General features: G+C 63.0%; 67 protein-coding genes, 4 tRNA genes and 1 riboswitch (1 of these 72 running past the window's edge). Of the genes, 26 read left to right on the forward strand and 45 right to left on the reverse strand.

Going from position 1 to position 86,116, the window contains the following annotated elements; genetic code table 11:
• The 5 genes from DOM36_RS01545 to DOM36_RS01565 all read left to right on the forward strand — a co-directional run.
• On the forward strand, positions 1 to 4,112 hold the final stretch of the coding sequence (locus DOM36_RS01545) for a VCBS domain-containing protein (RefSeq protein WP_110640815.1). 6,724 nt of this gene lie to the left of the window's left edge; 4,112 of the gene's 10,836 nt are visible here — the last part of the coding sequence; its start codon lies off the left edge, out of view; the stop codon is at positions 4,110 to 4,112.
• Positions 4,109 to 5,737, forward strand: coding sequence for a TolC family protein (locus tag DOM36_RS01550; protein ID WP_110640817.1), 1,629 nt, complete (start codon positions 4,109 to 4,111; stop codon positions 5,735 to 5,737). Before DOM36_RS01545 ends, DOM36_RS01550 begins: the two co-directional genes overlap by 4 nt.
• A 37-nt stretch (positions 5,738 to 5,774) precedes the next feature.
• Positions 5,775 to 6,638, forward strand: a complete 864-nt coding sequence (locus tag DOM36_RS01555; protein WP_110640819.1) for an efflux RND transporter periplasmic adaptor subunit — start codon at positions 5,775 to 5,777, stop codon at positions 6,636 to 6,638.
• A 3-nt stretch (positions 6,639 to 6,641) separates the two neighbouring features.
• Entirely contained in the window at positions 6,642 to 7,985 is a 1,344-nt protein-coding gene (locus tag DOM36_RS01560; protein ID WP_110640821.1) for an HlyD family efflux transporter periplasmic adaptor subunit, read from the forward strand.
• A gap of 131 nt (positions 7,986 to 8,116) precedes the next feature.
• The gene (locus DOM36_RS01565) at positions 8,117 to 10,204 is read left to right on the forward strand and encodes an HlyD family efflux transporter periplasmic adaptor subunit (RefSeq protein WP_223162347.1); all 2,088 of its coding nucleotides are present in this window, start codon (positions 8,117 to 8,119) and stop codon (positions 10,202 to 10,204) included.
• A 61-nt stretch (positions 10,205 to 10,265) separates the two neighbouring features.
• On the opposite strand, the gene DOM36_RS01570 is transcribed toward DOM36_RS01565, so the two are convergent.
• Positions 10,266 to 10,754, reverse strand: a complete 489-nt coding sequence (locus DOM36_RS01570) for a hypothetical protein (RefSeq protein WP_110640823.1) — start codon at positions 10,752 to 10,754, stop codon at positions 10,266 to 10,268.
• A gap of 265 nt (positions 10,755 to 11,019) precedes the next feature.
• On the opposite strand from DOM36_RS01570, the gene DOM36_RS01575 reads away from it, so the two are divergent.
• Complete coding sequence (locus tag DOM36_RS01575) at positions 11,020 to 11,784, forward strand: MipA/OmpV family protein (protein ID WP_110640825.1); 765 nt, start codon at positions 11,020 to 11,022, stop codon at positions 11,782 to 11,784.
• Between the two features lie 72 nt (positions 11,785 to 11,856).
• Here DOM36_RS01575 and nadA read toward each other — a convergent pair whose 3' ends face one another.
• From nadA to polA, 3 genes are all read right to left on the reverse strand, one after another.
• Positions 11,857 to 12,906 (reverse strand): quinolinate synthase NadA, encoded by a 1,050-nt coding sequence (gene nadA / locus DOM36_RS01580; RefSeq protein ID WP_110640827.1) that lies wholly within the window; start codon positions 12,904 to 12,906, stop codon positions 11,857 to 11,859.
• A 13-nt stretch (positions 12,907 to 12,919) separates the two neighbouring features.
• Positions 12,920 to 14,335, reverse strand: coding sequence for an NADP-dependent phosphogluconate dehydrogenase (gene gndA, locus DOM36_RS01585; RefSeq protein ID WP_110640829.1), 1,416 nt, complete (start codon positions 14,333 to 14,335; stop codon positions 12,920 to 12,922).
• Positions 14,336 to 14,444: 109 nt separating this feature from the next.
• Positions 14,445 to 17,222, reverse strand: coding sequence for a DNA polymerase I (gene polA, locus DOM36_RS01590; RefSeq protein WP_075569303.1), 2,778 nt, complete (start codon positions 17,220 to 17,222; stop codon positions 14,445 to 14,447).
• Between the two features lie 243 nt (positions 17,223 to 17,465).
• On the opposite strand from polA, the gene DOM36_RS01595 reads away from it, so the two are divergent.
• From DOM36_RS01595 to speA, 3 genes are all read left to right on the forward strand, one after another.
• Positions 17,466 to 17,771, forward strand: a complete 306-nt coding sequence (locus DOM36_RS01595; RefSeq protein WP_232823693.1) for a DUF2782 domain-containing protein — start codon at positions 17,466 to 17,468, stop codon at positions 17,769 to 17,771.
• A gap of 165 nt (positions 17,772 to 17,936) precedes the next feature.
• Positions 17,937 to 18,893, forward strand: coding sequence for a homoserine kinase (locus tag DOM36_RS01600; RefSeq protein WP_075569227.1), 957 nt, complete (start codon positions 17,937 to 17,939; stop codon positions 18,891 to 18,893).
• Positions 18,894 to 19,077: 184 nt separating this feature from the next.
• Positions 19,078 to 20,988: a biosynthetic arginine decarboxylase gene (gene speA, locus DOM36_RS01605; RefSeq protein ID WP_075569226.1), complete on the forward strand. Its 1,911-nt coding sequence runs from the start codon at positions 19,078 to 19,080 to the stop codon at positions 20,986 to 20,988.
• A gap of 77 nt (positions 20,989 to 21,065) precedes the next feature.
• Here speA and DOM36_RS01610 read toward each other — a convergent pair whose 3' ends face one another.
• Together DOM36_RS01610 and thpD are read right to left on the reverse strand one after the other, a co-directional pair.
• Positions 21,066 to 21,728 (reverse strand): fumarylacetoacetate hydrolase family protein, encoded by a 663-nt coding sequence (locus DOM36_RS01610; protein ID WP_110640833.1) that lies wholly within the window; start codon positions 21,726 to 21,728, stop codon positions 21,066 to 21,068.
• Between the two features lie 205 nt (positions 21,729 to 21,933).
• Positions 21,934 to 22,884 (reverse strand): ectoine hydroxylase, encoded by a 951-nt coding sequence (thpD, locus tag DOM36_RS01615; RefSeq protein WP_110640835.1) that lies wholly within the window; start codon positions 22,882 to 22,884, stop codon positions 21,934 to 21,936.
• 422 nt (positions 22,885 to 23,306) lie between these two features.
• Here thpD and DOM36_RS01620 point away from each other — a divergent pair, with 422 nt between their 5' ends.
• Positions 23,307 to 23,573: a hypothetical protein gene (locus DOM36_RS01620; RefSeq protein WP_075569223.1), complete on the forward strand. Its 267-nt coding sequence runs from the start codon at positions 23,307 to 23,309 to the stop codon at positions 23,571 to 23,573.
• A gap of 62 nt (positions 23,574 to 23,635) precedes the next feature.
• Here DOM36_RS01620 and DOM36_RS01625 read toward each other — a convergent pair whose 3' ends face one another.
• Together DOM36_RS01625 and DOM36_RS01630 are read right to left on the reverse strand one after the other, a co-directional pair.
• Positions 23,636 to 23,971: a hypothetical protein gene (locus DOM36_RS01625; protein WP_110640837.1), complete on the reverse strand. Its 336-nt coding sequence runs from the start codon at positions 23,969 to 23,971 to the stop codon at positions 23,636 to 23,638.
• 156 nt (positions 23,972 to 24,127) lie between these two features.
• Positions 24,128 to 24,664, reverse strand: coding sequence for an HPP family protein (locus DOM36_RS01630; RefSeq protein ID WP_110640839.1), 537 nt, complete (start codon positions 24,662 to 24,664; stop codon positions 24,128 to 24,130).
• A 191-nt stretch (positions 24,665 to 24,855) separates the two neighbouring features.
• Here DOM36_RS01630 and DOM36_RS20550 point away from each other — a divergent pair, with 191 nt between their 5' ends.
• Positions 24,856 to 24,978, forward strand: coding sequence for a hypothetical protein (locus DOM36_RS20550; RefSeq protein ID WP_279626529.1), 123 nt, complete (start codon positions 24,856 to 24,858; stop codon positions 24,976 to 24,978).
• A 172-nt stretch (positions 24,979 to 25,150) separates the two neighbouring features.
• On the opposite strand, the gene DOM36_RS01640 is transcribed toward DOM36_RS20550, so the two are convergent.
• The 4 genes from DOM36_RS01640 to DOM36_RS01650 all read right to left on the reverse strand — a co-directional run bounded on the left by DOM36_RS01640 (position 25,151) and on the right by DOM36_RS01650 (position 28,132).
• Positions 25,151 to 25,226: transfer RNA gene (locus DOM36_RS01640), tRNA-Thr, on the reverse strand.
• 110 nt (positions 25,227 to 25,336) lie between these two features.
• Entirely contained in the window at positions 25,337 to 26,026 is a 690-nt protein-coding gene (locus tag DOM36_RS01645; RefSeq protein ID WP_232823698.1) for an efflux transporter outer membrane subunit, read from the reverse strand.
• Complete coding sequence (locus DOM36_RS20390) at positions 25,975 to 26,766, reverse strand: TolC family protein (RefSeq protein ID WP_232823694.1); 792 nt, start codon at positions 26,764 to 26,766, stop codon at positions 25,975 to 25,977. Before DOM36_RS20390 ends, DOM36_RS01645 begins: the two co-directional genes overlap by 52 nt.
• A gap of 220 nt (positions 26,767 to 26,986) precedes the next feature.
• Positions 26,987 to 28,132, reverse strand: a complete 1,146-nt coding sequence (locus tag DOM36_RS01650; RefSeq protein WP_075569174.1) for an AI-2E family transporter — start codon at positions 28,130 to 28,132, stop codon at positions 26,987 to 26,989.
• Positions 28,133 to 28,713: 581 nt separating this feature from the next.
• On the opposite strand from DOM36_RS01650, the gene DOM36_RS19930 reads away from it, so the two are divergent.
• The 5 genes from DOM36_RS19930 to DOM36_RS01675 all read left to right on the forward strand — a co-directional run bounded on the left by DOM36_RS19930 (position 28,714) and on the right by DOM36_RS01675 (position 40,657).
• A complete protein-coding gene (locus DOM36_RS19930) occupies positions 28,714 to 29,088 on the forward strand; it encodes a hypothetical protein (RefSeq protein ID WP_157958525.1) in 375 nt (124 codons plus the stop codon).
• Between the two features lie 5 nt (positions 29,089 to 29,093).
• Positions 29,094 to 29,279 carry a hypothetical protein gene (locus tag DOM36_RS01655; RefSeq protein WP_144076834.1) on the forward strand — a complete coding sequence of 62 codons (186 nt, stop codon included), beginning with the start codon at positions 29,094 to 29,096 and terminating at the stop codon, positions 29,277 to 29,279.
• Positions 29,280 to 29,411: 132 nt separating this feature from the next.
• The gene (locus DOM36_RS01660) at positions 29,412 to 29,888 is read left to right on the forward strand and encodes a hypothetical protein (RefSeq protein ID WP_075569172.1); all 477 of its coding nucleotides are present in this window, start codon (positions 29,412 to 29,414) and stop codon (positions 29,886 to 29,888) included.
• A gap of 1,018 nt (positions 29,889 to 30,906) precedes the next feature.
• Positions 30,907 to 39,744, forward strand: coding sequence for a glucoamylase family protein (locus DOM36_RS01670; RefSeq protein WP_110640841.1), 8,838 nt, complete (start codon positions 30,907 to 30,909; stop codon positions 39,742 to 39,744).
• A gap of 97 nt (positions 39,745 to 39,841) precedes the next feature.
• Positions 39,842 to 40,657 carry a transglutaminase family protein gene (locus DOM36_RS01675; protein WP_110640843.1) on the forward strand — a complete coding sequence of 272 codons (816 nt, stop codon included), beginning with the start codon at positions 39,842 to 39,844 and terminating at the stop codon, positions 40,655 to 40,657.
• A gap of 158 nt (positions 40,658 to 40,815) precedes the next feature.
• On the opposite strand, the gene DOM36_RS01680 is transcribed toward DOM36_RS01675, so the two are convergent.
• The 4 genes from DOM36_RS01680 to ligD form a co-directional block, all read right to left on the reverse strand.
• Entirely contained in the window at positions 40,816 to 42,513 is a 1,698-nt protein-coding gene (locus DOM36_RS01680) for a methyl-accepting chemotaxis protein (RefSeq protein WP_110640845.1), read from the reverse strand.
• A gap of 560 nt (positions 42,514 to 43,073) precedes the next feature.
• A complete protein-coding gene (locus DOM36_RS01685) occupies positions 43,074 to 44,243 on the reverse strand; it encodes a Ku protein (RefSeq protein ID WP_157958526.1) in 1,170 nt (389 codons plus the stop codon).
• Positions 44,236 to 45,009, reverse strand: coding sequence for a Ku protein (locus DOM36_RS01690; protein WP_110640849.1), 774 nt, complete (start codon positions 45,007 to 45,009; stop codon positions 44,236 to 44,238). Before DOM36_RS01690 ends, DOM36_RS01685 begins: the two co-directional genes overlap by 8 nt.
• Positions 45,010 to 45,054: 45 nt before the next feature.
• A complete protein-coding gene (gene ligD, locus DOM36_RS01695; RefSeq protein ID WP_110640851.1) occupies positions 45,055 to 47,724 on the reverse strand; it encodes a DNA ligase D in 2,670 nt (889 codons plus the stop codon).
• Between the two features lie 423 nt (positions 47,725 to 48,147).
• Here ligD and DOM36_RS01700 point away from each other — a divergent pair, with 423 nt between their 5' ends.
• The 3 genes from DOM36_RS01700 to DOM36_RS01710 all read left to right on the forward strand — a co-directional run bounded on the left by DOM36_RS01700 (position 48,148) and on the right by DOM36_RS01710 (position 53,012).
• Complete coding sequence (locus tag DOM36_RS01700) at positions 48,148 to 48,972, forward strand: manganese catalase family protein (RefSeq protein ID WP_110640939.1); 825 nt, start codon at positions 48,148 to 48,150, stop codon at positions 48,970 to 48,972.
• Positions 48,973 to 49,184: 212 nt separating this feature from the next.
• On the forward strand, positions 49,185 to 50,432 hold the full coding sequence (locus DOM36_RS01705) for an acetate/propionate family kinase (RefSeq protein ID WP_075569164.1): 1,248 nt from the start codon (positions 49,185 to 49,187) through the stop codon (positions 50,430 to 50,432).
• 144 nt (positions 50,433 to 50,576) lie between these two features.
• Positions 50,577 to 53,012, forward strand: a complete 2,436-nt coding sequence (locus DOM36_RS01710; RefSeq protein WP_110640853.1) for a phosphoketolase family protein — start codon at positions 50,577 to 50,579, stop codon at positions 53,010 to 53,012.
• 83 nt (positions 53,013 to 53,095) lie between these two features.
• Here the strand turns inward: DOM36_RS01710 and DOM36_RS01715 are convergent, their stop codons facing one another.
• The 12 genes from DOM36_RS01715 to DOM36_RS01770 form a co-directional block, all read right to left on the reverse strand.
• Positions 53,096 to 53,845, reverse strand: coding sequence for a cytochrome c oxidase assembly protein (locus tag DOM36_RS01715; protein ID WP_157958527.1), 750 nt, complete (start codon positions 53,843 to 53,845; stop codon positions 53,096 to 53,098).
• Positions 53,842 to 54,306, reverse strand: a complete 465-nt coding sequence (locus tag DOM36_RS01720; protein ID WP_110640857.1) for a DUF2243 domain-containing protein — start codon at positions 54,304 to 54,306, stop codon at positions 53,842 to 53,844. Before DOM36_RS01720 ends, DOM36_RS01715 begins: the two co-directional genes overlap by 4 nt.
• A 318-nt stretch (positions 54,307 to 54,624) precedes the next feature.
• Positions 54,625 to 55,935 carry an arsenic transporter gene (locus DOM36_RS01725; RefSeq protein ID WP_110640859.1) on the reverse strand — a complete coding sequence of 437 codons (1,311 nt, stop codon included), beginning with the start codon at positions 55,933 to 55,935 and terminating at the stop codon, positions 54,625 to 54,627.
• A 225-nt stretch (positions 55,936 to 56,160) separates the two neighbouring features.
• A complete protein-coding gene (gene arsH, locus DOM36_RS01730; protein WP_110640861.1) occupies positions 56,161 to 56,913 on the reverse strand; it encodes an arsenical resistance protein ArsH in 753 nt (250 codons plus the stop codon).
• Entirely contained in the window at positions 56,906 to 57,322 is a 417-nt protein-coding gene (gene arsC, locus DOM36_RS01735; RefSeq protein WP_110640863.1) for an arsenate reductase (glutaredoxin), read from the reverse strand. Before arsC ends, arsH begins: the two co-directional genes overlap by 8 nt.
• A 7-nt stretch (positions 57,323 to 57,329) precedes the next feature.
• Positions 57,330 to 57,707: a helix-turn-helix transcriptional regulator gene (locus DOM36_RS01740; RefSeq protein WP_110640865.1), complete on the reverse strand. Its 378-nt coding sequence runs from the start codon at positions 57,705 to 57,707 to the stop codon at positions 57,330 to 57,332.
• Positions 57,708 to 57,802: 95 nt separating this feature from the next.
• Entirely contained in the window at positions 57,803 to 58,138 is a 336-nt protein-coding gene (locus DOM36_RS01745) for a DUF190 domain-containing protein (protein ID WP_075569157.1), read from the reverse strand.
• Positions 58,135 to 58,536, reverse strand: a complete 402-nt coding sequence (gene crcB / locus DOM36_RS01750; protein ID WP_075569156.1) for a fluoride efflux transporter CrcB — start codon at positions 58,534 to 58,536, stop codon at positions 58,135 to 58,137. Before crcB ends, DOM36_RS01745 begins: the two co-directional genes overlap by 4 nt.
• A gap of 97 nt (positions 58,537 to 58,633) precedes the next feature.
• A riboswitch (Fluoride riboswitch) is annotated at positions 58,634 to 58,718 on the reverse strand.
• Between the two features lie 83 nt (positions 58,719 to 58,801).
• Entirely contained in the window at positions 58,802 to 59,716 is a 915-nt protein-coding gene (locus tag DOM36_RS01755; protein WP_110640867.1) for an MBL fold metallo-hydrolase, read from the reverse strand.
• Positions 59,717 to 59,928: 212 nt separating this feature from the next.
• Positions 59,929 to 61,884 (reverse strand): tripartite tricarboxylate transporter permease, encoded by a 1,956-nt coding sequence (locus DOM36_RS01760; protein ID WP_110640869.1) that lies wholly within the window; start codon positions 61,882 to 61,884, stop codon positions 59,929 to 59,931.
• A 37-nt stretch (positions 61,885 to 61,921) separates the two neighbouring features.
• Positions 61,922 to 63,031: a tricarboxylate transporter gene (locus DOM36_RS01765; RefSeq protein ID WP_232823695.1), complete on the reverse strand. Its 1,110-nt coding sequence runs from the start codon at positions 63,029 to 63,031 to the stop codon at positions 61,922 to 61,924.
• Positions 63,032 to 63,078: 47 nt separating this feature from the next.
• Positions 63,079 to 64,158, reverse strand: a complete 1,080-nt coding sequence (locus tag DOM36_RS01770) for a 4-oxalomesaconate tautomerase (RefSeq protein ID WP_110640871.1) — start codon at positions 64,156 to 64,158, stop codon at positions 63,079 to 63,081.
• Between the two features lie 252 nt (positions 64,159 to 64,410).
• Here DOM36_RS01770 and DOM36_RS01775 point away from each other — a divergent pair, with 252 nt between their 5' ends.
• The gene (locus tag DOM36_RS01775) at positions 64,411 to 65,337 is read left to right on the forward strand and encodes a LysR family transcriptional regulator (RefSeq protein WP_075569152.1); all 927 of its coding nucleotides are present in this window, start codon (positions 64,411 to 64,413) and stop codon (positions 65,335 to 65,337) included.
• Between the two features lie 197 nt (positions 65,338 to 65,534).
• On the opposite strand, the gene egtB is transcribed toward DOM36_RS01775, so the two are convergent.
• From egtB to DOM36_RS01815, 8 genes are all read right to left on the reverse strand, one after another.
• Positions 65,535 to 66,836, reverse strand: coding sequence for an ergothioneine biosynthesis protein EgtB (gene egtB, locus DOM36_RS01780; RefSeq protein ID WP_198651162.1), 1,302 nt, complete (start codon positions 66,834 to 66,836; stop codon positions 65,535 to 65,537).
• A gap of 542 nt (positions 66,837 to 67,378) precedes the next feature.
• Positions 67,379 to 67,990 (reverse strand): LysE family translocator, encoded by a 612-nt coding sequence (locus tag DOM36_RS01785; RefSeq protein ID WP_075569150.1) that lies wholly within the window; start codon positions 67,988 to 67,990, stop codon positions 67,379 to 67,381.
• 157 nt (positions 67,991 to 68,147) lie between these two features.
• Positions 68,148 to 68,223, reverse strand: a tRNA-Thr gene (locus DOM36_RS01790).
• 20 nt (positions 68,224 to 68,243) lie between these two features.
• Positions 68,244 to 68,318 (reverse strand) — tRNA-Gln (locus tag DOM36_RS01795).
• Between the two features lie 7 nt (positions 68,319 to 68,325).
• Positions 68,326 to 68,401: transfer RNA gene (locus tag DOM36_RS01800), tRNA-Phe, on the reverse strand.
• Positions 68,402 to 68,492: 91 nt separating this feature from the next.
• Positions 68,493 to 68,765, reverse strand: coding sequence for an oxidative damage protection protein (locus tag DOM36_RS01805; protein ID WP_110640875.1), 273 nt, complete (start codon positions 68,763 to 68,765; stop codon positions 68,493 to 68,495).
• A 12-nt stretch (positions 68,766 to 68,777) separates the two neighbouring features.
• The gene (mutY, locus tag DOM36_RS01810) at positions 68,778 to 69,863 is read right to left on the reverse strand and encodes an A/G-specific adenine glycosylase (protein WP_110640877.1); all 1,086 of its coding nucleotides are present in this window, start codon (positions 69,861 to 69,863) and stop codon (positions 68,778 to 68,780) included.
• A gap of 137 nt (positions 69,864 to 70,000) precedes the next feature.
• Entirely contained in the window at positions 70,001 to 72,442 is a 2,442-nt protein-coding gene (locus DOM36_RS01815; protein ID WP_110640879.1) for an AsmA family protein, read from the reverse strand.
• Positions 72,443 to 72,646: 204 nt separating this feature from the next.
• On the opposite strand from DOM36_RS01815, the gene hisB reads away from it, so the two are divergent.
• The 4 genes from hisB to hisF all read left to right on the forward strand — a co-directional run bounded on the left by hisB (position 72,647) and on the right by hisF (position 75,546).
• Positions 72,647 to 73,240 carry an imidazoleglycerol-phosphate dehydratase HisB gene (gene hisB, locus DOM36_RS01820; protein ID WP_075569146.1) on the forward strand — a complete coding sequence of 198 codons (594 nt, stop codon included), beginning with the start codon at positions 72,647 to 72,649 and terminating at the stop codon, positions 73,238 to 73,240.
• Positions 73,241 to 73,280: 40 nt separating this feature from the next.
• Positions 73,281 to 73,922: an imidazole glycerol phosphate synthase subunit HisH gene (hisH, locus tag DOM36_RS01825; RefSeq protein ID WP_075569145.1), complete on the forward strand. Its 642-nt coding sequence runs from the start codon at positions 73,281 to 73,283 to the stop codon at positions 73,920 to 73,922.
• 71 nt (positions 73,923 to 73,993) lie between these two features.
• Positions 73,994 to 74,776 carry a 1-(5-phosphoribosyl)-5-[(5-phosphoribosylamino)methylideneamino]imidazole-4-carboxamide isomerase gene (gene hisA / locus DOM36_RS01830; RefSeq protein WP_110640881.1) on the forward strand — a complete coding sequence of 261 codons (783 nt, stop codon included), beginning with the start codon at positions 73,994 to 73,996 and terminating at the stop codon, positions 74,774 to 74,776.
• On the forward strand, positions 74,773 to 75,546 hold the full coding sequence (gene hisF, locus DOM36_RS01835) for an imidazole glycerol phosphate synthase subunit HisF (protein WP_110640883.1): 774 nt from the start codon (positions 74,773 to 74,775) through the stop codon (positions 75,544 to 75,546). Before hisA ends, hisF begins: the two co-directional genes overlap by 4 nt.
• Positions 75,547 to 75,726: 180 nt before the next feature.
• Here hisF and DOM36_RS01840 read toward each other — a convergent pair whose 3' ends face one another.
• From DOM36_RS01840 to DOM36_RS01850, 3 genes are all read right to left on the reverse strand, one after another.
• Complete coding sequence (locus DOM36_RS01840) at positions 75,727 to 76,503, reverse strand: DUF3298 and DUF4163 domain-containing protein (RefSeq protein ID WP_157958528.1); 777 nt, start codon at positions 76,501 to 76,503, stop codon at positions 75,727 to 75,729.
• Between the two features lie 203 nt (positions 76,504 to 76,706).
• A complete protein-coding gene (locus DOM36_RS01845) occupies positions 76,707 to 77,306 on the reverse strand; it encodes a YjaG family protein (protein ID WP_110640887.1) in 600 nt (199 codons plus the stop codon).
• A gap of 10 nt (positions 77,307 to 77,316) precedes the next feature.
• A complete protein-coding gene (locus DOM36_RS01850) occupies positions 77,317 to 77,619 on the reverse strand; it encodes an MGMT family protein (RefSeq protein WP_075569140.1) in 303 nt (100 codons plus the stop codon).
• Between the two features lie 59 nt (positions 77,620 to 77,678).
• On the opposite strand from DOM36_RS01850, the gene DOM36_RS01855 reads away from it, so the two are divergent.
• Positions 77,679 to 78,350, forward strand: a complete 672-nt coding sequence (locus tag DOM36_RS01855; RefSeq protein WP_075569139.1) for a type 1 glutamine amidotransferase — start codon at positions 77,679 to 77,681, stop codon at positions 78,348 to 78,350.
• 19 nt (positions 78,351 to 78,369) lie between these two features.
• Here DOM36_RS01855 and mnmH read toward each other — a convergent pair whose 3' ends face one another.
• From mnmH to DOM36_RS01880, 5 genes are all read right to left on the reverse strand, one after another.
• Positions 78,370 to 79,485 (reverse strand): tRNA 2-selenouridine(34) synthase MnmH, encoded by a 1,116-nt coding sequence (mnmH, locus tag DOM36_RS01860; protein ID WP_075569295.1) that lies wholly within the window; start codon positions 79,483 to 79,485, stop codon positions 78,370 to 78,372.
• A gap of 29 nt (positions 79,486 to 79,514) precedes the next feature.
• Positions 79,515 to 80,555: a selenide, water dikinase SelD gene (selD, locus tag DOM36_RS01865; RefSeq protein ID WP_110640889.1), complete on the reverse strand. Its 1,041-nt coding sequence runs from the start codon at positions 80,553 to 80,555 to the stop codon at positions 79,515 to 79,517.
• A 176-nt stretch (positions 80,556 to 80,731) separates the two neighbouring features.
• Positions 80,732 to 82,108, reverse strand: a complete 1,377-nt coding sequence (gene radA, locus DOM36_RS01870; protein ID WP_075569137.1) for a DNA repair protein RadA — start codon at positions 82,106 to 82,108, stop codon at positions 80,732 to 80,734.
• 185 nt (positions 82,109 to 82,293) lie between these two features.
• Positions 82,294 to 82,758, reverse strand: coding sequence for a copper resistance protein NlpE N-terminal domain-containing protein (locus DOM36_RS01875; RefSeq protein WP_075569136.1), 465 nt, complete (start codon positions 82,756 to 82,758; stop codon positions 82,294 to 82,296).
• Positions 82,759 to 82,886: 128 nt separating this feature from the next.
• On the reverse strand, positions 82,887 to 83,984 hold the full coding sequence (locus DOM36_RS01880) for an alkene reductase (RefSeq protein ID WP_110640892.1): 1,098 nt from the start codon (positions 83,982 to 83,984) through the stop codon (positions 82,887 to 82,889).
• Between the two features lie 189 nt (positions 83,985 to 84,173).
• Between DOM36_RS01880 and hisC the strand changes: the two genes are divergently transcribed.
• Entirely contained in the window at positions 84,174 to 85,226 is a 1,053-nt protein-coding gene (hisC, locus tag DOM36_RS01885; RefSeq protein WP_075569134.1) for a histidinol-phosphate transaminase, read from the forward strand.
• 24 nt (positions 85,227 to 85,250) lie between these two features.
• Here the strand turns inward: hisC and DOM36_RS01890 are convergent, their stop codons facing one another.
• Positions 85,251 to 85,991, reverse strand: coding sequence for an SDR family NAD(P)-dependent oxidoreductase (locus tag DOM36_RS01890; protein WP_110640894.1), 741 nt, complete (start codon positions 85,989 to 85,991; stop codon positions 85,251 to 85,253).
• Between the last annotated feature and the right edge of the window lie 125 nt (positions 85,992 to 86,116).

The following is an 86,116-nucleotide window of genomic DNA, read 5'->3' on the forward strand; positions in this document are numbered from 1 at the left end:
GCACGCTGGTGATCGGCAGCGACGGCTTTGCGCAATACCTCGTCGATAACGACAATGCCAACGTTCAGGCGCTGAGAACGGCATCCGATACGCTGCAGGAGACCTTCGCCTACGAAATCACCGATGCGGGTGGCCTGACATCGACCGCCTCCATCACGGTCACGATCAATGGCGCCAACGATACGCCGGTCGGCGTCGACGATAGCGGTACCGCAACGGAAGCCGGCGGTGTCGACAATGGCAGCGGCGGCCAGGATGCCACCGGCGATGTGCTCGACAACGACACCGACGTGGATCGAGCAGGCGAAACCCGTGAGGTCAGCGGTATTCGCCTGGGCGATGACAATACCTCGGGCGCCTTCGACGCCGTGGATGACGACACCGACAGTACAAGCGGTACCGTGATCGAGGGTCAGTACGGCAAGCTGACGATCGGTGCCGACGGCAGCTATCGCTATCAGATCGACGACGACAATACCGATGTGCAGCGCCTGGGCGCGGGGGACTCTCTGTCGGAGGCCTTCAGCTATCGGGTCACGGATGCCGCGGGACTGAACGGTGTCGCCAACCTCGTCATCACCGTGGAGGGCAATCAGGATGCGCCCGTGGCGACCGACAACGACACCGCGGCTCAGGCGCCGTCGACGGATGGCATCACATCGGGTGAGGCCGGCATCGGCAACGTGATCACCGACGATGACGGCAACGGCATCGACAGCGATGTCGATGCCATCGACCGCCCCAACACCGCGCTGAGCGTGAGCGGCATCCGACCGGGCAGCGAATCCGCCGGCGGCAGTCTGACAGACGTCAACCCGGGCTCTACCGCCGACAGCGATGGAACCGCCATTGCCGGCCTTTACGGCACGTTGACCCTGGGGGCCGACGGCAGCTATCGCTACGAGGTCGACGGCAATAATCTTGACGTTCAGCGCCTGCCGGCCGGAGAGACCCTTGGCGAAACCTTCACCTATCGCATCGTCGATAGTGACGGCAACGTCGATCTGGCTCAGCTCGATGTCACCGTGACGGGGGCCAACGACCCGCCGTCGACGGTCGACGATACCGCCACTGCCATCGAGGCCGGCGGACTCGACAATGCCAACCCAGGACGCGATGGCGGCGGCAACGTGCTCGACAACGATAGTGATGTCGATGGCCAGGACTTGACGGTCAATGGCTTTTCCCAAGGCTCTGATACCTCAAGCAACGCCAGTCCTGGTGACACCTTGAACGGTGCCTATGGCACGCTGACGCTCGACGCAAACGGTGAATTCAGCTACATCATCGATAACGACGATCCCGCTGTACAGGCGCTGCGAACGTCATCCGATACGCTGACGGAAATCTTTACCTACACCGCTGTCGATACTCTCGGCAGCGAGAGCAGCGCCACCCTGACGATCACCATCGAAGGCCGCAACGACAATCCGATAGCCACCAACGATAGCGCCACAGCAGCGGAAGCCGGCGGGACCGACAACGGCGCCGCGGGCCAGAATGGCAGCGGCAACGTGCTGGACAACGATAGCGACGTCGACGTTGGTGACACCCTGCAGGTCGTCGGCATTCGCACGGGATCGACAGACGACGGCGGACGCTTTGTCACGGTCAGCGACACTAGTGGTGACACTCAAGTCGTCCAGGGCGAATACGGGTCGCTGACCCTCAATGCGGACGGCAGCTTCACCTATCGAGTCGACAACGATCTGGCCGCCGTGCAGGCGCTGGCACCGGGTGATTCGCTGAGTGAAGCCTTCACCTATCAGATGGCCGACACCGTCGGCGCGCGCGATACCGCGCAGCTGACGCTGACGATCGAAGGCGCCTGGGATGCCCCCGTCGCCGCTGACGATCTCGCACTGGCCGCGGCGGATACGCCAGTAAATCCGACGCCCGGTCGCGACCCCGCCGGCAACCTGCTCGACAACGACAGCGAAGTGGATAGCGGCGATACGCTGGTAGTGGACGGCGTGCGCGCCGGGGCCGAGGCAGACGGCGCGGTCGGCTCCAACATGCAGGCGGGCGGCGTGGACATCGTCGGCACCTACGGCATGCTGACGGTGCAGGCTGATGGCAGCTATACCTATGTGGTCGATGATGCCGCGATCACCGCCCTGGGTCCGATCAACTTCGTGGTCGATAACTTCACCTACACCGCTCAGGACCAGGGCAATCTGACCGATGCAGCTGAGCTGACGGTCTATATTCGCGGCCGTAACGACGCCCCCGTCGCCAATACCGACGCCGGTACGGCCATCGAAGCCGGCGGCAGCGACAACGCCACCACCGGCCGCCCTGCGTCAGGCAACGTGCTGGATAACGATAGCGATCCGGACGACATCGCCTTCCCCGGTGCGCTCGGCCCCAATCTCGAAGTCATCGCCATCCGAACCGGTGGTACTCAGGACACCGGCTCGGATGGCTCGCTCGATAACGCTCTCGAAGGGCAATACGGCAGCCTGGTGATGAGCGAGGACGGCAGTTATCGCTACGACATCAACGACGACGATCCCGCGGTGCAGGCGCTGCGACAGAGCGGGCAAACCCTGACCGACGTATTCACCTACACCATCGACGACCGCTGGGGCGCGACGGCCAGTGCCGAACTGACCATCACCCTGGACGGGCGCAACGATAACCCGATCGCCAGCGATGACGCGGCCACGGCCGTCGAAGCGGGCGGTGTCGACAACAGCACCACCGGCGTCGACCCGACGGGTAACGTGCTGACCAATGACACGGATGTGGACGGTCCGGCGTACGGCGAAACGAAGACAGTCATCAGCGTCGCCCTGGCTAACACGTCGACGAACGCCCAGGCCGGAGAGACGCTTCAGGGTCGCTACGGCACGCTGACGCTCAACGCCGATGGCAGCTACCAATATTTCGCCGACAACGACAACGCCGACGTTCAGGCGCTGCGCACGGCGGGAGAAACACTCACCGAGCGCTTCGATTACGTCATGCGAGACCGCGCAGGGGAAATCGACAGCGCCCGCCTGACGGTCGTCATCCAGGGCGCCAACGATACGCCCATGGCCGCCGACGACAGCAATCTGGCCACGGACCAAACGCCCTCTCCGCAAGCCATCGGCAACGTGCTGCCCAACGATAGCGATGTCGACGCCAACGATAGTCTCCGCGTCATCGACATGCGTCCGGCGGGAGGCGGTGCCGCGCGCCCGGCCGGCGAAGTCTTGCAGGGGCAGTACGGCACGCTGATGTTGAACGCCGATGGCCGCTACGAATACGCCATCGACCTCTCGAACCCGGACGTGCTGAGAGCGGCGGGTCGCGGCCAAATACTGAACGATGTGTTCGTTTATCGAGTCGCCGATACGACGGGTGCGACCACGTCGGCCAACCTCAGTATCACGCTGGATATCGCGGCCCCCTACATTCCCACCAGGGAAGATGGCACCGGCCCCCACGCCACCGGCCCGATGCCGTCACCAGGCATCGGCGGGCAACTGCCGGATGTCGATCCGGTGGTCTTCGTGACGCCTGAGGTCGAGCAGAACAATGTTGAAATTTCCAATTACCTGCGGGTTTCCAACGGCAATCAGCCGTGGCTAGTCAGCCCATTGGAGATTCGCACGCTCTCGCTGCGGGACCGGCTGGAGGATGTGCCAGGACAATTCATTGGTGCCAGCATCGAGCTCAGCCGCAGCTACGCCCAGCAGGATCAGCTACTGCTGCTGGGCCGCCACGGTCGCACCGATCTCACCGCCGATGGCCTACTCTCGGATCCATCGCTGTATGCGCCCACCCGGCTTGGGTTGTCAGAAGGACAATTCAGCGATGGCGAGCCCGTTAGCGATGGCGATGCGCCAAGCCGCGAATCCGCCCCGAATCAGTCTGACAATCGGTCCGGCGATCCATCGCAGCCGGCGAGTGCAGTCAACAACGAGCGCGACGCCACCTACCAAACGCCTCGCGCGTCTGAGACATCGGATGTCACGGTCGCGAGGAGCTTCCGCCAGCAGCTCATGGCCTCTCCCCAGCGCCAGGCTTCTCTCGCGATAGCATCAGATGTCGGATCCCGGCACTTGGAATCGCGGCACTTGGAATCACAGCGCTCAGAATCACAGCACAAGGACAAAGCATGATTCGCTCGCCCCTGACGACCCTCGGCGCAGCCATCGCCGCCACCATGGCGTTGAGTGCCTGCTCGAGCCTGGAACCCCAACCCTACAGCGAAGCGCAAGTTCGCCAACGAGCCATCGCCGATCAGGAGCAGATGTATCGCAATCAGGAGCCGATCAACCAGCCGATCACCTTCTACGAAGCTGCCGCTCGCGCGCTGAAATACAACCTCGACTACCGGCTCAAACTGATGGAGAGCGCGCTGGCCTCGAACCTGCAGGATGTCTCCCGTCACGAGCTATTGCCACAACTGGTGGCCGACGCGGGCTACAGCGATCGCAGCAATGATTCCGGCGGCACCTCCATCGGTATCGAGGACGGCGAGGAGAGCCTGCGTGCCTCGACCTCGGAAGAACGGTATCGAACCACCGCCGGTCTCGGCCTGAGCTGGAGCCTGCTGGACTTCGGTCTGGCCTATTACGAAAACCAGCAGAAAGCCGATCAGATTCTGATGGCCGAGGAACGCCGCCGCAAAGTGGCGCAGAACGTGCTGAGAGACGTGCGTAACGCCTACTGGCGCGCCCTGGCGGCACAGCGGCTGATTCCGCAGTTGAACACCCTGCTGGCCCGCACCGAAGTCGCGCTCGACGCCGCTCGCGAGGCGCAGCGTCAGGGCCTGCTGCCGCGCCAGGAGGTACTGGCCTACCAGCGCGCGCTGCTCGATTCCACCACCCTGCTCACCGCGCGTCGTCAGGACCTGGAGCTGGCGCAGACCGAACTGGCTGCCCTCATGTCGCTGCCGCCTGGTACCCGACTGATCCTCGCCGACGAGCCGCAACATGACCTGCCACCGACGGTTGTCGACGTCGAATATCTGGAAACGCTGGCACTGCAGCATCGGCCGGAGATCATGGAAGAGTGGTATCGCAAGCGCATCAACGAACTCGACCTGGAAGCCGCCAAGGCACGCCTGTGGCCCAATATCACGCTGAGCGCAGGTGTCGAATACGACTCCAACGACTATCTGTACAACAACAACTGGGCCCAGAGCGGCGTCAACGTCTCGCTCAATCTGCTGCGCCTTCTGCAATACCCTGATCTCGACAATGCCCAGAAGACGCAGGCGGAAGTCGACGATATGCGCCGCACCGCGCTGTCGATGGCCGTATTGACCCAGGTGCGGGTCGGCGCGTTGCGCTATCACCTGGCCCAGGAAGAGCTGGACTACGCCGACCAGAGCCTGGACGTCGATCAGGACTTGCTGGCCTACGCCAAGGCGGCGTCATCCAGCGCGATCGGCTCCGAACTGGAGGTCATCCGTGCCGAGAGCCGCTACCTGCTCTCCGAATATCAGCGCGAAGCCGCCTATTCCCGCGCACAGGCCGCCTGGGGGAGATTGTTCAACTCCATCGGTCTCGACGTGCTGCCCGACACTGTCGAGCAGTACGACATCGACTCCCTGGCCCTCGAGATCGAGCAGATGATGACCATGCACCAGAACGAAGCCGCGCTGATGCTGCCAGCCCCGGTCCGACCGTCGTCGGAGACGGATCGAGTACCTCAGACCGGAGAGCCGTTTCAAGCGCCGGAGTCCTCAAGCCAGTCTGACCGCGGAACGCCGCAACCGGGAGAAGCCAATGCGGCCTGAGCGGATGTCGGCCTCTCGCCTGTTGCAGGCTAGTTGTATGACAGCACTTCTGTTGATCGGCGTTGACGCGCTGGCTCAGCAAGACGCTTCGGCTTCCACGTCGGCAGGGGCATCCTCGGAAGTTCAGGCCAGCGAGGCTCGTTCGCAGAATCCACTCTCCGACTATCGCTTGCGGGCACTTCTCACGCCACAGGTTGAGGCCACCCTCTCGAGCCGGATGGAGGGCACGCTGGAAACGCTTCCCGTCTCGCTGGGCGACACCGTCGCGGAGGGCGACGTATTGGCCAGTTTCGACTGTCGAGTCGAGCAGGCCAGAGTCGACGTTGCCAACACCGAACTCTCCGTGGCGAAACTGAACGCCAAAGCCAAGCGCAACCTGCGCAAACTCGACGCCGTCGGCGACCTGGAGGTCGCGCTGTCGGCGGCAGATGTCGACAAGGCCAACAGCTCGCTGAGTCTCGCCGCCGCCCAGCGTGACCGCTGCACCCTGGTGGCGCCGTTTTCGGGCCGTATCGCCAAACTGCACGTCAAACCGTTTCAGACCATGGGAGCCGGCACGGCACTGGTCGACCTAGTCGGCGATGGTGCATTGAAGGTAAGGCTGACCGCCCCCTCCGAGCTGCTGCCAAGGCTGACGACCGGTCAGGCGCTATCGGTACGCGTCAATGAAACCGGGAAGACGTATAGCGCGACGCTGAGCGCGATCAGCGCTCGCATCGATGCGGTGGCGCAAACGGTAGAGCTCGAAGCTAAATTGGATGCGTCCCATGCCGACCTTATGGCCGGCATGACCGGGACGGCGTCGATGAGTGCTTCAGTCGGCTCTTCGACGAGTCCATCCGTCAGCTCATCCACCGGCTCTTCCATAAGCCCTGAAACCGTCGCCAAGCCGTCAGAGTAGCCGATGAGCGCCAGCGAATATCCGAGTCCACCGTCGCTCATCGCGGCGGTCACCGAGTTACGTGACCGCGCCATGGCCGCCTCGACCCTGGCTGGTCTGGGGTTTTCCATCGCCAACGATCCCTATCCGTTGCTGCGCTTTCGCCAAGGGCTATTGCTGGTACCCGTTGCATCTTCGCCGAGCGTGATGTGCGTCTCCGGGCTAGCGACGCCCCAAGAGCAGACGCCCTATCTCAACTGGCTGAAGCAGGCCACTCGCTGGCTGAATCAGGAGTTCGAAGACATCACGCCCCGAGTTCTGATCCGCGATCAACTCACGCCGCCGGATGTCATTGTGGAAGGATGGGCGCAATGGTGGCCCAGCGTACTCTGGTGTGTGCCGCTGCATGATCAAGGCGGTGAGAGGCTCGCTCTCGCAGTTTTTCTGCTCGACCAGCCGCCACCTCAGGCAGTTCGAGAACAGATGCCGGGGCTTGCCTCCACCTGGGCCTATTGCTGGCAAGCGCTAACTCCTCGCCGCAAGGGGTGGAGACTGCCACGCAAGCGACTGGCGTGGCTGGTCGTCGTCATCGTAGCGGCGGCAATGTTCGTGCCGATCCGCCAGTCAGCGCTAGCGCCCGCGCAGGTAATTTCACGCGATGCGATCGTGGTCACCAGCCCGCTGGACGGCGTCGTGGCAGAAATGCTGGTTCGCCCCAATCAGGCGGTGACAGCGGGAACGCCATTATTGCGTCTGGACACGACGAGCCTCAAGAGTCAGGCGGCGGTGCTTCAACAGCGGCTCGGAGTCGCCGAGGCGGAACTGGACGCCGCCGGCAGTTTAGCGTTTGACGATCGTACCAGCCTGGCCGAGATGACGCGTCTGCGCGGTCAGCGCGATCAGCGCCGGGCCGAATTGGAAGCGGTCGAGGCCGAACTGGCGCGGACGCTGGTTCGCGCCCCTCGCGATGGCATCGCAGTCTATCGGGATATCGACGACTGGCAGGGAAGACCGGTGACCATCGGCGAGCGGATCTTGCGACTGGCCGATCCTGCTCAGCCGGAGATGGAAATCCAGTTAGCCGTTGCCGATGCCATCGCCCTCGACCCTGGCGCCGATGTCACCCTGTTCCTGACCGCCTATCCGCTGGCCCCCATCCACGGCGTCATTGAAGAAACCAGCTATCAGGCCAGGCCTGACGACAATGGCATTGCCGCCTACCGGCTGCTAGCGTCCATCGATGACGAGCCCGAGCACGCCCGGCTGGGATTGCATGGCACCGCCAAGGTCTATGGTGACGACGTCACCCTCGGCTATTACCTGCTGCGACGCCCGCTTTCGGCACTACGCGCCTGGACAGGGTGGTGACCCCCAACATGGCGCCCGCGACGAATCCTGCAACGACGGTTGCCGCAACCGTTACTGGAAATAGGGACGATCAGCCGCGCCCGCCAGCCGATGATCCGCAGACGAGCCTGGATCCCCGGTTATTCGCCTCCGTGCCGCCTTTGCGTGATGACCTTCAGCTTGTCGATGCCGGTATCGGGCGCAGTGGCGAACCCGTCTGGTCGATCGAGGACCCGGTCACCAATCGCTTCTATCGTATCGGCTGGCTGGAGTTCGAGTGCCTGTTGCGCTGGGGGCAGACGCCCGAGCGGATCTGCGCGCAGGTCTCCACACAGACGGCACTCGACCCCAGCGCCGAACAGGTTCTCGAGCTGCTGGATTTTCTGGGCCGCCATCAACTGCTGCGGCCGGACCGCGCGCGAATCGATGAAATGGCGGCAAAGGCCAATCAGGGTTCGCCCTGGGCCAGTGTGACGTGGTGGCTGCACCACTATCTGTTCTTCCGCCTACCACTGGTTCATCCTCAGCGGGGACTGCAGCGGCTCGCCCGAGTCACGCCGTGGCTGTTTACCCGAACTTGCGTCGCGCTGGTTCTGGTATTGACCGTATCGGGCCTGCTGATGGTGATGCAGCGCTGGGATCTGTTTACCCATTCGGTGGTCGAGGCCTTCTCCTTTTCAGGTCTGGTCAGCTTCGCCTGCGCCTTGGTAGTCGCCAAGTCGTTGCATGAACTAGGCCACGCACTGGTGGCGACTCGTCTGGGCGTCAAAGTGGCCCACATGGGCGTCGCCTTCATCGTATTGTGGCCGATGCTTTACACAGACACCGGCGAAAGTTGGCGGCTGAAAGGCGCCCGGCAGCGGCTGGCGATCTCCTCGGCCGGGATTCTGACCGAATTAGGATTGGCGGGGCTTGCCACACTGGGCTGGGTGCTGACGGAGCCCAGCGCCGTCAATAGCGCTCTACTCTATCTGGCCACCACCAGTTGGGTGTTGTCGCTGGCGCTCAACGCCAGCCCGTTCATGCGTTTTGACGGCTACTTCATCCTCACCGATCTGCTCGACTTTCCCAACCTGCATGAGCGCGCCGGCGGCCAGGCCAGGACGTGGCTGAGACGCCGTCTTCTCGGCCTTGACGACGCATGGCCCGAAGCTTTTCCTCCGCGCCGACGCGCAGCCCTAGTGGGCTTCGCCTTTTTGACCTGGCTGTACCGTCTGGTGCTTTTTCTGGGTATCGCTATCGCCGTCTATGCCCTGTTCTTCAAAGCACTCGGCATCGTTCTTTTCTGTGTCGAAATTGCCTGGTTCATCATCATGCCCATCACTCGCGAACTCTCACACTGGTGGTCTCGTCGCCAGAATGTGTCTCGCCGCTATCGTCTGGGTTGGCTGCTGCTGTTACTGGCGCTGATCGCCTTGGCCTGTATTCCCTGGCGGACCAGCGTCAGTGGACCGGGGGTGATCCGCGCAGAGCACGAAATTACCTTCTACGCGCCCTTCCCGGCCCGCCTTCAGGAACGCACGCCCGACGGTCAGGTCAGCTCCGGAACTCCGTTGATTCGCATGACAGAGCCGGACATCCAGCTGGATCTGGCCGCTCAGCAATCGCACCTGGTGAATCTCGATGCCGAACTCGCTGGGCTTCTCGATAATCCGCAGCGTCTGGCCATCGACAGCGCCGCGCGCGCGCGCCGCAATCTGGGCAAGCGCAATATGGAAGCCTCGCAAAAAGAGATCACCCGGCTCACGCTAACGGCGCCGTTCCCAGGCCAATGGCAGCAACTCAATACGGAACTGGCACCGGGGCAATGGCTCAGCTCGCGAGAACCTCTCGGCGTGCTGCTGGATCCGGCGCATTGGGTCATCGAGGCCTATATCGATCAGGATCAGATCCACCGTGTATCGGTTGGCAATCCCGTCAGCTTCTTCGTCGAGGGGCAGACGGCACCACTCAAGGGTGAGCTAATCGACATCGCGCCGACGCGCAGTACCTTGCTGGAGCAACCCATGCTGGCCGATCGTCAGGGCGGTCCGCTCACGCTCTCCGAAAGCTCTCGGGACCAACCCAGCGAACTCCGTCTGGAGCGACCGCTATTCGCGGTCAAGGCACGAGTGGACTCTCCCTGGCCAGAGTCACGCCAGGCGCGTGGCCAGCTGCATGTCGACGCTGAGCAGGAGAGTCTCGTAGGCCAGTTTGGCAACTGGATAGCGGCGATATTTATTCGTGAGAGCGGATTTTAGGAGATAGAGGTGGCGCCTATCGACATCTGAATCGACAGGCGCTGTGGCTTTGACTCAAGATTTACGGATCGATCCGCATCATCACCATCTGCGCACCGCGATCATTTTCGAAGCTCTTGAGCTTGAGCGCCGGCCCGCTACCATCCTGACGCTGAAAATCGGTTTCTCCCGCTGCCGGAGATGAAGACGACCACGCCGATCCCAGACACTGACCAATGCCGTCGCTCGCCGCTTCCAACTGCGACTCGCCCGCATCGGATTCGACACTTCCCGAACAGGTGTAATAAGTCGGTCCACTGGCGGAAACGATGGAACAAGCATCATTAAAGGCCTGGGCGGAGCTTCTCCATATTTGTCCGTAGCGAGTCGTGCGGGAGCCGCGCTTGATGTCGTCGAAACCGTTATCCGCGCTGGCGACGGCCGTTTTCAAGTCATCGCAATTCAGATAGGTAGTGACCGATTGTTCTACCGGCCCGCTGGTACAGGCGCTCAGTGTCAGCAGCGCCGCACTGCCCAGCAAGCTATTTCGTAGCGTCGAAGTGAGTCGCATCCGTCATTCCCCGTTGTTCGTCATTATCGATCGGTCGTGTCCCCACGGCCTTCCCAAGATGATTTCACCGATTACTGCTTTCAGCGTAGGCCAGCGGCATCTCAACGGGAAGCAGGATTCGCCGATTACACGTCGCCGGAGATCGTCAGCACGAAGATTCTCGGAGGCGATGTAAAGGCGTATTGATAAACTGGTGTTTTACGGGCACCCCAAGTATGTTTTGGCTCCCACTAACGCATGAACCTTCCACTCAGGGACGAATGGCATGTCACCGATGTTTCGCTATGGCTGGATCGCTGCACTCGGGTTGCTGACAGCATCAGCGGCACAGGCCGCGCAACCGCAACTAAAAGGCGCGATCGGCGGAGGTGCGGCCTACTGGCCCAAATATCTGGGTAGTGACGATTACCACACTACGCCGTGGCCCACGTTCAACCTCACTTACGGTGATGCCTTCTTCGCCAGCCTGGAAGATGGTGTCGGCTGGAACGTGATTCGCCAGGACAAATGGCGCGTCGCGCCGTTCATCGGCTACGCCCTGGGCCGTGAAAACGAGGATGACATCAAGGATCTCGACGACGTCGACGGCGGCGCCACCGCCGGCCTGCGCGTCAATTACAATGACGCCAACTGGCGCTATAGCGCTTCCGCGCAAACGCCCTTCACCGGTGACCTGGACGGCTATCGGATTCGCTTCAAGGCGGACTATGTGACCAAGGTTGGAGAGCGAGCCGCATTCACGATCGGCCCTCGCTTCACCTATACCAGCGCCGACTGGGCGGACGATCTTTTTGGCGTGTCGAAGCGGGAAAGTGCCCGCTCCGGCATCGATGCCTACGACGCCAACGACGGTTATTTCTCCGCCGGACTGGCGACTACCTATAGCTACTATGTGACGCGGCAGTGGTCGGTCACCGGGTTGCTGGGTGTGACGCAGTTGACAGGCGACGCAGCCGACAGCCCAATCGTCGACGATATCGGCGATTCCACCCAGTTCCGCGGCGGGCTATTCATCAACTACCACTTCTAAATCGTAGAGACATAAAATCGCCCGCCCCGGTGTCAGCCGGAGCGGGCGCTGTCGTTTTCCAGCGTAAAAAGCCTAACGGCGTTTGAGTTCGGCCCCGAACTCGAGCATGCGATCGAGCGGCACGAGGGCTCGCGCGGCGATGGCGGCATCGACGTGGATTTCCTGACCGCAGCCGTTGGCGTCTTCCAGCACCGCCAGCGTGTTCTCGAGCCCGTTCATCGCCATCCACGGACAGTTGGCGCAACTGCGACACGTCGCACCGTTGCCCGCCGTGGGCGCGGCCATGAAGGTCTTGCCGGGCATCAGTTGCTGCATCTTGTAGAAGATGCCGCGGTCGGTGGCGACGATGAAACTGGGGTTGTCGAGCTTCTGCGCGGCGACAATCAATTGTGAGGTGGAACCTACTACGTCGGCGATTTCCACCACCGACGCCGGTGATTCCGGATGCACGAGCACCGCGGCCTCCGGATGCAGCGCCTTGAGATCGAGAATGCCCTGCGCCTTGAACTCGTCGTGGACGATGCACTCGCCGTCCCAGCAGAGTACGTCGGCACCGGTGCGCTCGCGGACGTAGTTGCCCAGATGGCGGTCCGGCGCCCACAGGATCTTTTCGCCCTGCCGGTCGAGATGGTCGATCAGCTCGACCGCGATGGAAGACGTCACGACCCAGTCGGCGCGCGCCTTCACCGCCGCAGACGTATTGGCGTAGACCACCACGGTGCGATCCGGCTGCTGGTCGCAGAAGTCGGAGAAGGCATCGGCCGGACAGCCGATATCCAGCGAGCAGGTCGCTTCCAGCGTCGGCATCAGCACCCGTTTTTCCGGGCTCAGGATCTTGGCGGTCTCGCCCATGAAACGCACGCCGGCGACGATCAGCGTCGTCGCCGGGTGATCCTTGCCGAAGCGCGCCATTTCGAGTGAATCCGCCACGCAGCCGCCGGTGGCTTCCGCCAGCGCCTGGATCTCGGGATCGGTGTAGTAGTGCGCCACCAGCACCGCGTCGCGAGCCTTCAACTGCGCCGCGATACGCGCCCGATAGTGCGCTTGGGCGCTCTCGTCCAGCGCAGGCGGCGTGTTACCCGCCAAGTGCTCGCGAACCCGTTCGCGCCCCAGTTCCGCCATCGATCCGTCTCCGTCAGTCCTGCAGCCACTCGGTGTGGAACGTCCCTTCCCGATCGACACGCTTGTAGGTGTGGGCGCCGAAGAAGTCGCGCTGGGCCTGGATCAGGTTGGCTGGCAGTTTCTCGCTGCGATAGCTGTCGTAGTAGGCGATCGCGGAGGAGAACGTGGGTACCGGGATGCCGTTCTGGACCGCATGAGAGATCACGTCCCGAAGCGCCGATTGATAGTTGCCGGCGATCTCGCCGAAGTACGGCGCCATCAGCAGGTTCTTGAGCTCGGGGTTCTCCTGGTAGGCGTCGGTGATCTTCTGCAGGAAGCGGGCGCGGATGATGCAGCCGGCGCGGAACAGCTTGGCGACCTCGCCGTAGTCGAGATTCCAGTCGTACTGCTCGGACGCCGCGCGCATCTGGGCGAAGCCCTGGGCGTAGGAGGCGATCTTGCTGAAGAACAGCGCCTTGCGCACCTTCTCGATGAACTCGGCCTTGTCGCCCTGGAGCGGCGTCTCCGCCGGCCCTTTCAGCACCTTGGCGGCTTCGACACGCTCGTCCTTCAGCGCCGAGATGAAGCGCGCGAAGACCGACTCGGTGATCAGCGGCAGCGGCACGCCGAGATCCAGCGCGCTCTTGCTGGTCCACTTGCCGGTGCCCTTCTGGCCCGCGGAGTCGAGGATGATGTCGACCACGTCCTGGTCGCTCTGGTCATCCTTCTTGGTGAAGATCCTGGCGGTGATATCGATCAGGTAGCTGTCGAGTTCGCCTTCGTTCCAGTCGCTGAAGATATCGGCTAGCTCGGCGTTCGACAGCCCCAGCGAGCCCTTGAGGATCGCGTAGGCTTCACTGATCAGCTGCATGTCGCCGTATTCGATGCCGTTGTGGACCATCTTGACGTAGTGGCCGGCGCCATCCGGGCCGACATAGGCCACGCAGGGCTCGCCGTCGTCGGCGCGCGCCGCGATCTTCTCGAGGATCGGCGCCACCATGTCGTAGGCTTCCTTCTGACCGCCCGGCATGATCGACGGGCCTTTCAGCGCGCCCTCCTCGCCACCGGAGACACCGGTGCCGATGAAGTTGAAGCCCGCTTCCGAGAGCTCCTTGTTGCGCCGGATGGTGTCCTCGAACGGGGTGTTGCCGCCGTCGATGAGGATATCGCCCTGGTCCAGATGCGGCGTCAGCGACGCGATCGTCTTGTCGGTGGCATCGCCCGCCTTGACCATCAGCAGGATGCGGCGCGGCGTTTCCAGCGACGCGACGAACTCCTCGACGCTGTAGAACGGCACCAGCTTGCTGTCGGGATTTTCCTGCATCACTTCATCGGTCTTCTCCCGCGAGCGGTTGAAGATCGACACCGTGTAGTCGCGGCTCTCGATGTTGAGCGCCAGATTGCGTCCCATGACGGCCATGCCGACGACACCGATTTGCTGTTTGGCCATTACCTTGTGCTCCTTGCGAAAATAAAGCCGTCACGCGGCGATAAACGATACGTCAATGTAAGTCGAATCCGTACAGGTCGAACCAGTGTAAGGCAGCCGGGCGCAGGTTTCAGTGCGCTTCGTCCCAGTTCGCCCCACTGTTGGCCTCCACGATCAGCGGCACGTTGAGCTGGGCGGCGTTCTGCATCCGCCCACTGATGGCGCCGAGGAAGTCCTGCGTCTGGCTCTCCTTGACCTCGAACACCAGTTCATCGTGAACCTGCATCACCATCCAGGCGTCGAACGCCGCCTGCCCCTGGGCCGGGTTGAGCCAATGATGCACGTCGATCATCGCCAGCTTGATGATATCCGCGGCGGTGCCCTGCATCGGCGCGTTGATCGCGGTGCGCTCGGCGGCCTGACGCCGGGCGTGGTTCTGGGCCTTGATCTCCGGCAGATAGAGGCGCCGACCGAACACGGTCTCGACGAAGCCGTCTTCGCCGGCCTGGGCGCGGATGTTGTCCATGAACCTGGCGACGCCCGGATAACGGTCGAAGTAGCGATCGATATAGACCTTGGCCTGCTTGGCCTCGATATGCAGCTGCCTGGAGAGACCCCAGGCGCTCATGCCGTAGATCAGGCCGAAGTTGATCGCCTTGGCGCTGCGGCGCTGATCGGTGGTGACCTTGTCCAGCGCGACGCCGAAGACCTCGGCGGCGGTAGCGACGTGAATGTCGCGATCGTTGGCGAAGGCGTCCAGCAGTCCCTTGTCGTCGGAAAGATGCGCCATGATTCGCAGCTCGATCTGCGAGTAGTCCGCCGCGACGATCCGGTAGCCGTCGCGGGCCACGAACGCCTGACGGATCTTGCGGCCCTCTTCCGTTCGGATCGGGATGTTCTGCAGGTTCGGGTCGGACGACGACAGCCGCCCGGTCGCCGTCACCGCCTGGTGGTAGCTGGTGTGCAGCCGGCCGGTCATCGGATTGACCAGCCGCGGCAATTTGTCGGTATAGGTCGACTTGAGCTTGGTCATGCCGCGATGCGACATGATCAGCTTGGGCAGCGGGAAGTCCAGCGCCAGCTCCTCGAGCACCGCTTCCGCCGTGCTCGGCGCCCCCTTGGGGGTCTTCTTGATCACCGGGATCTTCTGCTCCTCGAACAGAATCTCCGCCAGCTGCTTGGGCGAACCGAGGTTGAACTCCTTGCCGGCGAGCTCGAACGCCTCACGCTCCAGCTCGCGAATGCGTCCTTCGAGCTCCTGGCTCTGGGTGTGCAGGCGCGTGGCGTCCAGCGCCACGCCATTGCGCTCGATATGCGAGAGCACCGGAATCAGCGGCCGCTCGAGGGTATCGAGCACCTCGGCCAGACGTCCGGCTTCCTCCACCTTGGGCCGCAACGCCTGGTGCAGGCGCAGGGTGATATCGACGTCCTCGCAGGCGTAGGGCACGGCTTCTTCGAGCGCGATCTGGTTGAAGGTCAGCTGCTTGACGCCCTTGCCGGCGATATCCACGAAGCTGATGGTCTTCTCGCCGAGATACTTGAGCGCCAGCGAATCCATGTCATGCCGGGTGGCGGTAGAGTTCAGCACGTAGGATTCGAGCATGGTGTCGTTCAACGCGCCGGCGACCCGAATCTGATAGCGCGCCAGCACCGAGATATCGTACTTGAGATTCTGGCCGATCTTGGCGATCGCCGGATCTTCCAGCAGCGGCTTGAGCGCCGCCAGTACCGCCGTTCGGTCGAGCTGCGCCGGCGCGTCGAGATAGTCGTGGCCGACCGGGATGTAGGCCGCCTCGCCGGGTACCAGCGACAGGCCGATACCGACGATATCGGCTTCCATGTAGTTGAGACTGGTGGTCTCGAGATCGAAACAGAACGCGTCGCTGGCTGTCAGCCGTTCGAGCCAGGCGTCGAATTCCGCCTGGGTCAGCAGCGTCTGGTCGTGACGTGCCGGCTTGGCCAGCGTCACGTCTTCGTCGATTTCCGATGTGCCGGCGTTCTCGGCCCCCACATCATCAACGCCTTCGTCCCGGCCCTCTAGCAGTTCGGTCAGCCAGTTCTTGAACTCGAGCCGCTGATAGAGCGACTTCAGTACCTCGCGATCGGGTTCGGCCAGATGCAGGTCGTCGAGCCCCACCGGCAGCTCGCAGTCGGTCTTGATCGTCGCCAGCTGGTAGGAAAGGAAGGCCTGCTCGCGGTTCTCCTCCAGCTTTTTCGGCATCGTCTTGGCGCCACGAAAACTCAACGTCGTGACTTTTTCCAGGTCGGCATAGATCGCATCCAGCCCCCCACCGATGCCCTGCAGCAGCCCCAGCGCCGTCTTGCCACCGACGCCGGGGACGCCGGGAATGTTGTCGACCTTGTCACCCATCAGCGCCAGATAATCGATGATCAACGAGGGCGGAATGCCGAACTTGGCCTCGACGCCGGCAACGTCGAGCGTCTCGCCCTTCATGGTGTTGACCAGGGTGATGTGCTGATTGACCAGCTGGGCCATGTCCTTGTCGCCGGTGGAGATCACCGCGTCGCGGCCGGATTCGGTGGCCAGTCGTGCCAGCGTGCCGATCACGTCATCCGCCTCGACGCCTTCGATGCACAAAAGCGGCAGGCCGAGCGCGCGGACGCAGTCGTGCAGCGGCTCGACCTGCGGGCGAAGGTCGTCCGGCATCGGCGGGCGGTGGGCCTTGTACTCGGCGTAGATCTCGTCGCGGAAGGTCTTGCCCTTGGCGTCGAACACCACCGCCATGGGGCTCTGCGGGTACTGCTTGATCAGGCTCTTGAGCATCGAGAGCACCCCGCGCACAGCGCCGGTCGGCTGCCCGTCGGAGGTGGAGAGCGGCGGCAGCGCGTGAAAGGCGCGATAGAGATAGGACGATCCGTCGACGAGGACGATGGGGGCATCTGCCATGAGCTGCGTGATCCGTGGCTGGCTTTCGATGCCCACATGATACGCAAGCCACGGCTCGGCGTCAGGGCATCGGTCGATGCGTCGGTCGGGCATCGGGCCATCAACCGGATCATGCGTCCGGCCGGGGGAACGCGATACAATGGGACGATTCAGGTTCCGGTCAGATCCCGGTGGATCCCCAACCCACAGCGAGCGAAGGAGTCTGCGATGAGAATGTGGTCGCGAATGAACTCGTGGTCGCCAATGACCTCATGGCCACGAATGAAGCTGTGGCTGCCCGCCCTGCTGACGGCGCTGCTGGTCGGCGGCGTCTCGTTGCCTGCCCTGGCCCAGTCCGCGGTGCAGCCCAGCATTACCTCCCACCACGACGGTCAGCGCACGATCGACGAGTACCGCGTCAACGGCAAGCTCTATGCGATTCGTATCGTCCCCGGCGGTGGCAACGACAAGGGCGCCATCTATTTTCTCTACGACGACAATGGCGACGGCGACTTCAAGCGCGTCGACGCGCCCAGCGTGCCGGTCCCCGACTGGGTTCAGAACGATTGACGACGAGCGCGGGGCGCCTGGACATCGAACGCGGCGTCTGCCCGGTAGCCAATAGCCGGTGGGAGCGCGCTCCGCTAGCCGCTACAATGCGCGCTGCTTTTTCATCCTGCGGTTTTTCATCAGCGGTTTTTTATCACTAATGTCCGCCCCAGACTCCGAGATCCCATGGCCGTATTCACCCCGTTGAGCGACGATCAGGTCGCCGAGTTTCTCGAACGCTACACCGTCGGCCGCCTGCAGACGCTCAAGGGCGTGCCGCAGGGCACCGAGAACAGCACCTTTTTCGTCACCACCGACCAGAACGACTGGGTACTGACGCTGTTCGAACAGGGGGGATTCGAGGATCTGCCATTCTTCGTCGAACTGCTGGATTACCTGGCCGAGCGACAGCTGCCGGTGCCGGGTCCGGTTCACGATCGCGACGGCGTCGCGCTGCAGCGCCTGGCCGGCCGCCCCGCCCTGCTGTTTCCGCGCATGCCGGGCAGCCACCCCAGCGCCCCGAACCTGGTTCAGTGTGCCGCACTCGGCGATACCCTGGGTCGGATGCATCAGGCCTCGCAGCACTTCACCGGCGAACGTGCCAATCCGCGGGATCTCGACTGGCTCACGCGGCGTCATCGCGAAGTGCTGCCGTTTCTGTCGGACGACGACCAAGCGCTGATGAGCCGCGAGATTGCCGGCCATGCCCAGGCGTTCGCCGATATCGCGTTGCCGCAGGGTGCGATCCACGGCGACCTGTTCCGGGATAACACGCTCTATGACGGCGACCGGCTCGGCGGCATCATCGACTTCTACAATGGCTGCACCGGCGATCTGCTGTTCGATCTGGCGATCGTGATCAACGACTGGACCAGCGATGCCGACGGCGACATCGACGAGGCGCGCTACGCCGCCATCCTCGGCGCCTATCTCGCGCATCGCCCGCTGACCGAGCAGGAACGAAAGCTGTGGCCGAACATGCTGCGGCTGACGGCGCTGCGCTACTGGCTGTCGCGGCTGCTGGTGATCCATGTCGATCCACCGGCCCACGACATCACGCCCCACGACCCGGCGCGCTTTCGCATGTTGCTGGGCAGACGGCTCGACGGCCGCGTGCCGGCGCTGCCCCTCGCTGGCGAATGATCGTGGTTTTCACCTCAAAGGCTTTACCGATGGCGACTTTCGACTAGCTTTTCCCTGACATTCAGTGGTCGTAGCGTTCCCGCGCCGTCATAATGCGCGCCATTCGCGTTCCCGGCCTTTTCGTCACCATTCACGCCGGGGGCTATCTGTTTTCTGTTTTGTTGCCGGCCGACCGGAGAGCGTCATGACGAATCCTTCACCCGCTGCACGGGCTCGCCGTACCTACAATATCGATCAGTGGGGCAGCGGCTATTTCGATGTCGATGACGAGGGCCGCACGCTGGTCCGCCCGCTGGGCAGTGAAGTCCCCGGCCCGACACTGGTGCTCGACACCCTGGTCGATCGCCTGCGCGACGCCGGGCTGCGCCTGCCGGTGCTGGTGCGCTTCATCGACATTCTTCACGATCGCGTCGAACAGCTCTGCATGGCCTTCGATCACGCGATGAAGGAGGAGGATTACCAGAGCAGCTACACGGCGGTCTATCCGATCAAGGTCAACCAGCAGCGCCGCGTGGTCGAGGAGATTCTCGCCACCCAGGAGCGCGGCCGCGGTCGTGTCGGGCTGGAAGCGGGCAGCAAGCCGGAACTGATGGCGGTTCTCGCCCTTTCCGGCGACGAAGGCTCGTCGCTGATCGTCTGCAACGGCTACAAGGATCGCGAGTACATTCGTCTCGCATTGATGGGCGAGAAGCTGGGCCACAAGGTCTATCTGGTGGTCGAGAAGTACTCGGAGCTGAGCCTGATTCTGGAAGAGGCCGAAAACCTCAAGGTCAAACCGCGCATCGGTCTGCGTGCGCGGCTCTCTTCCGTGGGCAAGGGCAAGTGGCAGGATACCGGCGGCGAAAAGTCCAAGTTCGGCCTCACCGCCAGCCAGCTGCTGGCGATCACCGAACGCCTGCGCAAGGCAGACGCGCTGGATTGCCTGCAGCTGGTGCACTTCCACCTCGGCTCGCAGATCGCCAATATTCGCGATATCCAGCGGGGGCTGCGCGAATGCGCCCGCTTCTATCACAGCCTGCGCGAACTCGGCGCGCCGATCGATACGGTGGATGTCGGCGGTGGCCTCGGCGTGGATTACGAAGGCACCCGCTCGCAAAGCTTCTGCTCGATCAACTATTCGATGCAGGAGTACGCCACCAACGTGGTGTGGGCCTTCCGCCAGATCTGCGAGACCCACAACCTGCCGCACCCACAGTTGATCTCGGAATCCGGCCGCGCGCTGACCGCGCATCACGCGGTGCTGGTCACCAACGTGATCGGCGAGGAGCGCCTGGGCCATATCGAGCCGGAGCGTCGGGTCGAGGGCGATGCCCACGTCGCCGAGCTGTGGCGCGTCTACGACCGGCTCGAAGGCATGCGCGAACCGCGCGATCTGGTCGAGGCCTACCACGATGTGGTCCAGGCGGTCGGCGAACTGCAGGATCGTTTCGTGCTGGGGCTGGCCAACATGCATGCCCGCGCCGAGGGCGAGTCGGTCTATTTCGCCGCCTGCCAGCGCCTGCACAAGCGTCTCGACAACCGTAATCGCGCGCATCGGGAAATCGCCGACGAACTGGCCGAAAAGCTCGCCGACAAGCTGTTCGCCAACTTCTCGCTGTTCCAGTCGCTGCCGGACGTCTGGGGGATCGATCAGGTCTTCCCGGTGCTGCCGCTGACCGGCCTGGATCGCGAACCGACCCGGCGTGGCGTGATTCAGGACATCACCTGCGATTCCGACGGCCGGATCGATCTCTACGTCGACGGCCAGGGGCTCGAGAGCACGCTGCCGCTGCCGGAGTGGGACGACGACGACGACAAGCTCATCGGGCTGTTTCTGGTCGGCGCGTATCAGGAGATTCTCGGCGACCTGCACAACCTGTTCGGCGACACCGACTCGGTCGACGTGGCCCTCGACGAGAACGGCGAATGGCGCCTTTCTCACGTCCAGCAGGGTGATGCCGTCGCCGATGTGCTCGGCTACGTCAACTTCGATGCCGAAGCGCTCAAGCAGAAACTTACCGAGCAACTGATCGCCAGCTCCCTGTCCGTCGAGGAGCGCGAGCTGTTCGTGAACGAACTGTCGGAGGGCCTCAGCGGCTATACCTACCTGGAGTGATGGGCCGCGACATCATCGGCTTGCCCCGAAACGAAAAAACCGCGACATCGTCGCGGTTTTTTTGCTCTTCGCCGAACCTAGCGCGTGCGCATACCGACATCCAGCCCCAGCGATAGCGACAGCCCCAGCACGGCGTCGCGTGGCAGCTGGCCGACGCCAGCCGGCGTGCCGGTCAGGATCACGTCGCCCGGCTCGAGCGTGAAGGTGCGGGTCATCTCCTCGAGCAGCGCCGGAATGGCGAAGAGCATATCGCTGGTCTGGCCGCTCTGCTGGCGCTTGCCATTGATATCGAGATGGAAGGTGACCGCGTTCCAGTCGACATCGCCCTCCACCGGTACGAAGCGCGAGATCGGGCAGGCACCGTCGAAGGCCTTGGCCCGTTCCCACGGATGCCCTTTCTCCTTGAGCTGGGATTGCACGTCGCGCAGCGTCAGATCCAGCGCCAGCCCCGCCCCGATCACGCCGCTCATCGCCTCGTCTGCGCTCACTTCGCTCATGCGCTCGCCGATCAGCAGTGCCAGTTCCGTCTCGAAATGAACCTCACCATGCGCGAACTGGCGCTCGATCGGGTCTTCCAGCTCGACGGCGCTGGTCGATGGCTTGATGAACAGGATAGGCGACTGAGGAACCGGGTTGTTGAGCTCCTTGGCGTGTTCGGCGTAGTTGCGCCCCACGCAGAGGATCTTGCCCAGCGGCAGACCGGTCTCGAGACCGTCGATGAATCGGGTGGTGAAAGGCATGTCGAACTCCAGAGCAATGGCGATGACCGTTGAGAATCTCTAAATGGAAACCCAGCTTCCAAGACAATCGAACCGCTTGACGCAAAAAAGCCGCCGCTGGCGGCAACTCATCGAGTCTACCTCCAACGGCGGCTTGTGGCATCTGCCCGGCCAGCCGGGAGTCACTGACGTTCAATGACTCTCGGCACCACCGCCAGGCGCCAGCTCAGTGCGTGTCCAGCTGCGGTGTCCACACCTCGTCCGGCTGATGCGCCAGGAACGACGGACGCTGCTTTCTGGCGCCGAAAGGCTGCACGCAGGCATTGTCGCGACGGTTGTAGACGAAGAACGCATTGCTGCGCGGGTCCGGCGACATGTTGGCATTGGAACCATGCAGCGCGTTGCAATCGAACAGCAACAGCCCGCCGGCGGCGCCGGTCGGCGCTTCGATGCCGCGTTGCTTGATCAACTCGCGCAGCGCATCGTTGCTCGGCACGCCGAGCTCCTGCTGCTTCAGCGACTGCTTGTGGTTGTCGTCCGGCGTCTCGCCCAGGCAGTGCACGAACACCTTGTGCGAACCGGGAATCAGCATCAGCGGGCCGTTGAAATGATGGTTATCCGTCAACACGATGGAGGCGCTGACGGCATGCATCTCCGGCATGCCGTCTTCGGCGTGCCAGGTCTCGAAGTCCGAGTGCCAGTTGAAGCCCTTGCCGTGAAAGCCGGGCTTGTAGTTGATGCGCGACTGGTGCACGTAGACGTCGCCGCCGACGATCTGTCGCGCACGGCCCATCAGGCGCTCGTCTTTCGCCAGTTCATCGTAGCGCCGGGACAGATGGTGGATCGCGAACAGCGAGCGGATCTCGTGGCTCTGCGGCTCGGTGATCGAGAAGTCGCGATCACGGAAGTCGTCCCGGTCGAGCATGATCGCGAGCTCTTTCCGCAACTCGTCGAGTTCGGACTCGCCCAGAAAATTGGGCTCGAAAAGGAAACCGTCGCGTTCGAAACGGTTCAACTGAGCGTCGCTCAACGGGCCATCGAGATGGCGGCCCTTGACGACCTCCTCTTGACGCGGCTGCCAGAGCGCTTCCTGCGGCTGGCGTAAACGTGTCGGATAGCGATCCTGCTTCGTCCACGTGGCGTCTCGAGTTTTGGGGGATGCGGTCTGTACTGACATCCAATCACCTCCAAGTTTGTGATCAGGGTTCAGATCCAGTCCTACGTGCGATGCACTAACGGGATAGTGCTTTGCGATAGTGCGTCGCACTAAACTTGCTTAGGAAAGGGTCAAAGGATCCTCAGTTATCTTCCAAAGGGATACTCATCCTAGAAAAGCGTTCGGGAATTTCAATACTCCGACAGTCTGAATCGCCGGCGCCTTTCCAGAGGGTGTTCACGGTGACAGTCACCGATCACGGCCACGATAACGTAAATCAATTAATGCCGAATTGTCGTCAGACCCAATCTCATGCCGACCCGATCCCGAATGGCGGCTTTCATCATCGCGTCATACGGCGACGCCACACTACGGCCTCCAGGCGGCGGCCATGCGCTTCTCCCGCCCTCGCCGTTTCTTCCTCAACCTTCAGGGGATGCGCCATGATTCGCGTCACGCTCGATCTCACCTGTTCGATCTGCGATCACGACCAGTTCTTTCTCCCGGTGCGCGCCGAGGAGATACAGCAGATTCGCTGCGCCAACTGCACCGCGTTCAAGTGCTATTCGGCCGATCTGGAAAACACCATGATCGCCCTGAATCGGGATAGAAACAGCAGGGATAGCAGTAGTCGAGATAGCAACAGCCGGGATGAAAGGCACCCTTCCAGAAAGGAACGGTTGCGGCAGGATCGCGCCAACGCCGCCTGAGCGTCGGCGCTGCAAAAGCATCAGTGGCGCAAAGTGTCAGCGTCGGGCAACTCGCGTGCCCCTCAATGTTTCGATAACGACGTCTCTTCATTACCGCGCGCTTTATCCGCTTGCCCGGCAACGTTTCGCCTGCCAGCGCGAGCATTCGGCAACTTGCGTGCCGTGGGCTCCCAGTCGTGATAAGGCCGCATCGGCTTGACCACCTCGTCCCGATAGAACGAGACGAAGGGCGCGGCGATCAGAGGCGGGTCGGCCTTGGGCACATCCCCGAAGTGGCAGCGGAAATTGGCGCAGTTCATCGGCGCTTGCGCGTCCGCCCCACTGCCCCAGGCAACGCTTCCCATCAGGCTTGCGCTCATCACGCAGACAACGGTCATGCAGTATCCGAGGGTTTTCATGGCATCCCCGCCTTGTCGATCCGCCAGTGTCGACCCGCCGCTCGAACGGAAATCGTGACGAAAACCCCGAGTGTAGAGAGAGCCACGCCCCGCCGCCGCCTGAAAGGTGTCATACCGGGAATGCGAGAAGCGTGAGCCCCCGTGAAGAGAGCGGGTTTACCACCAGTGCAGCGGGTAGCGCCGATGCCGCGCCAGATTGTTGATCAGCACCGCGATCAGCAGCATCAGCACACAGCCGGTCGCCACCGGAAAGAACGCGTAGGACCAGCCCAGCGTGTGCAGCTCCTGAGAGCCGATCACCGCGATCAACGCCGTCGCGCCGCCCGGCGGATGGAGCGTATGGGTCATCTGCATGAGCAGGATGGAGGTGGAGACCGCCACCGCCGCCGCGATCCAGCTATCGCCCAGCAGTTTCCACACCAGCACACCGCACAGCGCCGACAGCACATTGCCGAACAGCACGTTGCGCGGCTGGGCCAGCGGGCTTTCCGGCGCCGCGTAGAGCAGCACCGAGGTCGCGCCGAAGGAGCCGACCATCAACAATGCGTGCGCCTGGAGCGACTGCGAGCTCAGCCAACCCACGCCGGCCATACCCAGAAACGCCCCCAGCCAGGACCAGATCGCATCGCGCCAGTCCGGTGCCGGTCGGCTCGGTGGCGAGCCCTTCATCTTGCCGAGATATCGTTTGACCATCGTGGTGCCAAAGCCGGTAAAAAGGAGCGCTATCTTGCCACCGGGTGACGATCTCACCAAATGGCGTTTGGCGATGGATTTAGCGTGCGACGCTGCAGCCTGATTCTCGCTGCTACGGTTTATCGCCCTACTGGCAGTCCGAGGGATATGGCATTCCATTTGGCATCGAAGAGTACGAGCAGACGGCAGAGGTGATCGATAAGCTCAAGGGCAAGGCGATCATCAGCCTCAACGACCACCCCGACATCCGGCGGATGTTCGCCGGGTACCATATCGAGAGCACCGACATCCGCTACACATCGCATTGGGTCTAAATGCTTGAAAGCCGAGGTGCCAAGTAGAGCGCAAGCAAGGTCAAGGAGAGCAGGCTGGCAGGAGGCCAAATCCGATACCAACACTTTGTTGACGAAATAGAGGCCAGACACGAAAAAACCGCTGAAAGCGGTATTGGGGATGTACGTAAGTGATTAACAACGAGGGAAAACCTGGTGCCGGTAAGTGGACTCGAACCACCGACCTACGCATTACGAATGCGTTGCTCTGCCAGCTGAGCTATACCGGCCAGGCGGCGCCTATGATAATCATCAACGCCATGACGGACAACTGGAAACCTCATCCGCAAATCGTCGTGAAACAGACGGTTGGCGTTGAGGCTTTGGGTGTCACCCGCAGTCAATCCAAGGGGGTTGCGTCGGGGCCGGGCGCGGGGGCGATTCCGCCGTCACCTTGCGCTGCGCCGTTATCCAGCGACAGGCCGCCGCCCAATGCCTGGACGAGCTGAACCGAGCGGTCGAGGCGCTGGGTGTCGAGCTGGCTCAGCTTCTGCTCGGCGGAGAGCAGTTGCTGCTCGCTGCTGAGCACGTCGAGATAATCGGCCATGCCGGCGCGGTAGCGCTCTTCGGCCAGACTGTAGGCGGAACGGGCACTCTCCAGCGCGTTCTGCTGGCTCGCCCGTTGGCGGTCGAGCGACTGCAGCGTGGTGATGTCGTCCGCGACTTCGCCCAGCGCGGAGACGATGGTCTGGTTGTATCGCGCCACCGCCAAATCGTAGTCGGCGTCGGTGCTTTCCAGATTGGCGCGCAGTTGGCCGCCGTCGAAGATCGGCAGCGAGATCGCCGGCGTGACGCTGCCGGACTTCGCCGCTTCGCTGAAGAAGTAGTCGCCCAGCACCGAGCGAAACCCGGCCATCGCCGACAGATTGATGTTGGGATAGAACCGGGCCTTGGCTGCCTCGATGCTCTTGGAAGCGGCTTCGACCCGCCAGCGCGCGGCGACGACATCCGGCCGATGGCCGATCAGCTCGGCGGGAATCACGCTGGGCAGCGCGGCGATGGCGGGAGAGAGCGCGGTGGGCCGGGGGATCGCCTCCCCGCGATCGGGCCCTTGCCCAGCAGAATCGCCAGCGAAATGCGTTCGCTGCGGATCGACTGTTCGGAGGATTCCACGGCCTGGCGCGCACTGGCGGCGGTCACTCTGGACTGCAGGCTTTGCGACTGGTTGTTCAAGCCGGCCTGAAGCAGTTCGTCGTTGATGTCGTTGATCCGCTGCGCCCGATCCAGCTGGCGCTGGGCCACGTCTCGGGTGGCGTAGGCATCGGCCAGACTGACGTAGGCTCGCGCCACGTTGACCGATAGCGTCAGCCCGGCGGCGCGAAACTCGATCTCCTGCGCTCGCGCTTCGCCGAGCGCGGCTTCCCACGCGGCACGGGTGCCACCCCAGAGATCCAGGTCATAGTCGAACGACACCAACAGCGAGCGAGACGTGGAGTAGAAGTTGCCCTGCCCTTGCGGATCCTCGACTTTCGACACCCGAGATCGCGAGATGTCGGCGGAAGCATCCAGGCTCGGCAGCCGGCTGGCTTTCGCCGAGGCGATGGCGGCGTTGGCCGAACGCAGCCGCGCCTGGGCGATTGCAATATCCGGTGAGTCGCCCAGCGCTTCCTGAATCAGGTCGTCGAGTTCGGAGTCGCCGAGCTGCTTCCACCAATCGGCCTCGGGCCACGCCGCCGGCGATACCGGCGCATGGCCGAGGATCTGCTGTGCACTCAGGCGGCTGATGGGGTCAGCGTCTGTTGCGGTTCGATACCGGCGTAGTTGGCGCAACCTGCAAGTGTGGTTACCGCGATCGTGGCGCCGCCAATCCACCGGGCGGTGCCACACATGAGTCGAATCGAGTCGGACATCCGTTTCCTGGTACTGATGCTATTGGGTAATAAAGCTGTCTGGTAATGATGCTGCCTGGGATGTGGCCCGAAGAGAGCGCAGCCAGGCGCAGCGATTTAGTTAGCATATTAACAATCAGTCCGCCCAGACAGCTATCGCATCAATACTCCCGGATTTCCGGCGTGGTCCTGGAGCCGTTCTCTGTCCCGGCTTCAGCAGACGAGTCCGCGGATGCCGTCTCGCCCGGTGGCAGTTTGGCGGCTTCCTCCTGCTCCTGGCGATAGAGCGACCAGGCAACGATGAACAGCGCCGCGATCAACGGGCCGAGTACGAAGCCGTTGATGCCCATCAGGGTCATCCCGCCGACCGTCGAGATCAGCACCACGTAGTCCGGCAGCTTGGTCTCCTTGCCGACCAGCGGCGGACGCAGGAAGTTGTCGACGAGGCCGATGACCACCACGCCGACGAAGATCAGGATCGCGCCCTTGACGTAGGCGCCGGTGATCAACAGATAGGTGGCCACCGGCACCCATACGATGGCCGAGCCGATCGCCGGCAGCAGCGAGAGGAACGCCATCATCACGCCCCACAGCAGCGCGGCTTCGATGCCCAATGCCCAGAACGCCACGCCGCCGATCGCGCCCTGCACGATGGCGATGATGACATTGCCCTTGACGGTGGAGCGCACCACGGCGGTGAACTTGTCGATCAGCTTGTAGGTGTACTCGTCGCTCAGCGGGATCGTGATACGAATATGCTGACCGAGCGAGCGGCCGTCCCGGAACATGAAGAACAGCAGATAGAGCATGATGCCGGAGCTGACCAGGAACTGAAGCGTGTTCTGGCCGATGCTCAACATGTGCGTGGCGATCAGTCGACTGCCCTGTTCGAGTGCGGATGCCAGGCGATTGCTGATATCGGACAGGCTCCCGAAGCCGGCGTCACCGAGCCAGGTCTGTGCCGATGTCGGCAGCGAACTCTGGAACTGCTGAATATAGGCGTTGAAGTCGATGTCCCCGCTGCCCACGCGCTGGTAGACGCTGGCGCCTTCCCGCACCAGGGCACCGAAGATCAGTGACATCGGAATGATGACGATGAACAGACAGGCCAGCACGCTGATGAGCGCCGCGATGTTATGTCGGCCTTCGAGGCGAGCTTCCAGTCGACGATGCATGGGCTGAAACAGGATTGCCAGAATCACGGCCCACAGCACGGCACCGTAATACGGCAACAACAACCAGACGAAGGCGATGGACACTAGCGTCAGCAATAGGATGAACGCTTTGTGCTGGCTCAGAGAACTCATGAGGATTCCGAATCGAAGGGACTTGTTCACCAAGCATAGCGGTCACAGCGTGCAAACGTTTAGTGAAGAATGCAGGTAACCGCATTCCCCAACGTATTGGTGACGAATCCGGTAAAAGTCAGCGTTAGCGAGGCTCGAAAACAAGGGCACGGGAACGATCACACGGACAGTAGGGGGACATGGACAGGAAAGCGCCAAGCCTCACGGCTGAGCGCTGGTCCTGAAACCTTTCCTTGTCCACTCGAACGAGCTTCCTGCTCTCTGCCTCCCTGCCTCCCTGCCTCCCTGCCTCCCTGCCGATGATATCGTCGCCTACCTGGCTCTTGCCGTCCCAGCATGACTGATCTCGATGACAGAACGGTGACGCCCCACCCCATCCATTCGTCGTAGTCCTCGGATTTCATTGAAGAACTGACGACACCGCGGACACGACATGGCGGAATTACAAAAGTTTTCAAAATTCGCGAGTGCTGCCGTCCCAATGGATTCAGCGGCTTAGTGAACAAAATTTAACGCAGGATAACTTAGCCTGACACGGCTTCTCGTACAAGGCTTGTACAGCACTAGCGGGGTGTGCCAGCATGAAATTGTCAGCCGGCACGGAAAGCCGGGCAGCACCGGGCAAGGACGCCCAGCATCAAGCGGCAAGGATTGCCACCATTCTGGTTGGTCGATCGACCAACTCAAGCCAGGGAGGGCTGATCATGAAAGACACTATCTCATGCACCCGCTGCGGTAACGCTCAATCGGTTTCAGTCGAAGCACTGGAGGACTGGGACGAAATCAGTTGTTCCGAATGCGGAGATTTTCTCGACACTGTGGGTCACTGGACGGACTCGCACGCTCCCAACTACTCGATGCAGATTCTCAATCAGTGCCGCAGTCTGACACTGAAAATGGCACGAGAAAATCGTCCCCTGAACGATCACTACCCCACCCTGAGGGCCACGGCATGATCCGGGTGACATTGGAACTTAGCTGTTCGGTCTGTTCGCACCAGCAGTTTTATCTGCCGGTGAACGCCAGCGAAGGCGCCAATGTCCGCTGTGCCAACTGCAGCGCCTTCAAGTGCAAGACGCTGGATCTGGAGAAAGCGCTGAGCGCAATACAGCGCTCCCGCCTCGGCCATCATCCGGCGGCCGCCTGATCGACATCGACGTCTTTCGAACCGTCGTCGTCAAAGCCACAGCTTCGAAACCGCCTGCGACAGGCGGTTTTTTGTCGTCAGCAGACTATTATAGACATCGGGCCCGCAGGGGATCGATGCAAGGGGGTCATCATGGTCGATATCGCGCAACTCCAAAGCTATATCAAGGACGAGATTCTCAACTGCCAGCAGCAGCTGACGGATTTCAAACAGGAACTGAATACCTGCAAGGAGCAGTTGCGCGTCTTGCAGAGCAACATCGAGGGGTGGATCGCGGCGCTGGAAATGGAGGGCATCGACGTTCGCTACGAAGATACTTCTCACACGCTCGAGAAATTCGACGAGACCTTCGAGCTGACCCTGCGCGAACTGACCATCTCGCTGGGTAGCTGCAAGCTGCACGTCGAACCGGAAGAACAGTACCTTCACGGCAATCGCGTACTGCTGTTTGCCTCATCGGACGAAGACGACATCAAGGAGATCATCGAGTCCGAGGGGGAGTATTACTTCACCGACCTGCAGTTCGGCCAGAAGCGTGACCTGTCCAAGTACGTGCCTCTGAATGAGGAAACCTTCTACAAGCTGCTTTACGCCTGGCTCAGAGCCTGAACCGACGCGTCTGCCGTCGGCTCGGTTGATAAAAAAAGCCCCGAACCGAGTCGGGGCCAAATGTGTTTCGCGGGAATCGAAACCGAGCGCAGCTTAGCTTAAGCGCTGCTTAATAAAACGCCGACAAGCGCGTCATTTCGCACTCAATTCGATATCAGTAGCGCTTGGATACGGCTAGCCGGGTTTTTAGTCCTGCTTGCGTGGTCTGCCCTGAGGGCCAATGGGCCGGTTCAACGCGATCTCGATTGCCCGCTCGCGCTCGATGCCACTGTCGATCAGTTTCCTGATTCTTGTCTTTAGCGTGCCGAGGGGGACGTTATTTATTATCGCCTTGGCGTTAAGGCTTCCTGCCACGGGAACATTCGTTCTTCTAGGGACGAGCAGCCGCTGCTCGTGAGACGTGATCTTCACCGAGGACTTCCTTGGAGACATGGGCTCCTGTGTTCAAACGAGAGAAAACGACACTAATGGGGAAGCCGAGACCTTGCAGGCGGACTCGGAATCAGGAAGCTAGTTCTTTTTATCGGCGCCGACCAATACTCTTATCGGCAGAATTCGATTCCCGATCATCCATTCGATTCTATCGGATCGAGACAGCATCGGTGACCTCGCCACGTTACGCGCGATTTCTCCTTTGCCGGCAGGAAAATCTCGGGGCATCCGAAAAGTGAGCATTCGCTAATTCGCCAACCAGCGCCCATACTCAAGATCACGATCTGCTCGGATTCTCGCTAGACGCGTGCCGATCATCAAAGGTCGGTTATCACTTCCTGCGACTCCCCCCACCTCGTAGAACGCCGTGACTGTCGTTCATGGCTCACTCCACCTCGACACTCGACGAACCTTCGAGTGACACCGCCTAACGCCAGCGGGCGTGATTCGTTTTGCACCATGGCATGGAGTTATCGTCTCGACGCGAGCCCTGATCCCGCTCGGTCGAAGGCAGGAGATCACCAATGCATCCACGCGACAGGTTATCCCTCGTTCGATCCCGCCCCCCTTCCTGCGGAGGTGGACAATGAACGCCTGGTGGCGACAGGGTAGTGCCATCACCGAACTCTCGTCTCCATGGGACGCCAAGGCGCCGGTGCGCGAAGAGCTGTTTGGCCCCGAACGGCTCGAGCAACACGCCCAGAGCCTCGCAGTGGCACAGCCCATCACCTCGGATCCACCCGATGTATTGCCCTTGTACCGCCGACTGCGAGACAACACCGTAGCGCTGGAAGTCGCCTATCGGGCCATCACCAATGAAGTGAGCCACCGCCGTAGCATCGTGCCGGCGGCGGAGTGGCTGCTCGATCACTATCATCATGTCGAAAAGCACGTCAGCGATATCGTCGAGGATCTCCCCCCCGGTTATTACCGCCAGCTGCCGAAACTCGCCGATGGCCCCTTTGCCGGCTATCCCCGCGTTTTCGGTCTGACCTGGGGCTACGTCGCTCATACCGACAGCCACTTCGATCCATTGACGTTGAGCCGTTTCATCAATGCCTATCAGCGTGTCGAACCGCTGACCATCGGCGAGCTGTGGGCGGTGGCGATCAGTCTGCGGCTGGTGCTGGTAGAAAATCTGCGCCGTCTTTCCGCCCAGATCGTGCGTGGCCTGGAAGCCCGTGCCGAGGCCGACGCGCTGTGCGAACACCTGCTTCGCCCGGGCGCCGGCAGCGAACCGCTGCAGGCCTATGCCAATCTCGATATCGCCGATCCTTTTGCCTCCCAGTTCCTGGCCCAGCTGGCCAAGCGGTTGCGCGATCAGGATCCCGGCAAGACGCCGGCGCTGGCCTGGCTGGAACAGGAGTTCATTCGCCTCGACACCACGACCACCGCCGTGGTGCAGAACGCCCACCAACGTCAGGGCGCCTCCAACGTCAGCGTTCGCAACACCATCACCAGCTTGCGCCTGATCGCCGACTTCGACTGGGCGACCCAGGTCGAGCAGGTCAGTCTGGTCGATCAGCGACTGCGCGCAGGTAGCCGTTTCGCCGAGATGGATTTCGTCACCCGGGATCGTTACCGCAACGCCATCGAACAACTGGCTCGCGGTTCGCAACGCGATGAACTATCGGTCACCGAAGCGGCCCTCGAAGCCGCGCGGAAAGCGCCGCCGACGGATTGCCCGCCAGCCGAAGTGCAGCGACGCTCCGATCCAGGGTATTACCTGGTCGCCGACGGTCGCCGTGAGCTGGAGCGAACGCTCGGTTTCCACCCGCCATTGGGGCTTCGCGTCCGGCGTACCGTGCTGGCGGCGGGGCTGGCCGGCTATGCCTGTGCCACGAGCCTGATCACGATAGCGCTGCTGGGACTGGCGATCTGGGCGTTGAGCGCCACCGGCCTGGCGTGGTTGTGGCAACTGCCCTGGCTGTTGCTGATCTTTCTGCCGGCGTACGAGGTCGCGACGGCACTGGTCAATCGCGCAATGGGCATGGGCGTCGGCGGCGAAGCGCTGCCCGGGCTGGCGCTGGAGGACGGCGTCCCCACCGGGCTGAGAACGCTGGTCGCGGTCCCCGCCATGCTGACCGAGGCGGCCGCCCTGCGCGAACTGATCGAGCGCCTGGAAGTACACTACCTCTCCGGCAGCGGCGGCGATCTGACATTCGCCCTGCTGCTGGATGGCCGTGACGCCGATACCGCCGAGATACCCAGTGACGACATCCTGCTGGCCATCGCCATCGATGCCATGGCGCGCCTCAACCTGCGCCATGGCTCCGGCCCTGCCGGGCCGCGCTTTCTGCTGCTCTATCGCCATCGCATCTTCAACGCCAGCGAAGGCTGCTGGATGGGGTGGGAACGCAAGCGGGGCAAGCTGACCGAGCTCAATCGCCTGCTGCGCGGTGCCGACGACACCTCGTTCGTGGCCGTCGATGGCCATACGCCCTGGGTGCCGTCCGACGTTCGCTATGTGGTCACGCTGGACAGCGACACGCGGCTGCCGCGCGACACGATCGCCCGACTGGTCGGCAAGATGGCGCATCCGCTCAACCAGCCGGTATTCGGTGGCAACGACCGGGTGGTGCGCGGCCATGCCATTCTTCAACCTCGCGTGACGCCTTCGTTGCCTATCGGTCGCCAGGGTTCGCGCTACCAGCGGCTGTTCTCGGCGCCCGGCGGCATGGATGTCTACACCGCCGCGGTTTCCGATCTCTATCAGGATCTGTTCGGCGAGGGGTCGTTCGCGGGCAAGGGCATTTATGCCGTGGACGCCTACGAGCACTCGCTGACCGGTCGAATTCCCGAAAACAGCCTGCTCAGTCACGACCTGCTTGAGGGCATCTTCGCCCGCGCCGGGCTGGCTTCCGATGTCGAAGTCGTCGAGGCCTATCCGGAACGCTACGACGTCGCGGCCCGACGCCAGCACCGCTGGACGCGCGGGGACTGGCAGTTGCTGCCCTGGTTCTGGGGCCAGCGCGCCGATCGCCAGGCGCTGACCGCGGTCGGCTGCTGGAAAATCGCCGACAACCTGCGCCGCTCGCTGCTGGCGCCGACCCTGTTCGCTGCGCTCATGTTCAGCGCGTGGCTGCCGATACCGGCGGCGCTGACCGCCATGGCCCTGACCCTGGCATGCATGCTGATTCCCGCGCTGATCCCGGTGTTTTTTGCGCTGAAACCGCATCGTCGTGATGGCAACTGGCGTCACCACTGGCGAACGATTGGGCGGGACCTGCGCACCGAGACGGGACGCTGCCTGCTGAGCCTGACACTGCTGGCGGATCAGGCCTGGCAGATGAGCGATGCCATCGTGCGCACGCTCTATCGCGTCTATGTCTCCCACCGTCATCTGCTGGAGTGGACCACGGCCTCCCAGTTGGCCGGAGGCGAACGTCTGGGCGTCGCGGGGTTCGGACGCGAGATGGCCGGCGGCACCCTGCTGAGCCTGTCGCTGGCGCTGGTTCTGGCGGTCGTCGAACCGCCGGCCTGGCCGCTCGCGCTGCCACTGCTGCTGCTCTGGCTGTTGGCGCCGTTGATCGCGCTCTGGACCAGTCGCGCACCCGCCGACACCACCGACAACCTGCGTCTGTCGCCACCGCAGGCTCAGGCGCTGCGGCGCATCGCCCGGCGCACCTGGCAGTTTTTCGATACCTTCGTCACCCCGGACTCCCACGCGCTGCCACCGGACAATTTCCAGCTGGATCCCAAACCGGTCATCGCCCAGCGCACCTCGCCCACCAATATCGGCCTGTATCTGCTGGCGTGCATTGCGGCACGGGATTTCGCCTGGATCGGCACCCATCGAGCGGTCGAACGTCTGGAAGAGACACTGGCCACCCTGCGCGAGATGGAGCGCTGCAAGGGCCATTTCTACAACTGGTACGACACCCGGACTCTCGCCCCGCTGGAGCCGCTCTACGTTTCCACGGTCGACAGCGGCAACCTGGCCGGACACCTGATTACCCTGGCCAGCGCCTGCGACGCCTGGGCCACTCACCCTCACGTTCTCGATCCCCGCGAGGGGCTCAGCGATACGCTATTGCTGTGTCGCGAGGATATCGCCGCCACCGAATGGGTGAGCGAGGAGACGCGAAAGGCACTGCTGGGCGAACTGGACACGCTTTCGACTCACCTCGAAGCGACCGCCTACGGCATCGAATATTGCGATTTCCTGCGTCAGTCGATCGACGCCTGCCAGCGCCTGCTCGCGACGCCGACCCCCGCCACGGCGAATGTCGGTACGCTGGATGTCGATGCCGCGACCGGGGAAGTCTCGCCGCAGCGCTGGCTGCTGATACTTCAGCAGTGTCTCGACGAGCATCGCCGCGACGCCGAGGATACCGCCCCGCTGTCACCGGAGCGCCACAACGGCGGTTCTCGCCGGTCGGACACCAGTGTGTCGGAAATCCACACGGCGACGCGCGCTCCCGACGCTCACCAGGACACCCTGACCCAGCGGCTCGGCGCCCTGGCCGGCGAAGCGCGCCGGCTGGCGCTGGAGATGGATTTCCACTTCCTGCTGGTGCCGGAGCGCAAGCTGATGTCGATCGGCTACGCCCCGCGGGAGGATCGCGTCGACGAAGGCTGCTATGACCTGCTCGCCTCCGAGGCGCGCCTGGCGAGTCTGCTGGCGATCGCCAAGGGTGATCTGCCCACCCGCCACTGGTTCCGGCTGGGCCGGGCGGTGACACCGTTGAAAGACGGCGTCGCGCTGATCTCCTGGTCGGGCTCGATGTTCGAATATCTGATGCCTTCCCTGATCATGCGGGCCCCGCTCGGCAGCCTGCTCGAACAGACCAACCGTCTGGTCGTGGCCAGCCAGCGCCACTACGCCAAGCGCCAGGACATTCCCTGGGGGATTTCGGAATCCGCCTACAACGCTCGGGATATCGACTTCACCTATCAGTATTCCAACTTCGGCGTGCCGGAACTGGGCCTCAAGCGTGGCCTGGGCGACAATCTCGTCATCGCGCCCTACGCCACCGCGCTGGCCACGATGGTCGCGCCCCAGGCGGCGCTGGAGAACTTCGCTCGCCTCAGAGCGATGGAGGCCGAAAGCCACTTCGGCTTCTTCGAGGCGATCGATTTCACCCCCACGCGCCTCCCCGTCGATCAGACCTTCGTCATCGTGCGCAACGTCATGGCGCACCATCAGGGGATGACGATCGCGGCCATCGCCAATGCCCTGCTGGAAGGACGCCTGCGCAGCCACTTCCACAGTGAACCGATGATCCAGGCCAGCGAGCTCCTGCTGCAGGAACGCCTGCCGCGGGAAGTGGCTACGCTGCCCTCGCCCAACGATGCCGACCATGCCGCGCCTTCGAGCACCATCGCGCCGGCAGCGGCGGTGCGACGACTCGAAGGGGAACCGGCCACGCCGCCGGTCACGCATCTGCTTTCCAACGGCCGCTACAGCGTGATGCTGACCGCCGCCGGTGCCGGTTACAGCCGCTGGCAGCAGCAGGCAATCACGCGCTGGCGGGAAGACGCCACCTGCGATGAATGGGGAAGCTTCATCCTGCTGCGCGATCACGACAGCGATGCCCGCTGGTCCGCCGGCGCGCATCCGATCAAGGGCCCGGCCGATCACCGGGAGGTGGTATTCGCCGAGGACCATGCACGCTTCACCCGGCGCGACGGCGATCTCACCACCATGCTCGAGGTGCTGGTCTCCGGCGAGGACGACGGCGAAGTGCGCCGTCTCTCGGTGACCAACGGCGGTCGCCATGAGGTCACGATCGACGTGACCTCCTACGCCGAGATGGTGCTCACCCAGCCGCCCACCGATGACGCCCACCCGGCATTCGCCAAACTGTTCGTCGAGACGGATTTCGTTCCCGAATACACCGCACTGACTGCGACGCGGCGTCGACGCGCTGCCCAGGAAACGCCGATCTGGGCGGCACATTTCGCGGTGACCAAGGGCGAATGCGAGGGTGAGCCGCAGTACGAGACGGATCGGGCCCGCTTTCTGGGCCGGGGGCGTCAACTCGGCAATGCCAGGGCGCTCGATCACCAGCCGCTGTCGAATACCACTGGCGTGGTGCTGGATCCGATATTCTCGCTGCGCTACACCCTTCGTATCGCACCGGGACACGTCGGCCATATCGATTTCTGGACCGTGGTCGCCGAGAGCCGCGACACGCTGCTGGCCCTGATCGACAAGCACCACGACATCAGCGCCTTCGAACGCGCCCGCACCCTGGCCTGGACTCAGGCCCAGGTGCAGCTGCGTCATCTCGACATCGATCTGGAAGAGGCCGCCGATTTTCAGCGTCTGGCAGCGCCGATCCTGTACAGCGATGCCCGCTTCCGCCCATCTTCCCAGGCCCTGAAGCGCGGGCTGTCGGTACAGTCCAACCTGTGGCCGATGGGCATTTCCGGGGATCTGCCGATCGTGCTGCTGCGCCTCGGCGATCTCGAGGAGATCGCGTGGCTCAAGACGCTGCTGCGCGCCCACGAATACTGGCGCGCCAAAGGGCTGGGGGTCGATCTGGTGATCATCAACGACCGCGCCCACTCCTATCTGCAGGAGCTGCAGGATGCGATCGAAACGGCCGTTCGCTCCAACCGCCCGCCGACGCACGTCGATGGCCATCTGGCGCTGGGCTCGGTCTATACCTTGCGCGCCAACCAGTTGAGCCTGGCCAGCCACGAGCTGCTGCTGGCCGTGGCCCGGGTCGTGTTGACGGCCCGCAAGGGAGCGCTTCCCGCCCAGCTCGATGCGCTGCTGGCGGCACCGACAATCCGCCACGATGCCAGTGTCGGTCCCGGGACTCGATCGGGGTCCACCCCACAGGATCGCGTCAGCCACAATGGCAAGACCGATACGCAGGCGCCTCACCACCGCCCGGCGGTGGCTCCCTCTTCGCGCCCGCCACTGGGGGACCTGATGTTCTTCAATGGCACTGGCGGTTTCGACCGTGGCGGCCGCGAGTATGTCTGCGTGCTGGACGATGGCGCTACCACGCCACAGCCGTGGATCAACGTGATCGCCAACGCCGGATTCGGGTTTCAGGTCTCGGCGGAGGGCGGTGGCTACACCTGGGCCGACAACAGCCGCGAGAACCAGTTGACGCCATGGTCCAACGATCCGGTCAGCGATCTGCCCGGCGAAGTGATCTATGTGCAGGATGCCGACAGCGGCGAGCTGACCACCGTCACCGCCAGCCCCGGTCGCACGGGTTCCCATCGTCGCGCAACCGATCATCCGATTCGTCATGTCGCTCGCCACGGTTTCGGCTATACCCGCTTCGAGCACGATACCGCCGAGCTCTCCATGGCGTTGTTGCAGTATGTCCCGCTGAACGATCCGATCAAGATCTCGCGGCTGACGCTGGAAAACCGTACCGCCAGGCCGCGGCGACTGGTCGTGACCGCTTATACCGCCTGGGTCATGGGGACCTCGCGGGCCACAACCGCGCCCTTCCTGGTATCGGAACACGATACGGCCACCGGCGCCCTGTTGATGCGCAACCCCTGGAATCAGGCGTTCCCCGGGAGGGTCGGATTCGTCGACCTGGATGGGCACCAGAGTGGCTGGACCGCCGATCGCCGCGAGTTCCTGGGTGAGGGTTCGCTGGCAGCGCCCGACGCATTGACCGAGCAGCGCCCGCTGTCGGCCAGCGTCGGCGCCGGGTACGACCCCTGCACGGTGCAGCAGCGCACGTTGACCCTCGCCCCCGGTGAAGCGGTCGAGATCGTCACGTTCATGGGGCAGACCGGCAGCGACGAAGCCGCGCGGGAGCTGATCGAGCGCTACCGAGGCACCGATCTCGATGCCAAGCTGGGCGAGATCGAGGCTTACTGGCAAACGCTGCAGAGTTCGCTGCAGGTCAATACGCCGGACCCGGCCATGGACCTGATGCTCAATGGCTGGTTGATGTACCAGACGTTGGCCTGTCGGGTCGTGGCCCGCTCGGCGTTCTATCAGGCCAGCGGCGCCTACGGTTTTCGCGATCAGCTGCAGGATGGCATGGCGCTCACCTTCGCCATGCCGGCGCTGGCCCGCCACCATCTGCTACGTGCCGCCGGCCGCCAGTTCGTCGAAGGCGATGTCCAGCACTGGTGGCTGCCGCATTCCGGCCAGGGCGTTCGTACCCGGATCTCCGATGACCGGGTGTGGCTCGCGTTTGCCGCCGCGACTTACATTCGGGCGACGGACGATACCGCCGTGCTGGACGAACGCGTCGGCTTCCTGGAGGGCGCCCCGCTCGCCCCCGAGGCTCACGACGACTTCGCGCAGCCGCTGGTGGCCGACGAGGCGGCGTCGCTGTTCGAGCACTGTGCCCGCGCCCTGAATCAGGCCCTCGAGCAGTTCGGCGAGCACGGTCTGCCATTGATCGGCACCGGTGACTGGAACGACGGCTTCAATCGTATCGGCGAGGCCGGTCGCGGCGAGAGCGTGTGGCTGGGCTGGCTGCTGCTGCGCACGCTTGCGCTGTTCGCGCCGCTGGCCGAGGCCCGCGACGCACCGCAAGATCGGGCCTGCGCCGGCCGCTGGCGGGAACGCGCCGAGACGCTGCGCCAGGCATTGGAAAGCGAGGCCTGGGATGGCGAGTGGTATCGTCGCGCCACCTTCGACGACGGCCAGTGGTTGGGAACCCGCGACAACGACGCCTGCCGCATCGACGCCATCGCCCAATCCTGGGCCGTGCTCTCGGAAGGCGCCGATCCCGAGCGCGCCGCCCAGGCCATGGCCTCGGTGGAACGCCATCTGATTCACCCGGAGCAACGACTGGCGCTGCTGTTTACGCCGGCGTTCGACGACACCGCGCTGGAGCCCGGTTACATCAAGGGATATCCGCCGGGGCTGCGAGAGAACGGCGGGCAGTACACCCACGCCGCGATGTGGTCGATCCTCGCCTTCGTCAAACTGGGCCAGGCCGAGCGGGCCAATCGCCTGTTTTCGCTGCTCAATCCGATCAACCATGCGCTGACGCCGGAAGCGGTGGCGCGTTATCGCGTCGAGCCCTACGTGATCGCCGCCGACGTCTATTCCGAGGCGCCTCACGTCGGACGCGGCGGCTGGACCTGGTACACCGGCTCCGCCGGCTGGATGTATCAGGCCGGTGCGGGCGGTATTCTCGGCATTCGCCGGGAAGGACTTCAGTTGATCGTATCGCCCTGCATCCCCGATGCCTGGCCGGGATTCTCCGCCACCGTCAATCTCGAGGGGAGCGCCTGCATGATCCAAGTCGAACGGCCCACGGCGGGCCACCCCGCCGGTGCCACGCTGGATGACGAACCGCTGGCCGACAGCGCCACCGAGGCGCGGCTGACGCTGGATGGCAAACCCCATCGGTTGATCCTTCGTCTTGCCGAGCGCGGATCCGATCCGATGTCATCCGATCCGGCATCGCCCGATCCTGCGTCTCGCACCTCGTCACCACGAACGCCACAGCCTGATCCCGTCGGCGACTGCCCATGACGACGGGTCGATCTCGATACCGCGAGAGACACGTCCTCGGCATGTCTCTCGCGCCCTTGCCCTCTCCGTCATCCGTAACGCTTTGGAGATTCCGCTCATGAGAATTCAACTCGGTTGCGAAATGATCTATCAGTTCGCCGCGCCCACACCGATGATCGCCATGCTCAACGTGCACCATTCCCGCTTCTCCAGCCTGGAAGGCCCGGATCATCTGATCACCTCGCCGAGGGTCAACCTGTCGAGCTACCGCGACAGCTTCGGCAACTGGTGCAACCGCATGGTCGCGCCGGCCGGCACTTTCACGCTCGGTACCAATGCGATCCTGCATGACGACGGCGGCTACGATCCCATCGGTCTCGATGCCCGCCAGCATCCGGTGGAAGAGCTTCCCTCGGAGGTGCTGCAGTACCTGCTGGGCAGCCGTTACTGCGAGACCGACCTGCTCAGCGAGATCGCCTGGAAGCGGTTTCAGGGCACGCCGCCCGGCTGGGCCCGCGTTCAGGCCATCTGCGATTTCGTCAATCAGCACATCACCTTCGGCTACGAGCACTCGCGACCGACACGCACGGCTGCCGAGGCCTATCACGAAGGGGTAGGCGTGTGCCGCGACTATACCCATCTGGCGATCACGCTCTGCCGCTGCATGAATCTGCCTGCGCGCTACTGCACCGGCTACATCAGCGACATCGGCAAGCCGCCGCCCTATGCCGACATGGATTTCGCGGCCTGGATGGAGGTCTACCTCGGCGGGCGCTGGTGGACCTTCGATCCCCGCAACAACGCGCCCTGCATCGGCCGCGTGCTGATCGCCCAGGGCCGCGATGCCACCGATGTTCCGCTGACTCATACCTTCGGCCCCAACACGCTGAGCGGCTTCAGCGTATGGATCTATGAGCTGGCGCCCAAGGCGTGAATGGAGAGGGATACAAACGAACGGAGAGGCGTGAGCGGACAGGGAGGCGGGAACGGGAATGAAGCGATGACGCCGATGGGCTGAACGAACGATCCGCGAACCCCAAAGCGCCCCGACCGGGGGCGCTTGGCAAGGATATCGCGCTCAGAATGTGGATTTCAGAAAGAGGTCCACTCTCCGGTTTCGGCTTTCTGCGGTGCGGTACTGGTCCGCGGGCGCGCCAGCGTCTGAGGCCGCACCGGCGTCATGGCCGAGGCATTCGATGACGCCGTGGCCGAGCCTGACGGCAACGCCTGCGTCGTGCCGCGCGCAGCCCCCTGGAAGAACGAGACCTCTTTCAGCAGGTTGGCAGCCTGGCCCTGCAGCGACCGACCGGCGGCGCTGGACTCTTCCACCAGGCTCGCATTCTGCTGGGTCACCCCGTCCATCTGCGACACCGCGGTGTTGACCTGGTCGATTCCCTGGGACTGCTCGCGGCTGGCGACCGCGATTTCCCCCACCAGCGTGGTCACGCGGGCGACACCGTCGACGATCTCTTCCAGCGCGTGGCCTGCACGATTGACCAGCACGGTACCGGTATCCACCTGACCGATGCTCTCCTCCACCAGTTTCTTGATCTCCTTGGCGGCATCGGCGCTTCGCCCGGCGAGATTGCGCACTTCATTGGCCACCACGGCAAATCCGCGACCCTGCTCGCCGGCGCGGGCCGCTTCCACCGAGGCGTTCAGCGCCAGCAGGTTGGTCTGGAAGGCGATCTGATCGATCAAGCCGACGATGCCGGCAATCTTGCGGCTCGACGCGTTGATGCCTTCCATCGCCTTGACCGCCTGCCCGGCAACCTCGCCTCCCGCGTTGGCGCGCTGACTGACGTCATGGACGAGCTTGTCGGCTTCGGCGGCGTTTTCCGCGTTCTGGCGCACGGTGGAAGTGATCTCATCCATCGATGCTGCCGTCTGCTCCAGACTGGCCGCCTGCGCCTGGGTGCGCCGGCTGAGATCGTCGGTCCCCTGGGCAATCTCATCCGCCGCCGTGCTGACCGATTCGGCGTTATCCCGCACGCTCATGACGACCCGGGAGAACTGGCTCTCCATGGCCTTGAGCGAGCGTAGCATCACGCCGAACTCGTCCTTGCAGGTGATATCGATCGTGTTGTCGAGCTTCCCTTCCGCCATGGCATTGGCAAGTACCTGCGCCTTGCCCAGCGGCGTCATGATCCCGCGGATCAGCCACAGCGCCACCCCTATGCCCAGGATCAGTGAACCGATCATGATGGCGATGACGAGTGTGCGCGCCCATCGGTATTCGGTGGCTGCGCCTTCGAACGCCTCGGCGGCCTGCGCGCTGTTGCGCTCGATCAGCGTTCGAATGGCGTCGAGCGCCTCGGGATACTGGTCGCGCAACGTGGTTGTCGCGATGACCCGAGCTCGTTCGAAATCATTGCCGATCATCGCCGTGTTGAGCTCGGCAATGGTGACCCGCAAGCCGGCCAGCGCCGTGATGAAGGCATCCGCCATCTCGCGCTCCCGCGGGCCGCCGATGCGTTGCGGATAGTAGTCGCTCCAGGCGGCATCGATGATCGCATCGTTGTCGGCGATCTCCTGCTGTGTCGTCCGTGCGGACGCCGGATTTCGGTCACGCTGTTCGGCGGTGATCTTGACCCGATTGCTGAGCAGAGCCCGGTCGACGCGACTGAGATCCTTCAGGGTCAGCACGTTCCCTTCATAGGTCCGCTCGAGCGCATCGTTGATATGACTCAGACAGTACAGCCCGACGACCCCGACGATGAACAGCATGGCGATACAGGCGCCCAGGCTCGCAGCCAGGCGGAATTTCACGCTTCGATTGAGTAGCAGCATGGCAAAGCCCCGATAGGTGCCCTTGGCTTGAGCCTCAGGGCGAGTGGAACTGGTCTCGGCAGGCGAAAATTCTCTCAGGGGGAATTCACTTCATGCCGCGAGACGCTCTATCGGCCGATGTATAGATAAACTTAATTTTATTTAAGGTTCTGGAGCCTTTCCCCACCCTTCCCGACGACGTGAACCAGCGGCACCCACCGCTGCGCGATATACCTAAAATTTCTTTGCTATCAGCAAATTGAGTGAATTCAAATTGTTAGTTCTTCGTAGACACATCTTCGAAAATGGCAGTTCCCGGAGTGAGGCCTGCATGAATTTTTCATTACATTTCTGTCACAACATTATTTCTTGTACAACTTTTGGTGAAAAAGTACACCTCATTCACGGCGGCCGGACAGGACGAACGGGCTGGCGGAGATGACAAGGCGCAAGCGGAAAAGAAGGCGGGGAAGAAGGAAGGCAAGAAAGCCAGGTAGAGGGTAGCGGGCGACTGCCAACCGGCGTTGGCATCGGCGCCGTTTGCCCGAGTTCACCGAGCGCGCGCGACTTTCTCGATTGGTTCAGTCACCGCGCCGTAGCGCTTCGATCAGCTGCATCCTGTTCATGTCGCTGCGCCCGCGAATCCTGCGCTGCTGCGCCATCTCATAAAGCGTCTCGCGGGAAAGCCGGGAAAGATCGGATGGGTCGGCCTTGGAGCACTTCGTCCCCTTCCCGGACCTGGCGGTCGTTTTGGACTTGACGGTCGTTCCGAGCCCGGACGTTTGAGCTCCGGCAGGAGTGGCAGCGGCTTTACCGTCTTTCCCCTCGTCGGCCTTCTTCCCCGTCGGTTCGATCCGACCCCGCTTGAGGCTGCGCTTGAGCACCTGCATCAGGTCGATGACCTCGGCGCCTTCCTCGTTTTCGCTGCTGTCACCCTCGGTGCCGGATCGGGCGGGTTCGATCGGCGCGATATCCTGATGGCGCCGGCGTTTCTGGCGCACCCGCTTCTTGAGCGCCTCGATGTGCGGATCGATCAACTCGTCGGGATCGAACTGCTTCGCGTTGAGCCGGTCCATCGCCCGATGGATCTGGCGCTCGCGTTTTGCATCCGGTTTACCCGGCGCCGTCAGGCCGATGCTCCGGGGGGAACGCAACTCGTCATGAAAACGCAGCGCTTCAGCGCGCAGAATGCCGTCTTCGGCAAGAATCGCCACCAGCACTTCCCGACCCCGCATCACCAGCGTGGCGATGCCTGCCCGGCCGGCGCTTGCCATCGCCGCCGCGAGCAGCCGGTAGGGCTTCAATGCTCCCCCGCGGCCAGCTGAACGAGAGTCCGGTACCAGGAAGTAGGCGCGTCGGAAGTAGAGCGGATCGAGCTCGTCCAGCGAGACGAATCGACTCAATTCGATCTCGCGCCGGTGCTCGAGCGTGGCATCCTCGATCTCCTGATCCTCGACGATCGCGTAGTGATCCTCGCTGACCTCGATGCCTCGTGCCAGCTCGTTCGACTTGAGCGGTTTGCGCCCGGTTTCGCTGAAGAATCGCCGGGAGAGTGGCCGGCCCTGGTCATCGACCTCTTTCAGCGTGACATCCCGCGAATGATAGGCGGCGTACAGCCCCACCGGCAGATTGACCAGCCCGAAGGCGATGGTGCCGGACCAGAACGGCCGTGGTCCGTGAAAGCCGCGATCCGGGTGCCGGTTCTTCTCCGGCCTGGGCGCCTTCGGCCGGGTCCTGTTCGACTTAGGCACGTTTTCGCTCCCGGGCAAGGCTGGCCTTGAGTGACGAGGCGATATCGTCGTCAGGCTGCTGACGTCGACGAGGCTTGACCTTGACCCGCTTGCCACTGCGTTTGGTCTCCACCAGGGCTTCCAGCCGCTGGCGATACTCGTCCTGATAGCGTTCCGGCTCGAAGTCGGCGGCATACATCTCGATCAGATCGGTCGCCATCTTCACTTCGCTGTCACTGAGTTCTTCACCGCCGGGCGGCTCCAGAGCGTCGGCGTCGACGACTTCGTCGAGATGGCGCAAGGTGATCAGCAGCGGGTGACCGTCGTGATCGCGCAGCGCGCCGACGTAGGCCTTGTGGCGCATCACCCAGTGGACCAGACCTTCCCGCCCGCTGCCGGCGAGCGCGGCCGCAAAGGCATCGAACGTCTCGACATCGCCGTCGGGACCGAGAAAATAGGGTCGCTGATACCATTGGTGATCGATCGTTCCCGGGGGCAGAAAGTGCATCACCTCGATGTCGCGCGAGGGCGCCGGCGTCAGCGCGTCCAGCTCCTCGTCGTCGAACAGAATCCGATCCCGCTTGCCGACGACGGCCTTGTGCCGATCGTCGCTCGATACCGTCTTGCCGCTCTGCGGTTCGATCATCATTTGATGAACGGGACGATGCCGGCGCCGATCGAGCAGACGAAAGTGCACGTTGCGGTCGCTGACCGCCGTGTAGAGTTTGACCGGGACTCGCTCCGAGCCGAACCCGATGACCCCTTTCCAGACCGCGCGAGCACTCATCGTTCTTCTCTCCTGTCGGACAATCGGTTGCCACCCGTCGGCCATTCAGATTTCCATGCCGACGTCGCGACAGCGTTTCTTGGTCAGTCGCTGGCGAGCGTCGTCGAACCCGGCCCAGGGATCGCGCTTGAGTGAGGCAAGCCGGCGCGGCAGATTGGCCAGCGTATATCGATCGGCGCTCAGCTTCGGCCCCAAATCGGCCCAGCGAATCGGCGTTGCCACCGGCGCACCCGGTCTGGCACGAACCGAGTAGGAAGCCACCGCCGTGGCGCCGCGCCCGTTGCGCAGGTAATCGAGAAGCACCTTGCCGTGACGGGCCTGCTTGGACATGTTGAGCGTCAGCTGATCGGGATGCCGCTCGGCGCACCGCTCGCAGACGGCTTCGGCAAAGGCCTTGGCCGTCTCCCAGTCGGCGTGAGGCTTGAGCGGGACCACCAGGTGCAGCCCCTTGCCGCCGGTGGTGCGCAGGAACGCCGTGAGCTCGAGCTCGGCCAGCGCCTGACGCAGCTCGCGGGCGACGTCGATCACTGCCTGCCATTCGCAGTCCGGTGCCGGGTCGAGATCGAATACCAGCTGATCGGGGCGCTCGAGGTCATCGATACGGCTGTTCCAGAGATGAAACTCGAGGGTGCCCATCTGCACCAGCGCCACCAGGTCGGCGGCACTGCGCGCGTAGAGATAGTCATGCGTGCCGGACTTCTCGGCGATGGCCACGCTCGGAAGGTCGTCCGGCATGGTCTCGCCGGGGTGCTTCTGGACGAAGCACTCTTTGCCGACGCCACCGGGGCACCGCAACAGCGTCAATGGTCGCTCGGCGAGACCGGGTAGTATCCACTCGGCATGTTCGGCGTAGAATTCGGCAAGCGCGCGCTTGGTGATGCCTGCGTCCTCGAACAGCACCCGGTCGGGATGCGTCAGCCGAACGCCTTCGATCTCGATCTCACCGTTATCGGCTACCGCGGGGGATCGACGCTTCCCGCCGCCCGTCTCGCTTGAACCATCGTTCATGGGCCTCTCCGCCGTTTGCTGCTGACTCAGCCGGATGTCCGCAGGATCGCGATCCTCGCGCACGCCGCGAAAGCGCGGATGGCGCAGGCGTCCATCGCGGGTCCATTCGCCGAACGTGACGTCGATCACGCGCTTTGGCGTGACCCAGTGGCTGTTGGCCAGATCGGGAATATCTCGCTCGACGAAAGGCGAGGTCTTGCGCGGCGAGCGGGACAGCTCCCGTTGCCATGTCGTCAGTTGATCATGGGAGAATCCTGCCCCGACCCGGCCGCAGTAGCGCAGCTTGCCGTCATCGTCGTAGGCGCCGATAAGCAACGAACCGAAGCCGCTGCGGCTCCCCTGAGGGTCGGTGTATCCGCCGACCACGAACTCGGCCTGACGCTCGGTCTTGGTCTTCAGCCAGTCCCGATTGCGCCGGCCGCGATACAGCGCATCGGCGCGCTTGGAGACGATCCCTTCCAGACCCTGCCGACTCGCCTGCTCGTAGAACGCCTCGCCCTGCCCCTCGATATGGTCGGTATAGCGCAGCATGCCACGGTTGCCGATCCTCACGGCTTCGCAGAGCTGCGCCAATAGCGCCTTGCGATCGCGCAGTTTCACATCGTCGAGAACGACACCGTCCAACCCCGGCACCTCAAGATAGCGAAGATCGAAGATCTGGTAGGTCAGTCCGGCACTCTTCTCTTCGCCAAGCGCTTGCTGGAGGCGCCGGAAATCGCTGACGCCATCACGACGCAGCGCCACGATCTCGCCGTCGAACAGCGCCTTTTCCAGCGGCAGCGCTTCGATCGCCTCGGCAATTTCCGGGAAGCGATCCCGCCAGTCGTGGCCGTTACGGGTCAGCAGGCTCACCTTGCCGTGATCGAGACGAGCCAGGATCCGGTAGCCATCGAACTTGATCTCGTGAAACCAGGCGTCATCCCGCGGCGCCTTTTCGACCAGGGTCGCCAGCTGGGCCGAGGGGTGGGCGGGCAAGCTCGCCTTGCGCGCGCCATCGATCTTGTCGGCTTCGATAAGTGGACCCGACTTCGCTTTGCGGCCACCGCTCGAACGCGTGCCTCGCACCTTGACGGACGAGGCTTTTTTCGCGCAAGAGGTTCCCGAGGCGGCGTCCTTTTTCGACGATGAAGATGCCGAAGACGTTGCTGGTTTCGCCTCGGCGATCGCCGCCATGTCTCGATCCGAAACGACGCTGATGTCGTCGAGACTGTCGGGCACCTGGGCGCCGGCATCGTCGTGACGCTTGATCATCAGCCACTGCTTGCCGCCCCGCGGCTTTCCGTTACCGCCACGCGCACCCATCCGCTTGAGCGTCCACGCGCCCTTGAGCTTGTCGCCGTCGAGCGCGAAATCGATCTGGTCGTCATCATGCTTGCCGGTGATTCGCCACACGCCGCGATCCCATATCATCACGGTGCCGGCGCCGTAACCCTCGGGAATCACGCCTTCGAAATCGCCATAGTCGAGCGGATGATCCTCGACCTGAACCGCCAGGTGCTTCTCCCCCGGTTCGAGGCTGGGGCCCTTGGGCAACGCCCAACTGCGCAGCACACCGCCCTCTTCCAGCCGCAGGTCATAATGCAGCTGGCTGGCATCGTGCTTGTGGATCACGAAGCTCGACTGCGAACGCTTCCTGCCCCGCTTGCCGCGCGGCTCCGGCGAACGCGAAAAGTCACGTTTTTGACGATAGGTCTCGAGGTCAGCCATCCATTGCTCCCTCACGATGCCGGAAAAATGTCAGCGATCATCCGGCCAGTGGACACTTCAGCTTAGTCAACGCTACCTGGCGCGCCAGGTCATTAACGCAGGTGGGATAGGCGAGAGGATTTAGCATGTCCAATACGGCTCATGGGCTTGCCGCCACTCGAAACATGATCGGAAATTAATGCTTGTTAATGGATGTCAATAAAAGACGTTTAAAGGTTCCCCATTAACCTGGATCAGTAGCGCATTTTTCAGAGCGAACTAGCTTCTAGAAGCATCCGCGATCCTTTTAATGACGCAAATGATTATCGGGTCGCGCAAGCCAGATCATTCCCTTGGATTCAGGATAATAGGATTCGGGATAACCACCCTGAATCCAAGATGATTACGCCGGATTCCTACGCTGCTTTGCCATCGGAGAACACCATGTTCCAGCATTCATCGAAACTTCAATACCCGGTCAAGGTCGACAAGCCCGATCCGCAGTTCGCCATGCTGCTGCAGCAGGCCATCGGCGGTGTCGAGGGCGAAATCCGTGTTGCCATGCAGTACTTCTTTCAGGCCATGGGCGCCCGCGGCGACGACCGCATCCGGGATCTGCTGATGTCCACGGCGACCGAAGAGCTGTCTCATATCGAGATGCTTGGCCATGCCGTCGCCCTGAACCTGGAGGGCGCGCCGGTCTCCTATCAGGAGGAATCCGCCAAGGATCCGATCATCAACGCGATTCTGGGCGGGGCCAACCCACGCCACCTGCTCTCTTCCGGCCTCTCCGCGATGCCGGTCAATGCCAATGGCGTACCGTTCGACATGAGCCACGTCTATGCCACCGGCAACATCGCCGCGGACATGATGGCCAATGTCGCCGCGGAGTCCGGCGGCCGCGTGCTGGCCTCGCGGCTGTACAACTGGACCAGCGACAAGGGCATGAAAGATTTCCTGTCGTTCCTGATCGCGCGCGATACCTATCATCAGCAGCAGTGGCTCGCGGTGATCGAGGAGCTGGGCGGATTCGAGAAGAACCTGCCGATCCCCAATTCGACGCCGGAAGCGCACGAGGCGATGGAGCATTCCTACTATTACCTCAACACCCTGACCGACAAAAAAGCGCCGATGGGTCGCTGGAATCAGGGGCCGTCGCTGGACGGAAGAGGCGAATACTCGACGCGTCAGAAGCCGGAACCCGAGGGCCAGGAACCGTCATTGGGCAAGGCTCGTGAAGGCTCCGGTGCCCAGAAAGAGCAGATGTAACCCGGCGCTGGCGGAAAATCACGACGGGTCTCGAGATTTCGAGACCCGTTCGTCATTTGAAGGGTTGGTCAAGATGAACCACGCTTTGAACAACCGCGACCGACGCTACGCTCTGTCTGACAAAGGCCTGCGCTCGCCGATTTTTCAGACAGAGCTTAAGGCATCGGCTGATTTCCAGTTGCTGATTATCAGCAAGGAATAAGGGCGAGCTCATGGCAGCGCCGCATCCTCATATCATTGCGCTCAATGCCGGTTCCTCCAGCATCAAGCTCTCGCTCTATCGCCTCGGCGACATGGCGCCACCTGAATTCGTCGCCAAGGCGAAGGTCGAGAAAATCGGTGACTCGCCGCATCTCTCCGGCGAGCTCGCCGATGGAACCGGATTCCTCGATGAGACACCGGGAAATCATGAACTTGCGGACCACGACAGCGCCTTCGCCCGGCTCCATGAGGCCCTCGAGCAACAATTCGGCGAACTGGCCCTGGCAGCCGTCGGCCATCGCATCGTTCACGGTGGCGATCGTTTTGCCGAGCCGGTCGTCATCGACGAGGCGACCCGCGAAGGTATCGCGGCCCTGACCCCGATGGCCCCCTTGCATCAACCGCATCATCTGGAAGGCATCGACGCCGTCAGCCGGTTCGCGCCCGACACGCTGCAGGTCGCCTGTTTCGATACCAGCTTTCATCTCGAGATGCCGATCGTGGCCCAGTTGACCGGCCTTCCCTACGCCTTCTTCGCGCAGGGCATCCGCCGCTTCGGCTTTCATGGGCTATCCTACGAATACATCGCCGGGCGACTGCACGAGGTCGATGAACGGTTGGCCGAGGGTCGGACCATCGTCGCCCATCTGGGCAACGGCGCCAGCCTCTGCGCACTAAAAGCCGGCAGCAGCATCGATACCACGATGAGCTTCACCGCGCTGGACGGGCTGCCGATGGGCACTCGCTCGGGCGCCCTCGATCCGGGGCTGATGCTCTATCTCGAACATGAGCTCGGTTATTCGAGCGAGCAGCTGCAGTCGCTCCTCTATCACGATTCGGGACTGCTCGGTCTTTCCGGCCTCGACAGCGACATGCAGACGCTGCTGGAGAGCGACTCCCCCCGCGCGCAGCTGGCGGTGGACTTCTTCGTCTATCGCGTCGCCCAGGAGATGGGGCGCATGGCTGTCAGCCTGGGCGGCGTCGACGGCATTGTCTTCACCGCCGGTATCGGCGAGCACGCCGCGCCAGTCCGTCAAGCGATCATCGAGCGCCTGGCACCGCTGTGGTCGGTGGCGCTGGAGGACGCCGCGAACCGCTCCGCGGAGCCGGGGTGCATCTCGACCCGGGACAGTGCGGTCGCCGTTCACGTCATCCCCACCGACGAGGAGGTCATGATCGCCCGTCACACCTGGCAGCTTTCTCGGTCGAACGCCGGTGACGGCGCCCATGTCCCGGACTCTGCCTCTGACCAGAACTGAAGCTCGAACGCGGACCCGGGGGCGGTGAGCGTACCGCGCCGTTCAGGGCACTCAAGACACTCGTGGCGTCGAAACAGGAGACGCCACCAGCCTCGGCTTGTTACGAAAGCCATTCACGCCACCCCTTTCCCAGGAGTCTGCTCCATGCCTCCCACCGTGAGCCAATCCACGACCCTGCCCCGCCTGCCGGTCGACAAGGACGAGGAGCTTCTGAAGCGAATCGACCACTGGTGGCGGGCAGCCAACTACCTCGCCGTCGGCCAGATCTATCTCACCGATAACGCGCTGCTCGAGACGCCGCTGACGCTCGAACATATCAAGCCGCGCCTGCTCGGACACTGGGGCACGGTCCCCGGGCTCAATCTGATCTACGCCCACCTCAACGCCCAGATCCAGCGCCGCGATATCGACGTAATCTATCTGGCCGGTCCCGGACACGGCGGTCCGGCACTGCTCGCCAATCTGTGGCTGGAGAACAGTTACAGCGAGCACTTCAGCCACGTAACGCGCGACGCCCAAGGGATGCAGCGCCTGTTCCGCCAGTTCTCGACGCCCGGCGGCGTGCCCAGCCATGTCAGCGTGCCGACGCCGGGCTCGATCCACGAAGGCGGCGAGCTGGGTTACGTGTTGACTCACGCCTTCGGTGCCGTGTTCGACAACCCCGATCTGATCGCGGCCGCGGTCGTGGGAGATGGCGAAGCGGAAACCGGCCCGCTGGAAGGGTCGTGGAAAGGCGTCAACTATCTCAATCCGACCCGGGACGGCGCGGTTCTGCCGATCCTGCACCTCAACGGCTACAAGATCGGCTCGGCAACGGTGCTGGCGCGCAAGAGCGATCATGAGCTGGATCACTATTTCAGCGGCCACGGCTATGCCCCGGTGTTCGTTGCTGGCGACCACCCGGATGCCGTTCACCGCGACTTCGCGGCGGCGCTCTCCAGGGTGCTCGATCAGATTCGCGAGATTCAGCGGCGGGCGCGCCACGAAGGCATCGAAACTCGTCCGGTGTGGCCGATGATCGTGCTGCGCACGCCCAAGGGCTGGACCGGGCCGAAGTTCGTCGACGGTGTGGCCGTGGAAGGCACGTTTCGTGCGCATCAGGTGCCAATGAGCGGCCTGAGGGCGCATCCCGAGCGTCTGCAACAGCTCGAAAGCTGGATGCAGTCCTATCAGCCAGAGGAACTCTTCGACGGGCAGGGTGCGCCGCGGGAATCCATCCTCGCCCTCTGCCCCGTCGGTGAACGGCGCATGGGGTCCAACCCGCATGCCAACGGCGGCAAGCTGCGCCAGCCGCTCCAATATCGGCCACTCGAGACCTACGCCGTCGAGTTCGACGAGGCGCAGCGGGGTCGCGAGCTTCACGGCTCCACCGAACGCCTTGGCCAGTTCATGCGTGATATCTACGTCGACAATCCGCACAACTTCCGGCTGTTCTGCCCCGACGAGGTCAACTCCAATCGACTCGGTGCAGTGCTGGAAGTCACCGATCGCTGCTTCATGGGGCCATTCGACGACAACGACGAGAAGCTGTCCATGGATGGCCGCATGCTCGAGGTGCTGAGCGAGCATAACTGCAACGGCTGGCTCGAGGGCTACGTGCTGACCGGCCGTCACGGTCTGTTCGCCAGCTACGAAGCCTTCGTCTCGATCATCGATTCCATGGCGATCCAGCATGCCAAGTGGCTGGAGCATGCCCGCGAGGTCTCCTGGCGCGCCTCGATACCCTCGATGAACTACCTGCTCACCTCGACCTGCTGGCGCAACGATCACAACGGCTTCAGCCACCAGGGGCCGGGCTTCATCGACACCTTGCTGAGCAAACAGCCGCAGGTGGTACGGATCTACCTGCCGCCGGATGCCAATACGCTCCTGGCGACCGCCCGGCACTGCTTCGGCAGCGTCGATCACCTCAACGCGATCGTGATCGACAAGCACCCTCAACTGCAGTATTTGACGATGGACGAGGCTCGCGAACACTGTCGCGTGGGTCTCGGCATCTGGGAGTGGGCCAGCAATAGCGGCGAAGCGGAGCCGGATATCGTGATGGCATGTGCCGGCGATACCGCCACCCAGGAAACCCTGGCGGCGGTGGATATCCTGCGCTCCTATCTGCCGGCGCTGAAAGTCCGCGTGGTCAATGTGGTCGATATCATGACGCTACGCCTGGACCATCCGCACGGGATCAGCCAGGAACATTTCGTCGAGCTGTTCACGGCCGAGCGCCCGGTGGTCTTCGCCTTCCACGGCTTCCGTGGCGTGGTCCATCAACTGATTCACAATCGCCCCGATACCGAACGTTTCCACGTCCGCGGCTACCAGGAAGAGGGAACCACCACCACGCCGTTCGACATGACGGTACTCAATCACATGAGCCGCATGCATCTGGCGCTGGATGCCCTGCGCTATCTGCCGGAGCAGTGGGAGAACGCCGCCGAACTCATCGAGGATCTGCAGGCGTTACTGCAGAAACATCACCGCTATATTCGTGAGCATCTCGACGATATCCCGGAGATTACCCAGTGGGTCTGGTCGGGCGGCAAGATCGAACTTCCTCTGGACCAGAGCGACCGGGAGCGATGAAGAGCCATCGCGCGTGTTAGTTAAAAAGCCTTCGAGCGTGTCAGAAAGCCATCGAGCGTGTTAGTTAAAAACCATCGCGCGTGTCAGGAAGCCATCGATGCCGGTGTTTCCCGATAGCGGGATCGCATCCACTGGCGCGCCAACAGATAGACCAGCAACGCTTCCGGCAGCTCTCCGGCGTAGAACATCAGTTCCGCGCCCTGCCGGACCTGATCGATCGGCACCGATGCGGGAAAGTGGAAACGATACATCCACTTGGACAACATCGCATGCACGGCCATCGATGCCACCAGCACGCCGAAGCGCCATTCCAGGGCGGGGCGTTTCGGCGCCGGGTCCGGCCCGGCGATGGCCCAGCTGAAAAGACAGCCGGCGATAATGAAATGCCAGTGCAACCACAGCGCGAATCCGGGCGAGTGAAGCATCGTCGCGTAGAGATCGGTCAGGTACAGCACCATCATGCCGCCGATATTGAGCAACGCCGCCGTGACCGGGTGGCTCAGCACGCGGATGGGAGGCAGGGAGACAAACCCGACCCAGCGCCTGCCCCAATGCACGGGCACGTTCTTCAGCGCCAGACTCACCGGTGCCGCCATCACCAGCCCCAGCGGCGCGATCATCCCCGCGACGAGATGCACCACCATATGGCCGCGAAAATCCCTGTGCGCCCAATGCATCGATGGTGGCGACATCACCGCAATGATCGCCAATGCACTCAGCCAGAAGACCACCAGACGCCACAGCGGCCACTCTCGACTACCCCGCTTCAATCGCCACCAACCCCAGCCGTAAGCGATGGCCAGCGTGGCGAAAACCAGCGTGAATCCGTTCACCGCTGGCTCGACGCCGCGCCCCGCCGGGCCCGGCGCAGCAGCCAGTAACCGATGGCCAGCAGCAGCAGGCCGGCCGCGTTCCAGCCGAGGTCGTAGATCAACAGATTGTCGACGTATCGAACCTGGTGCAGCCCCAGAATCTTGTGGTCGACGATGCCGTCGAACAGCTGAAAGCCGCCCATTCCCAGCAGAAAGCCCGCGCCTCGAAAGCCGCCCGCGTGCTGCCCGGTTTCATGAAGACGCAGCATCAGCGCGCCACCGACGACCAGCATCACCAGTTCCAGCGTGTGCAGCACCCCATCCGAGGCCAGCGCCAATGCCGAGTTGTCGGTCTCGACGAAATGGTGCCAGGCCAGTAGCTGGTGAAAGACGATCTCGTCGAGCGCTGCCATCACGCCAATACCCAGCAGAATCGCCGCCAGCAGCGTCGCGCCGATGCGTTGCCTTACTATCTCGTTCATCTCGATTCCCCTCGCGTCGCTTCGCGTCTCTCGGGGCGAGCAACCCGAGGTCAGCGAACGAACCCAACGACATCGCACAAAAAACCCCGACCGCTGGGGGCCGGGGTTAGATCGTAGCGGTTCCTTGCTAACTCGCCATGGCATCCTGCCATGCATCCCTGTGAACATCGCGTCCTGCGATTTCCATCCTTGGCATAACGCCTTCCTGACGCTGCACGTTCACCGTACGCCTTAACGTCATCGATGAAGTTCATGTGGGTTAAGCGAGCGCGACGAATATGTTTCTTTATGTAAAGCCAGGTCGGGAAACGATATTCTTCAACCTGCAGGTAACATTGGCAGCCACACCGCCAGCGCGACGAGCGTCGCCAGCAGCACCGGCGGCGTGATCAAAAGTCCGATCTTCATGTACTGCCCCCAGCCAATCCTGTAGCCCTTGCCGGCCAGTACGTGCAGCCACAGCAGCGTTGCGAGGCTGCCGATGGGGGTGAATTTCGGCCCCAGATCGTTGCCGATCACGTTGGCGTATACCATCAGCTCCTGAGTCACCGCCGGCACCTGGGCCCGGTCGATGGCCAGCGCGCCGACCAGCGTCGAGGGCAGGTTGTTCATCACCGAGGCAACGATGGCGGAAAGAAATCCGGTGCCGATGGTGGCAACGAAGTCGCCCTGCCCTGCCAGCCACTGCAGTGCCCGGGCGCCGTAGTCGGTCAGGCCGGCGTTACCCAGCCCGTAGACCACCAGGTACATGCCGATGGAGAACAGCACGATCTGCCACGGCGCGCCCTTGAGCGCCGCGGTGACCGACACGGCGGCGCCCTTGCCGCCCCGCCACCAGCGACCGGCGATCGCCATCAGCAGGATCGCCGCGGCCCCGGTCACGAAAGCGATGGGAATGCCCAGCGGCGCGGTGACGAAATAGGCGACGAGCAGCACCGTCAGCAGCGGAAAAGCGGCGCGGAAGACCAGCGGGTCGACAATCGCCGAGCGCGGCGCATCGAGCTCCGCCACCGAATAGCGTCTGGGAATCCGACGGCCGAAGGCGATCCACAGCACGGCCAGCGTCGCCACCAGCGAGACCAGGTTGACCGGCACCATGACCGCCGCATAGCGATCGAAGCCGATATTGAAATAGTTGGCGCTGACAATATTGACCAGGTTGGAGATGATCAACGGCAGGCTGGTGGTGTCGGCAACGAATCCGGTGGCGATGATGAAGGCCAGCGCCGCCGGCGGAGAGAAGTCCAGCCGCAGCAGGATCGCGATCACGATCGGCGTCAGCAGCAGCGCCGCGCCGTCGTTGGCGAAGAACGCCGCGATCACCGCCCCCAGCACCACGATCAGCGGAAACAGCAGATGCCCGCGACCGTTGCCCCAGCGAGCGACGTGCAGTGCCGCCCAGGCGAAGAACCCCGCCTCGTCGAGAATCAGCGAGATGACGATCAAGGCCACGAAGGTGAACGTCGCATCCCACACGATATCCCACACCACGCCGACGTCGGACAACTGCACCACGCCCGCCAGCAGTGCCACCAGCGCCCCGCCGAGCGCGCTCCAGCCGATCCCCAGGCCCTTGGGCTGCCAGATCACCAGGACCAGGGTGACGACGAAAATAGCCAGTGCCAGCATCGAATGCCCCTGCGTTCAGTGAGTACTCTTTAGTGCGTACGTTTAGCGAGTACGTTGAGTGAGTACGTTTAGCCAGTACGTTCTAGGGTTTGTACGAAAAGTCGGCGAGCGAAGGCAAGACAAGGCAAAAATCGGCGAAAGCGCGGAGTTTACAGGGTGTAAATGAGCATCTTGAGCCGGTTTTTAACGCCGTATTGCCGAGTGCAGGCAGTTTTCGTACAGAGCCTAGTGAGTGCCTTGATTGACGCGACGCGAGAGTGCTTCCGCACTCTCGACCCGCTCGGAATAGCGATCGGTAAGATAGGCCGAACGTCCTCGCGTCAGCCAGGTGAACTTCACCAGTTCCTCGCAGACATCGACGATGCGCATGTAGAGCGGCGACGGCTTCATGCGTCCGGCGTCGTCGAACTCGGTGAATGCCCTGGGTACGGAGGACTGGTTGGGGATGGTGATCATCCGCATCCAGCGCCCCAGAATCCGCAACTGATTGACCGCGTTGAAGCTCTGGCTGCCGCCGGAGACTTCCATCACCGCCAGCGTCTTGCCCTGGGTAGGGCGAACGCCGCCCAGCGACAGCGGGATCCAGTCGATCTGCGCCTTCATGACCCCGGTCATGGCGCCGTGACGCTCCGGGCTGACCCATAGCATGCCGTCGGACCATTCGGCCAGGTCGCGCAGCTCCTGCACCTTGGGGTGTTCCGCCTCGGCGTCGTCCGGCAGCGGCAGGCCCGAAGGGTTGAAGGTGCGCACCTCGCAGCCGTACCAGCGCAGCAGTCGGCCCGCTTCCTCGGAGACGAGCCGCGAGAAGGAGCGCTCCCGCAGGGAGCCGTAGAGCACCAGGATCTTCGGCGGATGACGCGGCGCGTCGGTTCCCACCAGCGCATCGATATCGATCGGCTGCAGTTTCTCCGGATCGATATTGGGCAGATCGTCGGCATCGGCCGAATCGCTCATCGCACTCAGGTCTTTATCACTCATGCCCGGCCTCATCGGCCCGCACGACCTCGCCGTCTTCCTTGGTGAACGTCGCCACCGGGTTGGCCAGCAGCGCCAGCACGCGCTCCGAAGGCCGGCACAGCCGGGCCCCCTTGTCGGTGACCACGATCGGCCGGTTGATCAGGATCGGATGCGCCATCATCGCGTCGATCAACCGGTCATCGCTCAGGGCCGGATCGTCCAGGCCGAGTTCCTCGAACGGCGTGCCCTTGCGGCGCAGCAGCGCTCGCGGCGTGATGCCCATCATCGAGATCAGCTCGACCAGGCGCTCACGGGTGGGCGGCGTGTTCAGGTATTCGATCACGTCCGGCATCTCGCCGGAGGCCTCGATCATCGCCAGCGTGTTGCGCGATGTGCCACAGGCGGGGTTGTGATAGATCAACGGTTTCATGACGCCCTCACGGTTTGTCTTCGAGGTTCCGTTCGCCGCCCTGCCCGTCTTCAGCGGCGCAGCCACCCAGCGCAGACAGGAACGGTTCACAGACCTCCGGATGCCCGGCGCAGCAGTCACGCACCAGGAACTGGATCGTCTCTCTCATGTGGGAAAGATCGGCGCGATAGATGATCGACCGGCTCTGCCGCCGGGAGACGACCCACCCCGCCCGCGCCAGCACCGAGAGATGGGCCGACATGGTGTTGTGCGGCACGTCGAGCTGACGCGCCACCTCGCCGGCGGGCAGCCCCTCGGGCTCGTGGCGCACGAGCAGCCGGTAGGCCTCGAGCCGCGTCTCCTGGGACAGGGCGGCAAAGCTTTGGGTAACGGCATATATGTCCATATGTCCAGAATATAAGACATATCAAACCCTGGCAATGGCATTGGAGGGAGATCCAACGGAATTGGCTCCCTCAGGAGCCCCCGGTTGCACCGATCTCAGCCGCTATTGTCGTTCAACTGACCGAAGTGAACGGGCCGGCAGATACAGAAGACCGGCGCCCCCGTTGCCTCGACGGCCGTCACGAAGCGCTCCGCCGTCTCCTCGTCCATCGCGTACATCAGCTCGATGGGCTGGTCGGCCAGGTCGAAGAAATGAGCGGAATGGAGCTTGCCATCCGCCCCGGTCCCCTCGACGTCGCCGCGCTGGGTCATCCGGCCGATGCCCAGGCTCTTTGCCGTCTCGACGATCCAGTCGTAGACACGCTTGCCGTCGTGGCGGCGTGATTCGGGCACGATGAATATCACCTCGTAACCGCTCTTGAGCCGATTCATTGTTGCGATCCTCCCAGCAGGTTCTGGATGACGCCGTAGGTCAAAAAGCCCAGTCCGGTCATGACGAGCGAGCCCACCACATGAATGCCGATGCCCAGCAGCGCCATCCCGTAACGTTCCGCCTGAATGTTGCCGAACATCTCGGCGGAGAAGGTGGAAAAGGTGGTCAGCGCACCCAGGAAACCGGTGATCACGAACAGCCGGAGCTCCGGCGACAAAGAGGGCAATTGCGCGAAAAACGCGATGCCGATGCCTATCAGCCACGCCCCCAGCAGGTTCGCCACCAGGGTACCGGGGGGAATCGCCGGAAACAGGGCGTTGAGCCACACGCCCAACAGCCAGCGCAGGTTCGCGCCGATCGCGGCACCGGCCCCGATCGACAGTACGGACAACCACATACCAACGTCCTCGATAAATCCATTTCGTGAAATGATCCGCTCGAGGAGACGAGCCAGCCAGGAAAGACGGACACCTGCTGACACGCCTCGACCGAAGCGCCTCGCAGGCATCATTAACCGATAGACGGTGGTTCGAGCGATCGGGAAAGCCGCTCGGGAGGAATGCCATCTCCCACGGCAAGACCTTAGCACCGAACGCGCCGGCCGCGCCACTGGCCGTCCCGGTACGCCACGCTGCCCGATTGATGCGCAGAGTGGCGCCCTCTCACTCCCACGCCGCGCCTTCCAGGGCGTCGAGCGGAATCTTGAGATAACGCCTGCCGTTGCTCTCCGGCTCGGGCAGACGGCCGCCGAGGATATTGACCTGCAGCGCATGCAGGATCAGCTTCGGCATCGGCAGTTCGCGATCACGCTTGTGGCGCAGCGCGACAAACTCGGCCTCGCTGCTCTCATTCAGGCGATGCTTGTTGGTCTCGCGCTGCTCGCGCACGGTGCTTTCCCACTGTGGTTCGCGATCGCCCGGCATGTAGTCGTGACCGGTGAACAGGCGCGTATTATCGGGCAGCGCCAGGATCGCCTGGATCGAGTGCCATAGCTGGTGCGCGCTCCCGCCGGGAAAGTCGGCGCGGGCGGTGCCGAAATCGGGCTGGAACAGGGTGTCGTGAACGAAGGCCGCATCGCCGATCACGTAGGTGATCGAAGCCAGCGTATGGCCCGGGGAGTGCATCACGCGGCAATCGATCTCGCCCAGCCTGAAGGTGTCCCCCTCGCCGAACAGATGGTCCCACTGGCTGCCATCGTCCTGCAGCTTCGGCCAATTGTAGATGGCCTTCCATAGCGCCTGCACCTGCGTGACCGGCCGGCCAATGGCGGTGGGGGCGCCGGTCCTGTCATGCAGATAGCGCGCAGCGGAGAAGTGATCCGCGTGGGGATGAGTATCCAGAATCCAGTCGACCATGAGCCCTTCGCGCTCGATATATTCCAGCAGCGCGTCGGCCTGCAGCGTGGCGGTGGCGCCGGCCTTCTCGTCAAAATCGAGCACCGGGTCGATGATCACGCAGCGGCGAGTGGCAGGATCAGACACCACGTACTGGATGCTGAAGGTGCGGGGATCGAAAAAACCGGCGACATCGGGTCGATCTCTGTGCGCATCACCTCGGGAGAGAGCGAAGGTATTCATGACGGCTCCTTGGGAAAGCATCCCCCTAGAGTAACGCCTAAACAGTTATAACGTTATATCGATTTTAAACACCAAGGCCGGTTTGGCGCCTGCGGTCATACCTTCGGCGGCACAGTCGCTCTCGAGGCCAAAAAACGGCACCGGTGTCGTCGGTGCCGTCCGGGTTCCAGCATTCTTTTCCTGAGGCATGTGAGGTCCAGACGCGCGGGAAGCTAGAACAACGTCGCGTCCAGCCAACCCTTGGGATAGTGCAGGTTCAGTAGCGCCTGCATACCCAGCAGGAAGGCGCCGATACCGATGGCGATCAGCGCCGCCGTCGACCAGCGTGCCCTGGCGACGAACCGGATGAAGCCCAGTGTCATGAGGAACGCGGTGCTGATGAAACCGAGTAGCGAGGCGACGACAACCAGGGCCAGCAGTCCGCCGAGCCAGACCAGCGGCTGGCCGATGGGCTGGCTGACCCAGCTCGCCTGCCCCTTCCACGCCTGGGCACCGGCCAGCAACGCGCCGGTGCCCATGATCGCGATGGCCAGCATCGGGAAGATGCCGCCGATCATCGACATGCCGCTGACGTCGTACCAGGCACCAGCCGCCAGTGCGAGCAACCCCACGACCAGTACCAGATCGATCTTGCCGAAGGTCGGGACCGGTATATCGGCCGTCTGACGGTTGACATCGGCACCCACCGCCAGCGGCTGCTGCCGGCGCTGGAGCAACCGCTTGATTAGCGGGAAGGCAAACGCCAGCGCGATCAATGTCAGGATGATGATGACACCGGGGCGAAGAAACGCCGCCATGCCGTGGAACTGAACGCTCTGGTAGAAGTAGGTCTCGGCACCCGGTGCGAGGACGAAGCCGATCAGGAAAGCGGGACGAGACCAGCCGGCCTGCTTGAACAGCAGTCCGATCGCGCCGACGGCAATCAGCGTGTACCAGTCTCCCAGCGAACGGGTGGCCTGAAAGGCGGCGAACAGAATCAGCGTGGTGATCACCGGCGCCAGCAGCACGAAGGGGATGCGCGTGAGCTGGGCGACCGGACGCGCCAGCATCAGGCACAGCGCGGCACCGAGGATATTGGCCAGTGCCAGCGACCAGATGATGGTGTAAGTCAGATCCAGATGAGTGGTGATCATGCTCACCCCGGGCTCGAGTCCCAGCAGCAGCAGCCCGCCCAGAAAAATCGCCGCCGTGCCCGACCCCGGCACGCCGAACAGCAGCGTCGGCACCATGGCCCCGCAGGCACAGGCATTGTTGGCCGATTCCGGCGCGATGACGCCGCGAATGTCGCCCTGGCCAAAATGCTTCTCGCCCTTGGCCGTCTTCGATGCGAACGCATAGGTGAGCCAGTCGACGACCGAGCCGGCAAGCCCGGGAATGGTGCCGATGAGGCTCCCCATGCCGGCGCACTTGGCGACCAGGCCGCGATTGTCGACGACGTCCCGAATGCCCTGGCGCCATCCGTGCCCCAGCGAGGTCTGCTCCCGGGCGATGCTGCCGCGCCGGATGAGCAGATCGACGATCTCCGGCAACGCGAAGATCGCCAGCCCCACGACGATCAGCGGGATGCCGTCGAACAGATACTCGACGCCCAGGTTAAGGCGAAACTCGCCGGTCGCCGGCGCCGTCCCGATCGCCCCGGCCAGCAACCCCAGACCGCAGGCGGCCATGCCCTTGAACAGGCTGTCGCCGGAGAGCACCGCGACCATGGCCAGCCCCAGCAGCGTCAGCACGAACAGCTCCGCCGACGAGAACGCCAGCACCAGCGGCCGCGCGACCAGGATGAACCCGGTCAGCACGATGGCGCCGATGACGCCGCCGCACAGCGATGACAGGAAGGCACTGGCCAGCGCCCGCGCCGCCTGCCCCTTCTTGGCCAGCGGAAAGCCATCCATCACGGTGGCCTGGGAGGCGCTCGAACCCGGAATTCCCATCAGCACCGAGGTGAACGTGTCTCCCGTGGGGATCACCGCGACCATGCCCATCAGCATGCCCAGCGCCAACCCCGGCTCCATGCCGTAGAGAAACGGCAGCAGCAGCGCCATGCCGGCGATACCCCCCAACCCGGGGATGATGCCGACCAGCAGACCGATCATCACCCCCAGGCCCATGTAGACCAGATGCGAGGCGCTGAATACCTCGCCCAGACTTGCGACCAAGGCTTCCATCATTGTGTTGTCTCCTCATACCGTCTCGACGACGATCCCGTTAACGCGTCACGACCCGCACGCCATAACGATCCTTGAGCCAGTCGACGACCCATTGCCGACGGGCATCGCTGAGTTCCATCGCGGACGCCAGCTGCCTGGCGGCGACCTCTCCCACGACCGGCTCGTATGGCCCGACCTGCCGACGCGCGGCGGCCAGAAAGTCCTCGTTCGTCGTAAGGGCCTTGGCACCGGCGCGATAGCCCGCCAACAGCTTGGCGTCGACCTGCTTGGGTACCAGCAGCAGCTTCTGCAGGGCGTAGCCGGAGGCGAAGAACTTGTGGAAGACCTCGTAGGCGACGTCGTCTCGGCTGGCGCCGGGCTGGGCCAGATAGAGTTCCGAGAACGTGGGCAGATCGGGGAAGGCGGGGTCACGCACGATCACGCCCTCTTCGTTCATCACGCCCAGCGAAAAGAGCGGCACGGCCTGTCCGGATTCGACCAGCGGCGTGACGCTGCTGAAGTAGGCCGAGGTGGTCTGGAAATCGACCCCGGCTTCCCCGCGCTCGAACGCCAGGCGCCCCTCGCCACGACTGCGCATGCCGAAGACCGGCTCGACCGCCAGGCCCAGCATGTCGAATGCCAGCATCACCGGCATCTCGAGCCCGGTCGGCGTCTGCATCGCGAACTTCGTCGGCTCCTCGCGCAGATTGGCGAGGATCTCGCCGGTCTCCTGGCCGAAACGCGGCTGGACGTAGACCACGCCACCGGTGGGCGCGGCAATGATCGGAGTCCACTTGGCGTAATCGAAGCGGACCCGCGGATCCTTGAGCATGGCCGGGAACTGGGTGGAGGCCGAAGTGACCAGCATCTCCTCGCCATTGGGCTGAGCGCGGGTATAGAAGAGATTGGTACCGGTGATCGAACCGCCCCCAGGTACGTTGTCGATGACGATGGCGGGATGCGAGGGCAGCGACTGCGCCATCCAGTGCGACATGAAGCGCGCCCAGACATCGGTGCCCCCGCCGACCCCGAACGGCACCGTCCAGGTCAGCGTGTCGGGCGTGGGCTGGGCATCGTCGGCTTCGGCGAATAGCGGTAACAGCGCCAGCGCACAGGCGATCCACCAGCGCCGGCAAGGCATTCGCGAGAGTTTCGGCTTGGCGTGCATATCCTCTCCTTCTCTTGGTGTTGTATTGAATGGTGTGTCCGACGTCCTCAGCCGGCGGCATCCAACTCCAGCGTTTCCGGGACGAATACCGAGCCGCTGAACAGCCGGCGAGCGGTACGCACCAGCGAGCAGCGCGGCCACTGCTGCCCCGCGGGCCAATGGCTGACGACGCCCAACCGGCCGCTCGGATGCTCGAGCTCCATCAGTCCGCTGTCGTCCGACACGCTGGCGAGACCGTCGGTGATCCCGCGACCGTCGACGCATGCCACGGCGAGACCCACGCCACCGGTGATGGCGAGCGCGCGATGACAACGATGCGGCATGAAATACCGAACCTGCATAACACCGCCCGCTTGCGGTGCACTGATCAGGACAGGTTTGGGAATCACCTTGTCGGCGACATCGCCCAGACCCATGGCGATCCCGGCCTGTCGCCGGATCGACTCCAGCCTCGCCATCAGCTCGCGATCCCCGTCGAGTTCGGCCGGCGACTCGTCACCCCGCTTGCCGAAGTCCGCCGCCCGCATCAGAACCATGGGCATGGCGGCGTCGATGCAGGTCACCTCGACGCCGTCGATGACGTCTCGTGGATGGCCGGTGGGATAGAGCTCGCCGGTCTTCGCTCCCACGGCGTTGCGAAACTCCAGCAACACCGGCGCGGCCGTGCCGGGGACACCATCGATATGCGTCTCGCCGACGTAAGTGACCCGTCCGTCCGGCGTCTGGATATCGGCGTCGATGACGCTCTGGGTGTTGACGTTGCGGATCGTGACCCGCGTGACGTTGCCCTGGGCCGCCACCAGTCCCTGTTCTATGGCGAAGGGGCCGACAGCGCTCAGCATGTTGCCGCAGTTGGGAGAGGTATCCACGCGTCGCTGTTCGACCATGACCTGGACGAACAGGTAATCCACGTCGATGCCGGGCTCCGACGAGGGCGACACGATGGCGACCTTGCTGGTCTGCGGATAACCGCCGCCGATGCCGTCCACCTCCAGCTCGTTGCCCGACCCCATCAGCGCCAGCAGCATCTCGTCGCGCCGGGCAGGATCCCGGGGCAGATCGCTACCCAGAAATACCGGGCCCTTCGATGTACCACCGCGCATCAGCACGCAGGGAATGGCTTGCATAGATCGTTCCTTCCACGTTTCGGCCGACCCGCGGCCACTGGTGGAGGGCAAACTCGCATGCTTGTATCGAGCGATCCAATGCAATTATCGTGACGATTAATGCATCAAACACATCAATAGGCTCAGGAGAGTCAAGCCATTGATAGTCATGAAAAAACGGAGTCAGGCGATGAGCTTTCCCGAGGCGCCGATCAAGGTGGCATTAGACCAATGAACTATAAGTTTTGAGCCATGAACCATGAGTTTTAAGCCATGAACTATGAGCTGCAGCAGATCCAGGCGTTCCTCAAGGTCGCGGAACTGGAGAGCTTCCAGGCGGCGGCGCAGTCGCTCAATCTCTCCCAGCCGGCCCTGAGCCGGCGCATCAAGAAGCTGGAATCCATTCTGGGAACGCCGCTATTGGCACGCACGACTCGCAGCGTGTCGCTCACCACCGTGGGGCGGGACTTCTTCCCCCAGGCCAAACGCCTGGTGGATGAGTTCGACCATGCGCTGTTCAACATTCGCGCCCTGGCCGAGAACCGGATCGGCCAGATCACGCTGGCCTGCATTCCCACCGCCGCGTTCTATTTCCTGCCGGCGGTCATCCGGGAGTACAACGCCCGCTATCCCAATATCCGCATTCGCCTTCTCGACCTGAGCGCGAACGACGGGCTCGGTGCCGTGCTCAGCGGCGAGGCGGAATTCGGCATCAACATGCTCAGCGGGCACCATCCCGATATCCTCTTCACGCCGTTGGTGGTGGAACCCTTCGTGCTGGTGTGCCGGCACGACCACCCGCTGGCGGCGCATGACAGCATCACCTGGAGCGAGCTCAGCACGCACAAACTGATCGGTGTCGGAAAGATGAGCGGCAATCGGATGCTGCTGGACCATGAACTCTCGTCGCTGACCCAGCGACCGACCTGGTTCTACGAAGTCCAGCACCTGTCGACCTCGCTCGGCATGGTCGAGGCCGGACTGGGCGTCGCGGCGGTCCCCAGGTTGTCGATGCCCGATCAGGAGCACCCGCTGCTGGTCCAGCGCCCCCTGGTCGAGCCGCTGGTGAAACGGACCCTGGGCATGGTGCGACGTCGGGACAGCGCGCTCTCCCCGGCCGCGGAACGCTTCGTCGAAACGCTGCTGAGACATTGGGACAAGAGTGGCGCCGAGGGCGGCGCCGGGCCAATCAACTTGTGATGATCCAGATATCGGCACGACCTGATGGGCTTGGAAGCGGTGACCGCCGCCAAGCGGTGATATGACGACGGCATCCATTGGGTGCGACAGGAAATCACGCAAAATCTCGAGGCACGGGTAGCCATCGGTCGGATCGTCCGACCAATAGGCGAACCTGCAGACTCACGCCGTCACCCGGTTCGGCGACACGCCCCCATTCACGCCTCCCGTGCCAGACGGAAACCGGAAAATGCCCAGCGAGCGCTCGGAGGAAAGAAGTTACGGTAGGTGGTGCGAATATGATCCTGCGGTGTGGCGCAGCAACCGCCACGCAGCACCATCTGGCCGGACATGAACTTGCCGTTGTATTCCCCCAGACTGCCCGCCAGCTTCTTGAATCCCGGGTACGGTCGATAGGCGCTGCCCGTCCATTCCCAAACGTCGCCGAACATCTGCCCCGATTCAGCCGACGCGCCAGCCACGGTTGGCTGCAAGTGATCCTGCTCAACGAAATTGCCCTGCCGGGGCGCCAGGCCTTCTGCAACCACTTCCCACTCGGCCTCCGTCGGCAGCCGGGCTCCGGCCCAATGCGCATAAGCGTCGGCTTCGAAATAGCTCACATGACACACCGGCGCCTCGAGATTCACGGGCATTAGGCCGCCCAGCGTAAAGTAATGCCAGATGCCTTCCCGCTCGAGCCAGTAGAGCGGACACGTCCAGCCCTCCTGCTTGACCCTTTGCCAACCTTCGGACAGCCAGTAATCCGGCTTTTCATAACCGCCTGCCCGCATGAATTCCAGAAACTCGCCATTGGTGATGGGCCGATCGGCGATCTCGAAAGCCTCGACGAACTGGCGATGCCGAGGCATCTCGTGATCGTAGGCAAACCCTTGGCCAGCCTCGTCATGGCCGATCTGGCGTACCCCGCCGGGATAGACACGCCACCCGAGCTCGCGGGATGCACATTCGGGGGCTGGCGCCAGGTCGTTGCGATAGATGGGGAACAACGGGTTCTGAGCGAGAATGTGCTTGATATCCATCAGCAACAGCTCCTGATGCTGTTGCTCATGGTGTAGGCCCAGCGTGAGTCGACGCTCGATTTCCTCGACATGTTCGGCCGGCGGCCCCGTGAGCAACTCGCTCATGGCCTCGTCGACATGCGCCCGGTAACGGTAAACGTCGTCCACGGTGGGACGAGAGATCAAACCGCGATTGGCCCGCGGGAACGGGGTGCCATAGGTTTCATAATAGGAATTGAACAGGAAGTCGTAGGCGGGATCGAGTGTTCGGTAATCTTTCAGGAACGGCGTCAGCAGGAACGCCTCGAAAAACCAGCTGACATGCGCCAGATGCCACTTCGGCGGGCTCACGTCATTCATGCTCTGGACGATGTAATCTTCTTTTTCCAGTGGTGCACAAAGCGACTCGGAGGCGTCACGAACCCGCTGGTACTCACGTAGCCAATCTTTCAAATGCGCGCTATCGGGCGTCTCGATAGCCATACCCGGTGTCGATGTCATAAGCCACTCCCCTGTGTATTGATTCAGCCAGCCGCTGTCATTCTCTCTGGCACTCGAGCGGTCACAACGATCAGTCATGGCGAATGCTCGTCATGCTCGGCAGCTCGTACAAGGTGTAGCCACTCCAGCCCCCGCGAGCAAGCTCGCGGGGGTCGCCAGGCTCTATGGCGTGGCAAGCAGGCGCTCAGATGCTTTGGCAACCTCTTTCAAACGACATTAAAAACAAAAAATCAATGACGTGAATTCAAACTACACAACTAGGGCGATGAAAAGTTACTGAGTTGGCGAGCTCGTTCGATAGTAACTGGCACCCTTTTTCGAACTGAGCTTTAAAGGAAGGAGTGATGACAAAAGAAGAGCGTTCGCCCTGCAAAGCATGAAGCGGCGTGGCATGGCCAATGTGAAAAGCAATCGATAAGACAATCCGGGAGCTAACGGACATCGTTCTTCGCGGAAGATGGAGGACTCGAGCACCTCGCTGGCCAACACAAGCGACGTGCCACTATGTCATCTGCGCTGTCGTCCATATACCATAACCGAGATCAGCGCTTACTGTACGCCAAGCGCGCTGCGAATAGCAGAAACACCAGACCAGTAGTTCTATTCATCCATTGAACCACTCGCTCATTACGAAGAAAGCGGTCAAGCGGCCGAGTTGCTCCGATAAGAGTCAGGGACCATGCCGAGCCAATAACCACGTGAATTGCAACGAGTCCAAACGTCCAGACGATTAACGAACTGCCTTGGGGAATAAACTGTGGAAGAAATGACGCATAGAAGACACCTACCTTTGGATTCAGCGCGTTACCCAAGACTCCTTTGAGGAACCAGTTTTCACGCTTAATCGGGTGCGCACCGGCGGGCCCTATGCCGCAGCGAGGCGAAAGCAGCATGTTCAAACCCAGCCAGCACAGGTAAGCAGCACCGCAATACTTCAGCACGCTGTAAGCGAATTCCGAGACGGCAATAATCGCGCCCAGACCAAAGGCAACCGCAGCCCCCCATAAAAAACAACCGACATTGATTCCCAGCGCGGCCTTCACGGCTTGCCCGGGACCTTCTATCGAAGCCGTTCTAAGCACCAACGCCGTATCGAGCCCTGGGGTCAAGGTGAGCAGCGTAGCGGCGAAGACAAAAGCAATTATATTTTCCATGGCCCACGCGATTCGAAACTGTAGATGGTCAAAGCCTAGCGGCAACAATCTCACGACCATTTGTAGCTTTAATCTACGCACACGTAAAACAAAAAAACCGCCAAATTGGCGGTCTCTTGCAAGGCTAAAAAAGCCTTGTAAAACAATCTCTAAGCTCTGGTGCCGACACCAGGAGTCGAACCCGGGACCTACTGATTACAAGTCAGTTGCTCTACCAACTGAGCTATGTCGGCGAGCATAGAGACGTCAGCGATGGCTGGGGTAGCAGGATTCGAACCTGCGCATGCCGATACCAAAAACCGGTGCCTTACCACTTGGCGATACCCCAGCATTGATGGTGGCCAGAGACGGAATCGAACCGCCGACACGGGGATTTTCAATCCCCTGCTCTACCGACTGAGCTATCTGGCCTTCGCCAACGGGGACGCATTTAACCAGCAAGCCGTTTTGGGGTCAAGCCTTTTTATTTCAAAAAGATGAGTTCCTTTCACGGCGCCCGAAATCACTGGCCGGGCGGTACGTACCCCTCGGCATGATCGGTTTCCTGGTTGTCGAAGAAGCGGTTCATCTGGGTCATCAAATATGCCCGCGATTCCGGGTCCAGCATGTTGAGATGCTTTTCGTTGATCAGCCGGGTCTGCAACGCCTGCCACTCCTCCCAGGCACGTTTGGAAACCGTCTGCTGGATCTCCTGGCCCTTGGGGCCGGGCAGCGGCGGAAATGCCAGAGCGTCGAGCTCTTGCTGATACTTGCGGCAAAATACGGTCTGCGCCATGAAAACCTCCTGTCATGCGTTGAGTGCGTGGGTCTGGGCGAGCGTCGCCAGCAGCGCTTTCACCGGCGCAGCCAGACCGACGCTGGCGGGCTCGGCGGGATCGACCCACTGCCGATTGGACTCGGCCACCGCCGGGATGACGTGCTGGCCCGGAAGCCTTGCCGGGCGGGGGGTGATCTCCAGCCGAAAATGGGTGAACGTGTGCGTGAACGGCCGCCAGGCGGATTCGAGATGCACGCCCCGGCAGTGGCGTTCCAGCCACTCATGCAGCTCGCTGTCTCCCTCGAACTGGGGAAAGCCCCATAGACCGCCCCACAGGCCGCTGGGCGGACGCTGCTCGAGCAGGACTCGGCCCGTGTCGTCCTGCAACAGTAACATCTGTGTCTGGCGCATCGGCAACTCGCGCCTGGGTTTGGAACCGGGGTAGCGGCGCTCATCGCCCTGGGCGTGTGCCACGCAGACATCCTCGAACGGACACAGCAGGCAGCTCGGCTTGCCGCGAGTGCAGATCATCGCGCCCAGATCCATCATCGCCTGGGTGTAGTCCGGCAGTCGCCGGTGAGGCGTATAGCGTTCCGCCAGCGTCCATAGTCTCGCCAGAACGTCGCCCTTGCCCGGCCAGCCGTCCACCGCATGCAGGCGGGCCAGCACGCGTTTGACGTTGCCATCGAGAATCGCGGCCCGCTGGCCGGTACTGATGCTGACGATAGCGCCGGCGGTCGAGCGGCCGATTCCCGGCAAGGCGGTCATCGCTGCGAGATCGTGGGTCGGGAACTCTCCGGCGTACTCGGCCACGACGACCTTGGCAGCCTTGTGCAGGTTGCGCGCGCGGGCGTAGTAGCCAAGCCCCGTCCAAAGATGCAGCACGTCATCCTGAGGCGCTTGGGCCAACGCCTGGACATCGGGAAAGCGCGCCATGAAGCGTTCGAAATAGGGAATGACAGTGGTGACCTGAGTCTGCTGGAGCATGATCTCCGACACCCAGATCCGGTACGGCGTCTTGTCGTACTGCCACGGCAAAGACTTGCGGCCGTGCGCATCGAACCAGTCGAACACGCGTTGGCGAAAGGCCTCGTCCGATAGGGCTATCTCTGCCAAACGGCACCTCTTCAGAATTGTGAAACCTACGGATTCAGGGGGGAAAACTCATGGATCGCGGCAGGGAGACCGACACCCTGTCAGCGAAGACGTTGCGCCGACAGGGTGTCGGCGCAACGGGTAACCCTGGATCGAACTTACTGGAACAGGTCCCGGATCTTGTTGCCGAGCTTGTCGGCCGCCCCGTCTCCCAGCTTGTCGTCGATCTTCTGGCGGGTCTCGTCGTCGAGCTGCTTGTTCAGCTCTTCGTCGACCCGCTCCCCGGCCTTGCGCCTGGCCTCGCTCTTGGCGAGATTCGCCAGCGAACTCTGGAACGCCTCGCGGTCGAAGCCGCACCACTGGCCCGGGGCGTCGTCCAGACTGCCCTGGCAGCGGATCGGGACGTCGACCTTGGCCAGCCGCGGGTTGACACCGCAGGCCGCCTCGTCGGCGGTATCGGTGAAGCGCGCCGCGGCACGGTAGTCGAGGCGATTGGTCACCAGATTGACGTCGCCCTCGCCGGTCACGTCGATGCCCGGGATGGCGATGTCGAGATCGTCGTTGTGTACCACGCCGTTGTTGATCGTCACGCTGGCCTGCAGGCGGTCGAAGGCGGTGTCCTCGCTCCACTCGCGGGTCGATTCACGGCCTTCCAGGGTCGCCACGGCCGTGCACAGCTGACGCGACACGTTGACGTCGAGCATCGCGCCATCGTCGATCCGCAGCGCCGCCTGACCGTCGAGATTCTGCTCGAGACCCTGGGCGGTATTGGTCTGCGAATCGAAATCGCCCTGCAGGTTTAGCTTGCCACGCAGCGGTGATGCCTTGCCGCTGAAGTCCTGATAGAACGGCGCGATATCGACACCGCTCATGCGCTCGGTGAAGGAGAGCTTGATCGGCGGCTGACGCAGGTCCAGGGCGCTGGAAGCCTGCAGCGAACCGTCGTAGAGGCTGGCGGCGAGAGAGTCGATACGCTGGCGTCCGCCGCTACCGCTGGTGGACAGCTCGACATCGCTCAGCTTGATTCCCTTGGCCTTGAGTGAGTCCAGCGTCAGATGCCCTTCCTGCTCGAGTCCGGCCAGCCAATCGACGGGGAGCAGCTCTGCGCCTTCCGCTGCAGCCAGGGCCGGCGCGACGCCAAGCGCCGACAGCCAGGCGGTCTGTTTACCTTCACCACCCTCGCTCGACTCGCCGTCGCCCGCCTTCGGCGCTCGCGGCGCCAGATAACGGTCCAGGTCCAACTGGTCGCCGGCCAGGTCGAAATTCAGTGCCTGACCGTCGAACGCGGCGCCCAGCGAACCGCGGAGCTGAGTGTTATCCAGCGTCATCTGCAGATCGTCGAAATCGATACGCTGGGTATCGCCGGAGAACGGCCCGCTCAGCGAGAGCGCGGTGAGCGCCTTGTCGTCGGCACTGTTCACCTCGACGCCGAAGCGCGTCAGCCAGTCCCGAACCGATAGCGGAGCCAGTTCCATTCGTCCGTGGTATCGAGGCGCGTCGTCCAGTTGCGTGACGTCCAGGTTGCCTTTCAGGTTCAGCCCATCGTCTCCGCTCAAGGCGAGATCGGAGAGCGTGGCGGTCTGGGCCTGCAGATCGGCCACGGCATTGGCCTGGAGATCCAGCGACAGCGGCGCTTCCTGCATGGCGGCGTGATAGAGCGAAGCGCCGAGCTGAATGCCGTCGGCGCGATACTGCTTCGCCTGCGTATCGGCGACCAGCGTCGCAACCTTCAGATTGAGCGTCTGGGCCTGCTCGGCCAGCGTCGGCATCTGAGCCTTGCCGTTGAGCGTCACGTTCTCGAAGGTGTAGCGCTCGGCGCCGAGATCCATGCGCATCTGGCTCTTGAGCTTCAGGTTGCCGTTTACGTCCGGTTGGCGTCCGTCGACGTCGAAGGAGAGCTGGACCGGAAACGACGCCTGGGGGCTGACGTTGCTGCTCTGCAGACTCAGATTGGCCAGTGTGATATCCAGCGACTTCTGCCGATCGACGTAGTTCACCTGACTATTGGAGACCTTGACGCTGGCGATATCGAACGCCACCGGCTGGTCATCGCCCTGCTTCAGACCAGGGCCCTTCTTCTCGGGCTGCGTCGGATTCTCTGGCGGTACCGGGTTCTCCGATGATGTCTCCGCGGGGGTTGCCGAGCCGCCAGCGTTCTGCGGCGACTGGCCGACGTTGTCGGTGGCGGCCAGCCGATCCAGCAGCACCTGCCAGTTGCCCTGGCCCTGGGCATCGCGGGCCAGGTTGAGGCGCATGCCATCCAGGATCAGACCGTCGACGGAGACATCTCCGGTCAGCAGCGGCGTGAACGCCACGCTGACTTCGGCGCTGTCGAAACCGACGAAGGGTGCATCTTCCTCGGGCTGCCCGGGGAGCCAGGCCTCGGCATCCTTGACGCTGACGCCGATGCGCGGATAGAAGGACCACGATAACGGGCCATCGAGGCGTAGCTCGAGGCCGCTTTGACTGCGAACCGCCTCGATCAGACGCGGCTTGAGATCGTTCGGGTCGAAAAACGTGGTGATGTAGACCACCGCCACCACGACAACGATCCCCAGCACCCCGACTGCCGCCAGCAACGCTCTGAACAGCCCCTTCATTCGAATCCTCCCTGTGCGCGGCCATCGACAGCCACCTGCGGACGGCAAACGGTGCATCGCCGGCATCTTGAAGCGACCATCGTGACCGAACCCGATGGCGATACGATGATAGCCGCTCGATAAACGCTGCCATTGTAGCGGATGCAGGGCCCGATTCACTATAATGGCCGATTCTCGCCAACCGTACCGGGAGATTCCCCACGCATGTCCGAGCGCATCGCCACGGTGTCACGCAACACCAACGAGACGCAGATCACGGTCACGGTGAACCTGGACGGCAGCGGCCGCCTGGATTGCCAGACCGGGGTCCCCTTCCTCGACCATATGCTGGACCAGGTGGCTCGCCACGGCATGCTCGATCTGACGATCGATGCCAAGGGCGATCTCGAGATCGACGAGCACCACACCGTCGAGGATCTCGGCATCACGCTCGGCCAGGCATTCGCCAAGGCGATCGGCGACAAGCGCGGCATCCGTCGTTACGGCCATGCCTATGTGCCGCTCGACGAAGCGCTGTCCCGCGTGGTGATCGATTTCTCCGGCCGTTCCGGCCTGTTCATGGATGTCGAATTCACCCGGGCGACGATCGGTCGACTGGATACCCAGCTGTTCTGGGAGTTCTTCCAGGGCTTCGTCAATCATGCCCAGGTCACGCTGCATATCGATAACCTCAAGGGCTTCAACGCGCACCATCAGGCGGAAACCATCTTCAAGGCGTTCGGTCGGGCGCTGCGCGCGGCGGTCGAACAAGACCCGCGCATGGCCGGCCAGATGCCGTCGACCAAAGGCAGCCTGTGATACCGTCCATCGATACCACCGAATCAGCGAGGGAACCGCAATGACGATCGCCGTGATCGATTACGGAATGGGCAATCTGCACTCCGTGGCCAAGGCGCTCGAGCACGTCACTCATGAAAACGTCATGGTGACCCGCGATCCGCGTTCGATTCGTGGCGCCTCCCGGCTGGTGCTGCCCGGTCAGGGCGCGATTCGCGACTGCATGGGCGAACTGCAACGCACCGAGCTCGAAGGCCTGGTCAAGGATCTGCTCGAGGAACAGGCCAAGCCGCTGCTGGGAATCTGTGTCGGTCAGCAGATGCTGTTCGATCGCAGCGAGGAGAACGGCGGTGTCGACTGCCTGAGCTTTCTCCCCGGCAAGGTACGTCGATTCGGGCACAAGCTGACCACGCCCGACGGCGAGCGGCTGAAGGTGCCGCACATGGGCTGGAATCGGGTGACACAGCATCACCAACATCCGCTCTGGAATGGTATCGAGGACGGTGCACGGTTCTACTTCGTGCACAGCTACTACGTCGAAGCCGAAAGGGATGGCGATATCTTCGGCACCACCGAATACGCCGGCATCGACGCCCATGTGGTCACCGGTCGCGGTACCGTCTTCGCCGTCCAGTTCCATCCGGAGAAGAGCGCCAGGGACGGCCTGCAATTGCTGGAAAATTTCGTCAACTGGGCGCCCTAGGCACCATCCGAAAAGTGGCTGCCGCGCCGGCTTTTCAGACGGCACCTGACTGACTCAAAGGACTCGAAACCATGCTGGTAATTCCCGCCATCGATCTCAAGGACGGCCAGTGCGTGCGCCTCAAGCAGGGCCGCATGGACGACGCCACCTCTTACGGGGACGATCCGGTCGCGATGGCCGCACGCTGGGTCGAGGCCGGCGCGCGTCGGCTGCATCTGGTCGATCTCAACGGCGCCTTCGAGGGCCAACCCGTCAATGGCGAAGCCGTCACGGCCATCGCCCGCGCCTTCCCGGATCTGCCGATCCAGATCGGCGGCGGCATCCGTAGTGCGGAGACCATCGAGCATTACCTCGCCGCCGGTGTCAGCTACGTGATCATCGGCACCAAGGCAGTCAAGGAACCGGCTTTCGTCGGCGAGATGTGCCGCCGGTTCCCCGGTCACGTGATCGTCGGCCTGGACGCCCGCGACGGCTTCGTCGCTACCGACGGCTGGGCCGAGGTCTCGACGGTCAAGGCGGTGGATCTGGCCAAGCGCTTTGCCGACGATGGCGTCTCCTCGATCGTCTACACCGACATCGCCCGCGACGGCATGATGCAGGGCGTCAACGTCGAGGCCACCGCGCAGCTCGCCCGGGACGGGGGGCTGCCGGTGATCGCCTCGGGCGGCGTGACCGACCTGGAGGATATCCGCGCGCTGGCCAAGGTTGCCGACAGCGGCATCATCGGTGCCATCACCGGCAGAGCCATCTACGAAGGATCGCTCGATGTGGCCGAGGCGCAGGCGCTAAGTGATTCGATTCAGGGTGATTCGATTCGGGGCGACCGGATCGACGCTGCGGGAGTTCGCTCATGACATTGGCCAAACGCATCATTCCCTGCCTCGATGTCGATGCCGGCCGTGTGGTCAAGGGCGTCAATTTCGTGGGGATTCGTGACGCCGGCGACCCGGTCGAGATCGCCAAGCGCTACAACCAGCAGGGCGCCGACGAGATCACCTTTCTCGACATTACCGCCAGCCACGAAGATCGCGATACCACCGTCGAGATGGTCGAGCGCATCGCCGGCGAGGTGTTCATTCCGCTGACCGTGGGCGGCGGCATCCGTCGCTGCGAAGATATCCGTACCATGCTCAATGCCGGGGCGGACAAGGTCTCGATCAATACCGCGGCCGTCACCAATCCGGATTTCGTCCGCGAGGCAGCCGAGCGCTTCGGCAGCCAGTGCATCGTGGTGGCGATCGACGCCAAGAAGGTCAGCGCCGACGGCGAGCCGCCGCGCTGGGAAATCTTCACCCACGGCGGGCGACGCCCGACCGGGCTGGATGCGGTGGACTGGGCGCGCAAGATGGTCGAGTACGGCGCCGGCGAGCTGCTGCTGACCAGCATGGACCGCGACGGCACCAAGGTGGGTTTCGATCTCGGCGTGACCCGCGCGATAAGCGATGCGGTCGAGGTGCCGGTGATCGCTTCCGGCGGCGTCGGCAATCTCGATCACCTGGTGGCTGGGGTCAAGGAAGGCGGTGCCGATGCGGTCCTCGCCGCCAGCATCTTCCACTTCGGTGAGTACACGATTCCCGACGCCAAGCGTTACATGGCCGAACAGGGGATCGAGATGCGTCTCTGAGGCTATCTCGACCTGGAGCGTTTTCGGTTTTGAGGTCATCCCGGCGTTGAATGGATCCCGGCGTCGAGGTCATCAGACGGTGACGGTGAGCCACCGACGAGCGTCAAGACGAAGCGCCATGCCTGATTCAGGCATGGCGCTTTCATGGTTTCAGTGCATGTGCCGTTGCAGGGTCGGAGATCAAGGCAGGTAGCGCGGTTTGAGAATGCCATCGAGTTCGGGGTAAGGGATCATCAGCTGCGGCTGGCCCACTGCATACGGCGCCAGATCATAGACCTGATACTTGATCGCCAGACCCGCTTTCAGCGGTGCTACGTTATCCGATGTCGCGAACGGCCACTGCAGCTCGGACAATCCGAATGCCTGATCGGACTGGAGCCAGCGCCGGTGGGCGCGCTCGAGAGCTGCCTCATAGGCCGGACGCTGTCCCGGCAACAGCATGTCGTCAAGGTCAACGACCTGCTGCTTATCGCGCTCGATCACCATGTAGGAAGTCAACGGCAAGCCGTGCGCACCGCCGCTGTAGAGGTAGCCATCGAGCTCGATCACCAGCAGGCCATCGCGATCTGCCACGACGTCGGCCTTGAGATCGGCTTCGTAGCCGGGCAGTTCCGGCACATCCTGGCGAGCGCTCTGTGCGGCCGCGAACAGCTGGCTGGAAAAATCCTCGAAGGTCGTTGCCTGCCCCATGGGATTGCCATCGGGATTGTCGCTCAATCCGCTCGCCAGACCGAACAGGCGGCGCTCGAGCTCGGCCGAGAGCAGTGACGACTCGGGGAAGCGCAGGTACGCAGCGTTGACGCTGGCACAGCCATCGACTTCACAGCCGGGCTCGTGCACGTGCTTGACGACCGGTTCGGTGCGCAGCGCATCGCCGCCCCACCCGGTCAGACTCTGGCAACCCGCCAGCATGACGCTGACCAGCACCATTCCGCCTATCCACCAACCTTTCTGCATGATGTTCCTCCTTGAACGTGATTCCTGCGGACCGCTCCCTGTCTCAGTCGGCATGATCCCGATGCCGCAACGCCTTGACCTTCATCACCGTCCACCGTCCACCGTCCACCGTCCACCGTCCACCGGTTCAGTGTCAGCATCCGGCACCCCGCAAACGGTTATCAACACCCTCTAGCGTAGCCGGTTTATCCACAGCCGGCTGGTCAGGCGGATTCGTCGAGGCTCAGGCCAAGATTGCTGATGCCGTAATTACGCCCCAATACGCGCAGCGCCGAAAGATCGGCTAGCTTCGGATCGGCCTCGAGCGCTTCGAGTACCGCATCCTGGAAATCGCGCTCGTCCTGCATCAGTTCATGTTCACGGAACAGCGCATCGAGGCGCTCGGCCTCCTCGCTGCCCTCGGTCATCTCGATAAAGGCGCGTACACCGTTGCGGGAGACCCGACTCACCTCCAGCGCCGCATCCGGTGCCTCTCCGCGCAGGGTATCGAGCAACGTGGTCAGGGCCATGACGCTCTCCGTCGCCCGTCGTGCCCCGAAACTGTCGTCGGCCTCCGGGGGCTCGACCTCGGCCAGCTTCTCGGCCTGCTTGTCGAAATCGATCCTGGCGGAGGCGACCTTGAGCCGCTCCCACACCAGATCCAGCACGTTGTTCAACACGCCGGGGTTGCCGTGACCGCTCATCCCCGCATAGAGCGCATAGTTGGGCACCAGCCGCTCGCTCAGCGCGGCCATGAACGCGATCTGTTGACGCGCGTCGAGCTGACGCACTCTGGCGTTGAAGCTACCGCTGGGCTTGGTCATGAATTCCTCGTCATTCTGGCCACATCAAATGCATCGGTACGCGGCCGCTGGCGTCGAACACGACACCCTCGGCGCGCAATTGCTCGTGCTGGCGTTGGGCGCCACCATGGTCGGCAATTCGCCGACTGGCGCCAATGACCCGGTACCAGGGCAGATCGTGACCGGTGGGCAGTTGGCGCATCGCCGTGCCTACCAGACGCGCTGTCGCCCCTTCCGTCATTTGGGCGATCCGGCCATAGGTCGTGACGCGTCCCGGCGGGATCTGCGCCACGATGGTGTAGATCTGTTCGAGGATCTGGGCACGAATGGCCATTGCTAAATCCCCGTTACCCGCTTGTGGAGCGGCCTGGTCATCCCCATGATGGGCCTATCATGCATATCTATTTCCTCCAGCATAGCCCGTTGTTCGGCCCCGCCCGTCTGGCGGATTGGCTCACCGGCATGGGCCATAGCCATAACCACTGCCGACTGGACGAGGGCGAACTGCCGCCGCCGTTGGCCAACTGCGATGCGTTGGTGCTGCTCGACGCGCTCGAACCGCCCGAGGCGGCCCTGCTCAAGCGGGAACGCAAGCTGGTCGACCGCGCCATGAAGAGCAGCAAACCGGTGCTGGGCATCGGCTACGGCGCCGGCCTGATCGCCGAGTCGCTTGGCGCCATCGTCTCTCCCGCGGTGCAGCCGGAAATCGGCTGGCAACCGCTGACGCTGGCAGACGAAAGCCCCTTCGATCTACCGGAGACCTTCGAGGCGCTGCTCTGGCACCGCGATATCTTCGGCCTGCCGGATGGTTGCCTGCCGCTGGGCAGCACGCCAGCCGGACCGGTGCAGGGCTTTGCCTGGGACCTGGGGCGCGTCATCGCGCTGCAGTGGCATCTGGAGCTGACGGCTCAGGACACCACGGCCCTTTGCGACCACGACCTGCCAACGGCTGCCAATATTCCGACCATTCACACCCGAGACGAGATGCTTCGCGACCCCAAGCGCTTCGATCGGCAGGCCGCGCTGCTGGATCGGATCATGACGCAATGGCTCGAATACCGCTAGATTTCAGCCACGGCCCTGACTAGCCGGTCTGCTCTCGCTCCCATTGTCGCGCCACCGCCAGACAGCTGTCCCAGTCGCCGACATGCAGCGTCGGCCGGGGCTGATGGTCGATCTGATGACGATACATGGGGTCGTAGTACTCCCGCAGCAATGGCGCGAGCCAATCGTCGTGTGCCTGAACGTTGCCGTGACGCTGGGCCGAGAACGCCCGCTGCTGGGCCTCGATCAGCCGCGCCAGACGTTCACCGCCCAGACGTTTACCCAAACGCTTGAGGGCGCCGGAGAGCTGCTTGCGAAACAGCACTTCGCCCAGATGCGGACCGTAATCGCGATGATAGGTCGAACTCAGATCTTCAATGTAGTCCTTGCGTATCTGTTCCAGACGCCACTCCAGCGGCATCTCGACGCGAATGCACGGGGCCATCTTCATCGACTGCCAGAAAGTGGCCGGAACCGCCAGCCGGCCGATGCGCTGCGACTCGTCCTCGACCACCCGCGCATGCGGCAGGCGCACCAGATCCAGCGTCAACCCATGTTCGAAATCGATCTGCGACGGCCCGGCCAGCGGATGCTGGCCAAAGGCGGAGCCCTTGTGGCGCGCGTGGCCTTCCAGGTCCACACCCGAATCCAGCGAATTGATCAGCGCCGTCTTGGCGCAGCCGGTCAGCCCGGCCACCAGCAGCAAAGGTGCCTGACTATGGGATTCGAGCGTCTCGATCAGTCGGCTGCGCATCGCTTTCCAGCCGCCACGGATGCGGGGCAGCGGATAACCGCGTTCGGCGAGCCACTGCTGCGAAATCTTCGAGCGCATCCCGCCACGAAAACAGTAGATCACGCTATCCGGCGCCGCCTCGATGGCCCGCTCCCAGGCGCTCAGGCGCGCGTCGCGACTCTCCCCGGAAACCAGGCGATTACCCAGCTCGACCGCAGAAGCCTGCCCCGCGTGCTTGTAGCGAATACCGACCTCGCGACGCTCGTCGTCGTTCATCAGTGGCAGGTTGATCGCGCCCGGCAAGGCGCCGGCCGCGAACTCGATCGGCGCCCGCACGTCCAGCAGCGGCCGATCGAGCAGCGCGAGATCCGCATCGACGAATTCATTGGCCTGAAACTTTTCCTGGCGCTCGCCCTGACGCATTCCCTGGCGAGTGCTCTTGTCATTACCCTTCAACCGCGCACCTCGATCAGGCCAGGGCCGCCACGCGGGCTGACGCACTCTCCGAAGGCTTCGAGCTTGATCTGGTGGTCGCGTCCGATCCGTTCGACATCGTCCGCCCAGGCCGGATCCACGGCGAGCAACAGGCCACCGGAGGTCTGCGGGTCGCACAGCCACTGCCAGTGGGCAGCGTCCATATCCGGCAGCGCGGACCCGATCGCCTCACGATTGCGTCCGGTGCCGCCCGGCACCGCGCCTTGACGACGATACGCTTCGGCTTCGGCGAGCCGCGGCAACTTGGCGAAATCGATTCGCGCCTCGACCCCACTGGCCGCACACACCTCGCTTAGATGTCCGGCCAGCCCGAAGCCAGTGACGTCGGTCATGGCATGCAAGCCGGCAACTTTCGCCAGCTCCCTGCCGATATCGTTGGCGATCAGCATGGTTTCGCGAGCGAGTCCGTGATGCCCGGCCTGCAGCAGGCCCTGCTTTTCCGCCGTCGTCAGCAGACCGACGCCCAGCGGCTTGGTCAGATAGAGCAGATCGCCGGGCCTGGCACCGCTGTTGAGCTTGAGATTGTCGAGATCGACCAGGCCGTTGACCGAGAGCCCGAAGATCGGCTCCGGCGCATCGATGGAGTGGCCTCCCGCCAGAGCGACGCCCAGCTCGCGACAGACGGCCTGGGCACCGGACATGACATCGCCGGCGATTTCCGCCGACAGCTTGTCGAGTGGCCAGCCGAGAATCCCCAGCGCCATGATCGGCGTGCCGCCCATGGCGTAGACGTCGCTGATGGCGTTGGTGGCAGCGATGCGGCCGAAATCGAACGGATCGTCGACGATCGGCATGAAGAAATCGGTCGTGGAAATCAGTCCGCGGCCGTCGCCCAGATCGTAGACGGCGGCATCTTCCCGCCCCTGGTTGCCGACGATCAGATGTTTGCTGTTGGCTCCCGGGCCCGCCTTGGCGAGGATGCGGTCGAGCACGTCGGGGGCGATCTTGCAGCCGCAGCCGGCCCCATGGCTGTATTGCGTCAGGCGGATGGCACTCATGATCTGACTCCTCGTCCCTTTTTTCGAAATATCGTTACGGGGATACCGTTATAGGCGATGTCGTTGCAGGAGATATCGTTGCTGGCTGCAGTTTAACCGACGCGGCGACGCGTCTCAGCGCCACCGCATGTCGTCGTCCCGGCCGCCAATCGCCGGGCTCAGCCGGTGCGGCGCGTTTACAGCGCTTCCAGCGCCTCGGCCAGCTTGTCGACGGCCACCACCTGCATGCCGGGCGGCGCTTTCTTGGGCGCGTTGCCACGCGGCACGATGGCACGCGTGAAGCCATGCTTGGCAGCTTCGATGATGCGCTCCTGGCCACTCGGTACCGGACGGATTTCGCCGGAAAGCCCCACTTCGCCGAATACCACCAGCTCTCTCGGCAACGGTCGATTCTGGAGGCTGGAAACCACGGCGAGCAACACCGCCAGATCGGCGCTGGTCTCGAGTACCTTGACCCCGCCGACGACGTTGAGAAAGACGTCCTGATCGCCGGTGAACAGGCCGCCGTGCTTGTGCAGCACGGCCAGCAGCATCGCCAGACGATTGTGATCGAGCCCTACCGCGACCCGCCGCGGGTTGCCCAGTGCGGACTCGTCGAGCAGGGCCTGTACCTCGACCAGGATCGGGCGCGTGCCTTCCCACACCACCATCACCAGGCTGCCGGATGCCAGCTCCTCGCTGCGCGACAGGAAGATCGCGCTGGGGTTCTTGACCTCCTTGAGGCCAAGCTCGACCATCGCGAATACCCCGAGCTCGTTGATCGCACCGAAGCGATTCTTCTGACCGCGCAGGGTCCGGAAGCGAGAATCGCTGCCGCCTTCGAGCAGTAGCGAGGCGTCGATCATGTGTTCCAGAACCTTGGGCCCGGCCAGCGAACCGTCCTTGGTGACGTGACCGACCAGCATCAGCACGGTATTGCTCTGTTTGGCGAATCGCGTCAGCGCCGCCGCCGATTCCCGGACCTGGGCAACGCCGCCGGGCGCCGAACCGATATCTTCCAGATGCATGGTCTGGATGGAGTCGATGATCAGCACCTCCGGGCGCTCCCGCTCGGCCACGGCCAGCAGTATTTCGATGCTGGTCTCGGCGAGCATCTTGAGCCCACGGGTCGGCAACTGCAGACGATGAGCGCGCATGGCGACCTGCGACAGCGACTCCTCGCCGGTGACGTAAAGCACGCGCTTGCTCTGTGCCAGCCGACACGCCGTCTGCAGCAGCAAGGTCGACTTGCCGGCGCCGGGATGCCCGCCCAGCAATACCGCCGAGCCGGGTACCAGGCCGCCGCCGAGTACGCGATCGAACTCCTCGAACGTCGAACTGAAGCGCGGCACCTCGGTGAGGTCGACGCCGGAGAGATCGACGACTTCCCGTGACAGCGCACCGGTATAGCCGCCGCGAGCGCCACCGCCGCTGGTCGACGCGCCGGGGCGGGCACCGCCGAGCCGAACCTCGCTCAACGTGTTCCATTCACGACAGTTGCTGCACTGGCCCTGCCATTTACTGTAATCCGCACCGCATTCAGTGCAGACAAAGGCGCTCTTCGCTTTTGCCACGCGCGTGGATCTCCATCAGGCCGGGAGGGGGTTGCGAAACGCGTATGGTGCCATAGATGGCTTTGTCAGAACGACTCGACCCGGGCGGCATCTGTTCAACGACGTCCCTCAACGACATCCGTGAACAGCATCCATAAACGACGAGAGGCGGCCAGTGGCCGCCTCTCGAGTCACCAGCGCAACGCTTACTGGCGAGTCAGACGTAGCGTTTCCCCATTCTCGAAACGACGACGCTGAGGATCGATCAGCTCCAGCGTGCGGTCGTCGATCTTCTGGAAGTAGTAGATCTGACCTTCGCCATTCGGCGTCAGTTCGTAGACCGTCGCCTGCGGATCGACCGCGGTGCCGGTCATCGTTTCCCACTGACCTTCATACTGCTCGGGGTCCGGATTCTGCGGATGATTCTGATAATCGGCCTCGAGGGTGAAGGTACGATCGGCAGCGGGCGACGACTCGGTGCCCTTCAGATTGACGGTCAAATCGATACCGTCACAGCTACGGCAGGGCAACGTGCCTTCATAGGTAACGGCACTTGACGACATACCCGCAGATGAATCGGCGGTGCCGGTCTGCGTTTGGGTGCCACCGCTGGCACAACCGGCCAATACGGCTACCGTGGCGGCGCTGGCCAGCAACGTCCTGATCTGCATATTGGTTCTCCTTGCACTTCTGGGCCATACAGGCCGCCTGAGCGGCCACATCATGACAGGATAGCGGTAAGTCTCGCGCGTGACATCCCATTCGTCCGTCAGGGCTCAGGCCGCCACGCAGAAACGGCTCAATCCAGCGTCGGATAGTCAGTATAGCCTTTTGCACCACCGCCGTAGAAAGTCTCCGGATCCGGTTCGTTGAGGGCCGCGTCGCGGCGAAAGCGCTCGACCAGATCCGGATTGGCGATATACGCTCGCCCAAAGGCAGCGGCATCACCCAGACCGTGCTCGATCAGCGCCTCAGCGCGCTCGGCCGTGTAGTGCCCGCAGTAGATCAGCGTACCGGTGAAGCTCTCGCGCAGATTGCGACGGAAGTCATCGCTCAGCTGCGGGCCCTCGCCGGTCCAGTCGGGCTCATTGATGTGCAGGTAGGCGATCTGGCGACGGCTCAATTCACCGGCCAGATAGTCCATCATCGCTTCGGGCTCGTCATCCGATAACCCGAAGATTTCGATGAACGGCGACAACCGCACGCCGACGCGACCCGCGCCCATGACTTCGGTCACCGCATCGACGACTTCCAGCAGCAGACGGGCCCGGTTGACCACGCTGCCGCCATAGCGATCGGTGCGCTGGTTGCTGCCGGTGGCAAGGAACTGCTGCAGCAGATAGGCGTTGGCGGCGTGCACCTCGACCAGATCGAAACCCGCCCGCTTGGCGCGCTTGGCCGCCTGGCGGTAGTCGTCGATCACATTGGGAATTTCGTCGAGTTCCAGCGCCCGCGGCGTGCTGGTGGGGTGCTGGCCGGAACTGCCGTCTTCGAATTCGACGAAGCAGTTGGCCCCTTCCGCAAGCAATGCGCTGGGCGCGACGGGGGCCTGGCCCTCCGGCTGTACCATCTCGTGCGAGATACGCCCGACGTGCCACAGCTGGAGCGCGATTCTGCCGCCGGCGTCGTGCACGGCGTCGACGACCTGGCGCCAGCCCGTTTCCTGAGCGTCGGTCCAGATCCCCGGTGTGTAGACATAGCCACGAGCGGTCGGCGAGATATTGGTCGCTTCGCTGATGATCAGCCCCGAGTTGGCGCGCTGGGCGTAATATTCCGCCTGCAGAGCTCCCGGCACGCTGTCCGGCGTACGGGCTCGGGTCAATGGCGCCATCATGACTCGATTGGAGAGTTCGACGTCACCGACGGTGATGGGCGAAAGCAGCTTGTCGTAAACCATGAAATTCCTTGAATGACAGTGATGCAGATGATGAATCGGATATTTGCTAGATGCGGCCGTTAGAGCACTAATCAACCGTCCCGCCCTTATTCCGTGAGACGGCTTGCGTCGATTCAGGCCTGACGTCACTATAAACGCTGCCCGAAAGCGCCGATTCGGCCCCCGCAACACACGTGCCCGCGAGAGATCATGAGTCAATTCTGGAGTCCCGCCGTTCGCGCTCTGACACCCTACGTACCGGGCGAACAGCCGCGCGAAAAACTGATCAAGCTCAACACCAACGAGAACCCTTATCCGCCCTCCCCCGCGGTCGAGCAGGTGCTGCAGCGGTTTGCGGTGGATCATCTGCGTCTTTACCCGGACCCCGAGTCGTTGGCGCTACGTGAAGCACTGGCGAAGACGCACGGCGTGGAACCGGAACAGGTCTTTGTCGGCAATGGTTCCGATGAGGTGTTGGCGCTGGCTTTCCAGGCTTTCTTCTGTCAGCCGAAGCCACTGTTGATGCCGGCGATCAGCTACAGTTTCTATCCGGTCTATTGCAAGCTGTACGACATTGCCTACCGCACCGTGGCACTGGACGATCAATGGCAGATCGCTCTCGAGGCATTCGAGAGCGATAACGGTGGCGTGGTGTTCGCCAATCCCAATGCCCCGACCGGCCATGGTCATCCGCGCCAGGCGATTGCGCAGTTGCTCGCGCGTATCACCGAGAGCGTCGTTTTGGTCGACGAGGCCTACGTCGATTTCGGCGGCGAGAGTGCCGTCCCCCTGGTCGCCGATCATCCCAATCTTCTGGTCACCGGGACCCTGTCGAAATCTCGCAGCCTGGCCGGGCTGCGCGTGGGTTACGCGATCGGCTCCCGCGAACTCATCGAAGGCCTTGAGCGAGTGAAAAACTCGTTCAATTCCTACCCGATCGACATGCTGGCCAGTGAAGTCGCCATCGCTTCGTTGGAAGACGAGAGCCATTTCCGGGCCTGCTGCGACCAGGTGATCGCGACGCGGGAGTGGACACGCCAGCAGCTCGCATCGTTGGGCTTCGACGTCCTGCCATCGCAGACCAATTTCCTGTTCGTGCGCCATGCAGAGCATAGTGGCGCGACGATTTTCGGCGGCTTGCGCGAGCGTGGCATTCTGGTACGGCATTTCGACAAGGATGGACTTCGCGACTTCCTGCGTATTTCGATCGGCACCGATGACGAGATGAGTAGCCTGATCGAAGCGCTGCAAGCCATGCAGTAGAAGCGTGGCGGAACGCCTCCGGCACTAGAACGGTATCGGCTCACCTGCCCAGTCCCAGAAACTGCCGCTCTCTTCAGGGCGGCGGTCGTTCATTACATCCAGCAACCGTTCCGCCACGAAAGCCGGCGTGAATAGTTTGCCGTCCGGAACCCGGTCCTGAAAAGGTCGGGAAAGGCCGGTGTCGGTCGTTCCAGGATGCAGACTGAGTACGATTGCCTGCCGGTTGTAGCGGAAAAGCTCGATGGCTGCGGTACGCAGAAACATGTTGTGAGCTGCCTTGCTGGCCCGATAGCCGTACCATCCACCCAAGCGGTTGTCTTCTATCGATCCCACCCTGGCCGAGAGGCTGGCAATCATGACGGGGTGACGCCCCTTGATCGAGTCTGCCAGCGTCTGGATCAGCAAAATCGGCGTAATGGCGTTGACCTGAAAAAGTGTTGCGAGTGTTTCGGCATCGAGATCCTCGAGCCGTTTCTCCGGAGAGATCGCTCGGTGCTTGTCATGAAGCAAGCCAATGGCATTGAACAACAGGTGCACAGGCGCGCCGTCCAACGTCTCGCCTAGCGCATGCCGCCCCTCCTGAGTCGTAACATCGGCCGCCAGATGCTCGAAGCGCGGATCATCATGTTCGGCAATATGGCGAGAGACCGCGACGACGCGTCCCGGGCGTTCACTCTCGAGCAGACGATGCACCAGGGCCTGACCGATTCCGCCGCCGGCACCGGTAATCACAGCGGTAAATCCATCGGGTAACGTTTGCAGCATGCTGGCCTCTTCTACCTGGAGATGGTTATTGATAGATAGTTATCGATAGGGAGAAGGCTAGCTCATGCGGCGGCAGTGAGCCTTGAAGTGCGACTGCCCCAGCTTATGAGCATGAGGTTCTGGAC

The sequence above is a fragment of the Salinicola sp. CPA57 genome (genome assembly GCF_003206035.1).
GTDB lineage: Bacteria > Pseudomonadota > Gammaproteobacteria > Pseudomonadales > Halomonadaceae > Salinicola > Salinicola socius.

Bases quoted from the DNA above. Each gene is read 5' to 3' on its own strand.
- hisC (WP_075569134.1), top strand. From the start codon at position 84,174: ATGAGTCAATTCTGGAGTCCCGCCGTTCGCGCTCTGACACCCTACGTA.
- DOM36_RS01875 (WP_075569136.1), bottom strand. From the start codon at position 82,758: ATGCAGATCAGGACGTTGCTGGCCAGCGCCGCCACGGTAGCCGTATTG.
- arsC (WP_110640863.1), bottom strand. From the start codon at position 57,322: ATGAAACCGTTGATCTATCACAACCCCGCCTGTGGCACATCGCGCAAC.
- DOM36_RS01700 (WP_110640939.1), top strand. From the start codon at position 48,148: ATGTTCCAGCATTCATCGAAACTTCAATACCCGGTCAAGGTCGACAAG.
- speA (WP_075569226.1), top strand. From the start codon at position 19,078: ATGACGAATCCTTCACCCGCTGCACGGGCTCGCCGTACCTACAATATC.
- hisF (WP_110640883.1), top strand. From the start codon at position 74,773: ATGACATTGGCCAAACGCATCATTCCCTGCCTCGATGTCGATGCCGGC.
- DOM36_RS01600 (WP_075569227.1), top strand. From the start codon at position 17,937: ATGGCCGTATTCACCCCGTTGAGCGACGATCAGGTCGCCGAGTTTCTC.
- hisH (WP_075569145.1), top strand. From the start codon at position 73,281: ATGACGATCGCCGTGATCGATTACGGAATGGGCAATCTGCACTCCGTG.
- arsH (WP_110640861.1), bottom strand. From the start codon at position 56,913: ATGAGTGATAAAGACCTGAGTGCGATGAGCGATTCGGCCGATGCCGAC.
- DOM36_RS01690 (WP_110640849.1), bottom strand. From the start codon at position 45,009: ATGAGTGCTCGCGCGGTCTGGAAAGGGGTCATCGGGTTCGGCTCGGAG.
- ligD (WP_110640851.1), bottom strand. From the start codon at position 47,724: ATGGCTGACCTCGAGACCTATCGTCAAAAACGTGACTTTTCGCGTTCG.
- DOM36_RS01805 (WP_110640875.1), bottom strand. From the start codon at position 68,765: ATGGCGCAGACCGTATTTTGCCGCAAGTATCAGCAAGAGCTCGACGCT.
- hisA (WP_110640881.1), top strand. From the start codon at position 73,994: ATGCTGGTAATTCCCGCCATCGATCTCAAGGACGGCCAGTGCGTGCGC.
- egtB (WP_198651162.1), bottom strand. From the start codon at position 66,836: ATGACATCGACACCGGGTATGGCTATCGAGACGCCCGATAGCGCGCAT.
- DOM36_RS01845 (WP_110640887.1), bottom strand. From the start codon at position 77,306: ATGACCAAGCCCAGCGGTAGCTTCAACGCCAGAGTGCGTCAGCTCGAC.
- gndA (WP_110640829.1), bottom strand. From the start codon at position 14,335: ATGGCCAAACAGCAAATCGGTGTCGTCGGCATGGCCGTCATGGGACGC.
- DOM36_RS01660 (WP_075569172.1), top strand. From the start codon at position 29,412: ATGGTCGATATCGCGCAACTCCAAAGCTATATCAAGGACGAGATTCTC.
- DOM36_RS01620 (WP_075569223.1), top strand. From the start codon at position 23,307: ATGATTCGCGTCACGCTCGATCTCACCTGTTCGATCTGCGATCACGAC.
- DOM36_RS01720 (WP_110640857.1), bottom strand. From the start codon at position 54,306: ATGAACGAGATAGTAAGGCAACGCATCGGCGCGACGCTGCTGGCGGCG.
- DOM36_RS01725 (WP_110640859.1), bottom strand. From the start codon at position 55,935: ATGCTGGCACTGGCTATTTTCGTCGTCACCCTGGTCCTGGTGATCTGG.
- DOM36_RS01710 (WP_110640853.1), top strand. From the start codon at position 50,577: ATGCCTCCCACCGTGAGCCAATCCACGACCCTGCCCCGCCTGCCGGTC.
- DOM36_RS01625 (WP_110640837.1), bottom strand. From the start codon at position 23,971: ATGAAAACCCTCGGATACTGCATGACCGTTGTCTGCGTGATGAGCGCA.
- mnmH (WP_075569295.1), bottom strand. From the start codon at position 79,485: ATGCGTCAGGGCGAGCGCCAGGAAAAGTTTCAGGCCAATGAATTCGTC.
- DOM36_RS01745 (WP_075569157.1), bottom strand. From the start codon at position 58,138: ATGAATCGGCTCAAGAGCGGTTACGAGGTGATATTCATCGTGCCCGAA.
- DOM36_RS01550 (WP_110640817.1), top strand. From the start codon at position 4,109: ATGATTCGCTCGCCCCTGACGACCCTCGGCGCAGCCATCGCCGCCACC.
- DOM36_RS01755 (WP_110640867.1), bottom strand. From the start codon at position 59,716: ATGAATACCTTCGCTCTCTCCCGAGGTGATGCGCACAGAGATCGACCC.
- DOM36_RS01815 (WP_110640879.1), bottom strand. From the start codon at position 72,442: ATGAAGGGGCTGTTCAGAGCGTTGCTGGCGGCAGTCGGGGTGCTGGGG.
- DOM36_RS01765 (WP_232823695.1), bottom strand. From the start codon at position 63,031: ATGCACGCCAAGCCGAAACTCTCGCGAATGCCTTGCCGGCGCTGGTGG.
- DOM36_RS01770 (WP_110640871.1), bottom strand. From the start codon at position 64,158: ATGCAAGCCATTCCCTGCGTGCTGATGCGCGGTGGTACATCGAAGGGC.
- DOM36_RS01670 (WP_110640841.1), top strand. From the start codon at position 30,907: ATGAACGCCTGGTGGCGACAGGGTAGTGCCATCACCGAACTCTCGTCT.
- DOM36_RS01840 (WP_157958528.1), bottom strand. From the start codon at position 76,503: ATGCAGAAAGGTTGGTGGATAGGCGGAATGGTGCTGGTCAGCGTCATG.
- crcB (WP_075569156.1), bottom strand. From the start codon at position 58,536: ATGTGGTTGTCCGTACTGTCGATCGGGGCCGGTGCCGCGATCGGCGCG.
- DOM36_RS01560 (WP_110640821.1), top strand. From the start codon at position 6,642: ATGAGCGCCAGCGAATATCCGAGTCCACCGTCGCTCATCGCGGCGGTC.
- DOM36_RS01680 (WP_110640845.1), bottom strand. From the start codon at position 42,513: ATGCTGCTACTCAATCGAAGCGTGAAATTCCGCCTGGCTGCGAGCCTG.
- polA (WP_075569303.1), bottom strand. From the start codon at position 17,222: ATGGCAGATGCCCCCATCGTCCTCGTCGACGGATCGTCCTATCTCTAT.
- DOM36_RS01880 (WP_110640892.1), bottom strand. From the start codon at position 83,984: ATGGTTTACGACAAGCTGCTTTCGCCCATCACCGTCGGTGACGTCGAA.
- DOM36_RS01650 (WP_075569174.1), bottom strand. From the start codon at position 28,132: ATGAGTTCTCTGAGCCAGCACAAAGCGTTCATCCTATTGCTGACGCTA.
- DOM36_RS01850 (WP_075569140.1), bottom strand. From the start codon at position 77,619: ATGGCCATTCGTGCCCAGATCCTCGAACAGATCTACACCATCGTGGCG.
- selD (WP_110640889.1), bottom strand. From the start codon at position 80,555: ATGAGTGCCATCCGCCTGACGCAATACAGCCATGGGGCCGGCTGCGGC.
- nadA (WP_110640827.1), bottom strand. From the start codon at position 12,906: ATGGCGGAACTGGGGCGCGAACGGGTTCGCGAGCACTTGGCGGGTAAC.
- DOM36_RS01775 (WP_075569152.1), top strand. From the start codon at position 64,411: ATGAACTATGAGCTGCAGCAGATCCAGGCGTTCCTCAAGGTCGCGGAA.
- DOM36_RS01855 (WP_075569139.1), top strand. From the start codon at position 77,679: ATGCATATCTATTTCCTCCAGCATAGCCCGTTGTTCGGCCCCGCCCGT.
- DOM36_RS01760 (WP_110640869.1), bottom strand. From the start codon at position 61,884: ATGATGGAAGCCTTGGTCGCAAGTCTGGGCGAGGTATTCAGCGCCTCG.
- DOM36_RS01785 (WP_075569150.1), bottom strand. From the start codon at position 67,990: ATGGAAAATATAATTGCTTTTGTCTTCGCCGCTACGCTGCTCACCTTG.
- DOM36_RS01610 (WP_110640833.1), bottom strand. From the start codon at position 21,728: ATGCCTTTCACCACCCGATTCATCGACGGTCTCGAGACCGGTCTGCCG.
- thpD (WP_110640835.1), bottom strand. From the start codon at position 22,884: ATGTCAGTACAGACCGCATCCCCCAAAACTCGAGACGCCACGTGGACG.
- DOM36_RS01675 (WP_110640843.1), top strand. From the start codon at position 39,842: ATGAGAATTCAACTCGGTTGCGAAATGATCTATCAGTTCGCCGCGCCC.
- DOM36_RS01595 (WP_232823693.1), top strand. From the start codon at position 17,466: ATGACCTCATGGCCACGAATGAAGCTGTGGCTGCCCGCCCTGCTGACG.
- DOM36_RS01740 (WP_110640865.1), bottom strand. From the start codon at position 57,707: ATGGACATATATGCCGTTACCCAAAGCTTTGCCGCCCTGTCCCAGGAG.
- DOM36_RS01555 (WP_110640819.1), top strand. From the start codon at position 5,775: ATGACAGCACTTCTGTTGATCGGCGTTGACGCGCTGGCTCAGCAAGAC.
- DOM36_RS01890 (WP_110640894.1), bottom strand. From the start codon at position 85,991: ATGCTGCAAACGTTACCCGATGGATTTACCGCTGTGATTACCGGTGCC.
- DOM36_RS01570 (WP_110640823.1), bottom strand. From the start codon at position 10,754: ATGCGACTCACTTCGACGCTACGAAATAGCTTGCTGGGCAGTGCGGCG.
- DOM36_RS01575 (WP_110640825.1), top strand. From the start codon at position 11,020: ATGTCACCGATGTTTCGCTATGGCTGGATCGCTGCACTCGGGTTGCTG.
- DOM36_RS01630 (WP_110640839.1), bottom strand. From the start codon at position 24,664: ATGGTCAAACGATATCTCGGCAAGATGAAGGGCTCGCCACCGAGCCGA.
- DOM36_RS19930 (WP_157958525.1), top strand. From the start codon at position 28,714: ATGAAATTGTCAGCCGGCACGGAAAGCCGGGCAGCACCGGGCAAGGAC.
- hisB (WP_075569146.1), top strand. From the start codon at position 72,647: ATGTCCGAGCGCATCGCCACGGTGTCACGCAACACCAACGAGACGCAG.
- DOM36_RS01705 (WP_075569164.1), top strand. From the start codon at position 49,185: ATGGCAGCGCCGCATCCTCATATCATTGCGCTCAATGCCGGTTCCTCC.